This window comes from Paenibacillus melissococcoides, assembly GCA_944800085.1.
GTDB classification, from domain to species: domain Bacteria; phylum Bacillota; class Bacilli; order Paenibacillales; family Paenibacillaceae; genus Paenibacillus_B; species Paenibacillus_B melissococcoides.
Genome location: CALYLO010000008.1, coordinates 1 through 115,343 on the forward strand (window position 1 = coordinate 1; position 115,343 = coordinate 115,343).

General features: G+C 49.3%; 112 protein-coding genes, 13 pseudogenes and 1 riboswitch. Of the genes and pseudogenes, 98 read left to right on the forward strand and 27 right to left on the reverse strand.

Annotated features, from left to right (window positions below):
- The 6 genes and pseudogenes from OCY70_RS24810 to OCY70_RS24835 form a co-directional block, all read left to right on the forward strand.
- Positions 1-2,556, forward strand: a 2,556-nt coding sequence (locus OCY70_RS24810; protein ID WP_261948812.1) for a hypothetical protein, incomplete at its 5' end; no start/stop codon positions are given.
- A gap of 11 nt (positions 2,557-2,567) precedes the next feature.
- On the forward strand, positions 2,568-3,206 hold the full coding sequence (locus OCY70_RS24815; RefSeq protein ID WP_261944479.1) for a hypothetical protein: 639 nt from the start codon (positions 2,568-2,570) through the stop codon (positions 3,204-3,206).
- Positions 3,203-3,352 carry an XkdX family protein gene (locus tag OCY70_RS24820; protein WP_213431628.1) on the forward strand — a complete coding sequence of 50 codons (150 nt, stop codon included), beginning with the start codon at positions 3,203-3,205 and terminating at the stop codon, positions 3,350-3,352. Before OCY70_RS24815 ends, OCY70_RS24820 begins: the two co-directional genes overlap by 4 nt.
- An 83-nt stretch (positions 3,353-3,435) precedes the next feature.
- Complete coding sequence (locus OCY70_RS24825; RefSeq protein ID WP_213426120.1) at positions 3,436-3,870, forward strand: phage holin family protein; 435 nt, start codon at positions 3,436-3,438, stop codon at positions 3,868-3,870.
- A 127-nt stretch (positions 3,871-3,997) separates the two neighbouring features.
- Positions 3,998-4,174 (forward strand): annotated as a pseudogene (locus tag OCY70_RS36265) (peptidoglycan DD-metalloendopeptidase family protein); the annotation flags it as partial.
- A gap of 141 nt (positions 4,175-4,315) precedes the next feature.
- Positions 4,316-5,068, forward strand: coding sequence for a glucosaminidase domain-containing protein (locus OCY70_RS24835; RefSeq protein ID WP_261948777.1), 753 nt, complete (start codon positions 4,316-4,318; stop codon positions 5,066-5,068).
- Positions 5,069-5,646: 578 nt separating this feature from the next.
- Here OCY70_RS24835 and OCY70_RS24840 read toward each other — a convergent pair.
- A complete protein-coding gene (locus OCY70_RS24840; RefSeq protein WP_213426118.1) occupies positions 5,647-5,820 on the reverse strand; it encodes a hypothetical protein in 174 nt (57 codons plus the stop codon).
- 479 nt (positions 5,821-6,299) lie between these two features.
- Between OCY70_RS24840 and OCY70_RS24845 the strand changes: the two genes are divergently transcribed.
- Positions 6,300-6,518, forward strand: coding sequence for a helix-turn-helix domain-containing protein (locus OCY70_RS24845; RefSeq protein WP_213431598.1), 219 nt, complete (start codon positions 6,300-6,302; stop codon positions 6,516-6,518).
- Positions 6,519-6,711: 193 nt separating this feature from the next.
- On the forward strand, positions 6,712-6,906 hold the full coding sequence (locus tag OCY70_RS24850) for a hypothetical protein (RefSeq protein WP_213431415.1): 195 nt from the start codon (positions 6,712-6,714) through the stop codon (positions 6,904-6,906).
- Between the two features lie 35 nt (positions 6,907-6,941).
- Here OCY70_RS24850 and OCY70_RS24855 read toward each other — a convergent pair whose 3' ends face one another.
- Positions 6,942-7,169: a hypothetical protein gene (locus tag OCY70_RS24855; protein WP_213431416.1), complete on the reverse strand. Its 228-nt coding sequence runs from the start codon at positions 7,167-7,169 to the stop codon at positions 6,942-6,944.
- Positions 7,170-7,809: 640 nt separating this feature from the next.
- Here OCY70_RS24855 and OCY70_RS24860 point away from each other — a divergent pair.
- A complete protein-coding gene (locus tag OCY70_RS24860; protein WP_213431417.1) occupies positions 7,810-8,019 on the forward strand; it encodes an asparaginase in 210 nt (69 codons plus the stop codon).
- Positions 8,020-8,238: 219 nt separating this feature from the next.
- On the opposite strand, the gene OCY70_RS24865 is transcribed toward OCY70_RS24860, so the two are convergent.
- A complete protein-coding gene (locus tag OCY70_RS24865; protein WP_261945288.1) occupies positions 8,239-8,544 on the reverse strand; it encodes a helix-turn-helix transcriptional regulator in 306 nt (101 codons plus the stop codon).
- A 559-nt stretch (positions 8,545-9,103) separates the two neighbouring features.
- Positions 9,104-9,502 (reverse strand): tyrosine-type recombinase/integrase, encoded by a 399-nt coding sequence (locus OCY70_RS36270; RefSeq protein ID WP_213431419.1) that lies wholly within the window; start codon positions 9,500-9,502, stop codon positions 9,104-9,106.
- 207 nt (positions 9,503-9,709) lie between these two features.
- On the opposite strand from OCY70_RS36270, the gene OCY70_RS24875 reads away from it, so the two are divergent.
- Positions 9,710-11,239, forward strand: coding sequence for an IS5 family transposase (locus tag OCY70_RS24875; RefSeq protein WP_261945287.1), 1,530 nt, complete (start codon positions 9,710-9,712; stop codon positions 11,237-11,239).
- A gap of 677 nt (positions 11,240-11,916) precedes the next feature.
- Here OCY70_RS24875 and OCY70_RS24880 read toward each other — a convergent pair.
- Together OCY70_RS24880 and OCY70_RS24885 are read right to left on the reverse strand one after the other, a co-directional pair.
- Positions 11,917-12,126 (reverse strand): stalk domain-containing protein, encoded by a 210-nt coding sequence (locus OCY70_RS24880; protein ID WP_261945286.1) that lies wholly within the window; start codon positions 12,124-12,126, stop codon positions 11,917-11,919.
- A gap of 330 nt (positions 12,127-12,456) precedes the next feature.
- Complete coding sequence (locus OCY70_RS24885; RefSeq protein ID WP_261944707.1) at positions 12,457-13,701, reverse strand: IS110 family transposase; 1,245 nt, start codon at positions 13,699-13,701, stop codon at positions 12,457-12,459.
- Positions 13,702-14,109: 408 nt separating this feature from the next.
- Between OCY70_RS24885 and OCY70_RS24890 the strand changes: the two genes are divergently transcribed.
- A complete protein-coding gene (locus OCY70_RS24890; protein ID WP_213431451.1) occupies positions 14,110-15,141 on the forward strand; it encodes an ETX/MTX2 family pore-forming toxin in 1,032 nt (343 codons plus the stop codon).
- A 520-nt stretch (positions 15,142-15,661) separates the two neighbouring features.
- Here the strand turns inward: OCY70_RS24890 and OCY70_RS24895 are convergent.
- Positions 15,662-15,964: a YolD-like family protein gene (locus OCY70_RS24895; protein ID WP_213431450.1), complete on the reverse strand. Its 303-nt coding sequence runs from the start codon at positions 15,962-15,964 to the stop codon at positions 15,662-15,664.
- 59 nt (positions 15,965-16,023) lie between these two features.
- On the opposite strand from OCY70_RS24895, the pseudogene OCY70_RS24900 reads away from it, so the two are divergent.
- Positions 16,024-16,104: pseudogene (locus tag OCY70_RS24900) on the forward strand (galactose oxidase); the annotation flags it as partial.
- 550 nt (positions 16,105-16,654) lie between these two features.
- On the opposite strand, the pseudogene OCY70_RS24910 reads toward OCY70_RS24900, so the two are convergent.
- Positions 16,655-18,085, reverse strand: a pseudogene (locus OCY70_RS24910) (IS5 family transposase); the annotation flags it as partial.
- A gap of 1,212 nt (positions 18,086-19,297) precedes the next feature.
- Between OCY70_RS24910 and OCY70_RS24915 the strand changes: the two are divergent.
- The 3 genes from OCY70_RS24915 to OCY70_RS24925 all read left to right on the forward strand — a co-directional run bounded on the left by OCY70_RS24915 (position 19,298) and on the right by OCY70_RS24925 (position 22,590).
- On the forward strand, positions 19,298-20,017 hold the full coding sequence (locus OCY70_RS24915) for a polymorphic toxin-type HINT domain-containing protein (RefSeq protein ID WP_249725659.1): 720 nt from the start codon (positions 19,298-19,300) through the stop codon (positions 20,015-20,017).
- A gap of 23 nt (positions 20,018-20,040) precedes the next feature.
- Positions 20,041-20,886: a barstar family protein gene (locus OCY70_RS24920; protein ID WP_261945285.1), complete on the forward strand. Its 846-nt coding sequence runs from the start codon at positions 20,041-20,043 to the stop codon at positions 20,884-20,886.
- A gap of 186 nt (positions 20,887-21,072) precedes the next feature.
- On the forward strand, positions 21,073-22,590 hold the full coding sequence (locus tag OCY70_RS24925) for an IS5 family transposase (protein ID WP_261945284.1): 1,518 nt from the start codon (positions 21,073-21,075) through the stop codon (positions 22,588-22,590).
- A gap of 459 nt (positions 22,591-23,049) precedes the next feature.
- On the opposite strand, the pseudogene OCY70_RS36605 reads toward OCY70_RS24925, so the two are convergent.
- Positions 23,050-23,321 (reverse strand): annotated as a pseudogene (locus OCY70_RS36605) (transposase); the annotation flags it as partial.
- A 324-nt stretch (positions 23,322-23,645) separates the two neighbouring features.
- Between OCY70_RS36605 and OCY70_RS24930 the strand changes: the two are divergent.
- The 9 genes from OCY70_RS24930 (at position 23,646) to OCY70_RS24970 (ending at position 32,418) form a co-directional block, all read left to right on the forward strand.
- Positions 23,646-24,245, forward strand: coding sequence for a hypothetical protein (locus OCY70_RS24930; protein WP_213431301.1), 600 nt, complete (start codon positions 23,646-23,648; stop codon positions 24,243-24,245).
- Positions 24,242-25,657, forward strand: coding sequence for a contractile injection system protein, VgrG/Pvc8 family (locus OCY70_RS24935; protein ID WP_213431300.1), 1,416 nt, complete (start codon positions 24,242-24,244; stop codon positions 25,655-25,657). The genes OCY70_RS24930 and OCY70_RS24935 overlap by 4 nt, the downstream gene beginning before the upstream one ends.
- The gene (locus OCY70_RS24940) at positions 25,654-26,298 is read left to right on the forward strand and encodes a hypothetical protein (protein ID WP_213431299.1); all 645 of its coding nucleotides are present in this window, start codon (positions 25,654-25,656) and stop codon (positions 26,296-26,298) included. The genes OCY70_RS24935 and OCY70_RS24940 overlap by 4 nt, the downstream gene beginning before the upstream one ends.
- Before the next feature lie 4 nt (positions 26,299-26,302).
- A complete protein-coding gene (locus OCY70_RS24945) occupies positions 26,303-26,827 on the forward strand; it encodes a hypothetical protein (protein WP_213431298.1) in 525 nt (174 codons plus the stop codon).
- 141 nt (positions 26,828-26,968) lie between these two features.
- Positions 26,969-27,352 (forward strand): DUF4280 domain-containing protein, encoded by a 384-nt coding sequence (locus tag OCY70_RS24950; RefSeq protein WP_315973938.1) that lies wholly within the window; start codon positions 26,969-26,971, stop codon positions 27,350-27,352.
- A 53-nt stretch (positions 27,353-27,405) separates the two neighbouring features.
- Positions 27,406-30,246 carry a phage late control D family protein gene (locus OCY70_RS24955; RefSeq protein ID WP_261945283.1) on the forward strand — a complete coding sequence of 947 codons (2,841 nt, stop codon included), beginning with the start codon at positions 27,406-27,408 and terminating at the stop codon, positions 30,244-30,246.
- 16 nt (positions 30,247-30,262) lie between these two features.
- The gene (locus OCY70_RS24960; RefSeq protein ID WP_213431397.1) at positions 30,263-30,973 is read left to right on the forward strand and encodes an SMI1/KNR4 family protein; all 711 of its coding nucleotides are present in this window, start codon (positions 30,263-30,265) and stop codon (positions 30,971-30,973) included.
- Between the two features lie 336 nt (positions 30,974-31,309).
- Complete coding sequence (locus OCY70_RS24965; RefSeq protein WP_249725684.1) at positions 31,310-31,888, forward strand: YwqJ-related putative deaminase; 579 nt, start codon at positions 31,310-31,312, stop codon at positions 31,886-31,888.
- Positions 31,889-31,893: 5 nt separating this feature from the next.
- Entirely contained in the window at positions 31,894-32,418 is a 525-nt protein-coding gene (locus OCY70_RS24970; protein WP_213431398.1) for a hypothetical protein, read from the forward strand.
- A 168-nt stretch (positions 32,419-32,586) separates the two neighbouring features.
- Here the strand turns inward: OCY70_RS24970 and OCY70_RS24975 are convergent.
- Positions 32,587-33,350 (reverse strand): IS5 family transposase gene (locus OCY70_RS24975; RefSeq protein ID WP_390905211.1). Its coding sequence is split into 2 segments (ribosomal slippage): positions 32,587-33,014 and positions 33,014-33,350, totalling 765 coding nucleotides; the frame shifts between segments, so codons are not numbered across the junction.
- 340 nt (positions 33,351-33,690) lie between these two features.
- On the opposite strand from OCY70_RS24975, the pseudogene OCY70_RS24980 reads away from it, so the two are divergent.
- From OCY70_RS24980 to OCY70_RS24990, 4 genes and pseudogenes are all read left to right on the forward strand, one after another.
- Positions 33,691-34,895 (forward strand): annotated as a pseudogene (locus tag OCY70_RS24980) (IS256 family transposase).
- Between the two features lie 56 nt (positions 34,896-34,951).
- Positions 34,952-35,197, forward strand: coding sequence for a hypothetical protein (locus OCY70_RS36275; RefSeq protein WP_373871508.1), 246 nt, complete (start codon positions 34,952-34,954; stop codon positions 35,195-35,197).
- 76 nt (positions 35,198-35,273) lie between these two features.
- Positions 35,274-35,699, forward strand: a complete 426-nt coding sequence (locus OCY70_RS24985) for a hypothetical protein (RefSeq protein WP_213430257.1) — start codon at positions 35,274-35,276, stop codon at positions 35,697-35,699.
- 616 nt (positions 35,700-36,315) lie between these two features.
- The gene (locus tag OCY70_RS24990; protein WP_261945282.1) at positions 36,316-37,491 is read left to right on the forward strand and encodes a hypothetical protein; all 1,176 of its coding nucleotides are present in this window, start codon (positions 36,316-36,318) and stop codon (positions 37,489-37,491) included.
- A gap of 98 nt (positions 37,492-37,589) precedes the next feature.
- On the opposite strand, the pseudogene OCY70_RS24995 reads toward OCY70_RS24990, so the two are convergent.
- A pseudogene (locus OCY70_RS24995) lies at positions 37,590-39,146 on the reverse strand (IS1182 family transposase).
- Between the two features lie 722 nt (positions 39,147-39,868).
- On the opposite strand from OCY70_RS24995, the gene OCY70_RS25000 reads away from it, so the two are divergent.
- Complete coding sequence (locus tag OCY70_RS25000; RefSeq protein ID WP_213430255.1) at positions 39,869-40,387, forward strand: DUF3231 family protein; 519 nt, start codon at positions 39,869-39,871, stop codon at positions 40,385-40,387.
- Positions 40,388-40,645: 258 nt separating this feature from the next.
- Here the strand turns inward: OCY70_RS25000 and OCY70_RS25005 are convergent, their stop codons facing one another.
- The 4 genes from OCY70_RS25005 to OCY70_RS25020 form a co-directional block, all read right to left on the reverse strand.
- Positions 40,646-41,515 (reverse strand): ComEC/Rec2 family competence protein, encoded by an 870-nt coding sequence (locus tag OCY70_RS25005; protein WP_213430254.1) that lies wholly within the window; start codon positions 41,513-41,515, stop codon positions 40,646-40,648.
- A gap of 298 nt (positions 41,516-41,813) precedes the next feature.
- Entirely contained in the window at positions 41,814-43,433 is a 1,620-nt protein-coding gene (locus OCY70_RS25010) for a methyl-accepting chemotaxis protein (RefSeq protein ID WP_261945281.1), read from the reverse strand.
- Complete coding sequence (locus OCY70_RS25015) at positions 43,372-43,863, reverse strand: cell wall metabolism sensor histidine kinase WalK (protein WP_261945280.1); 492 nt, start codon at positions 43,861-43,863, stop codon at positions 43,372-43,374. The genes OCY70_RS25010 and OCY70_RS25015 overlap by 62 nt, the downstream gene beginning before the upstream one ends.
- Positions 43,864-44,541: 678 nt before the next feature.
- Complete coding sequence (locus OCY70_RS25020) at positions 44,542-46,032, reverse strand: peptide MFS transporter (RefSeq protein ID WP_213430252.1); 1,491 nt, start codon at positions 46,030-46,032, stop codon at positions 44,542-44,544.
- 783 nt (positions 46,033-46,815) lie between these two features.
- On the opposite strand from OCY70_RS25020, the gene OCY70_RS25025 reads away from it, so the two are divergent.
- Positions 46,816-47,487, forward strand: a complete 672-nt coding sequence (locus OCY70_RS25025; protein ID WP_213430251.1) for an N-acetylmuramoyl-L-alanine amidase — start codon at positions 46,816-46,818, stop codon at positions 47,485-47,487.
- A gap of 269 nt (positions 47,488-47,756) precedes the next feature.
- Positions 47,757-48,977: an FAD-dependent oxidoreductase gene (locus OCY70_RS25030; protein WP_249725488.1), complete on the forward strand. Its 1,221-nt coding sequence runs from the start codon at positions 47,757-47,759 to the stop codon at positions 48,975-48,977.
- Here OCY70_RS25030 and OCY70_RS25035 read toward each other — a convergent pair.
- The 4 genes from OCY70_RS25035 to OCY70_RS25050 form a co-directional block, all read right to left on the reverse strand.
- Positions 48,974-50,161: a tyrosine-type recombinase/integrase gene (locus tag OCY70_RS25035; RefSeq protein WP_213430250.1), complete on the reverse strand. Its 1,188-nt coding sequence runs from the start codon at positions 50,159-50,161 to the stop codon at positions 48,974-48,976. The genes OCY70_RS25030 and OCY70_RS25035 overlap by 4 nt on opposite strands.
- A gap of 10 nt (positions 50,162-50,171) precedes the next feature.
- Positions 50,172-51,026 carry an ImmA/IrrE family metallo-endopeptidase gene (locus tag OCY70_RS25040; RefSeq protein ID WP_213430249.1) on the reverse strand — a complete coding sequence of 285 codons (855 nt, stop codon included), beginning with the start codon at positions 51,024-51,026 and terminating at the stop codon, positions 50,172-50,174.
- A 67-nt stretch (positions 51,027-51,093) separates the two neighbouring features.
- Positions 51,094-51,417: a hypothetical protein gene (locus OCY70_RS25045; protein ID WP_213430248.1), complete on the reverse strand. Its 324-nt coding sequence runs from the start codon at positions 51,415-51,417 to the stop codon at positions 51,094-51,096.
- Positions 51,418-51,459: 42 nt separating this feature from the next.
- Positions 51,460-51,858, reverse strand: a complete 399-nt coding sequence (locus tag OCY70_RS25050; protein WP_213430247.1) for a helix-turn-helix domain-containing protein — start codon at positions 51,856-51,858, stop codon at positions 51,460-51,462.
- Between the two features lie 153 nt (positions 51,859-52,011).
- Here OCY70_RS25050 and OCY70_RS25055 point away from each other — a divergent pair, with 153 nt between their 5' ends.
- The 4 genes from OCY70_RS25055 (at position 52,012) to OCY70_RS25070 (ending at position 53,389) form a co-directional block, all read left to right on the forward strand.
- Positions 52,012-52,251, forward strand: a complete 240-nt coding sequence (locus OCY70_RS25055) for a helix-turn-helix transcriptional regulator (protein WP_373871507.1) — start codon at positions 52,012-52,014, stop codon at positions 52,249-52,251.
- Positions 52,251-52,568 (forward strand): DNA-binding protein, encoded by a 318-nt coding sequence (locus OCY70_RS25060; RefSeq protein ID WP_261945279.1) that lies wholly within the window; start codon positions 52,251-52,253, stop codon positions 52,566-52,568. The genes OCY70_RS25055 and OCY70_RS25060 overlap by 1 nt, the downstream gene beginning before the upstream one ends.
- A 272-nt stretch (positions 52,569-52,840) precedes the next feature.
- Positions 52,841-53,092 carry a helix-turn-helix domain-containing protein gene (locus OCY70_RS25065; protein WP_249725489.1) on the forward strand — a complete coding sequence of 84 codons (252 nt, stop codon included), beginning with the start codon at positions 52,841-52,843 and terminating at the stop codon, positions 53,090-53,092.
- Between the two features lie 12 nt (positions 53,093-53,104).
- Positions 53,105-53,389, forward strand: a complete 285-nt coding sequence (locus tag OCY70_RS25070) for a hypothetical protein (RefSeq protein WP_213430243.1) — start codon at positions 53,105-53,107, stop codon at positions 53,387-53,389.
- A 141-nt stretch (positions 53,390-53,530) separates the two neighbouring features.
- Here OCY70_RS25070 and OCY70_RS25075 read toward each other — a convergent pair whose 3' ends face one another.
- Positions 53,531-54,775 (reverse strand): IS110 family transposase, encoded by a 1,245-nt coding sequence (locus OCY70_RS25075; RefSeq protein ID WP_261945278.1) that lies wholly within the window; start codon positions 54,773-54,775, stop codon positions 53,531-53,533.
- A 407-nt stretch (positions 54,776-55,182) separates the two neighbouring features.
- Here OCY70_RS25075 and OCY70_RS25080 point away from each other — a divergent pair, with 407 nt between their 5' ends.
- Together OCY70_RS25080 and OCY70_RS25085 are read left to right on the forward strand one after the other, a co-directional pair.
- Positions 55,183-55,824, forward strand: coding sequence for a hypothetical protein (locus tag OCY70_RS25080; RefSeq protein ID WP_249725459.1), 642 nt, complete (start codon positions 55,183-55,185; stop codon positions 55,822-55,824).
- Positions 55,825-55,967: 143 nt separating this feature from the next.
- On the forward strand, positions 55,968-56,828 hold the full coding sequence (locus OCY70_RS25085) for a MurR/RpiR family transcriptional regulator (RefSeq protein ID WP_213430037.1): 861 nt from the start codon (positions 55,968-55,970) through the stop codon (positions 56,826-56,828).
- Between the two features lie 182 nt (positions 56,829-57,010).
- Here OCY70_RS25085 and OCY70_RS25090 read toward each other — a convergent pair whose 3' ends face one another.
- Both OCY70_RS25090 and OCY70_RS25095 read right to left on the reverse strand, forming a co-directional pair.
- Entirely contained in the window at positions 57,011-57,940 is a 930-nt protein-coding gene (locus OCY70_RS25090) for a manganese-dependent inorganic pyrophosphatase (RefSeq protein WP_213430036.1), read from the reverse strand.
- Between the two features lie 545 nt (positions 57,941-58,485).
- On the reverse strand, positions 58,486-59,325 hold the full coding sequence (locus tag OCY70_RS25095) for a type II toxin-antitoxin system SpoIISA family toxin (protein WP_213430035.1): 840 nt from the start codon (positions 59,323-59,325) through the stop codon (positions 58,486-58,488).
- Positions 59,326-59,533: 208 nt separating this feature from the next.
- Positions 59,534-59,682, forward strand: a riboswitch (adenosylcobalamin (AdoCbl) riboswitch).
- 384 nt (positions 59,683-60,066) lie between these two features.
- Between OCY70_RS25095 and OCY70_RS25100 the strand changes: the two genes are divergently transcribed.
- The 22 genes from OCY70_RS25100 (at position 60,067) to OCY70_RS25205 (ending at position 79,882) form a co-directional block, all read left to right on the forward strand.
- Entirely contained in the window at positions 60,067-61,206 is a 1,140-nt protein-coding gene (locus OCY70_RS25100; protein ID WP_213430034.1) for a 1-propanol dehydrogenase PduQ, read from the forward strand.
- A 202-nt stretch (positions 61,207-61,408) separates the two neighbouring features.
- Positions 61,409-61,762, forward strand: a complete 354-nt coding sequence (locus OCY70_RS25105) for a BMC domain-containing protein (RefSeq protein WP_213430033.1) — start codon at positions 61,409-61,411, stop codon at positions 61,760-61,762.
- An 11-nt stretch (positions 61,763-61,773) separates the two neighbouring features.
- Positions 61,774-62,205, forward strand: a complete 432-nt coding sequence (locus OCY70_RS25110; RefSeq protein ID WP_213430032.1) for a EutP/PduV family microcompartment system protein — start codon at positions 61,774-61,776, stop codon at positions 62,203-62,205.
- A 51-nt stretch (positions 62,206-62,256) separates the two neighbouring features.
- Positions 62,257-62,829: an ANTAR domain-containing response regulator gene (locus OCY70_RS25115; RefSeq protein ID WP_006676858.1), complete on the forward strand. Its 573-nt coding sequence runs from the start codon at positions 62,257-62,259 to the stop codon at positions 62,827-62,829.
- 1 nt (position 62,830) lies between these two features.
- On the forward strand, positions 62,831-64,249 hold the full coding sequence (locus OCY70_RS25120; protein WP_373871504.1) for a sensor histidine kinase: 1,419 nt from the start codon (positions 62,831-62,833) through the stop codon (positions 64,247-64,249).
- A 139-nt stretch (positions 64,250-64,388) separates the two neighbouring features.
- On the forward strand, positions 64,389-65,819 hold the full coding sequence (gene eutA / locus OCY70_RS25125; RefSeq protein WP_213430030.1) for an ethanolamine ammonia-lyase reactivating factor EutA: 1,431 nt from the start codon (positions 64,389-64,391) through the stop codon (positions 65,817-65,819).
- Positions 65,820-65,867: 48 nt separating this feature from the next.
- Complete coding sequence (locus OCY70_RS25130; protein ID WP_197256038.1) at positions 65,868-67,232, forward strand: ethanolamine ammonia-lyase subunit EutB; 1,365 nt, start codon at positions 65,868-65,870, stop codon at positions 67,230-67,232.
- Positions 67,233-67,250: 18 nt separating this feature from the next.
- A complete protein-coding gene (eutC, locus tag OCY70_RS25135; RefSeq protein ID WP_213430029.1) occupies positions 67,251-68,225 on the forward strand; it encodes an ethanolamine ammonia-lyase subunit EutC in 975 nt (324 codons plus the stop codon).
- Between the two features lie 35 nt (positions 68,226-68,260).
- Positions 68,261-68,914, forward strand: a complete 654-nt coding sequence (gene eutL / locus OCY70_RS25140; RefSeq protein WP_213430028.1) for an ethanolamine utilization microcompartment protein EutL — start codon at positions 68,261-68,263, stop codon at positions 68,912-68,914.
- An 11-nt stretch (positions 68,915-68,925) separates the two neighbouring features.
- The gene (locus tag OCY70_RS35855) at positions 68,926-69,600 is read left to right on the forward strand and encodes a BMC domain-containing protein (RefSeq protein WP_213430027.1); all 675 of its coding nucleotides are present in this window, start codon (positions 68,926-68,928) and stop codon (positions 69,598-69,600) included.
- A 29-nt stretch (positions 69,601-69,629) separates the two neighbouring features.
- Positions 69,630-71,096 carry an acetaldehyde dehydrogenase (acetylating) gene (locus OCY70_RS25150; RefSeq protein WP_213430026.1) on the forward strand — a complete coding sequence of 489 codons (1,467 nt, stop codon included), beginning with the start codon at positions 69,630-69,632 and terminating at the stop codon, positions 71,094-71,096.
- A gap of 135 nt (positions 71,097-71,231) precedes the next feature.
- On the forward strand, positions 71,232-71,519 hold the full coding sequence (pduA, locus tag OCY70_RS25155; RefSeq protein WP_006676866.1) for a propanediol utilization microcompartment protein PduA: 288 nt from the start codon (positions 71,232-71,234) through the stop codon (positions 71,517-71,519).
- Between the two features lie 145 nt (positions 71,520-71,664).
- The gene (locus OCY70_RS25160; RefSeq protein WP_213430025.1) at positions 71,665-72,462 is read left to right on the forward strand and encodes a cobalamin adenosyltransferase; all 798 of its coding nucleotides are present in this window, start codon (positions 71,665-71,667) and stop codon (positions 72,460-72,462) included.
- 10 nt (positions 72,463-72,472) lie between these two features.
- Positions 72,473-73,108 (forward strand): ethanolamine utilization phosphate acetyltransferase EutD, encoded by a 636-nt coding sequence (gene eutD, locus OCY70_RS25165; protein ID WP_006676868.1) that lies wholly within the window; start codon positions 72,473-72,475, stop codon positions 73,106-73,108.
- Between the two features lie 24 nt (positions 73,109-73,132).
- Positions 73,133-73,834, forward strand: coding sequence for an ethanolamine utilization protein (locus OCY70_RS25170; protein WP_213430024.1), 702 nt, complete (start codon positions 73,133-73,135; stop codon positions 73,832-73,834).
- A gap of 16 nt (positions 73,835-73,850) precedes the next feature.
- Complete coding sequence (locus tag OCY70_RS25175; protein ID WP_213430023.1) at positions 73,851-74,129, forward strand: EutN/CcmL family microcompartment protein; 279 nt, start codon at positions 73,851-73,853, stop codon at positions 74,127-74,129.
- Positions 74,122-74,667 carry a BMC domain-containing protein gene (locus OCY70_RS25180; protein WP_213430022.1) on the forward strand — a complete coding sequence of 182 codons (546 nt, stop codon included), beginning with the start codon at positions 74,122-74,124 and terminating at the stop codon, positions 74,665-74,667. The genes OCY70_RS25175 and OCY70_RS25180 overlap by 8 nt, the downstream gene beginning before the upstream one ends.
- A 121-nt stretch (positions 74,668-74,788) precedes the next feature.
- Positions 74,789-75,898: an ethanolamine utilization protein EutH gene (eutH, locus tag OCY70_RS25185; RefSeq protein WP_213430021.1), complete on the forward strand. Its 1,110-nt coding sequence runs from the start codon at positions 74,789-74,791 to the stop codon at positions 75,896-75,898.
- Between the two features lie 571 nt (positions 75,899-76,469).
- Positions 76,470-76,715 (forward strand): hypothetical protein, encoded by a 246-nt coding sequence (locus OCY70_RS25190; RefSeq protein ID WP_213430020.1) that lies wholly within the window; start codon positions 76,470-76,472, stop codon positions 76,713-76,715.
- Complete coding sequence (locus OCY70_RS25195) at positions 76,708-77,769, forward strand: hypothetical protein (protein WP_261945277.1); 1,062 nt, start codon at positions 76,708-76,710, stop codon at positions 77,767-77,769. Before OCY70_RS25190 ends, OCY70_RS25195 begins: the two co-directional genes overlap by 8 nt.
- Before the next feature lie 47 nt (positions 77,770-77,816).
- Positions 77,817-78,149 carry a hypothetical protein gene (locus tag OCY70_RS25200; RefSeq protein WP_249725458.1) on the forward strand — a complete coding sequence of 111 codons (333 nt, stop codon included), beginning with the start codon at positions 77,817-77,819 and terminating at the stop codon, positions 78,147-78,149.
- Between the two features lie 251 nt (positions 78,150-78,400).
- Positions 78,401-79,882 (forward strand): IS5 family transposase, encoded by a 1,482-nt coding sequence (locus OCY70_RS25205; RefSeq protein ID WP_261945236.1) that lies wholly within the window; start codon positions 78,401-78,403, stop codon positions 79,880-79,882.
- Positions 79,883-80,038: 156 nt separating this feature from the next.
- Here OCY70_RS25205 and OCY70_RS25210 read toward each other — a convergent pair whose 3' ends face one another.
- A complete protein-coding gene (locus OCY70_RS25210; RefSeq protein ID WP_213431461.1) occupies positions 80,039-80,272 on the reverse strand; it encodes a helix-turn-helix domain-containing protein in 234 nt (77 codons plus the stop codon).
- 169 nt (positions 80,273-80,441) lie between these two features.
- Here OCY70_RS25210 and OCY70_RS25215 point away from each other — a divergent pair, with 169 nt between their 5' ends.
- From OCY70_RS25215 to OCY70_RS25275, 15 genes and pseudogenes are all read left to right on the forward strand, one after another.
- A complete protein-coding gene (locus tag OCY70_RS25215) occupies positions 80,442-81,218 on the forward strand; it encodes a recombinase family protein (RefSeq protein ID WP_261945276.1) in 777 nt (258 codons plus the stop codon).
- A gap of 121 nt (positions 81,219-81,339) precedes the next feature.
- On the forward strand, positions 81,340-82,284 hold the full coding sequence (locus OCY70_RS25220) for an IS110 family transposase (protein ID WP_213431459.1): 945 nt from the start codon (positions 81,340-81,342) through the stop codon (positions 82,282-82,284).
- 24 nt (positions 82,285-82,308) lie between these two features.
- Positions 82,309-83,072, forward strand: a protein-coding gene (locus OCY70_RS25225) for an IS5 family transposase (protein WP_261944570.1) whose coding sequence is annotated in 2 segments (ribosomal slippage) — positions 82,309-82,630 and positions 82,630-83,072 — 765 coding nt in all. Because the reading frame shifts where the segments join, the coding sequence is not laid out codon by codon here.
- A gap of 16 nt (positions 83,073-83,088) precedes the next feature.
- Positions 83,089-83,412: pseudogene (locus OCY70_RS25230) on the forward strand (transposase); the annotation flags it as partial.
- A gap of 154 nt (positions 83,413-83,566) precedes the next feature.
- Positions 83,567-83,863 carry a hypothetical protein gene (locus OCY70_RS25235; RefSeq protein ID WP_213431476.1) on the forward strand — a complete coding sequence of 99 codons (297 nt, stop codon included), beginning with the start codon at positions 83,567-83,569 and terminating at the stop codon, positions 83,861-83,863.
- A 38-nt stretch (positions 83,864-83,901) separates the two neighbouring features.
- Positions 83,902-84,212: pseudogene (locus tag OCY70_RS25240) on the forward strand (hypothetical protein).
- Positions 84,213-84,337: 125 nt separating this feature from the next.
- The gene (locus tag OCY70_RS36280; protein WP_373871544.1) at positions 84,338-84,454 is read left to right on the forward strand and encodes a hypothetical protein; all 117 of its coding nucleotides are present in this window, start codon (positions 84,338-84,340) and stop codon (positions 84,452-84,454) included.
- Positions 84,441-84,644, forward strand: coding sequence for an RNA 2'-phosphotransferase (locus OCY70_RS36285; protein ID WP_213431475.1), 204 nt, complete (start codon positions 84,441-84,443; stop codon positions 84,642-84,644). The genes OCY70_RS36280 and OCY70_RS36285 overlap by 14 nt, the downstream gene beginning before the upstream one ends.
- Positions 84,645-84,807: 163 nt before the next feature.
- Positions 84,808-87,165 carry an RHS repeat domain-containing protein gene (locus OCY70_RS25245; RefSeq protein ID WP_261945275.1) on the forward strand — a complete coding sequence of 786 codons (2,358 nt, stop codon included), beginning with the start codon at positions 84,808-84,810 and terminating at the stop codon, positions 87,163-87,165.
- Positions 87,166-87,176: 11 nt separating this feature from the next.
- Entirely contained in the window at positions 87,177-87,716 is a 540-nt protein-coding gene (locus tag OCY70_RS25250) for a hypothetical protein (RefSeq protein WP_213431254.1), read from the forward strand.
- A gap of 264 nt (positions 87,717-87,980) precedes the next feature.
- Positions 87,981-88,373: a hypothetical protein gene (locus OCY70_RS25255; protein WP_213431253.1), complete on the forward strand. Its 393-nt coding sequence runs from the start codon at positions 87,981-87,983 to the stop codon at positions 88,371-88,373.
- 48 nt (positions 88,374-88,421) lie between these two features.
- On the forward strand, positions 88,422-88,802 hold the full coding sequence (locus OCY70_RS25260; RefSeq protein ID WP_213431252.1) for a hypothetical protein: 381 nt from the start codon (positions 88,422-88,424) through the stop codon (positions 88,800-88,802).
- Positions 88,803-88,916: 114 nt separating this feature from the next.
- A complete protein-coding gene (locus OCY70_RS25265) occupies positions 88,917-89,327 on the forward strand; it encodes a SecY-interacting protein Syd (protein WP_249725663.1) in 411 nt (136 codons plus the stop codon).
- 603 nt (positions 89,328-89,930) lie between these two features.
- Positions 89,931-90,269, forward strand: coding sequence for a hypothetical protein (locus OCY70_RS25270; RefSeq protein WP_213431251.1), 339 nt, complete (start codon positions 89,931-89,933; stop codon positions 90,267-90,269).
- Between the two features lie 527 nt (positions 90,270-90,796).
- Positions 90,797-91,104, forward strand: a pseudogene (locus tag OCY70_RS25275) (DUF7716 domain-containing protein).
- Between the two features lie 225 nt (positions 91,105-91,329).
- Here the strand turns inward: OCY70_RS25275 and OCY70_RS25280 are convergent.
- Positions 91,330-92,489, reverse strand: a pseudogene (locus OCY70_RS25280) (IS110 family transposase).
- A gap of 696 nt (positions 92,490-93,185) precedes the next feature.
- Here OCY70_RS25280 and OCY70_RS25285 point away from each other — a divergent pair.
- From OCY70_RS25285 to OCY70_RS25295, 3 genes are all read left to right on the forward strand, one after another.
- Positions 93,186-94,154, forward strand: a complete 969-nt coding sequence (locus tag OCY70_RS25285) for an RHS repeat-associated core domain-containing protein (RefSeq protein ID WP_213431437.1) — start codon at positions 93,186-93,188, stop codon at positions 94,152-94,154.
- A 21-nt stretch (positions 94,155-94,175) separates the two neighbouring features.
- Complete coding sequence (locus OCY70_RS25290; RefSeq protein WP_213431436.1) at positions 94,176-94,535, forward strand: hypothetical protein; 360 nt, start codon at positions 94,176-94,178, stop codon at positions 94,533-94,535.
- A 407-nt stretch (positions 94,536-94,942) separates the two neighbouring features.
- Positions 94,943-95,407, forward strand: coding sequence for an RHS repeat-associated core domain-containing protein (locus tag OCY70_RS25295; protein ID WP_213431435.1), 465 nt, complete (start codon positions 94,943-94,945; stop codon positions 95,405-95,407).
- Here the strand turns inward: OCY70_RS25295 and OCY70_RS25300 are convergent.
- Positions 95,404-96,166, reverse strand: a pseudogene (locus tag OCY70_RS25300) (IS5 family transposase). The gene OCY70_RS25295 and the pseudogene OCY70_RS25300 sit on opposite strands and share 4 nt — an antisense overlap.
- 240 nt (positions 96,167-96,406) lie before the next feature.
- On the opposite strand from OCY70_RS25300, the pseudogene OCY70_RS25305 reads away from it, so the two are divergent.
- Together OCY70_RS25305 and OCY70_RS36290 are read left to right on the forward strand one after the other, a co-directional pair.
- Positions 96,407-97,045 (forward strand): annotated as a pseudogene (locus OCY70_RS25305) (IS256 family transposase); the annotation flags it as partial.
- Between the two features lie 79 nt (positions 97,046-97,124).
- Positions 97,125-97,211, forward strand: coding sequence for an IS3 family transposase (locus OCY70_RS36290; protein WP_213427893.1), 87 nt, complete (start codon positions 97,125-97,127; stop codon positions 97,209-97,211).
- A gap of 107 nt (positions 97,212-97,318) precedes the next feature.
- On the opposite strand, the gene OCY70_RS25310 is transcribed toward OCY70_RS36290, so the two are convergent.
- Positions 97,319-97,786, reverse strand: a complete 468-nt coding sequence (locus OCY70_RS25310) for a hypothetical protein (RefSeq protein WP_213427888.1) — start codon at positions 97,784-97,786, stop codon at positions 97,319-97,321.
- Positions 97,787-98,126: 340 nt separating this feature from the next.
- Here OCY70_RS25310 and OCY70_RS25315 point away from each other — a divergent pair.
- Positions 98,127-98,333 (forward strand): annotated as a pseudogene (locus tag OCY70_RS25315) (1-phosphofructokinase); the annotation flags it as partial.
- Positions 98,334-98,826: 493 nt separating this feature from the next.
- Here the strand turns inward: OCY70_RS25315 and OCY70_RS25320 are convergent.
- Positions 98,827-99,714, reverse strand: a complete 888-nt coding sequence (locus OCY70_RS25320; protein WP_213427886.1) for a helix-turn-helix domain-containing protein — start codon at positions 99,712-99,714, stop codon at positions 98,827-98,829.
- 296 nt (positions 99,715-100,010) lie between these two features.
- Here OCY70_RS25320 and OCY70_RS25325 point away from each other — a divergent pair, with 296 nt between their 5' ends.
- The 18 genes from OCY70_RS25325 (at position 100,011) to OCY70_RS25410 (ending at position 115,292) form a co-directional block, all read left to right on the forward strand.
- The gene (locus OCY70_RS25325; protein WP_164776221.1) at positions 100,011-100,151 is read left to right on the forward strand and encodes a hypothetical protein; all 141 of its coding nucleotides are present in this window, start codon (positions 100,011-100,013) and stop codon (positions 100,149-100,151) included.
- Positions 100,152-100,684: 533 nt separating this feature from the next.
- On the forward strand, positions 100,685-100,840 hold the full coding sequence (locus OCY70_RS25330) for an ETX/MTX2 family pore-forming toxin (RefSeq protein ID WP_249724946.1): 156 nt from the start codon (positions 100,685-100,687) through the stop codon (positions 100,838-100,840).
- 59 nt (positions 100,841-100,899) lie between these two features.
- Positions 100,900-101,073, forward strand: coding sequence for a hypothetical protein (locus tag OCY70_RS25335; RefSeq protein WP_261948813.1), 174 nt, complete (start codon positions 100,900-100,902; stop codon positions 101,071-101,073).
- Positions 101,074-101,328: 255 nt separating this feature from the next.
- Entirely contained in the window at positions 101,329-101,622 is a 294-nt protein-coding gene (locus OCY70_RS25340) for a CPBP family intramembrane glutamic endopeptidase (protein ID WP_213427885.1), read from the forward strand.
- Between the two features lie 944 nt (positions 101,623-102,566).
- Positions 102,567-103,571 (forward strand): ABC transporter substrate-binding protein, encoded by a 1,005-nt coding sequence (locus tag OCY70_RS25345; protein WP_213427884.1) that lies wholly within the window; start codon positions 102,567-102,569, stop codon positions 103,569-103,571.
- A gap of 27 nt (positions 103,572-103,598) precedes the next feature.
- On the forward strand, positions 103,599-104,555 hold the full coding sequence (locus OCY70_RS25350) for an ABC transporter permease (protein ID WP_213427883.1): 957 nt from the start codon (positions 103,599-103,601) through the stop codon (positions 104,553-104,555).
- Positions 104,542-105,330: an ABC transporter ATP-binding protein gene (locus OCY70_RS25355; RefSeq protein WP_213427882.1), complete on the forward strand. Its 789-nt coding sequence runs from the start codon at positions 104,542-104,544 to the stop codon at positions 105,328-105,330. Before OCY70_RS25350 ends, OCY70_RS25355 begins: the two co-directional genes overlap by 14 nt.
- A gap of 87 nt (positions 105,331-105,417) precedes the next feature.
- Entirely contained in the window at positions 105,418-106,506 is a 1,089-nt protein-coding gene (gene pdhA / locus OCY70_RS25360; RefSeq protein ID WP_249724944.1) for a pyruvate dehydrogenase (acetyl-transferring) E1 component subunit alpha, read from the forward strand.
- Positions 106,503-107,486, forward strand: a complete 984-nt coding sequence (locus OCY70_RS25365) for an alpha-ketoacid dehydrogenase subunit beta (RefSeq protein WP_213427881.1) — start codon at positions 106,503-106,505, stop codon at positions 107,484-107,486. The genes pdhA and OCY70_RS25365 overlap by 4 nt, the downstream gene beginning before the upstream one ends.
- A gap of 22 nt (positions 107,487-107,508) precedes the next feature.
- A complete protein-coding gene (locus OCY70_RS25370; protein ID WP_213427880.1) occupies positions 107,509-108,807 on the forward strand; it encodes a dihydrolipoamide acetyltransferase family protein in 1,299 nt (432 codons plus the stop codon).
- On the forward strand, positions 108,808-110,250 hold the full coding sequence (lpdA, locus tag OCY70_RS25375) for a dihydrolipoyl dehydrogenase (protein WP_213427879.1): 1,443 nt from the start codon (positions 108,808-108,810) through the stop codon (positions 110,248-110,250).
- A complete protein-coding gene (paaA, locus tag OCY70_RS25380) occupies positions 110,243-111,226 on the forward strand; it encodes a 1,2-phenylacetyl-CoA epoxidase subunit PaaA (protein WP_213427878.1) in 984 nt (327 codons plus the stop codon). The genes lpdA and paaA overlap by 8 nt, the downstream gene beginning before the upstream one ends.
- Positions 111,223-111,564, forward strand: a complete 342-nt coding sequence (gene paaB, locus OCY70_RS25385) for a 1,2-phenylacetyl-CoA epoxidase subunit PaaB (protein ID WP_213427877.1) — start codon at positions 111,223-111,225, stop codon at positions 111,562-111,564. The genes paaA and paaB overlap by 4 nt, the downstream gene beginning before the upstream one ends.
- Position 111,565: 1 nt before the next feature.
- Positions 111,566-112,399: a 1,2-phenylacetyl-CoA epoxidase subunit PaaC gene (gene paaC, locus OCY70_RS25390; RefSeq protein ID WP_213427876.1), complete on the forward strand. Its 834-nt coding sequence runs from the start codon at positions 111,566-111,568 to the stop codon at positions 112,397-112,399.
- A 15-nt stretch (positions 112,400-112,414) separates the two neighbouring features.
- Entirely contained in the window at positions 112,415-112,915 is a 501-nt protein-coding gene (gene paaD, locus OCY70_RS25395; protein WP_213427875.1) for a 1,2-phenylacetyl-CoA epoxidase subunit PaaD, read from the forward strand.
- 132 nt (positions 112,916-113,047) lie between these two features.
- Positions 113,048-114,508 carry an NAD-dependent succinate-semialdehyde dehydrogenase gene (locus OCY70_RS25400; RefSeq protein ID WP_213427874.1) on the forward strand — a complete coding sequence of 487 codons (1,461 nt, stop codon included), beginning with the start codon at positions 113,048-113,050 and terminating at the stop codon, positions 114,506-114,508.
- Between the two features lie 47 nt (positions 114,509-114,555).
- A complete protein-coding gene (locus OCY70_RS25405; protein ID WP_087443198.1) occupies positions 114,556-114,858 on the forward strand; it encodes an EthD family reductase in 303 nt (100 codons plus the stop codon).
- Positions 114,855-115,292, forward strand: a complete 438-nt coding sequence (locus OCY70_RS25410) for a PaaI family thioesterase (protein ID WP_213427873.1) — start codon at positions 114,855-114,857, stop codon at positions 115,290-115,292. Before OCY70_RS25405 ends, OCY70_RS25410 begins: the two co-directional genes overlap by 4 nt.
- Positions 115,293-115,343 lie beyond the last annotated feature (51 nt).

Consider the following 115,343-nt stretch of genomic DNA (forward strand, 5'->3'; position numbering starts at 1 on the left):
CCAACAGGGGCCCAAGAGAAAGCGGATGCTGCCCTTACAGTGGCGAAGCAGTACACCGATGAAAACATCAACGTATTAAGGGCGGATGTTGATAGCAATACGGACGAAATACGCAACCTAAAGCAATCTGTCGATCACGTTTTAGGCAAGCCCTTGGGGATTAAACCCGGCCTCCAGGTGGTGGAGGTCGAGAATGATACGCCGTTCCAGATGGGGGAGATAAAGGGCCGGACACTCATCAACCTACTAGGACGAGTTGGAGACTGTGAAAATACAGCCGATTGGTCTGCACCCGGACCCGGTGTTAAGGCTCTAAGCACCGAGCGGGTATACGGATCCTTTTCCATCGAAGTGGCGAGTACGAAGGAGGAACAGGCGGGATTTGGTATTCGTTCCAATGGTGCTGTAAAAGACCTGGATAAATACTATATTGCCGTCGGGTATATTCGAAACATATCCGCTCAGTATGTACACCTCTCCTTTGCAGAAGTGAAGAGCGAGGCCAATGTAACATCATGGTTCAAGTCGAATGGGACAGTCAAGTCCAATCAGTTCACATATGCATATGTCGCTGTTTCCCCCGTGGATCTCGCTGGCAAAGACAGGGTGGAAGTCTACGTCCGAGGCGTAGCATCAGAAGCAGGCCAAAAGATATCTGCGGATGGAATCGGGCTGTATGAGATCACCGAGGCCGAGTACAATGCAATTGAAGGCATGACACCGGAACAGGTTGCCAAACGCTATCCATACGTAGACAGCATGACCAACGTAAAGAACCCATACGCCATCGTAACGGGAGGCAATCTGCTGCCGCCGTTTTATGAAGCCGATCGGATCACTGTCGCATCGAAAGCGACAGTGGTAGCCCCTTATGAATTGCGTTTTGGCGCTGGTGGAGACGGGGACTTCCTGGCGTATCATCTATCGGTACTGCCGAATCAGACATATGTATTCTCGCTCGAAAATTCCGGGGTGTCATGGTGCATCACGGAACTAGACTACAACACGTTCGTTGTCCCATACGGTACGGATACTTACCGCTCCTTCAACGTTGGTAGTCGAACGCAGATTGCGCTAGTACTCAAAAGCTTTTCCGCCGATATTGACGTATCCTGTAAAAACCCGATGCTCACCGTCGGAACCGAAGCGAAGCCCTTCGTACCGCAGCAACGTAGCATGATCGCCTTCGAAACGGAGCTCGCCGCTCATCCGGTAGACGGCAGCAATCCCGATACGCTCTTTATGGGAGACGATGGGCTACCGTATGTGCTGGAGCCGTGGGGGAAGGTTACGTTGGATGGGTCCCATGTATGGAAAAGACATTCTACACAAAACGACTTTAAAGTCCTTTCTGCAAATGATTGTGTTCCAAATAACAGTTCCCCAGCAGATGAAGATGACTACGGCAGACTTTTCGTTACAAAATACAATGGCAGTCTATTAAGCGTAAATGATAAACCTATAAATGTAGAAAATTGGGGTTTTAGTGATGTTACTCGCATTTTCACATCTAATGCTTATATTTCAGTGCACAATAATGAAAGTGGATGGGGAGGAAATTACAATCCGGAACCCGACGAGATTAAGGCGTATTTTAACGGTTGGAGGATGTACCAAGAAGGGAGCCGCGAAACTCCATATACAAGTGGTAAAAAGCAATGGTTTAAGATAAATAAGCCAAGCGATCCAAGTGTAGCTGACACGCCAACAACGTCATATCCGGAATGGACGCCTTACCGCCTCCAATACCTGAAGGCGAAGCCAACCGTCGAGCCCGTCAGGAATTACGAGTTGGGCGCGACACTCTCCGCAGGCTCTAACATGGTCGAGGTCGGCAGCGGTATTGTGATCCGGGAACGGGCGAATCCAGCGCCCGGTGTTAGCGATGAAGGAAATATTAACAATGCATATCTGCCTGCAACGATGCTCCGACACAGGACACATGTAGCTAGTGCAATAGTTTATAAAAATAACGCAATTGACAGGGCGTGGATCGCGAAGGGCGACAATGTTTTACAAACTGAACCTAGTTATTACGACCCAACCGCAATCTACCACGTCACCTATACGATGCTTCATCCAACTCTTGCGCCTCCAATCAGCGGCACCGTGGCGGCCAACCTGCGTGGGACTGTGTCGGACTTGGTGAAGGATGTAGGTGACATCGGGCGGCGGCTGTCGGTGGTGGAGACGCAGAAGGCGGAGAAGGATGCGCCACCTCCTCTGCGGATTAAACCTACATTATTGAATGGGTGGGTAGATTATGGATCGCCTTTTGAACATTCGTTCTACTATAAGGATGATTCGAATGTTGTTTCGATTGAGGGCTTGATAGGTAGGGGAACGGCAGCGTTGGGTACATCTTTGTTTATACTTCCAACAGGGTTTAGACCTGACAAATCGCTTATTTTCCCTGTGCTTGGATGGGTAACAGGTGTAGGCGAGGCTCTTGTCCGCATTGACGTGGATCCAACGGGGATTGTAAAGATTGGCTCGCCTAATGCAAAAAATGATTATCTCTCATTGCAAGGTATATCGTTCCTTGCAAATAAATAAGGAGGCACGACATGAAAGAAGCAATCATAACCGACCTATCCGGTCGCTACATCGAACCGACGCTCGTTGCGGACTCCGTGACGGGCGTTTTTGATCGGCGGGAACCGGTTGAACCGGACGAACCCGGCAGCCTTCCGCAGTCTGAACCGGAGCAGCGTGACGACGAGCAGCCTGACGAACCGGAAACGGTACTCGTAGGCTACACCGTAGCTGTGCCGATGCCTGACGGGCTGTATCAGCCTATATTCGATGTCGAGGGCTACAGAGCAGCGCAGGAGGCTTATGAGGCTGCATACGCCGAATACATGGCCGTGCTGGCCGAGCATGACCCGGAGAGCGACGATCCGCTGCCGGAGCCGCCGCAACCCGTGGACGGCCCAAGCTTCTGGCGGAACGGACTCACGGACGAGGAAATCGAAGCGCTGAATCCGGATCCGCAGCCGTCACAGACCGACGCGCTGGGCCAAGAATTGACGCAAATGAAAATCAGGAATATCCAGCAGCAGAGCGTCATTGATGACCTTGGCAGAATGTTGACCCAATCGCGGCTGGACAGCATGCAGAAAAAGCAGACTATCGACAGCCTGGGTGCGGAATTGACGAATGCTAAACTTGAAATTATTGAATTTAAAGGAGGGCAAACGGAATGAATTTCTGGAAACTTGCTTTTGATTGTGAATGGATCGACGCAGAGGGGCTATGCGCAGCCGTTAAGACGGAGGCCAACCGATTCGGGGAAATCACGCCGGAAGAGTACGAGAAGATTACTGGGATAAAATTTCCGACACAGGAATAAGCGCCACGCCATAGAGCAGGCGCTTTATTTATGCCCTCGGGATACCCGGGGGCTATTTCATATGTCAATAGGGGGATAAACTCATGGAAAGATGGGATTTGCTAATTAAGTGGGGAGCCGCCGCCGTTGGCGGGTTTACATCATTCTTTTATGGAGGGTGGAGCTCGCTTCTGACTGCTTTGGCCGTTGTTGTTACTGTTGACTACATCACAGGATTTGCGGCGGCATATAAAGAAGGTCGCGACAACCCAACAGATTCAAGCAAGGGTTTGAGCAGCGAAGTAGGTTTTTGGGGGCTCGCTAAAAAAGGACTAATGTTCTTGATCGTAGGGCTCGCCCATCATGTTGATTTGATTTTAGGCACGAACGCAATTATGTCTGGAGCAATTTACTTTTTCATTGCAAATGAATTGCTTTCAATTACAGAGAATCTTGGCCGCGTCGGAATGAACATGCCTAGTCAATTGAAAGATGTTATTGCTGTTTTGAAAGGAAAGGGCGGCGAGAAAAATGTATGACTGGGGAAAGCATGGATACCGTGTGACAAGCCCTTTCGGGCCGCGAAAAGATCCTATTGATGGCAAACAAAAAGAACATACCGGCATCGACTTGGTGAAGGCGCATAAAGCGCCTATTTTTGCGTTTATGGGCGGGGAAGTGGTCCATGCCCGAGAAGGACGAGCGGGAACAGGCTTCGGTAATTTTGGTATTGTAGTCGCCATTAGGGACGGGCGCGGCGCACTGCACTGTTACGCGCATCTGGATTCCTGCACCGTGAAGGTCGGTCAAAGAGTAGTAGCAGGACAGGAAGTCGGAAAGCAGGGGACAACAGGCCGCAGCACCGGCTCGCATTTGCATTATGAGGTACGGACCAAGGCAGCGCCTTCATTTGGTTACGGCATGCATACAGACCCCGGGGCGTACCTCTCAAAATATCAGGGACAAGGAAAGGATAAGGGGAGCATGAAGCAAACGGATTTCATTGCGAAGATTGCACCGGCAGCCGTGGAAGATATGAAGCGGACAGGGGTGCCCGCATCACTCACAATCGCCCAGGCTGCATTGGAAAGCGGCTGGGGAGAGAGCGGCCTGACGAAAAAAGCGAACAATCTATTCGGCATCAAGGGAAAGGGCCCGGCAGGCAGCGTAAATATGCCTACTACGGAGTACAGAACGGACCGAACACCTTATCAAATAGAAGCTGCTTTTCGGGCGTATCATAACTGGGCTGAGAGCATCGAAGATCATTCGAAACTCGTCCTTAACGGGACAAAGGACAAGCCGAAGCGTTATCACGGCGTATTGAACGCTGATTACAAAACAGCTTGCCGGGAAATCTGGCGTGGTGGATATGCGACCGATCCGAAGTATCCGCAGCTATTGATTGGCCTAATCGAACAATACGGACTAATGAAATACGATGAGCAGGGGAAGAAGGTTGTAATGGCCGGAATTGAAATCAACGGTAAAAAGATTGCCGAAGGGCCACTAGTCGATGGAACGGTTCTCGCTCCGATTCGGGCCGTAGGCGAAGCGCTTGGCGCCAAGATTGGCTGGAACCAGCAGAGCAAAACGGCATCAATCAATGGCGCGCCTGTGCCAGGTGAACTTATCGGCGGCAGCGCATACGCTCCTATCCGGGCGGTTGCTGATGCTGCCGGGGTCAAAGTTAAATGGGATGCAAAGGAACGAAAGGTCGGTATAACTACCACTTGATTGGAGACACTATTGGAGATTCCTTGCCTCCGAAAGAAGGGCCACGGTGATATACCGCGGCCCTTAGCGTTTTATTCGGGACGTAGTTCAGGATCGTCCAGATGATAATAAGGTCCCTCCCAATAATACCCGCATTCTTCGCATTCTCTACATACATACCAGCAGCCTAAGTCATCATCAAAGTGCCATTCCTCTTCCTTCCCTAAACAGTTGCAATTCGTCATTCTCAATACAACTCCTTGATTTCATGCTTATCTTCTAACGATTGTTCGGAATGCATTATCTAGCGTCCGAATCTCCGCGAGCAATCTCGAATCTGTAAGATCAGTCCATCCTAATATGTTACTGACTTGTCCGACGTAAAATGTATGAGCTTGCTGCATTAATTCAGTACCATCGAGTTCAGAAACAAATGCACGGAATACCTTTTCGTAAGGAGTCATTGCTATCACCCTTTGATATATTTTAAAGAGCAATATATGTAAAACGGCCACGTTGCAACGCGTCCGTGTAGCGGATATCCGCGACCATCGCCGCTCGCTGCGGCTAGGTTTCGGTCCGTATCCCTCGGACCATCATCAGGCGGGGTTTACTGGAATCACTTTCACGATGCAACCGAACTGCGACAGATAGAAATTCTCCGATTTCTGACATCCTCCCTCGAATACTAATTTTTTCAAAAACCGTTCCAAGCGCTCTGCATCAATTTCATTCCGAATAAGAATTCCATCCATCGTCACATTGTATTTCATCCTTTTTCCCTCCCTGCGTACGCCCGCCGACTTATTTTCTATTCCGTAACGTAACCACCAATGCGATGATGCTTAGTGCCAGGGCTGCAGTACTGAATGTCCAAGTAATGTATTCCATGCTTGTCCATCCTCCCTCATACCTTGTTATTAGGGGTGAAGGCGTGATAAGATTTTGGTGAGGAGGCCGTCATGCCGGACGACCTCCCGTGGGTACTTACCTTTGCGCGCGCCGCATCGATAAGTACCTTTTCACTTTTTACGGCCAGTTGCCTTGTAGATAAGGTATGCAGTGTAGCACTGGATGATTGCCGTAATCAGTTGCACCATTTCTTTCACGCCCTTCACCTCCAATCTAGGAAGTCATGTTTAACTTCCTAAATATAATATACACTTTCATAAACAATAAGTCAAACAAAATATTTGATTTCCTAAACATAAATTTTTATAATGAAAATATAACAGGACAAGGAGGCCCGGCTATGGGGTTTAGTTATAAGCCGTTGTGGCATTTACTGCTGCAACGAGACATGTCTAAAACGCAATATAGGCAAGCGCTCGGCCTTTCAACGGCAACATTGGCGAAGATGGGTAAAGGGGAGTATGTTTCGATGGAAGTGCTGGATAAGACGTGTTCATATTTCGCTGTACAGCCGAATGATGTGATCGAACATGTAGACGAAAAGGAGCCCCGGGAGTAGTCCCGAGGCTCTTTGTTACATTTAATACCATTTTACTTTACATAACCGTATGTTTTGGGCGTGTTTACTTTACATCGAAAAATGTAAAGTAAACCCCTTGACAAATCCTTGTTGCAACCGTCTTACCCAAAACCGTGTTTTTTTGCAACCTCTTATGCAATAATGCATATATAACTATTTGTGGGGTGAGAAAATGATTGGCGAAAGCAGCAGATTAAAGAAATTATCTATTAATGATCAGATTAATATAAGGAATCACGCTATCGGAATGTTCGAAGGTTTCTTATTAGGGGCAAATGCATTGACTGATGATAAGAAAGAAATGATTGAAGAGATAAAAAGAGAAATGAGGGAATATCACCAAAATGAGAAAATGAAATTTAACTAACGAGAAAGCCTTGGATCATTCCAAGGCTTTTAACTTTAATTAAGTTGAGACGGATCGACGCCTCTTAATTTTTCATATGCCCTATGATAGGCAAATAAGATTGTCCTCATCTGAGGAACAGCTTCCTTAGCGTCTGTACCCAGTCTATCAACCGCAATCAGCGAACCCTCAAGTAGCCCCAAAACATAACTCATAAGAGCTTCTATATTACCTTCTGAATGTTCCAACATTTTATTGGTAAACTCTTCAATCGATTGCTTCATTTTGTCACCTCAATATATAAGTTAACTATATTATTACACCCTAATTAAGTAGAAGCAATGAATTGTATAAGCAGTACAGCAAAAGGGAATACAGCATTCTATTGGGGGGTGCTGTATGGTTGCTTATTTATCGGTGTCATTAGCTCCGCACGGGCATCAAGGTTTAACAACAGTAAGTATAGAAGAGATTTTCTATATGAGATACGACAGATATATAAAACGTGTCGTTATACGCGTCGCTGAACGGAATTTTTATCTCACGGGTCCGCTCGCTTTTTGGGTCGATGCCATTAACAATAGTGGTTACACTTTTGAATTTATTAATAGAAGAACAGCGGTGAACATTAAATATGCGACTTGCATAGATACGAGAAGGTGTTTAATACATATTTGCCTTGGTGATAACAGCCAATGGGTAGAAATGTCGTGGACATTGTGCAAAGAAATAGCGAGTAAATATCCCATTATACCAGATAGGAAATAAAAATAATCGCATAATATGTCGTATAATGTCGAATGTTTGGAATCTCGATATATGTATACACACTCATATATGTGTGTTTAAATTAAGTTAAGTGGCCGGCTGCTCATCACAGGGAAAAATGATTTTTTTTGATTTACATCAGGGAGGGCACATACATTGAGTGAGCAAAAAAACAAACCTTTTAATGCTGATGAAATTGAACGAGAAAAAATGGAGCGAGAAAAGTTTTTTGAGTTGTTTAACATTTTCGTTCATGAGGTAAAATATGTTGATCCAAGATTGTTTCCTGCATGTTTAGAGATAGAAGAAATGATGAACGATACTTTCAGGGAATCGTACAACGAGAATGGAGAAAAAGTGGTTTGAGCATATCCGGCGTGCCGATTTCGTGCCGACTCAAAATGACAACATATAAAAGTGTATGAAAAGAAAATTCCCAAGAAACGCGTAATATCAATGTTTTGGTAATACAATGATGCAATATGAAAAGCAGAAATATTCAACAGATGAAAGGAAGGATGAGGGTGGGCTTTTAAAAACATGGGAGTATAGTGTCACTATACTTTTAATGAGGGGAGGAGCCGCTCAATCATCGCTCCAGCGCCATTCATAAAGGTCTTCCATGTCGCACTTTAAAAAGTGTGCAATTGTCCTCGCTACGGACAATGACATTAAGGAACGATTGTTAGCATAGTGCGAAATTATCTGAGGTGAGTACCCCGTCTTTCTAGCTAACTCGACCTGGGACATGTGACGTTCCTTTAAGCGGAGTTTAAGCAGGCATCTCCCCTCATGAAATGCCACGGTTAATAACTCCTTATCGACATAGAGACCAATGTCAGTGGATGCATTGAACGTGTGCAAGGATCTTTTACACTTGAACAAGAACATTTGTTTCTATATAATGGCATTACTAATGAAATGTTACCGCATGGCGACTTAACTACATAGATAACTTTAAAACGCCAAAGGGAGACGATGCAAAATGGGAATGGTTGTATCGGAATTCGCAAAAGAGAGCAAAGGACTTATAGAATCCATCTTGAAGAAGTGTGAGCATGAAGAAGATATCGTCCACAAGAGGTTTGCGGTCTTATTAAATATGCTATGTAGTAAATATGGAGTTGACATGGACATTGTGTCTGAATTAGAGGATTTATATATCGAAAAAGGCTACATATATTGTTCTACCTTTATAAAGATCCACAACGGATAGTGTCAGTCGTTAATTTGTTAACATGTTAACCGGATGTTAACGCACTTACCATAACCACATACATTTCTATGAACATTTTACACAGAAGAACCGCCACAGAAATTAATGAAAAGACACATAACACAACAAAAACAAAATGGGCGGAATGATGTAATAAGGGGATTAAAAACCCTGTAATACCGCATAATGAAAGGCTCCCGAGAGGGAGCCTTTTTATATAAAATCACGAAAAAATCACATTTCTTGCAAAATCGGATCAGGTGTGGAATCGATATTGTTGAAATTGAAGTTCAAAATATCGGCGAAGTGTATTCGAATTCTCTCATTCGCGTCTTTTCTCATTTTCTCCGTTACGTGGGTATAAATTCTTAATGTGGTGTCTGGATCATCGTGACCGACCCGCTGCATAATCGTTTTTAGATCAACTCCAGCTTCTGCAAGCATACTGACTATTCCATGATCCTGTAGATTTTTGAGCAGAGCATTTGCATGTTTAAATGCTTCCTTCTTGGTATCTCCGCTACGCGGGATTTGTCTTCGTTTGCCTGTGGCCGGATCAGGCGGTCCTTCTAATGTACAAACCCATTTATAACCCTGCTTATTGGAGGGAGGAATTTGTCGATAACTGGCCATGTAAGAACATCTCCTATTAAAAAGATGAACTCAATTTGGTGAAATTTAAATTATTCTACTCCTTCCATCTCCGTTTTGCCATACTTAGGGCTTGCTGAACAATCATTTTTCTAAGGTTTTACAAGGATTTCTGGACTCTAACTCGAAATAAAATGCAAGGAAAATGCGAATTTCTTGCAAAAAATCGTGCACGTGGAGTGAACCAACATGTATCGTAGAACCGAAAGCCAGCTTCAGTTGTTCGAAGATTTCTACTTGCCGTTTGGCGGTAAATTAAATAAGGAGAACCGTTGGGTTCAACTGGCCGCTATCATCCCGTGGTGGCGGGCAGAAGAATTCTACGCGAAGTCGTTCAAGAAATCAATGCGCGGTCAGATCCCTTTGTCTGTTCGTATGGCTTTGGGAGCGCTGTACATTCAGGAACGTATGCAGCTCGATGATCGAGAGACGGTCCAGCAGATCGCCGAAAATCCGTACTACCAGTACTTCCTTGGGCTGCCGGCGTTCCAAGATAAGCCTCCGTTCCATCACTCGCTGTTGACCCATTTCCGCAAGCGATTGGGTGCGGATGTCATTGAACGAATCAACGATTGGATTTTGGAAGAGGACGCAGAGCGAAAGAAACAGGAACAAAACAAGAGCGATCCTCAAGATCCTCCAGGCAGCGGCCATGGCTCTGATGGAACATCCGTTAATGAAGACGGCAAAAGCAAAGAGAAACCATGCAACAAAGGCACCTTGATGCTCGACGCGACCTGCGCACCGGCCGACATCTCGTATCCGACCGATTTGAAATTATTGAACGAGGCGCGGGAAAAACTCGAAGCGATCATCGATGTTCTGCACGAGCCTTTCGTCGGGAAGGCCAAGAAACCGAGAACGTATCGTCAAACCGCCCGCAAATGCTACCTCGAGATCGCCAAGAAACGGCGAACGGGTGCCAAATCCATCCGGAAAGCGGTTGGCAAACAGCTTCGTTATGTTTCGCGTAATCTTGGCATCATCGAAATGCTGGCAGCGAAAAGCAGCTTGAATCAACTGGGTTCGCAGCAGTATCGGCAATTGCTCGTCATTTCCGAGCTGTATCGTCAACAGCAAGAGATGTACGACAAACGGACACACTCGGTGGAAGATCGAATCGTCAGTCTTTCCCAACCGCATGTACGGCCGATTGTCCGCGGGAAAGTGAATGCTCCCGTCGAGTTTGGAGCAAAGCTGGCGATCAGTCTGGTGGATGGTTACGCTCGGATGGAGAAGCTGTCCTGGGATAACTTCAACGAAAGCATGACACTGAAAGCTTCCGTGGAGTCGTTCGTCCAGCGATATGGATGTTATCCGGAAGCCATTCTAGCCGACCAAATCTACCGAAACCGGGAGAACCTTCGCTATTGTAAGGAGCACGGCATCCGTCTGAGTGGTCCAAACTTAGGACGTCCGAAGAAAGAAGCGGAACCAGAACGGAACCAGGCCAGACAGGATGCTTCAATGCGTAACGCGATCGAAGGAAAATTCGGAGAAGGCAAACGCTCCTACGGACTGGGGCGTATTCGAGCACGCCTTCGAGAGACAAGCGAAACGGTCATTGCTCTGCAACTGCTTGTTATGAATCTCGAACGCAAGCTGCGCGTTCTCTTTTTGCCGATTTTCAGACTGCTGCTGAATCTGTGCCGTCAGCCTCTGTGGCCTAAAAGGCAATATGTTCAGCAAGCCCTACTTAGTGGCTCCATCCCGCCTTGAGCGGATGAGGGCTACAATGGGTGCGAAACGGCGTTGAGAAGACCTCGGCATGGCATGAATAAGCTATTGCTTCAACATCGATTTCATAAGGGTGACAAATATTCAAGTACTTCAGTAAATTATTTACATGTTATTCCAAATTCATGATGAACCTCCTTTAAAAGCTCGTTTAAAGAGAATGTATGTTCTGGTTTTGGGTGAAAAGAAAAGCCCCAAAAGGCTTCGATTGAACTGTGACCCGAGAGATGGACACTTTAAAAAAAGCGCCCTCTCTCGGGTTTTTTGCGTTTATAATTGAATTTATTTATAGAGAACGGAGTATGAGCATGCGGCATAACGAGTCACAGCTCAAAAAACTTTATCATGCCGTCCATCCGTAGAGTATCATCCCAGGTTGATCCAAATGATGCCGCTAGATGGATTGTAAGTGCCATTGAAAAATGTGGCGTGGTCGAATTACAGGCTGTCGGAGACCATGCGATAAGCTGTCGAGGGATAAGAACATATATACTAAAGAAGCCGCGTAAATCGCGGCTTTAAGATTGAAGACAAACTCCCGCGAACTACTGCAACCGCGGGAGTTCTTTACGTTTTTTAGCTATATTTACAAATACGAAAGAAAACTCAGGAGAGGTGCGCGACCGGTCTTCCAGAGCCGGGTCGCCATTTTTTGAGGTTCATGGCAGCAAAAACTCGCTCTTGCTTATCTTCATAGCCGGTGCATCGATGAACTTCTTCATACTATTAACGATCGCAACCTTTTGCCCCAGTGGCAGATCGATTTTCTTACCAGTTGTAGTCTTCACGGTGACGGTTTTGCTCTTGTTGTTCCATTCGACCTTCTCGCCTGGGGCTTGGCTGACGACATATGAACGGCTGTTGGCCACATCAAAAATAGGCTTTATATAAAGGTGCGAAATGTAAAATATTTTTAAAAAAATGCTTATAGTTATATTCCTTGACCAAAAAAGTATATTTCAGAGTAACCCTCTTCAGGAAAAAAGTTTTCATAGGTATAATATAAATGCGCGCGCAGACTAGTACTTGAGTCCAGCGGTATGATGTCAAGTCCCTGATTTATGAGAATTGGAAAATTTCCTTGGCGTGCAGCAGGATCAATCCCAAAAAAGGCATCACCAAACTAGACCCAGTCGAAAATTAAGTAAAATACCATAATTTAACTGGGAATTAGAGAAGAAAATTCTTGAGCCAAGGCATTATTGCTCTGTCGGCTTCACCTTCCTTCTGGGCGTATAGAGTTGGTCGTTGCGTAGCAGCACATCGACCAGACGCACAAGTTTTCTTGCCGTTAAGACGAGGGCACGTTTGTGTTGATGCTTAGGGACTTCATTGAATTTCTTCCGGTAATACTCCCCGAATTCCGGGTCGCGGTTTTTTACCGAGTTGGCAGCTTCAACTAGGTAATAGCGAAGGAATCGGTTGCCGGAACGAATGCGCTTTGTATCTTCCGCCTCGAAGGAGCCGGATTGGTGCTTGCGCCACGTCAGACCCGCATACTTGGCCAAGGCGGCTTGATCCGTGAAGCGGTCGATGTCGCCGATCTCGGCCAGGATGCCTGCGGCATAGACCCGATCAATGCCCGGAATGGAACGGAGGCACTGGCTGCTGGAAATGCCGTCTAAAATGCGCTCAATCGCCTTGTCGAGCTCTTTAAGCTGACGCTGGATGCTCCGGATCGACTGAATTGAGGTGCCCAGCACCAAATCAATGGAATCCTCGACAACCTTCGAGAGGCGGTACGAGGCCCGAGCCGCCTTTTGAATACAGCGGGCGACGTGTTCGGGATCGGGGAAACGATTTCTCCCCTTGTCCTTTAGATAGTCAGCCAAATGGGCGACATCCATATTCCCCATCTCATCCAGGCTATACTTTTCCGAGAGCATTTCCATGATGGCATGGCCGAACACGGAACTGTCCACTTCCGCGCGAAAAGCATTGCACTTATAGAACAGATTTTGCAAAAAGTATTGCTTCTCGCGGGTGAGGTTGTGTACGAGATGGAATCGCATGCGAGTGAGCCGCTGCAAGGCGATGTACTGTTCCTGCATCACGATAGTCGTCGTGAGTCTGCCAAAACGCAGGCGGTCTGCAATGATCCAGGCATCGATGCGATCGGTTTTGTCCAGGTCGGCATAAGCGTCTTTGAATTTGTTAATCAGCTTCGGATTAATGGTGAACACCTTGGCATTCAATTGTTGAAGGGCCTCATCTTCATGCAAGTACATGGCTGGATGCCAGCTGTAGACGGATGTGGCTTCAAGCCCGATATGAACCTCAGAGCAGGCTGTCTTGACCGCAGCAGAAATGATGCGATCCCGCAAGTAAGAGGCGCCGTGCAGATTGTTGGTGGTCTTGAAGGTCTCCAGGGTGTCGCCATCCGATTTCATCAAACAGGCTTCCAGTTCTTCGGAACTGACGTCAATACCGACAAAAAGCTTCAAGAGAATTCCTCCTTTCTATAAGGGATTCAGGGAACGGACTCTCCGGACTGTCTCCGGCGCACTCGCCGATCAATCACCCTCGCATATGAGAACACGCTTCGGTTCATGAGCTGCCCCGACGCTGCTACAGTCGGGCATGAGTTGCCGAAGGGAACAGCCAGCGGGTAAGAAGTGCAAGCGAGTACCGGAGAAACAGACTTAAAAAGTAGATTGGACTACAGGAGTGAAACGAATTTCCCCGAATGGAACCCTAAGTTCCATTGTCCGGAGACATTCCGGAAAGTCCAGTCCCCATATTAATTTTCAATGTGCAAGCTGGAAATTTTGAAGGCATTCTATGTTCCTATAAAGGACTGGAAAAAGACTCAAAACTGCCTTTAGGAAATACTATACGAGGGAGTGAACATCATGAAAATTCGATTCAAACAAAAAAAGCTTTCTCTAATGACTCTGGGGATCGTGCTGGGTTTATCAAGTACCATGCTTTTTGGAAGTAATGCCATGGCTGCTGCAAACATCACAGACGTGGATGCGCAAATGGACAAAATTTGTGAATTTTATTATAACATTCAGCTCGATGGGAAATATTTACCTGACTCTCCTGGAGCTTATCATTATCTTAGACTGAATAGTTCAAAAACAGATATGGACTTAGACTTACAAGCAAGTGGTGTAAAAAATTTGAGGTATAGTGATTTAAGTCCAGAATATATTGGGGAAAATTTATTAGATAATAGGCATATTGATGTAGATCAAACAATGACAACATCACCTTATTCTCATCAATATACAAACTCCGTAAGTACATCTGTTTCTGAAGGATTTAAAGTAGGAGGAAAAAGCACGATTTTTAAATTACCTATTTTATTAACAGGTGGCGTTGATATTAGCGCAGAATTCAACTCTGCAACCAGTACGACACAGACAGTTTCTGATGTTAGAACTATAACTGCTCCATCGCAAAATATTAAAGTGCCAGCGGGTAAGGCATATTGGGTTAAAGTGGACTTAACAAAAAAATCATTTGGTGGAGATGTAGACTTTACTGCAACTGGGAAAAATGTGAAATCAACACTTAACATGTTAGCAACTTATTCTGGGCCAGGATTTCCACGCCCAAATAAATATCCATCACTTACTTTTGCAACAGCTGATATGTGGAAAAAAATACCGGATCCTTTTAAACCACTGGTCTTTCCTAATGTGAAATTTGATTCGAATAACAATCTTGTATTAAACGGGAAGGCAAAGGTAGAAGGAATTTTCGGAAGTAAGTTGCTCGTAACCGTTTACGATGTTACGGATATTGCTGATGATATTAAAAGTGGTAAGCTTACTGATGATGATATTATTAATTGGATTAATGGTATCCACCCTCGATCAGCAGAAAATCATAGGGTAATGAGTGTAGTATCCCAAAAATTCATAGATTTAGAATGAGATGAGTATTAACTAAGTCCATAGCAATAAGGACTGTCCCACAGACTGTCGACAAAGTCCTGTCGACAGTCTTGCTTTTTGCGAGAATACTTTATTATTCACCATAATATAGGGGCGAGAGTGTTGGATATGTTGCGAAAAACAGGTTACGAAGGACGTTCCCAAATCTCCATGGTCTCCTTGGACGAACTTGTACCGGAGGATCATTTGGTCCGCAAAATCGAATATGCCATCGCCCGGGGCCATCTTTTTCCGAATGCATCGTAAAAAGGTTCCCCCCCTTACGCAGGTGTGCTTTCCACCGATCCATTTACCTTTCATTGCGGCCATACACTGGCACAGGGATTCATCCTTCGTCTTTGTCGCAACCGGCCTTTCCGCGCGGCCTAATTCCTCGCTCCAGTCTCTCATCAACTCATCACCCCCAATATGTCCTCTACTCGTATCCAATCCCTTTCTCCATTTTCCGATCGGATCCAAACACGCTGGCCTAACATATCAATATCGACTACAGTCCCCCTCATGGCTCCTTTATCAAGCGGGTCATAAACATCAAGCCGCCCTCCATCATCGAACGTTGCAGGTGGCTATTGATGCCTTCCCACTCCTGTTCATCCAGTTGCGGCCGCTCGCGTCGATTTTGATTCTCCTGATGAGCGAGCAAAGCCTGCTTATGCTCTGTGGTAGCATCATACGGCTGGACTCCCCAATACCATTGCCAGCAAGTTTCTTGCTCACGCTGTTCTCCCCCTAACCGGCTGCCAGGACAAAATGCGATCGAGACGAAACGGCCGCCATGCCCCGGCTGAAAGACATGTCGCATACAGCACGCCGTCACGGATACGGCGGACGATGATGCGCCGCTGCGTAATGGCTCCGTAAGGTCCATTCAGCAGCCGCAAAGACTACGTGATATACGACAAGATCTTAACATTTGAAGTAAATGAGTACACAGTAAAATAAGTTGAATCAGAGCCGCGGGAATTACCTCCCTGGCTCTTTTGTTTTCTCACAATACTTACCACCTCCAGCACATAAGATCTATTGGTACAATTACCGGAGGTGATGATTATGTTTATACCTCCTATGCTGCTGGAGACTAGCGAAAGAGCCTTTACAGATGAAAGCTATATATTGGAGCCCAAGTTCGACGGGCACCGTGCGATCCTTTCGAGTATTGGCGAGGCCAGACCCACAGTTTGGAGAGGACAAAAATAACGTTTATTTGCAGCTAACCCTCCGAGCAGGGTTGAAAACGCTAAACGCGGGCCTGCGCGATCCGGTATTCGTGGATTTCATAATGTGAAAGAGCCGTGGGATTCCTTCCTCAACGGCTCTTCGGTGATCGCCGGAAAACCAGCCTGGCTACAGTATACCACCGTCCAGAGACGGCCCGCTGATAAGGAGGCAAGGAACCATAAAATAGGTATGCCCTAATTAGGGCTTGCTGAACATATTGCCTTTTAGGCCACAGAGGCTGACGGCACAGATTCAGCAGCAGTCTGAAAATCGGCAAAAAGAGAACGCGCAGCTTGCGTTCGAGATTCATAACAAGCAGTTGCAGGGCAATGACCGTTTCGCTTGTCTCTCGAAGGCGTGCTCGAATACGCCCCAGTCCGTAGGAGCGTTTGCCTTCTCCGAATTTTCCTTCGATTGCGTTACGCATTGAAGCATCCTGTCTGGCCTGGTTCCGATCGGGTTCCGCTTCTTTCTTCGGACGCCCTAAGTTTGGACCACTCAAACGGATTCCATGCTCCTTACAATAGCGAAGGTTCTCCCGATTTCGGTAGATTTGGTCGGCTAGAATGGCTTCCGGATAACACCCATATCGCTGGACGAACGACTCCACGGAAGCTTTCAGTGTCATGCTTTCGTTGAAGTTATCCCAGGACAGCTTCTCCATCCGAGCGTAACCGTCCACCAGACTGATCGCCAGCTTTGCTCCAAACTCGACGGGAGCATTCACTTTCCCGCGGACAATCGGCCGTACATGCGGTTGGGAAAGACTGACGATTCGATCTTCCACCGAGTGTGTCCGTTTGTCGTACATCTCTTGCTGTTGACGATACAGCTCGGAAATGACGAGCAATTGCCGATACTGCTGCGAACCCAGTTGATTCAAGCTGCTTTTCGCTGCCAGCATTTCGATGATGCCAAGATTACGCGAAACATAACGAAGCTGTTTGCCAACCGCTTTCCGGATGGCTTTGGCACCCGTTCGCCGTTTCTTGGCGATCTCGAGGTAGCGTTTGCGGGCGGTTTGACGATACGTTCTCGGTTTCTTGGCCTTCCCGACGAAAGGCTCGTGCAGAACATCGATGATCGCTTCGAGTTTTTCCCGCGCCTCGTTCAATAATTTCAAATCGGTCGGATACGAGATGTCGGCCGGTGCGCAGGTCGCGTCGAGCATCAAGGTGCCTTTGTTGCATGGTTTCTCTTTGCTTTTGCCGTCTTCATTAACGGATGTTCCATCAGAGCCATGGCCGCTGCCTGGAGGATCTTGAGGATCGCTCTTGTTTTGTTCCTGCTTCTTTCGCTCTGCGTCCTCTTCCAAAATCCAATCGTTGATTCGTTCAATGACATCCGCACCCAATCGCTTGCGGAAATGGGTCAACAGCGAGTGATGGAACGGAGGCTTATCTTGGAACGCCGGCAGCCCAAGGAAGTACTGGTAGTACGGATTTTCGGCGATCTGCTGGACCGTCTCTCGATCATCGAGCTGCATACGTTCCTGAATGTACAGCGCTCCCAAAGCCATACGAACAGACAAAGGGATCTGACCGCGCATTGATTTCTTGAACGACTTCGCGTAGAATTCTTCTGCCCGCCACCACGGGATGATAGCGGCCAGTTGAACCCAACGGTTCTCCTTATTTAATTTACCGCCAAACGGCAAGTAGAAATCTTCGAACAACTGAAGCTGGCTTTCGGTTCTACGATACATGTCGGCTCACTCCACGTGCACGATTTTTTGCAAGAAATTCGCATTTTCCTTGCATTTTATTTCGAGTTAGAGTCCAGAAATCCTTGTAAAACCTTTGAAAAATGATTGTTCAGCAAGCCCTAATTAACTGGTCGTGATACCGGCAGTGCGATTCTTAGAATCCCGCCCTAGCCCCGGCCAGCTTCGTCACCAGAAAACTCGCCGGCAATGCCGCGACATTTCCGCTGTCTTCCCTGGAAGTGAACGCTGCCTCATCCGTTGCGATAACCGCCCCTACAGAAATTCCGTACTCAAGGCCGGGGCTTTTCCGGCCCCATAACTTTCATGTTAGTTTCCCTACAGCTATAGTACAAGCATTTAAAGCACTCTCTCATATTATAATATTAAGAAAGGAGGTGGCTTGAATGAGTCATCGTAGAGCAATAACTGTTATTCTTCGCCGAGGTCAAAAAGTATTGATTGAGTGCAGACGCCGTAGAAGACGCTAATTACTCATTTTATGAAGCGTCGAACCTCGCTCCACTCCGTGTCTACCAGTAAGGAAAAAGCCTCGGAATAATCCCGGGGCTTTTTCCGTATATGTTTGTTGCAGTAAAAAAAGGCGCCCGCCAGTACAATGCCAGCAGAGCTCCTTTTCACCGGTTCCTCCGGATTTGACTCCAGTATACACCATTTATTTAGTGGGGTACATCTTAAAGGTCTCGAAGAAGTTTAAACCTTACCTTATTCTTTGTTGAACTAATATCATGCAAAAAAATCATATTTTTTTGTTTTACATAATAAAACCACTACAAAAACTGGGTTAACATGCCGATATATTTAGTGTAAGGAACATTACAGTTTCTTTCATTACATCAAGGAGGTGACTAATATGTCTATTTTTATTGCTGTTTTGCAATTTATAGGTGATTCCATCCCTAAGCTGGTTGAACTGCTTCAACAATTTGCGTAACACCTAGCGTAGCACCTAGGCCCATGAATCGGATTAAACCCAGCCTGATTCATGGGCTTTCCTTATACAACTGTCAGGAACAGCGCGATAATTCTTTTTTCAGTTGAAGCAGTTCAACCCGTACCGACTAACCGATACATTTTCAATATAATCTATTTCCCCATCTGATTCAAGTTGCGCTCCTCCTTCACCACCACAAGTGATTAGCCCACTATACAAACCCATCATTTCGGAGTTCATTACAAATCTTTAAAGTAATTTTGGTTCTGACAAAGGATGAACGAACAGGGAAAACAGGATATAATACGGTTGTTGAATTGTTCAAAAGACAGGCAGACGAGACATACCAAATTACAGCCAAAGGAATAACGATAACGACAACGGAAGAGCATCCCTTCTGGGTTCCAGGCCGAGGCTGGATAGAGGCAAGGCACCTTAAGGCAGGCGACCTGCTTCAAAATCCAGAAGGCAAGCCGTATCCGATCGACCGGATCGAGATTAAGAAAAACAGCACGACCGTGTATAACTTCCGTGTCGAAGGAGTACATAATTATTTTGTAACAGAGTTGGAAATTTGGACGCATAATTGCGGAGCCGGGGGAATGAGAAATATCCCGATGAGGGCTCCTTCAGGAGGAGGATCTAGCCAGGCCTCTAAGGGGACGGGGAGTACTTATAGACTCTCGGATAACCATAATATCCCTAAGAAAATAACAAATGAATACGATAATATTCAACTCGGAAAAGGGACTCCTAGAATAGATAAAGATGGGAATCAAAAGATATTCAGTGCAAACGAGTTAAAAAATAAAACCGGACAAAAGAACGTGTGGGAAGGTTCTAAGGAATGGGATGTTCCCGGATCAAAACATAGAATTTTAGAACAACCTAACGGTAAGTTAGGATATGTGACCAATCATGATTATAGCAAACCAAAGCTATTCCCCTCTCCTTGGTTTCCAGATGGAGGAGTTAAATAATAGATACTGAGGAGGAGTGTAAATTGGACTTTAAGTTCTCACTTCTAGATGATGATAGTGAATTAATAATTGGATATTGTAACGATATCGCAGGACTAGATGGTTCTGGGCATATAAATGAGAGTTCACAACATCAAATTTTATTAAAACAATTTATTTTTTGTAATGAGTTTAAAGAATATATTGTACGAAGAAAAGAGTCTTTTTGCAGGCTGGTGTATATATGCATAATTGATAAAAATAAGGATATTTTCACAAACTGCTCTTTTGCAATCGATGACAATATATACTATCACAAGGCGGGCTTTCCTAGCTCGCCAACTGATCTTCGTTTGATTGGGTCATTAGAAAGTATTGTGTCAAATGATGAACTTGGAATCTGGGAGTTGTGGCGAAACTCCCCTCCATCTAAAACTAATGAATGGGCAAAACTGAATGAAAATGGGAGGAGAGCCTGGTTAAAAGTTGTGACCAAGTATAACCTAAATAAGGTGGTTTTAGATAGCAAAGAAACAAACGATAAGACATTTTATTTAGATGGTACACATATTCGTGACTATGCTTCATTTTTTTGTGCTTTGGGAGAATCCATTAATGGTCCAGGGGGGTATTTTGGTTTTGATTTTAGTTCTTTAATTGATTGTTTACATGGTGGTTATGGTGCAGTATCGCCATTTACTCTAATATGGACAAATTACAAAGTAGCAGAACAGTGTTTGGATGTTCAGGCTTGGCAAAAAGAAATCAATTATAGAAGCAATGAATATGGAGAAGAGCCTTTTTTTGAAGAACAAGGGGACAGGCCGTTATTTCAAGCCCTTGTTGAAAATTTAAAAAATGAAGGCATTAATATTATATTTGAACAATAATATGTGAAATTGATTGTTGCTTGCTCCCAGTTTCATGCAGGATAATATCTATAAAATCTGTAATTAGGGCTTGCTGAACAATCATTTTTCAAAGGTTTTACAAGGATTTCTGGACTCTAACTCGAAATAAAATGCAAGGAGAATGCGAATTTCTTGCAAAAAATCGTGCACGTGGAGTGAGCCGACATGTATCGTAGAACCGAAAGCCAGCTTCAGTTGTTCGAAGATTTCTACTTGCCGTTTGGCGGTAAATTAAATAAGGAGAACCGTTGGGTGCAACTGGCCGCTATCATCCCGTGGTGGCGGGCAGAAGAACTCTACGCGAAGTCGTTCAAGAAATCAATGCGCGGTCAGATCCCTTTGTCTGTTCGTATGGCTTTGGGAGCGCTGTACATTCAGGAACGTATGCAGCTCGATGATCGAGAGACGGTCCAGCAGATCGCCGAAAATCCGTACTACCAGTACTTCCTTGGGCTGCCGGCGTTCCAAGATAAGCCTCCGTTCCATCACTCGCTGTTGACCCATTTCCGCAAGCGATTGGGTGCGGATGTCATTGAACGAATCAACGATTGGATTTTGGAAGAGGACGCAGAGCGAAAGAAGCAGGAACAAAACAAGAGCGATCCTCAAGATCCTCCAGGCAGCGGCCATGGCTCTGATGGAACATCCGTTAATGAAGACGGCAAAAGCAAAGAGAAACCATGCAACAAAGGCACCTTGATGCTCGACGCGACCTGCGCACCGGCCGACATCTCGTATCCGACCGATTTGAAATTATTGAACGAGGCGCGGGAAAAACTCGAAGCGATCATCGATGTTCTGCACGAGCCTTTCGTCGGGAAGGCCAAGAAACCGAGAACGTATCGTCAAACCGCCCGCAAATGCTACCTCGAGATCGCCAAGAAACGGCGAACGGGTGCCAAATCCATCCGGAAAGCGGTTGGCAAACAGCTTCGTTATGTTTCGCGTAATCTTGGCATCATCGAAATGCTGGCAGCGAAAAGCAGCTTGAATCAACTGGGTTCGCAGCAGTATCGGCAATTGCTCGTCATTTCCGAGCTGTATCGTCAACAGCAAGAGATGTACGACAAACGGACACACTCGGTGGAAGATCGAATCGTCAGTCTTTCCCAACCGCATGTACGGCCGATTGTCCGCGGGAAAGTGAATGCTCCCGTCGAGTTTGGGGCAAAGCTGGCGATCAGTCTGGTGGACGGTTACGCTCGAATGGAGAAGCTGTCCTGGGATAACTTCAACGAAAGCATGACACTGAAAGCTTCCGTGGAGTCGTTCGTCCAGCGATATGGATGTTATCCGGAAGCCATTCTAGCCGACCAAATCTACCGAAACCGGGAGAACCTTCGCTATTGTAAGGAGCACGGCATCCGTCTGAGTGGTCCAAACTTAGGACGTCCGAAGAAAGAAGCGGAACCAGAACGGAACCAGGCCAGACAGGATGCTTCAACGCGTAACGCGATCGAAGGAAAATTCGGAGAAGGCAAACGCTCCTACGGACTGGGGCGTATTCGAGCACGCCTTCGAGAGACAAGCGAAACGGTCATTGCTCTGCAACTGCTTGTTATGAATCTCGAACGCAAGCTGCGCGTTCTCTTTTTGCCGATTTTCAGACTGCTGCTGAATCTGTGCCGTCAGCCTCTGTGGCCTAAAAGGCAATATGTTCAGCAAGCCCTAATTATCTTTTAACCTTGATTGGCTTCATACCTTTCAAGGTTTTCGCGCTAAGTAAAAAGCCGAAGGAATGATCCCACGGCTCCGGCTCTGATCGTGTAACAGGCAGCAAGCTCAGCCCAATCTCTTTTTTCCCATGCTTCAATATCCAAGCTGCCACCACGGCCACCTGAGCCCGCGTAATCGGCTTATTCGGCGCGAAACCGCTATTACGTCACCCATGAGTCCTGCGTCAATCACTCTTCGGATCGAGAACCTTATCGGCACCGCAGCTCAAGACGTTGTACAGCCCGTGATTTCAATTATAATACGCTTGTAATCTAATGAGTCTATTGCGAGGAAAGACGTTCATTCCGGTCCCCATTTTGTCCCCCCGTCCCCAGTCTGCATAACACATAAAGTAAAGCCCCGGTATAATGCCGGGGGGGCAAGTACAAAATTGTGTGTAAATTCCCTCAAGTAAAACTCGCTCCTCTACCTTAATCGCACACTTTTGGATGGGGTTTTTACGTTCGTTTCTCGCCACTCCAAATCATCCGTCATATCCAGATACTTTCGGCCATTGCTCCATTTTTCATCTATCTCCATTAGCAAGGCTCCAAGTAATCGTTAGGCAGAATCGCTGCGTGGAAAGTTACGAATCACACCGCACGACCCCGTACTTCCTTGTTTACACGCTCTGTCGTACGACAGACACTTACGGTACTTCTCTGGAAAGACATTGCTGCCGTAGCATCGTCGAAACCTTATTCCGATAAGCATCGCTCACAAGTGGAGGCTTCCCGCTTCCGCCTCTCCCCCGGCATCGCCCCCTTGCTTCCCGAATGTAGAGCGGAATCACCTGTTCACGGCTTCCTTCCCGGACATTGAGACGGCTGAAATAAGGTTCTCACAACATTGGGCGGAAACATCTGGTTGTATTTCGACGAATTTCGCTATCAAATACCTATAATTCGGTGCGATAGACCTATGTGGAAGACTCATTGACGCTGGTTGGTCATTTTTTTATGATGTAGACAAAAAACGGGATCTTCGGACTATTTTATCTGAGGGAAGGGATGGTGAGTGGAATGGAATTTATGGATGAGAAAATTCAAGCGCTGCTGAACGAAGCGGAGAAAGCGAAGGAGCCGCACGACATTCGTACAGGACCGGTCCGTGTTGGAAAGCGCTACTACGCGTTCGAGGAGCAACCGTTCTTCGACGGCAAGCTGACGATGTATGTCCCGCAGGATTTTACGGACATGCCGGAGCAAGTGCGGAAAGTGAAATACCCTTATGAAGCACGCCCGCCGATCGTGAAATCCGACGAGACCGGCAGTATCGCGTTCACTTTGAACCGGATCGACCACGACCTGCAAGAGGAATGGGTCGAGGAATTAACGAACGGTATGAGAGCCGGCATCCGGCGGACGAACCCGGCGCATCTGTTCTTTTCTGACGGGACGGAAGAGGCGAACGGCAATAAGGTTGGGTATTTCGAATTCAAGAGCTCCGCGTTGGACGGGTTTATGTATCAGCTTTTCTTCTTCTTCGTGTTCCACGGCAAAACTGGGATGGGGACCTTTAGCTGCCGCTATGCAGATTATGACCAGTGGAGGGACATCGCGTTCCAAGTCATGCGGACCGTACACGTGCTGCCGCTGGATGACGGAGAGGAGCAAGAATGAGCCGGAAGCAGACGGTTTATACAAGTGCCAACGTTGTCGTTGCCCCTTACCAATTTGAACGGCTGCTCGAATTGAGGCTGATCAAGCAACTGAACGAGCATGTCAAGTTGTCCGTAAGCGGGATTGTACCGGAAGAGAGGCTCGATCAATACGTCGACGAGGCAGACGATCACACGCAGTTGGAAGTTTACGTACAAGAAGGCGAACGACAAATCGTCTTGTTTCAAGGCGTCGTTACCACAATGGCCGTGCAGGCGAACCGCAACGTGCGCACGTTAACGATTGAGGCCACAAGCGCCACCATCTTGATGGATCTTCGGAAAAAGAACCGTTCTTATCAAAACGCCGGTGTGGCTTACCGCGATTTGTTCGCGCAACTGACCAAGGCGTATGCGAACGGGGATGTCATCGATGGGGCTTCCGGGGGCCAAAGCATCGGAGAGTTTATCGTGCAGTATCAGGAAACCGACTGGCAGTTCGCCAAGCGGCTCGCTTCCCATTTTCACGCTCCGCTCACGCCGATAGGCGCGCATAAGGGGCCGCACTATTATGTCGGGCTTCCCGATGTGGGCGAGCCGCTCAAGCTGGACGAATATAATTATACGATTCGCAAGAATTTGAAGGACACCAAGCAACATGCCGCGAACGGCCTGTCGGGAGCGGACGGTGAGAGCGGTATCTGTTATGAAGTGACAAGCCATAAGCTGATTGAACTCGGCTTCCCTGTCGCGTTTCGGCAACGGACGCTTTATGTGGCGCGAGCGGAGACGATCCTCGAAGGCGGCATTCTTGTCAGCCATTATGAGCTGCGGGAAAAGGAAGGCGTAAGCTGCCTCACAACCTATGCCCATGCCTTATCAGGGGCTTCGCTGTTCGGCAAGGTGCTGGACGTGTCCAAGGACCAAGTGAAGGTAAGCCTGCATATCGACAGCGGACATGATGCCGGGGCCATGTGGTTTCCCTACTCGACCGTCTATTCTTCCCCGGACGGAAGCGGCTGGTATTGCATGCCGGAAGCCGGTGATGAGGTTCGGCTCTATTTTCCCGATGAGAGGGAGCCTAACGCATTTGCCGCCAGCTCGGTCGACTTGGCCTCCTCCGACCCGGTGAAGCGCAGCGATCCGGCGGTCAAAAGCATCAGCACCAAATACGGCAAGCAAGTTGTATTCCAACCGGGGGCGATTGAGATTATCGGCAACGGCAATCTGCTGATGCGCCTGACGGATGACGGCGGCATTGAGATTAACAGTGACAAAAAAATCGTGCTGTCCGCCGAGGATGACATCGAAATTACCGGAGGAGCGCGCATCTTGCTGCAGGGCGAAGCCGGGATCGACTTGAAGCAAGCGGACGCGAATCTGAACATTGCCGAACACGTGACGTTAAGCGGCGGGAAGGTCAATATCGAATGATCCGGGTGATGAGTAAAGAGGAAGCGCTGCAAGACTTGCTGGAGCGGTATGTGTTCGACCGCTGGCAGTTCGATCTCCCGGAGATCGACGAACGATACCGGCAGGAGAAGGAGCAGATCGAACGCCGTTTTTTGGCGGCCTTCGAAGCGGTATGCAAGCAAGCCGCCAAGCTGCAGGCAGAGGGGCGCAAGGGGAGCATTCGTTACGTGTATATCTCCTTTTTGCGGACAAGCATCATGGCGAACACGGCTCTTTATCGGATCGACGCCTACGACGATAATTGGTTTCTCGATGTGGAGGAATGCGCATCTTCCTGGTCTGCTGATTTTATTTTCGCCCCGCTGTTCCGTCGGATGGGGGAGTTGGAGGAGAAGCGAAAAGCGTATGCGAGAAAGATCACCCGGATGGATATCGAGAAGATCAAGCTGATCGAAGCCTACAAGTACCACCTGTTGACGGTGGAATGGCTAAGAGGCTTCATACCGTCGCTCATCGATAGCGAGACTTATCGCCGGATGGACAAGTCTGCGAACCTGCAATTATTCATTGGCGAATACAAGGATCAATGTGAGCTACTGTATGAAACCGGCGGAGGGGACGACGGGAGAGCCGTAGAAGCGACAAACGATGGGGCGGTATAGGAACATGGACTATTTCTGGTTGAAGCAGGATGAGCGTCATACGGACGTGCCGGTGCTGGAGCAGGTGCGAAGCAAAATCGATCGCAGAGACATCCGATGGCGGAGCGCGCACAAGATTCCGGACCCGATCGTTTTCTATGTGACGGCGGGGCCGGAGAGCGAGTTCCTCGATGTGATGGAGCGGCAGCTTTATCTCGTGTCCGAGGAACTGAAACGACTCCTTGCGATATATGAGCCGGATGCGTGGTTTATATTTACGCCGCTGCTCGACCTGAAAGGGCAGCGGCAGAAACGCTATTTCCTTCCGATCTTTCCGGAGGACATGGTGCTCAGTCCGAGCAGCGAATGGTCTCCCGACAGGCACTTCGTCAAAAAGCCGGTGTTAGCGGAAGAGAAGCTAAAGGGCAAAAAGATCGTCCGCGTCCAGGAGAGCGATTCGCCCCTTGTAGCGGTTCGTCTGGACGTGGCGGAGAGCATCTTGCGCCGGAATTTCACAGGGGTGCGGCTGGAGAAAGCGATTGTGGAATAAGACGGGGCAGCGGATGGCCGAAAAAACGAGTACAAGACAGAAGCACGCAGAGGGTGGGAGATGAGTGCCTGTCCTGTTCCATCGGTGTGCGAAATGATGCAAGCAGGCAGAAGCAATAGACAGGGGGGATTCATATTGAGTATGGAGATGACGACGCCGGAAGGGGCCGGGACTCCGCCGAGGTATATAGTCAGAGGAGCGCGCATGCAATGCGCCTGCGGCAGCAACCCGCGGCGGATCAATCTGCCCAGGAGCCATGGGTCGTTTGTAAACGGCAAGCCGATGATGAATGAGACGGATTGCAAGCCGCATGAGAATATCCCGCATTTTGGAGCCTGTCAGGGAGAACGTAATCCAAGCGGTGAAACCGTGTATTTTATTGCGGAGAATGGAGAAACGATCGCGGGCAAGCCATGTATGCCTGAATTTTTGGAGACATGGGTCTACACGAAGGAGAATACGAAGGTGGAAGGTCAGCCGGCGCTGACGACCGATCTTTGCTCGTGTGCAACTGGGGCGGCGTGATTTATTTCCTGACCGACGGGCAGCACGACGAGTAATCCAAGCGGAGGCTGACGATGATGAAAGGATTCGATCACATCCGGATTCAATCGCCGTACCGGCTGCAACGAATCGAGGATGTACGGCTGGCATGGAAGCCGAACGAGCACGGACGGCTTGTCGTCCGGGGCTATGTCGAGGACACCGACCATGTGAAAGCGGTCTTGAACGCTGCGGAGCACGACGAAATTCATTTGTACGAGAAAAATGGGCAAAGCGAGAGCGCGATTTTTAAAGGTTCGGTCAGCGACGTGCGCATCACCCATACGAACGGGGTCTATGCGATCCAGATAGAGGGAGCGTCAGGCAGCCATCTGATGGACTTGAAGCGCAAGCGCCGTTCCTTCCAGGATGCGGGGATGACCTATGCCCAGCTCGTGGAAGATATCATTCAGACGTATCCCGGTTCCGATGTCATCCCTTACGCGGGCGAAACGACGAGCATCGGGGAGCCGGTCTTCCAATACGACGAGACGGACTGGGAGCTGTTGACACGGCTCGCCAGCCATTTTCATGCCGTTCTCGTGTGTGATATAGTAGAGGCAAAACCAAGGTTTATGTTCGGCATGCCGGAGGGAAGGAGCTACGAGCTGCCCGGCGATCTCCCGTATATCGCCCGCCGGGACCTGGCGGCGTTTCAACGGGCGGGCGGCTACGAAGCCGGCCTGCATCCGGCGGATTTCTACCATTGCGAGATCGACAGCGGTGCGCGTTACGCGATCGGAGACGAGGTGATGTTCCGCAACAAGCGGCTGGTGGTCAGCGAGGTGTCGGCCCGGATGGACCGGGGACAGTTCGTCTATACCTATCGGCTGTCGCGGCGGGAGGGGATTCGTCAGGAGCGGCTGGTGAATCCGAGGCTGACCGGCCTGTCGCTGGAAGGCGAAGTGTTGGCCGTTCAGGGCGAACAGGTTCAGCTTCAGCTGGATATCGACAAGGAACAAGCCGCGTCCGCGGCGTATTGGTTTCCTTTCGCTCCGCCCACGGGCAACGCCATGTACTGCATGCCCAAGGTGGGGACGCATGCGACCTTGTACTTGCCCGACGCCACGGGAAGCGGCGCGGTGGTGACCGGGTGCGTGCGCAAGAACGGGGATAGCTGCGCCAAGACGGGAGACCCGAATATCCGCTACTTCGGCACGGAGCACGGCAGCGAGCTGGAACTGTCTCCGACCGCGATCAACGTCGTCAGCGGCAGCAAGGAACCGCTCAAGCTCAGCTTTGACGATGCGACGGGCGTCACGATGACAAGCCATCGGAAGCTGCTGCTGAATGCAAAAGACGATATTTCGCTGTTTACCCCGAAGCGGATTCGTATCCATGCACAAAGCCAGGTGCTCGTCAAGAAGCTTACCGCACTGAGCGGCTTCTCGATCGAGAACGAGTACCACTTGCTCGGGGAGCATGTCGAGGTGCTGGGTCGAGACCGGACGGAGTATGCGCCGTACGAGGATGAGCCGCAGGAGGGCGAAGCGCCGAAGTTCGATTGGGGCAAGCTGTGGGGCAATGTGTTGGCCGGATTAGCGGTGGTGGCGGTGGTCACGGTTGCCGCCGTGGCCACCGTGGCTACAGCGGGAGCCGGTGCTGTCGTGATCGCAGCCGTTGCTTCGACGGCGGCCATATCCGGTACGGCAGCCGTAGCCGGAAAAGCGATCTCGGACATCCGTCGGGGGGAAGTCAGCGACACTTCGGCTTATATGTGGGATGCGTTTCGAGATACGACGATAGGAGCCGTATCCGGCGCCATATTTGGTCCCTATGGCGGGATTTGGGCTTCCATGGGCGGCCGAATGACGTTTCAAGGAATGGTCGGGGCCGCAGAAAGCATCATGAGACAAGCGATGGACGGGGAAGAATTAAGCTGGAAAACGACGTTGTTGGATGCGGCGATAAGCTTTGGAACCGCAGGACTCCTTGATCCAAAGGTGCTCAAGCCGGTGGGCGGATTCATCAAGAAGCAGGTCGGCACTACGAGCCGATGGATCTCGGATAGTGTAGGCGACATTTCCCGAAAATTCAGCAAATATATGGATGGCCTTAGCGAGAACGGCCACTCGTTAGCCCGCATCTATGTAGAACACGAACAAAAAGGGCTGGCCGGACTCGCAAAGGAGCTCGGGGAAGCGTTACAGAAAGATCTGAGCCACCTTGGCAGCAATGCCAGAGAGCAACTGGAGAAGCTGAGAAATAGCTTGAGTCTTCCACGCGGATATCAACTTGCGGGTGTACCGCATATGGGGAATGAAGCGTCCTATCTCTTCAAGAACATGAGCAAGGAATTGAAGGAAAGCCTGGACGGGTTGAAGAGTAAGCTTGATAATGTAATGAAGAGCAGTTCGGGTGGTTCTGGTGGGAAGCCTCCGGGTTCTAAGGGGACGGTGGATGTTGGGACACCGCCTCGGTACGGGGATAGAAGAATTTCAGACACGTTATATAAAAAAATTAGAAGAAAGACACCTTCTAAAGAACTTCAAGACACAGTAAATGAAGGTGTTCAGTTACCAATGGACGATCCTGTACTTCGCGGGAAAAAAATTACAAGCAGGCTAGAGCCCGATCATATCGTATCATTAGATAATATCGCTCGTATGGAGAACTATGATAAACTAACTTTTGAACAACAAGTCAAAGTGGCGAATAATCGAGAAAATTTTATAGGTTTAAGTAGATCTGCAAATGGTTCTAAACAAAATAAAACATATGAACAATGGACACATTATAAGAAGGGCACACCAGATGAGATAGAAGTTGATCCTGTATTTAGAAAGAAAATGATGGAAAGAGAAAAAGAGATGGAGAAAATTTTACAGAAGCAAATTGATGATATGGCTAATCAAAATAGACAAAATGGTGGATAAAGAAAGGACTAACATTATGGAACAAAAGATAGAGTATTTAAAAAAATATACTATGATAAAAAACGGCTATGTAAGGCTTGTTCCAGACGATGAAATTGAACATATAGATTCACTGCCTCTTTTATGGTATAAAATTTTTAAACTAAAAGAGAAAAAAGAAAGAATTAATACTTTGTTAGACATATGGAGACAGCATGTCTCCATAGAATTAAGAAACACGATTTCTTATTTACATGATTATCTTGATAATGTTGAACTTATTGAGATAAACCAAAGGTATTCAATTTTATATACTATTAAAAATCGACTAGGTGAAACGTTTTATTATGAAGGTAGAGCGCCAGTAAAAGATTTTAATAATAGGGAATTGGAAGAATTTTGGGAACATACTCCGACAAAATTAAGAACATTTTATGAAAGTGTTCATAATGGGTTTTATTATTATGCAAGTGGAGCTATGGGATTGGTACCTCTAGAAAATGTTGCTTTTTTAGGTGATTCCGATCTTGACTGGGGGATTGTTGAAGATTTAGAGGAGCCCCTGCAGATTGATTTGGGGACTTCTTTTGGTTTCTTCTCCAATGGAATGGGGACCTATGTGGTAATTGATTATAAAAATTCTGAAAATGACAATGCTACGTTGTGGTCTGCAAAAGACCAACCTGAATACAACATTAACTTTTGGGATCTAGTAGACGAATGGATTGTTGTAGGTTTTGAAGCTTGACGTCTAATTGGATGAATTTTTTCAATCTCTATAAACCATATTACTGATCACGCCTCAGAATTTTTCACCTAAAGTAATGTTTTTTCTTAACATAGACAGGTTCATTATGGTTAGATAACAGACACCATGATTGACCTGTTTTTTGTTTGCCTTCGTTTTTTTAAATGAGTCGCAAATAGGCTGCTCCGGTTAATGAAGAGTACCGAGAAAACTTCTGGAATCCATTTGCAGAAAAGTTGACAGATATCACGTCTAGTGTGTCAAAAGAAAACTAAACAATTACTGTGGGAAGGTCATGTGATTCTATCCGGTTACCAACTTACGGATATACCGCATATGGGGAATGAAGCATCTGATGCCTTTCGAAACGCAGGCAATGGATTGAAGGAAAGCCTGGACGGATTGAAGAGTAAGCTTGATAATGTAATGAGGAGCAGTTCTGGTGGGGGGATGGGACATGCTAAGTTACCTTCCGAGGAAGAATTGCGTAATGCTGTTACTGAATGGTCAGGTATGCAGAAAAAGTTGGCTTCTTATATTTCAAAAAGAAAAATGGATCAGTTTAATACAGCAACTGTAATTTATGACGCAAGAACTGGGAAATATTATTATGGATTGAATAAAGGTGTAGATTTGAGTGGAGATGCCAAGAATCCGGTGTTATTTGGAACCAAAGACGAACCAGGACTATTACCAAAGGACTCTCTTAATGATTATAGGGTAGGGAATTGTGCGGAAGTAGATGCAGCGAATCAAGCTCTAAATGATGGTGCTTATTTAAGTGATTTATATTTTTATACAGTTAAAGTGACTCCAAATGAGTTTGGAGCAGCAAAAACGGCTTGTGAAAACTGTACATTTACTTTTCAAGGAAATGCAGCAGACGCACTAAGCGGATGGTTTAAAGGGGACTAGTAATCATGAACATGGAAAAATTTAAAAGTATTTCATTAAGAGGTAGGGTAGCATATGGAATTAGCTGTTTTGAAAACGCGCTAATAGCCTCAAAATATGACCTCAATGATTGGAAACTCGTGTTGAAGTATTTATGGGAGTTTACTAGCATACAATATTTGGATGATTGGAATGATGTTGTAGTTGAGTTAATTCCCAGTAATTTAATGGAATTCAAAACATACGAAGAGCATCAATTTGAGCGGTTAAGTAAAGATGAATTTTTATATTTGTATAACTTATATCAATATAGTGATGAAATAATTGATACCTTATTACGAAATATCTACGATCTTGGAATCAGTCATGTATATACAGTAATTGAAGGTTATGGTGAAAGTAGTTTAATGTCTTTGGAGAGACTTATCAATTTCATGATAGTTAACAACTTGCCGTTACCAGACATTGGGTCGTTCCTCAAATTTCATATAGAGGAAAATAAAGGTTGGGGAAACAAGTTTGATGGTACGATATTATCTAAAGTTTTGTAATAATGGGGTTTTATCCGCAATGAAGCCAATAAAGAGTCTTATGCAACCATTGAAACTGAAGTATTATTTCGAAGAGTGGGAACAGAGAACTGCTATATTTTTTGTGTCTGACGCAAAACGACAGCGAATGGAATGGGATAAATACGCGCTAGGGCGTGTATGCAAACCTTAAGCCAACCAGATCATGGAAGAGGCCAGCTTTAAGAAGGCAACAAAAGTACAGGCCAATTTATCGTACCGAGTTGCCAGCCGACGATTATGTTTGAGTTTGTTGAACAGGCATTCGACCAGATGACGCTCTTTATACAACCACCAGTCGGTTGTACGTTGGATCGTGCGATTCTTCTTACTGGGAATGACGGAATGGGCCAGTTTCTCTTCCAAAAGCGCAATGATTTTATCGGTATCGTATCCGCGATCCGCCAAAACATGTTTACCTTGTATGTCTTGGGTTTGCAGGATCTCATAACCCGTTACACAATCATTGATGTTGCCTGCGGTTACTTCGAAGCGTAGCGGATTGCCAAGGCCGTCTACAACGGCATGAATCTTGCTGGTTAATCCTCCGCGTGATCGTCCGATGGCTTGGAATTGCTGCCCCCTTTTGCCCCCGCGCCGTGTTGGTGAACACGAACGATGGAAGCATCGAGCATAACACTTTCGTCATCGGGATTGGCAGCCAGAACGTCTAGCATTCGATCAAAGATGCCTGCTTTCTCCCAGCGGCGGAAACGACTGTAGACACTGCTCCAGGAGCCATAATGCTCTGGCAAGTCTCGCCAAGGCGCACCAGAACGAATCACCCAAAGCATGGCATTGAACATTTTTCGGTTATCGATTGCCGGACGTCCACCCTGTGGTTTCCGTTCCGGTGGCAAGAGGTCTTTGAGTCGTTCCCATTGGTCATCTCGTATCTCATATCGTCTTCTCATAGGATAAGTTTACCAGATATTTGGCTATTTCGATAGTTTGCGTACACGCCCTAGGCTCGCGAAGATGTTAATTTTCTAGTTAAACAACACTGTTACATTATATTATAGACGGGTCGATTACGGTGAGATACCACCAAGATTGACCTGTTTTTGTTATGTTCGTTTTCTTGCAGATTCTCAAAAATGATTTGCATCTGTTATACAGCCGACCCCGATAGCGACAGTTGAGTCCGTATAATTGTGTAAAATAGCTTCTTCCAATAAATGAAGAGAGCCATGTTCAAACCCCTCAAGTAGAGTGTAGTTGCTGACACAACAAACTAATGGGGTGGATTTGAAAATGGCTCAATATCAGATTAACGTAGATTCGAATATTTTGCAGCAATTATTTATTGGAGATCGTAAAGATGCGGGTGTAGCCAAGCTGCTGGAATCCGTAGTGAATCAAGTCTTACAAGCGCAGGTGACCGAACAGTTGGATGCAGAACGTTATGAGCGAGCAGAGGAGCGCAAGGGATATCGGAATGGGACATACCCGCATAAGCTCACAACACGTGTAGGCACGCTTACGCTTCATATTCCACGTATCCGGGATGGCAAGTTCTCTACGAATTTATTTGCCCGATACCAACGAAGCGAGCAAGCTTTTGTTGGAGATGGTTGTCAATGGTGTCTCTACTCGCAAGGTGTCGCAGATTACCGAGGAACTGTGTGGCGCCGAATTCTCAAAGTCTACGGTGAGCGAGTTATGTAAGAAGCTTGATCCCATCGTACAAGCTTGGAGCCATCGTCCACTTGGTGACAGCCCGTTTCCATTTGTGCTAGTAGACGCCATGTACTTGAAGGTACGTGAAGACGGTCGTGTACGCTCTCGTGGACTGTTGATCGCAACAGGAGTCAATACCGGCGGAACACGAGAAGTGCTTGGGCACATGCTCGGCGATTCGGAATCGGAAGAGACGTGGGGGGGCCTTCTTCCAGGAACTGAAGCAGCGTGGGTTACGGGGCGTGGATTACATCGTTTCTGACCAGCATGGCGGGCTTGTGCGTGCGATCCGTCAGCATTTTCAGGGGGTTACATGGCAGCGATGCCAGACGCACTTTATTCGTAATGTGCTGGACGCAACACCGAAAAGTCTCAAGGAAGATGTGCACCGTGCCATCCGAGGCGTTTTAGATGCTCCGGACTTAGAGACAGCTCGGTTATTTCTGGATAAAACGTTAGAGACATACAGTGAGAAAGCGGAGCGAGCGATGCGTATACTGGAGCAAGGTTTCGACAATGCTACGGCGGTAATGTCGATTCCAGAGAAGCGTCTGCGTACGACAAACAGCCAAGAGCGTTTAAACGAGGAAGTACGGCGTCGTGAGCGTGTGATTCGTATCTTTCCAAACCGAGATTCTGCATACCGATTACTTGGTGCTTTGCTAATGGAGATAGATGAAAAGTGGAGCAATGGCCGAAAGTATCTGGATATGACGGATTATTTGGAATGGCGCAAAACACATGCTAAGACTTCTTCCAAGGTTGTACGGTTAAGCTAGAGCAACGAATTTTGCTTGAGGGAATTTACACATAATTTTGGACTTGACCAGAAGCAGTGGAATACGGTAAAAAACTGCATAAAGAGTATGACTATGGTCCTGGAGTTCAGAAAGAAAAGAGACTCCCTTCTGGTAAACGAATGGATGGTTACGATTCGAAAAATAAAACTATCTACGAACTGAAACCTGATAATTCTAGAGCAATAAAGAGAGGTACGAAACAGCTCGAAAGATATGTTGAAGAAGCGAATAAAGTATACGGATCAGGGCATAAGGGTGTACTAAAAACTTATCCTTGCTAAGAAGAAAATAATAAAGTGCACCAGTGGCATAAGGATGATTACTACTGGTGCATCTTTTCAAAGGGGGTAAACGAAATTGAGTGCAAAAACATATAATCAGTACAGCTTTGTTGGATGGATGACATTGGAGTTACCAACAACGTGGGAATATGAACAAGATGATGATGTTATTAATATATTCTCCTCTGTAAATCCTAAAGGTGCGTTACAGATTTCATTTTATAATGTTAATTTAGATATTAGTAGAGAAGAACTAGCGGAAGACTTTTTACAAAAATTTATTGATAAATATACAATAGATGTTGATGTAAATACGAAAATGATTTTAGAGAGAGACGATTATACAATCGCAGTTTGTGAAGGTTATTGCGATGATCGATTCATAAAAGTATGGTGCTTGGCTGAAAATAAGAGATTGTTGTTAATAACCTATAATAGCCAAAAAAAGAACAGAGAGGTTTCCACGGCTAGTGACATAGTTTATGGTATTAGATTTTTATGATATACAAACCTTGATTGGACTAAAACCTCTCAAGGTTTCTTTTTTGGTGTTAATGAATTCACGCTCTCATTTCGCGTTAAGTAAGAGCCGCAGGAATGCTCCCACGGGTCTTATCATGCAACAGGGAGTTGGCTCGGCCCCCAGCCCTGTACCCCTATTTTTCAGCAGACGATCCACAATAACAGAAAAAAGCCAACACCAATGTACCACACTTTTCCTTGACATCGTAGGCTTTACGGTAAAATTCATTTATCGTCGATCTCCCAGGGTTTTGCGCTAATGGGGGTCGACGACAACTTTTCGTGAGCGTTCATATAATAGTAATCTTAGGAGTTTTTCCTCTTTGCCGCTTACAGCAACATCAAATCAATGTGTCGAACCACTACAAAAGTCCATGGCCATTAGAATTTTTAGCGCCGAGTCCACATTATAGGTTAATTGAATTAGCTCCATAATATGAAATCTCCCAAATCCAATCCACCCCAACAGACCAAGCATTTCAGTATATTTGCAATGATTTATCACGATTCAGGCTGACTCATATTTTCCATATTTAGGTTTGAGTGTTACTGTAGAAAGGAATATAATGTAAGCTGATAAGATGCTTAAAAGGAGGATGGAAAAAATGAAGGTAATTTTTCAATCATGTAAGATTTCTATCATGTTATTACTGATTTCATTGCTATGCTTCCCTGCTCCTATTTTTGCCGGGACTCCGAACAACCCTTTGAACTTCTCCACTTCGTTGATTCCTTTTTCAAGCTCTGAAGTGGCCTATACGAAGGCGGGAGGACAAGTCTTCGTATCGAATGCCCCCGAAACCATTAACAAATCGAGTCATATCAATAAAGCGTTATATCAAGACACCCTGACAAGACGATTCCGCATATGGTCTTCCCATGTCAACGGCACAAAGAATGATTTGAAGTTTTGGATTTATATCCAAAATCCATCTGACACCCGATCGATAGATTTATACCGATCCACTGCATATGGTTCTACCATTAGTGACGGAAATAATATTTTTCAAGCGTCTAATAATGTAGCCCGGGCGTTTTTGAATGTCTTGCCTCCACAAGATCAATTTATTGCCACGTTGGCTCCTGGCGAGGGAGTTCCTTTGCCATACGCCTACCGTGTTTCACCTGGGGAGGCAATCGTTCACCTGTCCGAGTGGGTCGCACTGTATTCCGATGATGAAAGCGGAGCCGAGGTTAGCGTGTCGGATATCAATACGACGACATCCGTGACCAATCCGGGACCCTATGCTTTGACTGTCTCGGCAACTGATCCCGAATCTTCACTTGAAGGTGATTACCGGGGAGTGCTGGACCACTATGCAAGGTATGGCACGATCAATGTTTCCTTGCGTCAGGGAGAGTCGAAGTGGATGAAGCTTTCGGATTCTGGCGGCTATTCCGGGGAACAAGAAAATTTAACAAGCGTATGGACAACTTCTGGGACACCTTCAAGTAGGTTTGTCGTTCAATACAACGGGAACACTAGACAATCATACTGGTTCACCGAGTATCAAATCAGATTCAATCTTACGTCGCCCTCGAATGTTACTACTTATTTCGGAGCACCATTAAATGGAGTTGGCGGCTTTGTCAATTATCAATATGCGACGCCCAGCACTAATTATGGAAATACCGAAACCTATTCTTACCGCGGAGGAGGCCCGGGCACAGCCACCGGAGTCATCGTATCCAACGTGAAAGTATTTAACTTACGAACCTTGGTTAGCGCAGGGAATTCCTTGCCGCAAGGAATTTACTTCAGAGCTTCTTGAATCGGCTCCATCCTCAACTGACTGCCGGGGCCGTCCCATAAGTAGTTTTTACTACCTGTAGGATGGCAGCAAAATTCGAAAAAAGGTCGAGTTAGGGGTTACAATGATTCCCCTACTCGACCTTTTTGCTTCATCATTGCCCACTTGAGCAAATTGTGGGCAAGGGAAAGCCACCCGACCTCGAGGCTTACTTTCGACAGGCCTCGAAGCAGGAAGCGTCTGAATCCTCTGTTGTTTTTCATTTGCCCAAAGACACTTTCCGGTTCTATCATTCGTCGAACCGACAGGGCATATCCTTCTTCACTTCGCAGCTTCTCCCGCACTTGTTGCTTATAGCGGAGATACTTCATGCTTACTCGGATTTCCCGGTTCCCTTTTGCCTTTGTGCAGGCTGCTTTGAGGGGACAATTCGAGCAATCCTGGCTTTGGTAATGCCTAAGTTGAATTTCATATCCACTCTCGGTTTTTTGTTTACTCTCATACCGGAAAACGAGGCTTTGCCCACCGGGGCATGTCCATGTATCCGTCTGTTCATTGTATTCCCAATTATCTATCTTGCTGACATCTTGTTTCCATTTCTTAGATTTTTCTTGACGATACGTGTTGTATTTCACGATACCATCTACGTTTTCTTCCTCCAAATCAGCGTAGTTCTCTTCGCTTCCATAACCTGCGTCTGCGATAACCGTTCCAGGAAGTTTGCCCAGCGCGTTCTTCACTTTCTCTAAATGAGGTTTCATGCAACGGGTGTCCGTAGGCCGCTGATGCAAACTGTATCCGACCACAAACTGATTTTCGGTGCCAATTTGTACATTATAACCAGGCTTGAGCTGTCCATTTTTCATGTGGTCTTCTTTCATTCTCATAAAGGTAGCGTCCGGATCGGTTTTACTGTAGCTGTTCCGTTCGCCGAGCACTTCCTGATGATGTTCATATTTTTGCAAGCGAGGCAGGAGATCTTTACGCAACAGCCGAACTGCTTTTTTAAGTGGCTTGTTTTTGGGTTGCTTTTGCAGCTTTTGCTCTAGTTGCTCTACGGCTTTCTCCAACTTCTCGCTCGTGACCTACGATTCCCCAAGCTCTCGCAAATCTTGCCCTTGCAGCTCCTGCTCTTCCTGACGCTCCGCTTCTTTAATGCTTGCAAACAACGTCTTTATTTTGTCTTGCCATTTGGCTTTGTGCTTTACCACGGCTTTTCCCCAGACAAAGGTATACTTATTGGCATTGGCTTCGATTTTCGTCCCGTCTAAAAAGTAATGTTCCAGCTTAACGTAATTTTCCTCGACAAGGAAACCAAGAATTGACGTGAAAATCTGTTCGAGCACATCCTTCATCCGCTCGGACCGAAAGCGGTTGATGGTGCGAAAATCCGGGCGTTGTCTGGCTCCAAGCCACATGAATGGAATATTCTCACGCACCGCTTTGGCAATTTGACGAGAAGAATAGATACGCTGGGTATAAGCGTAGATAATGATTTTGGTGAGCATTTTAGGATGGTAGCTATGACGTCCGCCGCCTGGATAAGCGGAGGCAAAGATTTGATGATCCAGACGATCCACTGCTTGATTGATCATACGAACAAGGTGATTTGCAGGGATATCTTCTTCCAAGTCTATTGGCAGGCACAGTTGGTTCATGTTATATTGAATATACAAAGAAATCGTTCCTTTCGTATATGGTTGGTGGTACTTCCATTTTACTAAAGAACGATTTCTTTTTGTTTTACATTTTTGAGAAAAGGGGTGTCCCGAGTCAATGACTTGGGACACCCCCTTTTCTATAAGAAATCACATTTCAATAACATTTTTTTAGAGTATGATAACCTTCCGGACTAGCCCCCAATTCGATAACGCCAACTGGCCGCATTTGTCCATTCTCCGTATCAATGGCAGCAAGCCAGCTCAATTCGTCCTTCCGTTACCCCGTGTTCCATACGTCCCATATAAGACCAGTTGATTACCTTATGCCAAGCTGGAAGATCGACGGCTCACATAGGGGCTGTCTTTTCGCTTGCACACAATCCCTTCCATTCGTTTATTTCAGATGTCCAAAAATAATGCCTCACCGGCGCCTTCCATAAACGGAGTCTTCATCATGTGTTTGCTGATGGGCGATACGGCAGCATTCAAGATTTCCTTGCGTCGTATCAGGGGGAACCCTCGCAAGTCAACGCCGCGATAACTTAAGATATCGAAATACTACATCGAGGCCGTCATGACGCGATTCCAGGCGCTCCAGATCAATACATATGATCTCGCCATCCAGGATCGTTTCTAGAGCGGGTTGGTAAAAACTTATATGGATAATGCCCCCTTAGAAAGATAACCTTAACAACGACCAGAACGGCTGGTGAAAATTTGATTAGGAGATGTTATGAATGGGAATTTTAAGCGGAAACCCTAAAGATGAACCTCTGCATTATGGGGAAGTCTTTGCTGTGTGGGCCTTTTCGATGAAAGCGAAAGGATGCGTATCTGTATATCGGGCTTATCACTACCACGCAGGAGATGAGGATTTAAAAAATATATTAGGCGATTTGATTAATCAAGCAGAACTCGAAGAGAAGGAATGCGATGAAATTCTTATTAGCAATGGAATCGCTCCTAGTCCGAATCTTCCTGACCGGCCAGAAGCCAAACTTGAAGAAATTCCCGTTGGAGCGAGACTTACGGATCAAGAAATAACGTCTTTGATTGGAGCCGATTCTGCGGCCGGCATGGTTATGTGCAGCCAAATCATGGGGAAATCCATTCGTGAAGACATTGGTGCGTTGTTTGGTAAATATCATATAACGAAAGCGGCAATAGCTTTGAAAATTCTGGAGATGAGCAAAGAAAAAGGCTGGTTGGTACCACCGCCGCTGCATATAAAGAGACCAGAGGAAGCCGAAAAATAGCATAAGGTACTTGCGGAATCTCCGGCCGGACAACATTTCCTCGCTTTTGGCCGGGGGATGATTGCAGTGGTGATTGGTGGTACCGCAAAGCTTGATAGAGCAAGGCAGAAAGGCTCCCGCGCGGAGCCTCTCAGATTGTTGAAGACAAGTTGGGGAAATAAGGCTTGGCCGAGCCTGCTCCCTGTTGGGAAAAAGAGTATCACTCCAGCAAAAAGAAACCTTGAAAGGCACGAAGCCAAACCCCGGAGCGCTCCGGGGCTATTTGGTCGTTTTCCATGTTATTGTGGTGCCATCGCTGATTGCTGTTATTGTTCCTTGTTGGTCTGTCCGGAATATTTCAACGCCAGCCTTCTTGAGCCGGTTCACAATCGTTTTTTTAGGATGGCCGTACTTATTGTCTACGCCCGCGCTGATTACGGCATATGCCGGCTTGACGGCGTCCAGAAAGTCCTGCGACGTGGACGTGTCCGATCCGTGATGTCCCACCTTCAGCACATCGGCGCGCACTTTTTTCGGATGCTCCAGCATGTCCTTTTCGCTTCTGGTCTCAGCGTCGCCGGTAAAGAGGAAGGAAGTCTTGCCATAAGTGAGATGGAGAACCGCGCTCCAAGCATTCAGATCCTTGCCATACTCAGCCACGGGGGCAACAAACTTCGCTGTGACGCCTTCCAGCGGGATTTCGAGGCCTGCCTTGGCTGCCTTGATTTTGAGGCCCCGATTTTTGACGGACATCAGGAAATCCTTGTATGTATTAGTGGTGTGGCTCACTTTGGGCGCATAAACGCTTTTGGTTGGTATCGCATCAATCACCGTATCCAGACCGCCGATATGGTCGGCGTCCGGATGTGTTGCTATCACCACATCCAGCTGCGTGATGCCGAGACTTTCAAGGTATTCGACGACATCCTGCCCCTTGTGATTGTCCCCGCCGTCAATTAAGATATGCTGTCCTTTTGGAGTCTTAATCAGTGTAGAATCTCCTTGGCCGACGTCCAAATAGTACACTTGCAAGGTACCAGCCGACTGCTGAGGCTGCACCGTCTGGTTTATTGCCGGAATACCCGTTGAGCATCCCGCAAGGAGCAATACGAAAATAAGATGAATCGTGATGTATAAGTATTTCTTCATATTTCCCTCCCGTCTCATTGTAACACATAAGAATAAGCCGAAGAATCACATCGTTGAGCATATAGATAATAATGAGCCCTGGAAGCAGTCAGTAAAAGTCACTCCTTGCCGGATAAGGCATTGTGAATGAATGCAAACATTGGCGGAAAGCGAGGAAGGGGCGCATAATGCAATCGATCGCCCGCAAAGCTTGATATCGCAAGGTAAAAAGGCTCCGTCGGGAGCCTTTTTTGCTTGGAAAGTACGTATAGATGTCTGGAACAAGAGGTCTCATTACCTGCTCCGATTTATTTAGCCATTATATTTTGTAGCGGCTCATCATTTGGCTTAACGTCTGCGCCATTTGATTCAGCTGCTCCGCATTTTTCATCAAGGTGGCCATATCCAGCAATTGTTGATCCGTGAACTTCACGAGTGTCGTGGCATGCTCCGCGTTCTTCTCGGCGATGTGCGCGATTTCGTTAACGGACGCAAGCACTTCTTCGGAGCCGGCGGACATTTCTTCCGTCACGGCTGACGTGTCTTGAATTCGGCCTGCCATATCGGTAATTTCCGATAAGATGCGCTGAATCAGTTTTACTGAGTTTTCTAATTTGTAAATACCATCGGCAACGCTGTCCCGAACGTTATCCATCGACTCGACAGCCTTGGAGGCATCATTCTTCGCTTCATCGATCAGGTCGGCGATTTCGCGCGCGGAGTCCGCCGAGCGTTCCGCCAGCTTCCTTACCTCATGGGCAACGACGGCAAAGCCTTGACCATGCTCGCCGGCGCGGGCGGCTTCAATGGACGCATTCAGGGCAAGCAGGTTCGTCTGCGATGCGATGTCGGTGATGGCATCGACGATAACGGCCATCTGTTCCGAGCGCTCGCCCAGATTTTGAACCAAAACTCCCGAATTGCGCACGGATTCATCAATCGTATTCATCTGTCGTACCGCTTCCTGCAGCAGCATGTTGCCATTCTTCGCCTGCTCGGACGTATCCATCGACGTCTCGGATATACTGGTTGTGCTCTCCGCGATGCGCTGAATGCCGATGGCCATCTCTTCCATCGCCTTGGAGCCTTCTTCCGTGCCCCGCATCTGCGTCTCAGCGCCGCTTGCGACAATCTTAACGACAGATCCGACTTCTTGAATATGTTCCGTGCTCGCTGCCGTGTGGGCGGACAGCTCCTCGGAAGAGGCTGCCAATGTAGTTGCGGCGCCGCGTATTTCTGCAACCAGATGGCGAATCGAGGATTGCATCGTCTGCAGCGATTGTCCTAACACGCCGATTTCATCCTTTTTCTCTTGGATATAAGCAGGGACTTCGCCCGTGAAATCGCCTGCGCTAATCGCCTTCAGATTGGTGACGACAATCTGAAGCGGCTTCGTAATGTTTGATGCAAGCGCCAGCGCCAGCAGCACGGCCAAGATAGCGCATATTGAGCTGGTAATGAGATTGATCTGCCCGATTTTGTTGGCTTCTTGAGTCAATTCGCTTTTTTCAACGACAGATAGGTATTTCCAACCCGTTTGCTGTGACGTATATAAATTGGTCATGTAGCTTGTGCCATCCATCTGTATCTCGAAATGATCCGAAGTTTTTTCTTTGATGTCGGCAAATTCCGGTACGCCGATATCAGCAATATTTTTAGATATTAGCTCCGGGTTGCGCGGGTGGGCCAGAATCGTTCCGTCATGGGAGAGCAGAATGACATATCCTGTCGTCTTGATCTGGATGCTGTCGAGCTGCTCTGCCAGTTTGCTCAGGCTTATGTTGAGTCCGATTACGCCCAGCGGCTTGTTGCCGCCGTCGTTGACGACGGCTACGCTGGTCATTTTCAAAGCGCCGGTAACCGCACTTGCGTATGGTTCAGACACAATCGCTTGATCGGGACTCGCTAGCCCATCGCCAAGGGCGGTTGCGCGGGTCATATTGGGCAGCCACTTCTTCTTCAGGCCAGTGCACGTAACCGCCGTCAGCAGTGCCCAAAAACACGGAAGACGTGTTTGGATGCGTTTTGGCAAAACGCTCTAATTCTTTATAAATTTCAGCTTCAATGCCGCCGTTCTTCGAAGGTGTTGCCTCCGTGCTTTGCGGCTGGCTCATATATGAAGTGATGGTGTCATCGGCTTTGTTGACGAGCGGGCTGGCAGCCAAGAGCTGCACATTCTCTTTTACCGTGTCGAAATAAAGAGACATTCGGCCGTCCACCTGTGCGACTTCATTCGTGGTTGATGTCACGAAATTATCGGTTATTTCCTTTACCATGCTATTGTGCACAATCACGCCAATGATAGATATAGGAATGAGAATCGTCACTAAAAAGGCCAGCATCAGTTTCAGCTTAATGCTTCTTAACATAGAGCCCCTCCTCTAGGGTGTTTGCAGTTATGAACTTCCAATAAAAATTCGACAACAAACAGTAAAATCCGATTTGAGTATTTATCGTCCAAAAAGAGGGGCTTTTTAATACAAAGGTCGGATATAAGCAGGTTTTCAGACAGAAATGTATTCCTATTTTTGCGAGGAGCTTAGGTCTCTAGTCGTCAGTGCTAGAGTCATTGCAGGGCTGCAAGGGGGAGTGAATCGCAGAGGGTCCATATATAGATATGTAGCGTGAAGGGGGAGTTGAGGCAAGTTCGCCCAAACGGATGTGAGGCGTTACTTCTCAATCAGGGAGCGGACTTTCCATGTTGAAAGAGGGGGGGATGGCAACATGAGGACCTGTTACATTTGTGCTCTTGTTCATGTTATCGCTCCTGTCTCATAGAGGCATTATCTTCTCCCGAAAATAACAGCATGCGATAAATGTTCAGGTTGAAGAAGTATCAAAAAGGTGGTAGACTTATCACAGAATCGTCAAATTCATTAGTTCGTCATATTTGGGACACATTGAGTCTGACTGTTCGAATACGAGCACGCCCAAGACCGCCAGAATACGACACTTTCTGACGGCCATGAGCTGCGAGTACATATCGAGTACATATGTTATGCATTACTAAGGACAAGGAATCAGGCTGTCTGACGACAGGAATCTGCTTATTTGATGCCTTTCATATAGCTTTGAATCTTCGGGGACAGCAAGTAGAGAAGAATACTCAGCACGATGGCTGCCCCTCCAATAACACCGAAGTAAAGCATCTCGGTTTCCGGGGTATAGAACTTTACGATTTGGGCGTTAATGGCTTGAGCTGCGGCATTAGACAAGAACCATAGGCTCATGGTCTGGGCCGTGAAGGCAGCGGGCGCGAGCTTCGTAGTAGCCGAGAGGCCCACCGGCGACAAGCACAGCTCTCCGAGTACGACGACGAAATAGCTGAGCACGAGCCACAATGGATTGACGAGCGAAGCGGGTCCGCCGAAGTAAGCCGGCAGCAGAATGATCAAAAAGGACAAGCCTGCAAACAATAAGCCCAGTGAGAACTTTTGGGGTATGGTCGGTTGGCGATTTCCGAGCTTCACCCATAACCAAGCGAATACAGGAGCCAGTATGATAATAAAGAGCGGATTCAGGGACTGGAACCAGGCGGGTGAAAGATGGATGCCTGCGAATTCCAGTTGGGTACGCTTGTCTGCATAGTTGGCAAGAATGGTAGACCCTTGCTCCTGAATTGCCCAGAACATAATCGAAGCAATGAACAAAGGAATGTACGCAATCACTCGCGAACGCTCGACGGGCGTTGTTTTAGGACTGCGGTACATAACAACAAAGTACAGGGTGGGAATCAGGATGCCTAGAATCCCAACCAGCTTGATAAACGTATCGAAGGTTAGAACACCGAAAGCAATCGTAACCGCGATCAAGGCGCCCAAAACAACGACACCCACGCCCAAAATAGTAAAGACCTTTTTCTTCTCGGCGGGTGAGAGCGGGTTGACGACAATCGTGCCGGCAAGACCCAGATACTTGGATCGGGTTGCTACATAGACAGCCAATCCGAGGAACATTCCGATCGCAGCAAGACCGAAGCCAAGGTGGAAATTATTCATCCCGACGGTTCCTACAACTAAAGGAGATAAGAACCCTCCAAGGTTAATCCCCATATAAAAAATGCTAAAGCCCGCATCTCGGCGGTTATCCTGTTCGCTGTAAATTTCCCCTACTAAACTGGATGCATTGGGTTTCAATAGGCCCGTACCTAACACAATCAAGATCATGGATATAAAGAATAGCGAAGCATTCCCCGGTACGGCCAGCACGATATGACCGAGCATAATCAAGATACCGCCATAAAAAACGGCTCTCGACGTACCCAAAATCCGGTCAGCCATCCAACCACCGATTATCCCGGACATATACACGAGTGATCCGTAGATGGACATAATGGCGAGCGCGGTGTTCTCCGGAAACCCGAGTCCGCCCCGCGACACTTCATAGTACATAAAGAATACAAGAATTGCCCTCATTCCATAATAGGAAAATCGCTCCCAGAACTCGGTGAAAAAGAGGGTAAACAAGCCTTTCGGATGCCCGAAAAATCCCTTTTGTGGAACACTCTCTATAATCTTCTTTCTGTCATTACCCGGCATAGCAACTCTCCTTTAATAAAATAATCCTTTAACGTAATGAAGCCTCATATTTTTTTATTATAATACCCTAAATAGTATGACTGCAATCATTTTGAAATGACAATATAAGACAATTAATCATTTACATTGTCTGTGCATACTTGTGCGCCGCCGGCATTGCATTGTGGTACGTTCGGAAAAGAGAGAAGAGAGACGCGGCACAACGCCAGCTTTTTCCGGGGGGTGTCTCACAGGCACTGCAAAATGATGGAGATGACGAGGTAACAGAGAATGTGGATGCGGGAAAAACGGCGGCGCGCAAACCGGTGAAAGATGGATGAAGCAGTGAAATGCTGCGTGGATGCATCAATTTCTGCTCTATAAGCCGCTATTTGAGGAAATTCCTGCAAAAGTACATGATGTTCATCGATTTTATCTTTTATCGATTGGATAGTCAGAAATTGATGCCGTTTTGCAGGATTCCCTGTAGCGGAGTACACGTCATAAAGGAAAGCTGCAGTTTTGCAGTTTTCGGCGAGTCGAGCTTTGAGAATCAGGGGGGGCTGTCTCACTGTAGTGAAATACTACTTTTGGGACAACCCCTTTTCGCTATGTTTGCAACCATTCCAATAAAAAACAATCTTTTGGCGCGGGACATATGCAATCGGCGCATTCTATCTTGTCATCATAGAATTTACTATGGAAGATAGAAGCTGAACATCGTAGCGATGAAGTCACTCTTTCTATCGCAATCGGATTTGTTTTCTTCCAGATCAAATTTTTTCTGAAGAGAGCTGATGAAAAGTGACTATCGAAATCAAGCAGCGATTGCTTCCCGACGGGCGGCCGAACAAGCCGAGCCGGCCGATGAAGCCGCAATATATTACCGTTCACAATACCGATAATACCGCTCCCGGGGCTACGGCCGAAGCGCACAGCCGTTATATTTTGAACGGGAGCGGCGGCACGCAGACAAGCTGGCACTACACGGTAGATGACCGTGAGATTTACCAGAGTCTGCGGGATGACGAGCAGGGCTGGCATGCGGGCGACGGCAACGGCCCCGGAAATGCGTCGTCTATCGGCATCGAGGTCTGCATGTATCAGGGAATGGACGAGCCGTTGGCATGGCAGCGGGCCGCGGAGCTGATCGCTCTGCTGGCCAAGCGGCACGGCATCGGGCTGAACGCTATCGTACCGCACCGCCACTGGAGCGGGAAGGCGTGCCCGTCCCGGATACTCCCGCGGTGGCAGGAGTTTATGCAATTGGTAGAAAAGGCGATGAAAGGGCCAGATAAACCGATCCCGCCCGACATCATAGGCCACTGGGCGGAAGCGTCGATCAGAGCGGTAATCGAGGCCGGAATTATGGTGGGCCGCGAGTCCGGAAACTTCGAACCGAATCAGCCGATCACCCGCGCCGAGGTGGCTGTGGTCGCTGAACGGTTATTGAGACATATTGCAAATAACCCATGAGAAATTAGGCTGGCACAATCTTTTTGGCAGGCCTATCCATGATGATAGTCAATGAGGCAATGCCCATCGCAGATGACCGGAGCGTAAGCTTCGGTAATTTTTTTGCCTTTTATGCGCTAAATCATAGATGTAACATACTCGGAAAATGATAAACATAATTTTCGGATATATAGAAAATTATTTTCCTGAAAGCATTTACAATGAGGTTTTTGTCTGGTAGGCTATGGGTAAGCAGCAATCATACATCAATCAGAAGGAGCGATGACGGCATGGGGAACAGGCTGAAGTATGATGTGGTGATCATGGGCGGCGGCATATCGGGAGCGATGGCTGCCGTTGCGGCATCCAGCTTGGGGGCGAAGACGCTGATTGTAGAGTCGCACGGCTTTCTCGGCGGGACGCTTACCGCGAATGGGGTAGGTCCGATGATGACCTTCCATGCGGGAGAGAAGCTTGCCATCCAAGGGTTTACGGACCAGTTGATTGAACGGCTGAAGAAGCAGGGCAAGTCGCCGGGGCATATTTTCGATACGGTCGGCTTCACGTACTCGGTCACGCCGTTCGATGCCGAAGCGATGAAGCATGAACTGGAGCTGATGGTCACCGAGAGCGGCGGGGAGATTCTGTACCATACGATGCTGGCCGGCGTGAAGACCGAGGGCGGACGAATCGTCAGCATCACGGTATGCAATAAATCGGGTCTGAGCGATATCGAGGCGTCCGTGTTCATCGACGGAACGGGCGACGGCGATTTGTCCGTCGGCGCGGGAGCCGAGTTCACCAAGGGCAGGGAATCCGACGGGGCGATGCAGCCGATGACGTTGAAGATGAAGATGTACAACGTCGATATTTCGAAGGTAAAGCAATATATTCACGCCCATCCGGAAGACTTTCCGCTGTATCAGGGCGACACGTCCATCATCGAGAAGGCGCCGCGCTTGTCGGTAGGCGGGTTCGACAGCCTGTTCAAGCTGGCGAAGGAGAGGGGGGAGATCTCGATCCCGCGGGAAAATGTGCTGTTTTTCGAAACGAATAACCCGGGCGAGGTCATCCTGAATACGACCCGGATTATCGGTCACGATCCGACGGATGCGTTCAGTCTGAGCAAAGCGGAGATGGAAGGCCGCAAGCAGTGCCGCGAGCTGGAGCTGTTCGTGCGCAAGTACATTCCGGGCTTCGAGCATGCGGTCGTGGAATCGACCGGACCGAATATCGGCGTTCGGGGATCGCGCCAGATTAAGGGCGTATATACGCTGACGGCGGAGGATCTGCTGGAGCAGCGGATGTTCGAGGATACGATCGCGCATTCCGGCTATCCGATCGATATCCATAGTCCGGACGGCGAAGGAACGAAGCATCAGAAGCTGGAATGGGGCGGCATGTACAGCATGATGTATACAGAAGGTCGAAAAACCCTGATATATCAAGGAAAAGGACTCCTGAGAAGAGTCTTTTTCAAGAAAAAAATCACATTTCAATCACATTTTTAGCGAATAATATCCTCCATGTAATTTTTCAGTTTCTCGTCTGCTGTCTTTTTCATTTTCTCGGTCACATGAGTGTAGATCTGCATAGTGGTTTTCATGTCTTTATGCCCCACTCGATCCATAATAGTTTTCAGATCTACTCCGGCCTCAGCTAGCATGCTTATGTGAGTATGACGTAACGTATGTGGAGTTACCTTTTTTGTAATTGATGTTTTCTTCAAAATTCTCTTAACGCGTACATTTATTTTTTTTATAACATACGGATACCCATTAGGATTTGCAATTACAAAGTTACCATGGTAGTCATTTTTGTTCAACGCTCGCATCTTGGTTTGCTGTGCTTTATGATTTCGCAGCATATCTACTAAAATAGTGTCAATGCTTACCCGTCTTACAGATGTGGTGGTCTTTGGTGTTAGAATATCGTAATTTTTCATGTTGTTATTTGGATTGAAAATAGTCTTGGTTATTTTAATTTCATTCTGGTCGAAATTTACGTCATCCCATTTTAAAGCACAGAGTTCTCCCACGCGTATCCCAGTAAAAGCGAGAATATATAATGCCGCTTTGTCGTTAGTAAGCCCGTGTTCTGATACTATATTAAGAAATTCTTTTAGCTCATGCTTCTCCAGATATTTTTGAGCAATTGGATCGGTGTTCTTTTCCAACTCTTCTACAGTAACTCGTTTCTTTGGTAACTTCGCTGACTTGGTTGGTGATTTTGTTATCACTCCCCAGATTACGGCCTGCTCGAATATCATAGACGCAGTAACATGGATTCCCTCTATAGTAGATTCCGCCAGACTTTCTTCGGTGTGCAGGCTGTTCAAAATATTTTGGTACATTTTTGGGGTTATCTTACTGACTGTCATTTTAGCTAAATATTTATTTAAATTCTTGATTTGCTTGGATCGAAGGTGCACTGTACTTTTTTTTACGCCAGTAACTTTGTAAGCATTCAGCCACTCCTTAGCAAGCTTTTCGAAAGTAATTTTTTCTTTGGTCTGATGGACAAGCCCGTGTTCTGATAGCTTATTGATTGCATCTTCAACACGCTTCATTGCTTCTTTTTTCGTGGTACCGCGCCGCGAAACCTGATTCCTTTTCCCGGTCAGTGGATCGGCCGGGCCATCGGTGACGCAGACCCACTTTTTCCCCTTCTTTGTTGCGACTTGAGTGCAATACATATGATTCCTCCTACCAAGCAAATTTTTGAGCTTCTTGGATATCTCGCATCTGCAGCACAACATTTTTGGCCGCGAGTCCATGCCTTTCAGCCAAGCGCTTTATTTTTAAGACAATGTGCCCGTTTCTACAGGCAATATCTTCGGGACGCACTGGCACACACGACATTTCAGGCTGGCTTTCGGAATTTATACGCTCATAAGGGCCGTCGAGCGGAATTAGTAGTTCGTCTTTGTGAACGTCTTGCTGATCAACACTCACAATGAGTTGTGAAGGTTCGTCGAGTTCTCCTTCTGGGTCATAATAGGCGTAGACCTCGGTGCGCTCGCTACGACTCTCTACGGGTGCTTTTGTCGCCATATACGATGATGTTGCTTGCTGCAACATTCCTTGAATGCAGCGCCGCTTTATTTGCTCCATCCGCCGAGCTGCTACGCCCACCGGAACCCGGAATTCATTGGTAAGCGTCTCGACGCATCCGTCAAACGATTGTGGAAGGTGAAGCCGTTGAATCATGGATATCGGCATGGCAGCATACAACATGAAAGCATTCGCCTCACATTCTTGAGCCCGAGTAAATTGCTCCGGCATCATGCTTTGATCGCCAGCATGGCGGAGCAAGTGACAAAGCTCGTGTAGAAAATCGAGCCACTGCTGTCGAGGATCGAGGCGTGAATCGATGTTCACTGAATACATACCGGGCCTCACTTCGAGCGCTTTGCTTCCAACTGGGCCAAAATACAGCCAAACATTCAAGCGGGCCGCCATTTCCTCTATCGTGAGATGGCCAGGGTGATATACCCCAATGCGTCGGTATAAGTCTTCTTGGTACTTTTCAATTTGTGTCATTATGTAGTGTTCAAACATGATGTACCCCTCCAAGCATGAGAATATATGTTCGGTTTTGAGGTAAAAAATAAATGCCCGAAGGCACTTAGGTTATCAGTTTTGTCAAAAAGTATAGACCGCCGGCAATCGAACAAACTAATATCAATATTCCCAGCATCTGTGAAATGACTTTAATGTATTGAAATAAACGAGTTTCTCCATACTTTTCTACATATTTTCCTAAGAAACCAACAATAAGTCCTAATGCAAAAAGAACAGCGAGTGCAATTACAAGTGGTTTTCCCCACCACTCATTATTATCCCAAAATCCAACAATCAGAATGTAGAGTAACCCCAGACCTATAATCGTTCTAATCTCTTCGCGGAAAAGAATGACTAGTATAAGAATAACTAATAAAGCACTTGTCATTTGTACTCCCTCACATTGCTTGTTTTGTTCCGGTTATATCCTCTATTCACCCTGTCGCTGCCCCGGTTTTCTATTCTTCTCCTGCTCAAGGATGAACTTCAAAAACTGCCGCATCTCTTCTTTTTTCTGTTCTGGGGCAGAAAGGTAATCCTTAAAGAATGCTCCGTGGACCCCCCTCAATAACGCATCAAGTTCAGCTTCCTCGCTAGAAGAAGGGGACGGGAGATCACTTCTTCCCAATAGATAGTCACTCGAAACTCCGAATAGATCTGCAATTTTGTTTAAGGTGTCCAACGGCGGTTCTTTTGTTCCATTTTCATAAGCTGTATAGGTGGGTCTGGCCACACCTATAAGGTTGGCTACATAATCTTGAGTCCACTTTGGATCTCTTTTCTTTTTATTTTCACGCTCAGCTTTTATTCTCTTTCCTAAAATATTCATGATTAGACACCAACCTTACTAAGATACCCACATTATAGTGTTCCTCAGAGAAACTTTAAAGTGATGTTCCTAAATGAATCATTATCTGTTGACATGTTCCTAAAAGTAACATATAATCAAACTAACAACGTTACTTAAAGGAACAATCAAGGGGTGAACATATTGAGACTGTGGTTAAAAGAACTCCGTGATGCTTCAGGTTTGACACATGAGCAAGTAGCTGATAGGTCGAATATCTCTCGCAGCTACTACACCAACATTGAATTGGGAGTGAAGACTCCCAAGGTTGAAGTAGCGAAGTCAATCGGAAAAGCCCTGGATTTCCCTTGGGAATATTTTTTTAATGATAAATGTTCCCTTGGAGAACATCCAAGATCGAAGGAGGCGATTTGATGCTACAGGTTAGTCTCGATCTTGCTGATGATCATTTCCGCCATATGCTGCGGGAAGAAATACAGAGCGCCATCAGTGACGTTTTAAGAGATAAGCATATCTCCAAATTTATGGACAAGCCGTTCCTCACAAGAACGGAAATGATGGAAGTACTCCATATTGGAGCCACCAAGGCCGCAGAGCTAATGCGGCGACCAGATTTCCCGGTATGCTATGAAGCCGGGATTTTAATCCCCACTGAATTGCTATACAAGTGGGTACTCAGGAACACAAGATGGCTCGAAGAAAATTCGAATTATTTTGGGGAATCGATATGAGCAGATTCCGGTGGAACCGAGGATCTTCCCGGGCAGCCTGCATCACAATGGCGGTTGCTCGGGTGAAGGTTCACTCGAAAAATCCAGAAGCCATTTTGCAAAAGGAATTACGGTCATTACGCCGAGATGTAGCCGCTACGCTCAAGAGGATAGAAGAAACCCGCCGGAGCGGTACCTGCGCCAGCGGGAGGGGATGAGTGGGGTGGGTGACTCTCCATACTTTTATACTACATCGGATCACCCACCATGTCTGTTCGAATTCCGAACGGGAGGTGAGAGATTTGAAATTTGGCGTCATTATTAAGGCGCTGAGGACCCGTAAGGGCTGGAGCCAAGAGGAATTGGCCGAGAAAGTACATATGTCTCGCAGCGCGATAAGTAAGCTGGAGAACGACCAGCAGACGCTTGATGTCCCGACGCTTATGCGAATGATTCAAGCTACGAATGCCCCCGAAGTTGCCGTGTCTATACTCTACGGCATGGATGGCATCACTATTCTTCAAAACATTATGACAGCATTTTGAGGAGGATGACCAGTGGATAGACAAAAACTTGTGGATCAAGCGATCGAGGCAGGCAAAAATGCTAAGCACAATTTGAAAGTCATTCAGAACAACCCGGAAAAGATTACCCCGGGAAAGATGGGGGATGCGGAAGAGTATCTGAACATGATGATCAGATTTTCGGAAGAAGAAATAGAAAACGCCCGGCGGGCAGGCCGGACGTCGTCACTGAGAACTCGGTTAAAGTATCTCGTTTCGTCCATTGTATCGCCTTCTCGCGATAAGCGCAAGTCCAGCGGTATGATGTCAAGTCCCTGATTGATGAGAATTGGAAAATTTCCTTGGCGTGCAGCAGGATCAATCCCAAAAAAGGCATCACCAAACTAGACCCAGTCGAAAATTAAGTAAAATACCATAATTTAACTGGGAATTAGAGAAGAAAATTCATGAGCCAAGGCATTATTGCTCTGTCGGCTTCACCTTCCTTCTGGGCGTATAGAGTTGGTCGTTGCGTAGCAGCACATCGACCAGACGCACAAGTTTTCTTGCCGTTAAGACGAGGGCACGTTTGTGTTGATGCTTAGGGACTTCATTGAATTTCTTCCGGTAGTACTCCCCGAATTCCGGGTCGCGGTTTTTTACCGAGTTGGCAGCTTCAACAAGGTAGTAGCGAAGGAATCGGTTGCCGGAACGAATGCGCTTTGTATCTTCCGCCTCGAAGGAGCCGGATTGGTGCTTGCTCCACGTCAGACCCGCATACTTGGCCAAGGCGGCTTGATCCGTGAAGCGGTCGATGTCGCCGATCTCGGCCAGGATGCCTGCGGCATAGACCCGATCAATGCCCGGAATGGAACGGAGGCACTGGCTGCTGGAAATGCCGTCTAAAATGCGCTCAATCGCCTTGTCGAGCTCTTTAAGCTGACTCTGGATGCTCCGGATCGACTGAATTGAGGTGCCCAGCACCAAATCAATGGAATCCTCGACAACCTTCGAGAGACGGTACGAGGCCCGAGCCGCCTTTTGAATACAGCGGGCGACGTGTTCGGGATCGGGGAAACGATTTCTCCCCTTGTCCTTGAGATAGTCAGCCAAACGGGCGACATCCATATTCGCCATCTCATCCAGACTATACTTTTCCGAGAGCATTTCCATGATGGCATGGCCGAACACGGAACTGTCCACCTCCGCGCGAAAAGCATTGCACTTGTAGAACAGATTTTGCAAAAAGTATTGCTTCTCGCGGGTAAGGTTGTGTACGAGATGGAATCGCATGCGAGTGAGCCGCTGCAAGGCGATGTACTGTTCCTGCATCACGATAGTCGTCGTGAGTCTGCCAAAACGCAGGCGGTCTGCAATGATCCAGGCATCGATGCGATCGGTTTTGTCCAGGTCGGCATAAGCGTCTTTGAATTTGTTAATCAGCTTCGGATTAATGGTGAACACCTTGGCATTCAATTGTTGAAGGGCCTCATCCTCATGCAAGTACATGGCTGGATGCCAACTGTAGACGGATGTGGCTTCAAGCCCGATATGAACCTCAGAGCAGGCTGTCTTGACCGCAGCAGAAATGATGCGATCCCGCAAGTAAGAAGCGCCGTGCAGATTGTTGGTGGTCTTGAAGGTCTCCAGGGTGTCGCCATCCGATTTCATCAAACAGGCTTCCAGTTCTTCGGAACTGACGTCAATACCGACAAAAAGCTTCAAGAGAATTCCTCCTTTCTATAAGGGATTCAGGGAACGGACTCTCCGGACTGTCTCCGGCGCACTCGCCGATCAATCACCCTCGCATATGAGAACACGCTTCGGTTCACGAGCTGCCCCGACGCTGCTACAGTCGGGCATGAGTTGCCGAAGGGAACAGCCAGCGGGTAAGAAGTGCAAGCGAGTACCGGAGAAACAGACTTAAAAAGTAGATTGGACTACAGGAGGGAGACGAATTTCCCCGAATGGAACCCTAAGTTCCATTGTCCAGAGACATTCCGGAAAGTCCAGTCCCCATATTAATTTTCAATGTGCAAGCTGGAAATTTTGAAGGCATTCTATGTTTCTATAAAGGACTGGAAAAAGACTCAAAACTGCCTTCAGGAAATACTATACGAGGAGGGAATGGTATGCCGGACGAGGTTATCCGTCGCTTGACGGAAGGGGAAGGATCCGATGAATGGCTGGCGTGCGCGGAGCTGGAGCAGGATCCCCTTTTCCATAAAATACCGAAGGATCGAATTCCGTACTATGTCAGCATGTCGCTGAAGCGGGGCAGAGAGACGGCGGCTGCATACAAGGGCAAGCGCAAGTCGATCCGGGAGCTGTGTCAAATGGAAGGCTTGCGGTATGAAGTGACGAACCGGTCCGGCGCCTTCCACAACGTCAGCTTCCGCGCGCAGATTGATTTCGCCCAGAGCCCGCCGGCGATTATCATTTATGCCTCGTCACTCCGCGATATGCGGCAGGCGTACCGGACGGTGATGGGGAAGGGATGCGAGGAGCCGGAACAGGAGCTGGATCGGCTGATCGACATTCATTTGGCGCATGAATTTTTTCATTATACGGAGTACCGGGCGGGGCGATTCACGAATGAGACGCTGGAGCCGATTGAGATTTTCAAGCTCGGAAGCTGGTATACGAAGAGATCCAGCATTGTGAAATGCAGTGAAATCGCGGCGCATGCGTTCTGCAAAACGATGCTGAGCCTGCCCTGTCTGCCGAATGCGCTTGATTACGCGTTTCTTGTCGAGACGGGGGGGAATGGATGAAGGCGAGCTTAGCCGGCGGGGCGAAAATTGGAAAATGATGTTGCCCTGATTTTCTCATTACTTCCCTTGATATGATATAATGGGGTGTGCTAGCGAGGTTACCGGATTCGCATTTTTCCCATTGGCAGTCAGGAGGAGGTACCATGTCTTCACAGGTTCCGGCGGTCATCGCAAAAATTGTATCGCAAACGCAAAAATTAACATACGGCGAAAATCAAATCGCCAATTTCGTTATACACAATCCGGAATTCATCACCCGGAACACGATTACGGCTATCGCGAATGAAATCGGCGTGTCCGAGACAAGCATCAACCGTTTTTGCAAAAAGGTAGGCTTCAAAGGCTTCAACGATTTTAAAATCGCGTTCGCCCAGGATGCGTTTTACCGGGATATGCAGGCGAAAAAGAAAGAACGGCGCGAGATCAACGTCATTGATGCGCTGGCTCTCGACTATAACGAGCTGATCGTCAACACCTCGGCGCTCATTACGGAAGCTCAGCTTCATCAAGTGGTCGAACTGCTGAAGGGAGCGCGCAGAATCGTCCTCATCGGATTGTTCGATTCATTCCTCGCGGCCATGGCCTTGAAGAACCGGCTCGCGATTATCGGCATTCATGCCGATGCCATCAACGACAGCAGGGAAATGAAAATCGCGGCCTCCCAATGCGGTCCGGAGGATGTTGTCATCGCCTTCTCGCGTTCGGGTTCGACGCGGGAGATTATTGACGCCGTCTCCATCGCGCAGGTCAATCAGGCCAAGACGGTGGCGGTGACCTGCTACGATTCATCGCCGATTACGGAAAATGCGGTAGTCGATATTATTGCCCCGGATAAAATCTCGGTCAACAACAGCGCCTTCATGTCCAACCATATCACGTTTCTGTTTGTCGTCGATCTCATCATGAGCGTTTTCATTTCATCGGATAAGCAGTATTTGAAGAAAAAGCTGGACAGTGAAGGGATATTGGCCAGCGATCAGTCGATAACGAATTATTTTCTGTGATGGCAGGAAAGACAGACGCTCCCGCGCGGCGGGGGCGTTTTTTTGTGGCGTCTTATATTTATTACTGTAGCGGTGGTGTCAACAAGGAGGGGAGGGCACAAAGCGGCGGGCCGCACTCGAAAGCGCGGCCCGTACCGTTGGTCCCAAGCCGGAAGATATTCCAGATATCCGGTAGAGGAAAATTATTTGCTCAAGGTGTCTGTCAGCACAGGCACGATTTGCTTCTTGCGGGACACGACGCCCTTCAGGAGCGCGGTGTTGTTCTCCAGGCTTACATTGTAGGCCTTCTCGACGGCCTCTGCCTTGGAGCCGAGCGCAATGGCCACGGAATTGCTGTTCAAAATATCGGTCACGACGAACACGAACAGATCGAGACCTTTCTTCGCGATAATGTCGGACAAGGCCGCTTCCACTTCCGCTTGGCGGGACAGCACATCGTTCACGTCCACCGCATTCACTTGCGCGATTTCCACCTTCGCGCTGCCCATGGTGAATTCCTTCGCGTCAAGCGAGAGCAGCTCCTCGATGCTCTTGTCGCTCAGGTTTGCGCCCGCTTTCAGCATTTCGAGGCCGTATTGCTCCGCATCGACGCCGGCGATGGCGGCCAGCTCGCGGGCAGCAGCCACGTCTTGCTCCGTGCAAGTCGGGGATTTGAACAGCAGCGAATCGGAAATGATGGCAGACAGCATCAGGCCGGCAATATTTTTGCTGATCGTTTTCCCGTTCTCTTTATACATTTTATTCAAGATCGTAGCGGTGCAGCCAACCGGCTCCGCGCGATAGTACAGCGGACCGCTCGTCTCGAAGTTCGCGATGCGGTGATGGTCGATGACTTCCAGCACCTGAACCTGCTCAATGTCGTTGGCGCTTTGCTGCCGTTCGTTGTGATCGACGAGAATAACGCCGTTCACTTCGTTCGCCACGGTCTCTACGAGGCGAGGCGCTTTCGCTTGGAACGTATCCAGCGCGAATTGCGTTTCCCCGTTGATGCTGCCGAGGCGAACCGGCTCGACATCGAAGCCCAATTGTGTCTTCAAATCTGCATACGCAATGGCGGAACAAATACTATCTGTGTCTGGATTTTTATGTCCGAAAATAAGAACTTTTTCCATGATGCTTACTCCCTTACATCTATATTCTGGCGAGAAAAGTATACCTTAGAATCCATTTAACAATCAAGGTTACAGCGGATGGAAGCGGATTGCAGCAACCGGGTTCGTGATAAAGTCCATTTACCCGAACATTCCTTTAAGTGAACGAATCAGCTTCAATGCTTCTTCATTTCGCCTTGTCATTTTTGTCTTGTGGATCAATCTTGTTGTCTTTTTTAATGATTCTCGTCTGTTTTCTTTATGCTTCATACTTATCCCTCGATTCCTAAAACTCTTTATAGAGAATTTATTCAGGAATCTCGGGAATAATACAAATGGCAAAGAGAGGTTGCCCTTTGCCCATATTTTTATCGGTTAGAAATGTATTTTAATAGATTTTTATTAAGTTGGTTGACGGTATGAGACGCCTTTGTGGTAGATTTGTTCGACAAGTGAGTGATTCTTTTGGTGCTTGCTGAATCCTTTGTCTTAGAAACTTGCTCTTTAAGCAATATGCGCATACAAAAACCCTCCCTGAGTGGCGTTTCTATATTATACCATGAAATTTAGATCACCAAAGCATAAAGATGAGTGAGATTTACGATGTGAATTCCGTCGACTTCTAACAACTGTCCCGTTTCATTTCTTAAAAGGATTATCAAGATGAGTTTATCCAAGTATACTGGGATAATCATGCTGTCTTCGTTTGATAGAGAAACAATTTCTGACTGATACAGGGCACTGATATAGGAGGTCTTGTTATCTCCAAAATCATAAGAAAGCAATCTTTCTATTTCATTAAGACGAGTAGCAATTCCTTCATAAATAAGCGCTTCTATTATTTCTTGGTGACTCATTTCTATCCTTTGCTGAGCAGGAATGATGTCAGATTTCATGGTTTCTGGCTCAATACTCCATATTCTAATACTTAAGCCGTATGTATGTGCGTATCGCTCCAGGTAGGTTTGCAGGTGAGAAATGTAGTCAATTGAGTTCTGGCTAATTTGTGAATTAGATAAATATTCCTTAGAATTTTGGAGCATCTCAGACATGGTTTGTACCCGGCGAACTGAACCTATTTGAACCTTCTCATTCTCCTTAACAACATTCTCTACGTAGTCACTGTATTGAAACTCTGTACTCCATATTTTCATAATACTAGGAGTTAATAGCAAGGAAAGATCCATAAATATATTGATGCTTGTTAATGTGAGAATAAATTTCCAATTTAAGAGTTGAATTTCATCCAACATGATTCCTGCTGTGATTGCTCCAATAAAAATGGTATACAAAGCTTTCCTAAGCGAACGCAGATGCAAATGATAGAGTAACGGTGCAGAAATGAAAAATAAAAGGTTTCCTATTGCGAAAAGCAAAAGAACGCCTGCATAGATTTTGAATGCCATCCAATTTCCCTTCTCCATTTATCATTTACATTTATACTCAAATTGTTAAGTACGACATTTTTGGGTATTTCTTCAAAAGAATAAATCAACTCCGGGATTTTGTGAAGTAATTATTTTCCATAAAGTCAGCGTAAATTGATGATCTTCGCTCTTGTCAATCCGCTTTTTTATGCTATAATGATGTCGAATGGACGCCCATTCACGTCATGAACAACAGAAGAAGTTATAGGCAATGGAAGTTTGGTGCAAATCCAACGCGGTCCCGCCACTGTGATAGACCGAATCGGTCTTAAGTCAGGTCTTTTGCCTAGTAACTTTGAAGGATCAGTCATTTCGAGGCGAGAGTGGCTGGTTTACAAGTCTAGTGACGATTACCGCCTCGCTAGGCTTTTTTTAGGTTGCAGGAAGGCAGCCGACATTGCTGTCGGCACAGCCGGGTGGTCGCCGCCGAACAGATACGATGAAGTATAGCTTGGTAAGCAGGGACGTTCTTCAAGGCCGAAGAACGGATGCACAGCGGCGTGCAGGTCCCTTTTTTTACTGCCTGCCGATTGCGGCACCCGTGATCGGACGGGTTGACGAATGTCCGGTTTACGGTGTACAGTGTTGGTAGACAATTGAATGATGGCGAGTTGCACAATGGCGTGCACCTATATCATAAGCGAAGAGGCTTTTAAAGGAACCCGTTCTTTTAAAAGTCTCTTTTTTTATTGCCAACGACTTCATTGGAGGTGCCTGTTTATGGACAAAATATCGATGAACACCGACATTTATCTGGGGCAAGGCGCGCTGGATCGCCTGATGGAATGGCGGAACCAACGAATCTTTATCGTCACCGACCCGTTCATGGTCAAGTCGGGGATGATTAACATGCTGTTCGAACGGCTGCATGAGAGCAATGAGCAGTACATTTTTAGCAACATCGTGCCCGATCCGCCGATTGAAATCGTGACGGAGGGCGTTGAAGCGTTGGGCGCGTTCCAGGCCGATCGGATGATTGCGATTGGCGGCGGCTCCGCGATCGACGCGGCCAAGGCGATGAAGATTTTCGCCCAAAAAATATTGAATCAGCACAATATGCCGTTCGTGGCGATTCCGACAACGAGCGGAACAGGCTCGGAAGTGACGTCTTTCTCCGTGATCAGCGACAAGAAGAAAAATATCAAATACCCGCTCGTGTCCGATGACATGCTGCCGCAGGAAGCGATTTTGGACCCGGAATTGGTCAAGAGCGTGCCGGACTTCATTACCGCCGATACGGGAATGGACGTCCTGACCCACGCGATCGAGGCGTATGTGTCCACCAAAGCGAATGATATTTCCGACGCCTTGGCGGAGAAAGCGATTAAGCTGGTCTTTGCGTATTTGCCGAGAGCGTACAAGGACGGGAACGACCTGGAGGCGCGGGAGAAAATGCACAATGCCTCCTGTCTGGCGGGCATGGCGTTCAACATTGCGTCGCTCGGGCTCAATCACGGCATCGCCCATGTGGCCGGCGCGAAGTTCAAGATTGCGCACGGGCGCATGAATTCCTTGCTGCTGCCGTACGTGATTGAATTCAATGCCGACTACAAGCCGGGCTACGGCAAAGAGGAAAGCAATGCCGCGGCGGTCAGATACGCCGAAATCTCCAAGAGCCTGGGATTGTCGGCACCGAATCCGAAGAGCGGCGTTCGCAGCCTGGTTCAAGCAATCAAGCAGCTCCAGAAGCAATTGCGCATGCCGCAGTCGCTGCGGGAATGCAATGTCGACGAAGCGCTGCTCGGAGAAATGAGCGCCTCGATTGCCGAGGGAGCGCTCAAGGACGGCTGCACCGCCACGAATCCGCGCGTTCCGACTGTGTCGGATGTTGTCGAAATATTGAACAAAATGTTTCAATAGGAAGTAATCAAATAAATACCATGCGCGTTCAGGTTGACAACGTTTGCAGCTACAAAGTATAGTAAAAGTAACACAAAGGCGTGTTGCATATCAGTCAAAGCAAAGAGGCTTCTTAAAAATTCCACGTGAACTTTTAAGGGGTCTTTATGTGTTTTTATGGCTAATCGATGTTGTTTCTCACAAGAAATGAGATGATGAGAGTATGGACCAACACAACGAAAAACAACGCGTCATTCAGGAGTACGTGCCAGGGAAGCAGGTCACGTTGGCGCATATTATCGCGAACCCGAACCCGGATATTTACAAGAAGCTGGGCTTGGGAAGCGATGCGCAGGATGCCATCGGCATCATGACCATTACGCCAAGCGAAGCCTCCATTATTGGCGCGGACATCGCGACCAAGGCGGCTGGCGTGCAGATCGGCTTCGTCGACCGCTTCAGCGGATCGCTCGTCATTACAGGCGATGTATCATCCGTGGAATCGGCCGTGAGTGAAGTTCTGCTGGGCCTGCAAAACATTCTCGGCTTCTCGGCTGCGAAGATTACGAGAACGTAGGAGAAGCGCTCATGAAGACCATTATTTTCGCCGGCAGCACCGGCTCGGGCAAGACGACGCTGTGCCAATGGCTGCACGGCCAGGAGATTGCCTACAAAAAGACGCAAGCTGTGGAGACCTTCGATCAAGCGATCGATACGCCGGGGGAGTGTATCGAGAATCGTTATTTGTACAAGATGCTGCTTGTCTCGAGCGTCGACGCCGATGTCATCGGGCTTGTGCAAGATTGCACAAAGGAAGAAAGCTATTTTCCGCCGGCCTTCGCGACAATGTTCGCCAAGCCGGTCATTGGAATTGTGACCAAAACCGAGCTCGCCCGTACTGAGGAGGATATCGCGCAAGCGAGAGCTTTTCTGCATGCGGCGGGCGCAGAGCGCATTTTCGAGGTCTCAACGGTGGAGAACGTAGGAGTGGACGCTCTTCGGGCTTACTTGGAGGAGTAGGCGGTTGGTTAGCCGGATACAAGCAAATATCGACATAGAGGTGCATGACACATGAATGGAAAAATTGTAATAGTCGACGACGAACCTATTACAAGAATGGATATTCGTGAGATGCTGGAAGAGGCGGACTACAACGTAGTAGGCGAAGCTTCTGATGGGTTTGAAGCCATCGAATTATGCAAAAAGCATCTGCCCGATCTGGTCATCCTGGATGTTCAAATGCCCATCCTGGATGGGTTGAAGGCGGGTAAACGAATCATTTCAGAGCAGCTGGCCGGCGGAGTTATTCTCCTGACCGCGTTCAGCGACAAGCAGACGATTGAAAAAGCAACCTCTATCGGTGCGCTTGGTTATCTGGTGAAGCCGCTAGACGAAAAATCATTCATTCCTATGGTCGAAGTGACCATCGCCAAAGGCAAGGAAATACGCAAGCTGGAACAAAATCTATCGAAGCTGTCGCAGAAGATGGAAGAGCGGAAAGCGGTCGAAAAAGCAAAAGGAATTCTGATGAAGGAAAATGGCTGCACCGAAGAAGAAGCCTATCAGACCTTGCGCAAACTTAGCATGGATCGACGGTGTCCGATGATCGAAATTGCAACAACCATCGTCATTTCCTATGATTGAGATCAAGGAACGGATTCGGCGGCTGTGCAAGCGGCACACGGTACTGACGGAGGCGGATATTATCCGGCTGACGGAGATTGCCGAGTCGTTCGAAATGTCCGAAGTGAAGGATGATGTGTTCATCGACGTCCTGTCCAGCATGGGCAATGAGGCGATCGTGGTGTATCACCGCCGTCCGGATGACGGCAAATCGCTCTACCAGCGCCCGGTCGAAGGCGAGAAGGCGCTGCGCGAGAACGAGCCCGGCGTCTTGCGGACGCTGGAGACCGGAATCATGTCGCAGGGGCTCATCGCCAATACGCAGGAAAATCATCTGGTTCGGCAGACGGTGTATCCGATCAAAAATCAAGACGGCGTCATTGCGGTCGTCATCTATGAAAAAGATGTGAGCGACAATATTCAAGCCCACTTCAATGTGACGGGATCGCAATACGAAGACGGCGAGATGTCCTCGATGCTGACCGCCATGCTGCGGTTCAAGGATTCGATCATCAACCAGCTTGAGGATGCCGTTCTCGTCTTCGACAAGCACGGGTTTTTGAAGCTGAAGAACAAGAAGGCGGACGCCTATTACCGGAAGCTTGGTTATCTGGAGGATATTCAGGGCCTCCATTATGACAATCTGTCTCTGGATCAGACGACGTTCTCCGACGTGATGAAGCAGTATTCCACCTCTCCTTCCTGTCCGTTGACGGCAGACGTGAAGGTGGCCGGATCCTACTATCAGGTGAAGCGGCTGTTCATTGCGGAGCGGGATCTGTGCATCGGCGTCATCCTGCATGACGTCACGGAGATCAAGCATAAGGAAGCGGAGATTGTCTCCAAGTCGGTGGCTATCCGCGAGATTCATCACCGGGTCAAGAACAATCTGCAGACCGTGGCGTCCCTGCTCCGCATTCAGGCGCGGCAGTGCGACAGCCCGGAAGCCAAAAAATGCTTGAACGACAGTGTCAGCCGGGTGCTTGCCATCGCGGCGACCCATGAGCTGCTATCGACGGAGATCGATGCGCAGGTGGACTTGCTTGACGTCATTCGGCTTATCGCTTCGAATATCGAGCGCTGCTTCGTCGATTGCAGCAATGTCGCCATCCAGATCGAGACTTCGCAGAGCATCTGCCTGGACAGCGACCGCACGGTCGCGATCGCGCTCATCGTGAGCGAGCTGCTGCATAACAGCTATGAGCACGCGTTCGGAGATTGCTCGTACGGCACGATTACGGTGAACGCGCAGTTGGACGGCGGATTGGTTACCGTGGTCGTGGCGGATGACGGCGCCGGCTTCCCCGTGAAGGACGTGTCCAACAAAAGCTTGGGCTTGTCCATCGTCCGCAGCTATGTGAAGGACAAGCTGAAGGGCAAGCTTGACATCGAGTCCGGCCCGTCGAAGGGCACCATCGTGACGTTCACCTTCAAAAAATAAATACGAAACCGGGCTACAAGGATGTAGTTCTGTAAGCAAAGAGGCTTAAGGTTACCCATTCCCGTTCAAGCGGGAGGGGATATAACTTTAAGCCTTTTTGCGTGCATATATGTGTATCAAGCGACGGGAGGGGAGAGACGTGAACGAGCAACTGCTAAGCGTTGGCATCGATATGGGAACCTCGACGACCCAGCTCGTGCTGTCGAAGCTGCATATTCAGAACCTGGCATCGTCCTTTTCGGTGCCCCGCTTGGTCATTACGGATAAAGAAGTGGTCTACCGGAGCGATATCTGCTTCACGCCCGTGCTGGCGGACAACCGGATCGACGCCGGGCAAATCCAGTCGTTCGTGCAGGAGCAGTACCGGAAAGCCGGCATCCGCAAGGAAGACATCCAGACCGGCGCCGTCATCATTACCGGCGAGACGGCCCGCAAGGACAATGCCAATGAAGTGCTGCAGTCGTTAAGCGGCTTCGCCGGAGACTTCGTGGTCGCCACCGCGGGCCCGGACCTGGAAAGCATCATTGCCGCCAAAGGCGCGGGAGCCCATACGTATTCCAAAGAGCACTCGACGTCCATCGTCAATATCGACATTGGCGGGGGGACCAGCAATCTGGCCTTGTTCGCCGACGGGGAGCTGCTGGACACGGGCTGTCTCGACATCGGGGGCCGCCTGATCAAGGTCGACCAACGGACGCACGAGATTACGTATATCGCGCCGAAGATCAAGCAGCTCGCGGAACGAAGGGGATTGCAGCTGGCTCTTGGGCAGCAGGTGACGCCGGCCGCGCTGGAGCCGATCATCGGGGAGATGGTGAAGCTGCTCGAGGAAAGCGTCGGGCTCCGCCCGCCGGGTGATTTCTACGATACAATCGTCACCAACAAAGGGCTGAAGCTCGACCGGGACATTCCGTGCATCTCCTTCTCCGGAGGGGTGGCCGATTACGTGTACCAGGAAGCGGCGGGCGATGTGTTCCAGTATGGAGATATCGGGATTCTGCTCGGGAGAGCGATTGCCGCTTCCCCGTTGACGCAGCGGTTGACCGTGGCGCGCTCGGCCGAGACCATCCGGGCGACCGTAGTCGGAGCCGGCTCCCATACGACGGAGATTAGCGGAAGCACGATTACCTACACGGAAGAGAGCTTCCCGATCAAGAACATTCCGATTCTGAAGCTTGCGTCGGCGGATGAATCGGAGAGCGCCGAGGCGCTGGCTCACGCTATCGCCGACAAATTGAACTGGTTCAAGCTCAACAATGATCTGCAGCGGGTCGCCATCGCCTTGGAAGGGAAGAAGAATCCGAGCTTCCATGAGGTGCAGAAGTATGCGCGCGGCTTGCGCGAAGGCATGGCGGAGCTGCTGGAAAGGGAGTACCCGCTTATCGTGATTGTCCATCACGATATGGCGAAGGTGCTGGGACAGACGCTGTACGCCCTGCTGGATTACAAGAAGGATGTCGTCTGCATCGACAGCGTGCAGGTCGACAACGGCGACTATATCGACATCGGCAAGCCGATTGCGGAGGGCAAGGTATTGCCTGTCGTCATCAAGACGCTTGTGTTTCATTAATCGAGGTTGAACCAATCCACTGGGTCGCATTTGAAAGGAGGAGCTTTTGTGATTTTAAAAACGAGACTGTTCGGCCGCACCTATCAGTTCAAAACGCTGATGGAAGTGATGGCCAAAGCGAATGAAGAAAAATCAGGGGATATGCTGGCCGGACTCGGGGCCACGTCTTCGGAAGAGCGCGTGGCCGCCAAGGTGGTGCTGTCCCAGATTACGCTGAAGGACTTGCGCAACAATCCTGCGGTTCCTTACGAGCAGGACGAGGTTACCCGCATTATTCAGGACCAGGTCAATGAGCGCATTTACAGCGAGATTCAGAACTGGACCGTGGAAGAGCTGCGGGAGTGGATTCTGGACGATAACACGACCGAACAAGATATCAAGCGCGTCTCCCGCGGGCTGACCGCCGAGATGATCGCCGCGGTCGCCAAAATCATGTCCAACCTCGACCTGATGTACGGGGCGAAGAAGATTCGGGTGACGGCCCGCGCCAATACGACGATCGGCCGTCCGGGCACGTTGTCGGCCCGCCTGCAGCCGAACCACCCGACCGACGATCCGGACGGCATCATGGCTTCCTTGATGGAAGGCTTGACGTTCGGCATCGGGGACGCGGTATTGGGGCTGAATCCGGTCGACGACTCCGTCGAGAGCGTAACGCGCGTCCTGAAGCGGTTCGAGGAGTTCCGCCAGAAGTGGGAGATTCCGACGCAGACCTGCGTGCTGGCCCATGTCACCACCCAGATGGAAGCCGTCAAGCGCGGCGCGCCGACCGGCCTTATCTTCCAATCGATCGCCGGCTCGGAGAAAGGCAACGCGGCATTCGGCTTCAACGCCGCCACGATCGAGGAAGCGCAGCAGCTCGTGCTGAAGCATGGCCAAGTGTCCGGTCCGGACGTGATGTACTTCGAGACGGGCCAAGGCTCGGAGCTGTCTTCCGAAGCCCACCACGGAATCGACCAGGTGACGATGGAAGCGCGCTGCTACGGCTTCGCCAAGCGGTTCAACCCGTTCCTCGTCAACACGGTCGTCGGGTTCATCGGACCTGAATATCTGTACGACGCGAAGCAGGTTATCCGCGCCGGGCTGGAGGATCACTTCATGGGCAAGCTGACGGGCATCTCCATGGGCTGCGACGCTTGCTACACGAACCATATGAAGGCCGATCAGAACGACCTGGAAAATCTGGCGGTGCTGCTGACGACGGCAGGCTGCAACTTCTTCATGGGCATCCCGCACGGCGACGATGTCATGCTGAACTATCAGACGACCGGCTATCACGAGACCGCGACGCTGCGCGAATTGCTTGGCCTGCGTCCGATCCGGGAGTTCGAGCAGTGGATGGAGAAAATGGGCTTCATCGAAAATGGCAAGCTGACGAAAAAAGCCGGGGACGCGTCAGTGTTTCTCAAGTAAGGAAAGGGGGAAGCTCTCATGAATGAAAAAGACCTGAAATCGATGATTGAATCGATTCTGAACGAGATGGTAGGCAACCTGCCGCAGGAAGCCGCCAAGCCGGCCCAAGCCGAGGCGCCTGCCCCGCAGGCGGCCGAGCCCGCATCTGCCCCGCAGACGGCGGTGTCCGAGACGGCTCCGGCCGCGGCCATGCAGATGGCGCTGCCTGAGGAAGAGCAAGAGGACAGCGGCGAATGTCTGGACGATATTACGGAGATCGACCTGCGCAAGCAGCTGCTCGTTCCCGAACCAGCCGATCGCGAAGGCTACATGAAGATGAAGGAAAAGACGCCGGCCCGCCTCGGCGTATGGCGTGCGGGTCCGCGCTACAAAACCATTACGACGCTGCGGTTCCGCGCTGACCACGCCGCCGCTCAGGATGCCGTATTCTCTTACGTGTCCGAGGATTTCGTGAAGGAAATGAATCTGGTGGCGATCGAGACGATGTGCCGGGACAAGGATGAATACATTACCCGGCCGGATCTGGGGCGCCAGTTCTCCGCAGAGACGATTGAATATATTAAGCAGCACACGGCCAAGGGCGCCAAGGTGCAGATTATGGTTGGCGATGGACTGAGCTCGGCCGCGATCGAAGCCAATCTGCGCGACATCGTGCCGGCGATCACCCAAGGTCTCAAGATGTATGGCATTGAGACCGGCAATATTTTGTTCGTCAAGCACTGCCGCGTGCCATCGATGGATGTCATCGGCGACGTCACCGAGGCTGACGTGGTCTGCCTCCTGGTCGGGGAGCGTCCGGGTCTCGTTACGGCGGAATCGATGAGCGCCTACATTGCCTATAAGCCGACGGCCGGCATGCCGGAAGCGCGGCGCACGGTGATTTCCAACATCCACTCGGGCGGAACGCCTGCGGTTGAAGCGGGCGCGCATATCGCCGAATTGATTAAGACGATGATTGACCGCAAAGCGTCGGGGATTGATTTGAAACTGTAGAGGTTGTTCAAATAAGTATTCGCAAGGAGGCTCGTATGAGAAACGATCCGATTCATGCCAAGGTGTTAGGCGTCAAGCTGATTCCCAATGTAAGTCCGGATCTGGCTGGCACGCTGGAGCTGAAGCCGCATCATAAAAGCCTGGGGATCCTTACCGCCGACATTGACGATGTCACCTATACCGCCCTGGACGAAGCGACCAAAGCGGCTGCCGTCGATGTCGTCTATGCGCGAAGCATGTACGCCGGTTCGGCCAATGCTTCGACGAAGCTGGCGGGCGAGGTCATCGGGATATTGGCCGGCCCCAGCCCGGAGGAAGTGCGCAGCGGCTTGAACGCCGCCGTTGATTATATCGAGAACGGCGCTCATTTCGTCAGCGCCAATGAGGATGACAGCATCACGTATTTCGCCCATTGCGTCTCCCGTACAGGAAGCTATTTGTCCCAGACCGCCAACATCAAGGAAGGGGAAGCGCTGGCGTATCTCATCGCCCCTCCGCTGGAAGCGATGTATGCGATCGATGCGGCGCTGAAGGCCGCTGATGTAACGATGGCCGCCTTCTTCGGCCCTCCTTCCGAGACCAACTTCGCCGGCGCCTTGCTGACGGGCAGCCAGTCTGCCTGCAAGGCGGCATGCGACGCGTTCGCGGACGCTGTCCAGTTCGTCGCGGACAACCCGGCGAGCTATTAAGGTAGCGGCCCATGAGACATAACGCGTTAGGGTTGGTGGAAGTCAGAGGCTATCTGGGAGCCATCGCCGCGGCGGATGCCGCCTTGAAAGCGGCGAGCGTCACCTGCATCGGCGCGGAGATCGTCAAGGGCGGATTGGTGACGGTCAAGCTGAGCGGCGACGTCGGCGCCGTGCAGGCTGCCGTGGAAGCGGGAGCCGAGGCGGCGAAGCAGTTAAATGTGCTGCTGACAAGGCATGTCATTGCGCGTCTGCATGAGGAGACGGCCGCCATGGTGGCGGGTCCGGAGGACGCAGACGCCAATCAGCCGCAGGCTGCCGCCGAGGAGGCAGCCCCCGCCGGAGACGAAGCGCCGGCGGGCGAGGAAGCCGCGGCAACGTCTTCAGCCGCGGAGGAAGCAGCGGAAGCGCCTGCGGCTGAGGCTAAGGCTGAGGCGAGCGCCGCAGCGCCGGCAGGGGAGAGCGCAGCGGCAAGCAAGGCGGAAGCCGCGGTCCAACCGGATTCCGGCCGGACCGACAGCGTATCTGCGCCTGCCGCCAAGGCCGAAGCGCCTGCGCCGGCTGCCGATATGAAGGCAAGCGGGCCAAGCGCGCAGCCAAGCCGAACCGATGCGCACACGCCGCGCAAAGATACGGCCGCCGCGCCGGCAGCGAAACGAGCGAAGAAAACGAAAAAAGCCACCTCGTAACAAAAAAGTAATGGAGAGAAGGAGTATTGATGGAAACATTGGATAAAGACCTAAGATCCATTCAAGAAGTCCGCAATCTGATCAAAAAAGCCAAAGAGGCCCAAGCCCAACTGGCCACGATGTCGCAGGAGCAAATCGACGCGATTGTCAAAGCGATCGCCGATGCGGGCTATCAGAACCGCGAGAAGCTGGCGAAGATGGCCAATGAAGAAACGGGCTTCGGCCGTTGGCAGGACAAGATCATCAAGAACGCATTCGCTTCGAAGCAAGTGTATGATTCGATTAAGGATATGAAGACGGTTGGCGTCCTGAAGGATGACAAAGCCCACAAGGTGATGGAGGTGGCCGTGCCTGTCGGCGTCATGGCCGGCCTGATTCCATCCACCAACCCGACATCGACCGTCATCTATAAAGCGCTCATCGCGCTGAAAGCCGGAAACAGCATCGTCTTCTCCCCGCATCCGAACGCGCTCAAGTGTATTCTGGAGACGGTGAAGATTATTAGCGAAGCGGCCGTGAAGGCAGGCTGTCCGGAAGGCGCGATTGCGGCCATGACCGTTCCGACGATCCAAGGAACCGATCAATTGATGAAGCATGACGATGTATCCTTGATTCTCGCTACCGGCGGAACCGCCATGGTCAAAGCGGCTTACTCGTCCGGAACTCCAGCGATCGGCGTCGGCCCGGGCAACGGCCCTGCCTTTATCGAGAAGAGCGCGAACATTCCGCTTGCGGTCAAGCGCATCATGGACTCCAAAACATTCGACAACGGCACCATCTGCGCCTCGGAGCAATCCGTCGTCGTCGAAGCCTGCAGCAAGGATGCGGTTATCGCCGAATTCAAGAAGCAGGGCGCTTATTTCCTCTCCGCGGAGGAAGCCGCGCAGCTTGGCAAATTCATTATGCGGGCCAATGGCACGATGAACCCGCAAATCGTCGGCCGCAGCGTAGAGCATATCGCGAAGCTGGCGAACCTGGATATTCCGGCGGGCACGCGCGTGCTGATTGCCGAAGAGACTCGCGTCGGCCGCAACGTTCCGTATTCGCGCGAGAAGCTGGCCCCAATCCTGGCGTTCTACACGGAAGATGGCTGGGAAGCGGCGTGCGAGCGCTGCATCGAGATTTTGAACGGGGAAGGCGCCGGGCATACGATGGTCATTCATTCCGAGAATGAAGAGATTGTCCGGGAGTTCGCTCTGAAGAAGCCGGTATCCCGCTTGCTGGTCAATACGCCGGGCACGCTTGGGGGCATCGGCGCGACAACGGCGATTGCGCCTGCGCTTACGCTCGGCTGCGGGGCCGTCGGCGGAAGCTCGACATCCGACAACATCAGTCCGCTCAACCTGCTCAACATCCGCCGAGTCGCTTACGGGCTTCGAGAAATCGAAGACCTGGCCGAGAAGCCTGCGGCGCAGACCGAAGCGGCAAGCATCGATCTTGGCGATAAAGAGCAGTTGATTAATATGATCGTCAAACGCATCCTGGCAGAAATGTAATTCGAGTGGCAGTTCAAAAAGACGCTTTTGATCACGTTGTGATACAGAAAGCAGCTCGGCATCGAATCTTTAAGTTAACCTGGTTTTTCACAACATTTCATATAAATTAAACAACTCATTAGGAGGAATTTAATCATGGCAAACGCAAACGCATTGGGAATGGTAGAAACAAAAGGTCTGGTAGGCGCAATCGAAGCAGCGGACGCAATGGTCAAAGCGGCTAACGTTACTTTGATCGGCAAAGAGCAAATCGGCGCAGGTCTAGTAACCGTCATGGTTCGCGGCGACGTAGGCGCCGTCAAGGCGGCAACGGACGCAGGCGCGGCTGCGGCAGAGCGCGTGGGCGAATTGCTGTCCGTGCACGTTATCCCAAGACCGCACACGGAAGTGGATGCTATCCTTCCTAAGACAAAAGCGGAATAATAACCGACTCCGGACAAGCCTGACGGGTAAGAGGGAGCGGAGATGCGGCATCCGCCGCATCTCCCTCCCCGCCTGCCGGCTCATCGCCAGCGGCGCGGATTCCCGCGTGTAACCAAAGATGCACGCAATAAAAGGATGTGAAAACATGGCTGTGATTACGGAAAGCGAGCTGCGCAAGCACTTTCGGAATCAGAATCTGAAAGAGGTTGCCGTATATGAGGCTCCGGCGGGCACGATTCTGACCCCTTCCGCCAAAAGCTTTTTGAGCGATCATCAGATTGAGCTTCGTTATGTGGGAGCCCCCGCTGCAGACAGCCCGGCGCCCAAGAAGGAAGTCAAGCTTCAAATCACCAAAAACTTGGACACTCAGCAAGAACCGGCCGAAGGAAAAAAACGTTTCCGCACGCTGTACGGCGGTTTTCTGGAGACGAAGCCCGAGCATATGACCCATTTATATGGAAATATGCTTGTTTTTAAAGATCATCCCCGGATTCTATTCCGCGGCAAGCTGGATTCATTGGAAACCAAAATTTTAGAAGCGCAAATCAGCTGCTCGAAGCTGAACATGACCAAGCTGGTCGACGATTTGGAAGAGATTTTACAGTTCGTGCGAAAGATCGTGCGCTGTGAAGTGTTGAACGAAAGCATCGAGGAATTTCATTTGCTTGGGATGACACCGAAGGAATTGCGCGAGCAGTCCCATTTTCCCAAGAAATACTTTGGATTGGAACATTTTCAACCCAGCTATGATATGGGCGAAGCGGTTGTTGTCATAAATGCGTTGCGCACATTGACGAGGGAGACGGAGCTGCTGGCTTACCAAGCCTTCAAAACGGAGCACGGAGGCGCCGAGCGCGAAGACATCATTCGGACGCTGAACCGGCTGTCTTCATTGTTCTGGATCATCATGTTCCGAATCCGCGTAGGACAGTACAATTCTTGAGGTGAGAATGGTGGATAATCAACTGGTAGAAAGCATCGTGAATGAAGTGGTCAAGCGGGTGCGGGATGAAGCCTGCATCGAAATCGAAGCATCCGGCAAGCACGTGCACTTGAACCGGGAAGCGATTGATGCGTTGTTCGGCCCAGGCTATCAACTGACGAAGGCGAAGGATCTGTCCCAGCCGGGACAATACGCATGCAAAGAGCGCGTCACGCTGATCGGGCCGAAGGGCGCCCTGCACAACGTCGTCGTGCTCGGGCCGGAACGCAAGGAATCGCAGGTGGAGGTCTCCCAGACGGACGCCGTCGTGCTTGGCATCCCTGTTCCCGTCAGAGAGAGCGGCAAGCTGGAAGGAACTCCGGGCATCGTCATCGCTTCGGGCAGCAACATGATCCGGCTGGAGCGGGGCTTGATCGCCGCGCAGCGCCATATTCACGTGAAGGCGGAAGATGCAGCTAAGTATAACGTGGAGAACGGCGAAATCGTGCAGGTGAAAGTGTACGGCAAGCGTCCGCTTATTTTTGACGACGTGCTGGTGCGGGTGAGCCCGAACTATGAAACGTACATGCATATCGACTATGATGAGGCGAATGCATGCGGCTTTGTGAAAGGCACGAAGGGCAAGATTTTGAAAAAGACCAACTAGGACTAGGTCTAGGAGTGTGAAATTATGAACATGGAAGCTCCGGATCGGGCAGCGTTGATTGAAGCGGTTGCGGCCGAAGTATTGAAAAGGCTGCGGCAGGCCGCCGAAGCCGAGACAGCCGCGTCCAGGAAGCAGGCGGTTCTGCTGGCTGCGGAGCCGGCTCCGGGACTGGAGAGCGTCCTCCAACCGCATTATGACGTGCGTTATTACGACGAGTCGCTCCGGGACTGCGATCTGCTCCTCATTCCGAAGACATGCATCCAGCTGTTGTCCAACCTGGCCCATGGCATCAGCGCGGGCCCGCGCGAGCGGTTCGTGTTGACGATGCTGTTGAAGGGAAGGAAGGTTGTCTTGCTGGAGGACGGGCTGGCATACCGGAAATACAAGCCGACAGCGCCTGTCCTGCTGTACAAGCTGTACGACGGCATGGTGGACAAGCTTCGCGGCTGCGGCATCCGTGTGGTCAAGCAGTCGGAGCTGCCGGCGGCTTGTCTGGAAGACGGAGGGGCGGCGATTGTGCCTCAGGCGGGAGGCGAAGCCGCTTACTTGGAAGCTGATGCGCTTTCGCAACCGGAAGCGCTGCCCGGCAAAGTCATCACCGAAGCCGAGCTCAAAAAATGCCGTCTTCAGAACAAGACAGAAATCGTGATTGATCGGCGCGCGATTATTACGCCGCTGGCGCAGGATTACATGCGCACGCAGCAGATGCGTGTGCACAGAAGATAACGGGCGAGGTGAACCTATGATCGTGGGAAAAGTGGCGGGCAGCCTGTGGGCTACCCGTAAAGACAATAAGCTGAGCGGGCTGACCTTTCTGGTGGTCAAGCCGTTATCGGTGGACGGCGCGGCGGTTCAGCGCGACCATTTCGTCGCCGCGGACAACGCGGGAGCAGGCATCGGCGACACGGTGCTCGTGACGACGGGAAGCGCTGCCCGGACATCGATAGCCAATCCGGACGTGCCCGTTGACGCGGTCATCGTGGGCATCGTCGATTCGATCGAGGTGGCCCGCCATGAGTAGCGCGATTGGCGTGGTGGAGCTTCGCAGCATCAGCAAAGGATACGAAACGGCGGATCGCATGCTGAAGACCTCTCCCGTGGACATGCATCATCTGAAGCCGATTTGTCCAGGCAAGTTCCTCATCATTATGAGCGGCGATACCGCTGACGTACAGGCGGCGATGGATTCCGCGAAGGCGGAAGCGGGTGAATTCCGGATTAGCGATTTTATGCTGAACGGCGTTCATCCCGCTCTCGTGGACGGCTTGAAGAAGCGCTATTCTTCCCAACCCGTGGACGCCGTCGGAATTTTGGAGACGTCAACGGTCTCTTCCGGGATATATGCGTTCAATGAGGCGTTGAAGCAGTGCGATATTTATGTGAAAAGGATGAACCTCGGCATGGCGATTGGCGGCAAATTCCTCGCCGTGTTCACGGGAAGCGTGAGCGACGTGGAACAAGGGATGAAGGTGATCGCCTCCTCCATGGATGAAAAGCGGATTGTTCATTGCACCGTGCTTCGTTCCCCGAGCGAGGAAATCAAACAGCATTTCCGATAGGCAGTTCAAAAAGCCCGCTTTTGAGCATAAAAACCGCCTTTTTGAACCTTTCCGATATATAGTTCGATACGAACGCTAACACGCAATTCAACACGCACAATAAGAATGGAGGAGCACGTTCGTGGAGATTAACGAAATCATCATTTACGGCATGGTTATTTTCATGATTCTCGGCGCCATCGACAAGTGCATCGGTTACAAATTCGGGCTAGGCCATCAATTCGATGAAGGACTTATGGCCATGGGCTCGCTCACGCTGGCGATGGTCGGAATCATCTCGCTGTCTCCCGTGCTGGCCAAGCTGTTAAGCCCGATTGTCGTCCCGCTGTACAGCGCGCTGGGAGCAGACCCCGCGATGTTCGCGACGACGCTGCTGGCCAACGACATGGGCGGATTTTCATTGGCGCAGGAATTGGCGCAGACGCCGGAAGCCGGCTTGTTCGCCGGTACGATTCTCGGCGCCATGCTGGGGCCGACTATCGTATTCATCATTCCGGTTGCGCTGGGCATCATTAAGAAGGAAGACCACAAATATTTGGCTACCGGCGTCTTGGCCGGCATTGTCACGATCCCGATCGGCTGCTTGCTCGGGGGATTGGCGGCAGGTTTTCCGATTATGATGATTTTGTCCAACCTGGTGCCGATTCTGCTGTTCGCCCTGCTGATCGTGCTTGGCTTGTGGAAGTTCCCGCAAGGCATGATCAAAGGCTTCACCATTTTCGGACAGTTCATTGTTATCGTCGCGACGCTGGGGCTCGCGGCCGGCATTACGCAGCAGCTGACGGACATCACGATTATTCCCGGACTCGCGCCGATTGAGGAAGGAATCAAGATTGTCGGCGACATTTCGATTGTACTGGCCGGCGCCTTTGCGATGGTCTTTGTCATCACGAAGGTATTCAACAAGCCGCTGATGAAGCTGGGCAAAATGCTCGGCATGAACGAGATTGCGGCGGCGGGCATGGTTGCCACGCTCGCCAACGTCATCCCGATGTTCGGGATGATGAAGGACATGGATGCCCGGGGCAAGGTCATCAACGTAGCCTTTGCCGTGTCCGCGGCATTCGTATTCGGCGATCACCTCGGCTTCACGGCCGGGGTCGCCAAGGAAATGATCTTCCCGATGATCGTCGGGAAGCTGGTCGGCGGCATTACGGCCATTTTCGTAGCCGTATATTTGGCGAAGAAAATGGCGCCGGAACCGAACGACGGGCAGCAGGAGGCCGCATAAAGGCCGGCTTGCCTGGCAAGCCGCTGCTCGGTTGTGTAACGTTTTCTCTCAATACTGAGCTCTCATATATATATTTGATGCCTCGCAGGCCGATTGATCGGCTGCGGGGCTTTTTTTTGCATGGAAAATGAAAGGGAAATCCGCAGCAGTTGCAGTTCAACGCAAGCGGCCTGCTGCTCCGTCTCTTTTCGCATTGCAGCAATTTCGTGCCTCGAAACAATACTCATGAATATATAGGTCTGGGTACCTATTGGATGTTGGGGAAAATATGAAATAATTAAAATGACCAAAAATATAAAATGTTTACATATCGGAATGACTGCCAAGACTTGTTCATCACCTCATCGCTATCATAGAGCCAACTAGATCCCCATTTAACGCTAATTACAGCATGCCAAGAGACAACTGCTTATTTGCAAACTATGACCTTCCTGCATGAAGACAGAGCACAGCTTTCTTTCGACTGCCGGGCTTGATTTCGGATCCCGAGACGATTGCGCAGCAAGCAGCGCATCGAAGGTACGTACAGGTGTTTTTGTTTCACAACAATATTAAAAGGAGGAACTTTTGAATGAGTAGGAAATCGATAGTTGCTGTTTTCATGGCCATAACATTGCTTGCATCTGTTTTTGCGACCAGTGCATTTGCTGAAACTGTTGAGGTGGAAAACGGATTAGCCATAAGTTCAGCACAGCTTCTTCCGAAAAGTGATGTGATGAAGATCGTAGATATGAATCTGCAAGGATATTTAAGTACGGATATTCAGACACAAGGCAAGGCTCTTACGGCTTCTGAAGAATTTTATTCCGTTGTATGATTTGCAAAATAATATGTTTGCATATATGGTTCCTCTTTTGGAAAACGGAGAAGATATCGGGTACATGACAGTAGGAGCTATTGAAGATGGATATGCCACCTACAATATTTTCATTAAAGATAATATTATTTCCAACATTCTCAGCGAGCTGAATGCAACGAACGCTTCCGACGCAGGTTCCGCTCAGCTCGTATTTATACCGCCAATGCAGTATTTGATAAAAAGAGAAATGAATCAAAATGTGCAATATTTTGATATAACGAATATTAGGCAAATTCATGAAGTAACAAATATTATCGAGAAGAATCAATCCGCTATTCAAGATACTTATAAAAACATCAGAAATGAAGAAAATAGAGAACATATGATTAACTTGCAACAGGCAAGTCCGGGCAACTCGACGCTTGCAGCTAAAGAAGACGTCAGCTTATATTCGGAGCGGACATATGGAACTTTTGTACCGGTAGAGTTATCTAAGGGCCAGTATAGTTATGGAGGCAACCAGAATTGGTGGGATAGTGGCAGTAATCAAGCGGAACGGGGATGCGGCCCTGTTGCTGCTGCTAATATTACCAATTACTTAGCTAAAATGAAAGACCCCAAAAAGTATGGGAAATTATACAGCGGAAATACATGGTCATTGTCAGACTTTATGAAGCATATGAATACTTTATACGATTATATCAATCCGGGTATGTTTGGGGAAGTGTCCGTTAGCGACTTTGCTTCTAAAGTGGAACGTTATGCCCAGGATAAAGGCGTTTCCTTGAGCCGGGTTACGGATAACTCTTCTTTTACATTAGATAATACGGCAAATTATATTAAAGCGGGGTTGTCGATTGATTCTCCTGTGGCCACACTGAATACAAAAAAATGGTCGAATGATGAATATGAATGGCACTGGATGACGATAACCAAATATTACAGAGATCCTAATGACAACCGATGGATTGCCGTGTCCACTTGGGGGAAACGTCATAGTATTAATTACCGGGTTCATTTTGATGCAATGAAATACGGGTGGTGGCAAGGCGGATTGATGTACTTGGAATGACCACTTCTATGCCTTGAAGAGTTGCAATGATGAATGGATGTGGGGTTATGAGAAAGTGCTACTGGGTTTGTACACTCCTGGCGATTGTCCTGCTAGCCGGTTGTATGACTTATAAAAAGGTAACTTCACCGCTTGTGGATGAATTCCGGCAGCGCATGCTCGATCATTACAGCGGAATAGATCGTATGGAAGTCAGGTTTGCTCCAACGGAGCTGCAATTCGTATACACGATGAAGAAGCAATATCAGGAGACAGAGACGAAAGAAATATATCTGGACACGAGGAAGTTTGTTACAACACTTAGTGTGTTCAACGAAGTCATAGAAGGTCAATATTTTCAAACCTATAAATTCGCAAAAAAGGCAAAAGAGTACCCTTGAATCTCTATCAGCTTTGATGTCGATGGGGATAAAGTAAGTGATTATGCGTACCAATCGGACTATGATGAGAAAACAGGTTCTGGCTCAGAGCACGAAGCAGATGGGTATTCTACCTGGTATTACAATAATTAGGGTTTGCTGAACAATCATTTTTCTAAGGTTTTACAAGGATTTCTGGACTCTAACTCGAAATAAAATGCAAGGAAAATGCGAATTTCTTGAAAAAAATCGTGCACGTGGAGTGAGCCGACATGTATCGTAGAACCGAAAGCCAGCTTCAGTTGTTCGAAGATTTCTACTTGCCGTTTGGCGGTAAATTGAATAAGGAGAACCGTTGGGTTCAACTGGCCGCTATCATCCCGTGGTGGCGGGCAGAAGAATTCTACGCGAAGTCGTTCAAGAAATCAATGCGCGGTCAGATCCCTTTGTCTGTTCGTATGGCTTTGGGAGCGCTGTACATTCAGGAACGTATGCAGCTCGATGATCGAGAGACGGTCCAGCAGATCACCGAAAATCCGTACTACCAGTACTTTCTTGGGTTGCCGGCGTTCCAAGACAAGCCTCCGTTCCATCACTCGCTGTTGACCCATTTCCGCAAGCGATTGGGTGCGGATGTCATTGGACAAATCAACGATTGGATTTTGGAAGAGGACGCAGAGCGAAAGAAGCAGGAACAAAACAAGAGCGATCCTCAAGATCCTCCAGGCAGCGGCCATGGTTCTGATGGAACATCCGTTAATGAAGACGGCAAAAGCAAAGAGAAACCATGCAACAAAGGCACCTTGATGCTCGACGCGACCTGCGCACCGGCCGACATCTCCTATCCGACCGATTTGAAATTATTGAACGAGGCGCGGGAAAAACTCGAAGCGATCATCGATGTTCTGCACGAGCCTTTCGTCGGGAAGGCCAAGAAACCGAGAACGTATCGTCAAACTGCCCGCAAACGCTACCTCGAGATCGCCAAGAAACGGCGAACGGGTGCCAAATCCATCCGGAAAGCGGTTGGCAAACAGCTTCGTTATGTTTCGCGTAATCTTCGCATCATCGAAATGCTGGGAGCGAAAAGCAGCTTGAATCAACTGGGTTCGCAGCAGTATCGGCAATTGCTCGTCATTTCCGAGCTGTATCGTCAACAACAAGAGATGTACGACAAACGGACACACTCGGTGGAAGATCGAATCGTCAGTCTTTCCCAACCGCATGTACGGCCGATTGTACGCGGGAAAGTGAATGCTCCCGTCGAGTTTGGGGCAAAGCTGGCGATCAGTCTGGTGGACGGTTACGCTCGAATGGAGAAGCTGTCCTGGGATAACTTCAACGAAAGCATGACACTGAAAGCTTCCGTGGAGTCGTTCGTCCAGCGATATGGGTGTTATCCGGAAGCCATTCTAGCCGACCAAATCTACCGAAATCGGGAGAACCTTCGCTATTGTAAGGAGCACGGCATCCGTTTGAGTGGTCCAAACTTAGGGCGTCCGAAGAAAGAAGCGGAACCCGATCGGAACCAGGCCAGACAGGATGCTTCAATGCGTAACGCAATCGAAGGAAAATTCGGAGAAGGCAAACGCTCCTACGGACTGGGGCGTATTCGAGCACGCCTTCGAGAGACAAGCGAAACGGTCATTGCCCTGCAACTGCTTGTTATGAATCTCGAACGCAAGCTGCGCGTTCTCTTTTTGCCGATTTTCAGACTGCTGCTGAATCTGTGCCGTCAGCCTCTGTGGGCCTAAAAGGCAATATGTTCAGCAAGCCCTAATATAGCCCGAAATTCATCAAATTTTTTTTACGATGGGGGGCGTTTAATATTATGCTCTCGCCAGTTCCCCCTTCTAATATAATATAGTCCGAAATTCATGGAAAAATCGGTAGAGTGATACTTGAATAGGTCACTTTACAGATTTATCGGAAGGCTCATTATCATCAACTGAAACAATGAGTTGGTCAACAGTGATGTTCAACGCTTCGCAGATTTGCTCCAAGGTACGGATGTAAACCCTGTCCACGTTATCAGAGCAAAGATGGTTGATAGTCGCATGACGGATATTCATTAGCAGGGAGAGTTGTCGTTGGGACATTCCTCGCTCTTCAAGAATTTCTTTGAGTCTTATTTTAATTTTCATCGTTTCCCCACCCGAACTCATATTACTTTTAAACGTACTATAACATATTCTTGGCAAAATGGCATTGAACTATACGGTTAAAAGTAATATAATTACATATACGTTTAAGGGTATAACTCTTATGCGTAACAATAATTCTGATTTCTGTAACGGTGGGGGAGGAAACACCATGAATGTCATCGGTTACGTGAGAGTATCAACACAAGGACAAGCAAAAGACGGCTACAGTTTAGCGTATCAACAAGACGAAATCCGCTCCTATTGTCTGGAGCAAGGATGGAACTTGATGAACATATATGTTGACGAAGGTATCAGTGGGGCGAAGGTAAACGAGGATGCTCTTGAGGTGGACAGAATCGGCTTCCAGAGCATGTTAGCCGCCCTAGCCAGTAAAAACATTGATGCAGTTGTCGTCCTCCATACAAGCCGTCTCTGGCGGTCAGACATCGTGAAAGTTCTGGTTCACAGAGAGTTCAAGAAATACGGGGTGGACGTTCGGAGCATTGAACAGCCCACCTATAGCATTTACAAGAAAGACCCGAATGACTTCCTGATAAATGGCTTGATGGAATTGCTAGACGCATACCAACGTCTCGAAATCGCCATGAAACTAAGTCGAGGGCGGAGCAAGAAAGCCCAACAGGGCGGCTATGCAGGAGGAAGGGCTACCTTCGGATACAAAGCAAAGAAAGGGCAGAAATGTATCCAAGTAGACGAAAGACACGCCCAAACCGTCCGTAGAGTATTTGAAATCAAGGAACAGTATCCCACAAGGTCATTGACCCAGATAGCTGAAACACTGAATCAAGAAGGATTTACAACTGGGCAAGGCAGATTGTTTACCAAAGTACAAGTGAAACGAATCTTGGACAATCGTGATTTTTATAGCGGCACATACCGCTATGGAGATATACAGGCAGATGGCTTGCATGAAGCCATTTTGTAACAGGAAGTGAATGGAGAGGCTTGCGTCCCATTGCGAACCGTAAGGTTAACGCTCGAACTGAGGTTGCCCCCATTTTTACTCCTATACATCAAAGAATCCGTACACAGGGGTGATTTCTTTTATGCACTACAAGCAAAAGCACATCTATGTCGGGCTTGACCTGCACAAAGCCCACCATACAGCCGTCATCATCGACTGTTGGAATACCAAACTGGATGAAATCCAAATCGACAACAAACCAAGTAGTTTCGATGACTTGATGAAGACGGTCAAGAAGCATTGCAAAAAAGGAATGACTCCTGTCTATGGGTTGGAAGACACGGGCGGCAACGGCAGAGCATTAGCCGTTCACCTTGTCGAGAAGAAGCAAATCGTCAAGGAAGTTAACTCTGCCCTCTCCTACAATGAGCGTAAGAGTTACGCTACCACCCAAAAGAGCGACGGTTGGGATGCGTATTGCATCGCCAAAGTGTTGCTTGCAAGGTTAGATGAACTGCCAGATGCGAATCCGCAGGATATTTACTGGACAATCGGGCAACTGGTGGCAAGACGGAACGCACTGGTCAAACATGCCAGTTCATTGAAAAACCAACTACACCAACAACTAAGCTACCACTATCCGTCCTACAAGAAGTTCTTCTGTGATGTAGATGGAAAAGCCGCCCTTGCCTTCTGGGAGAAGTACCCTGCTCCCCATCACTTGGAGTCGGTGGGGGCAGATGACTTGGCGACCTATCTACGCAAAGCAAGCCATAACACTTGTTCTACCCGTAAAGCAGAGGAAATCTTGGAACTGGTGAAGAAGGACGGGGAGACAAAGCGGAAGTTTCAAACGTCCAGAGACTTCATTATTGTCAATATGGTTCAGGACATGAAGCGGAGCAGAGAACTGATTAAGCAGACGGAAGAACAGCTTCGGCAGGTACTGTCAGAGACGGACTATAAGCTAGAGTCGATGGATGGAATCAGCACCGTTACAGCGGTGGAACTGATTGCCGAAATAGGAGATATTCGCCGCTTCTCCAACGCTGACAAGCTAGGGCGTGTACGCAAACTATCGAAATAGCCAAATATCTGGTAAACTTATCCTATGAGAAGACGATATGAGATACGAGATGACCAATGGGAACGACTCAAAGACCTCTTGCCACCGGAACGGAAACCACAGGGTGGACGTCCGGCAATCGATAACCGAAAAATGTTCAATGCCATGCTTTGGGTGATTCGTTCTGGTGCGCCTTGGCGAGACTTGCCAGAGCATTATGGCTCCTGGAGCAGTGTCTACAGTCGTTTCCGCCGCTGGGAGAAAGCAGGCATCTTTGATCGAATGCTAGACGTTCTGGCTGCCAATCCCGATGACGAAAGTGTTATGCTCGATGCTTCCATCGTTCGTGTTCACCAACACGGCGCGGGGGCAAAAGGGGGCAGCAATTCCAAGCCATCGGACGATCACGCGGAGGATTAACCAGCAAGATTCATGCCGTTGTAGACGGCCTTGGCAATCCGCTACGCTTCGAAGTAACCGCAGGCAACATCAATGATTGTGTAACGGGTTATGAGATCCTGCAAACCCAAGACATACAAGGTAAACATGTTTTGGCGGATCGCGGATACGATACCGATAAAATCATTGCGCTTTTGGAAGAGAAACTGGCCCATTCCGTCATTCCCAGTAAGAAGAATCGCACGATCCAACGTACAACCGACTGGTGGTTGTATAAAGAGCGTCATCTGGTCGAATGCCTGTTCAACAAACTCAAACATAATCGTCGGCTGGCAACTCGGTACGATAAATTGGCCTGTACTTTTGTTGCCTTCTTAAAGCTGGCCTCTTCCATGATCTGGTTGGCTTAAGGTTTGCATACACGCCCTAGCCCGTTTTGCAGGTATTGCCCCTGTCCGATTTAGTTCGGGCGGCAAGGGTAAAGACCAAGCAAGCGGACAAGGCAATCGGGTACTGAACGCCATCTTCCATAACCTAGCTGTTCAGCAAATCCAAGTAGCGAAAGGCGACAACAAGAAACAACGGAATCCTCTCTTCTATGACTACTATCATCGGAAGCTAGCAGAAGGCAAGACCAAGAAGCAAGGCCTGATATGCGTCATGAGAAGGCTCGTAAACATCATTTACAGTATGATGAAGCACAAGACCGAGTATCGGGCGGCAACTCTAACAGAGCGTCAGGCAAGTTGATATAATGGTGGTAATTGGTAAAACAGTTGCCACCTTCTTTATTCCCCAGTTTAAGATTACAACTTAGGGGACGGGAGATATTCAGACAATCAACCCCAATGATATTCGATTTAGCCAAACTAAAGTAAATAATGCAGCAGAGATAATTGAAAGCATGAAGGCAAACGGATGGGCAGGTTCTCCTATCGAAGTGGTCAGAATGCCAGATGGGAAATTGACCACCATTGATAATACTCGTGTATTATCGGCCAAATACGCCAATATTAATGTTAAGGCTATTGTTCATGATTCGAATGCATCTTTACCAGAAAATTATATTGAACGTTTTACGAAGAAAGGTGTTCCTACAACATGGGAAGAAGCCATTTATCTAAGAATTGGTAAACAAGGCGCAGCTTATAAAAATAAGTATCCTAATGGGTCAAATATTACTGGATGGGATGGTAACTAAACATGGGAATTGAATTACCAGATACTTCTCAATTGCCAATGGATTTTAAATATCCTGTTGGCTTCCTAAAGACAGTTAGGCTTAACTTAGTGGATTTCGATTTATGGTAAATAAAGAACAGGTTCTCCAAAGATTAAAGGGATTACAAATGAGATATCCAGATAGGTTGTTGATCCCCTTTGCTCGGAGGGATGATAACGATGACATTGCTTGTTTTGAAATAGGAAAGGGTGAGGAAGTGCAAATTATCCATGACTTTGCATCTTCAGGTCATGAGCAACGTAAGTCATACCCTACATTTTGGCACTGGTTTAAAGATGCAATAGATGAAATGATTGAGTTTGAGTAACACTTTCTAAATTTCAAAGAGAACACAAATGTTATTGTGAGGTAATCTTAGATTGGATTATTCAAAACTGAGCAAAGAGGTTTCATAATGCGTTACGTCATGCCCCGTGGGACTATGAGTTAGAGTTGGACAGTGAGGGTTGGGTGGACCTTGAACAATTACTTATGTCACTATGTATTGATAAGAGGTGGGAATTACTAACTGAAAATGATTTGAGAAAGATGATTGATGTATTCGGATAAAAAACGGCACGAGATTAGGGACGGAAGGATAACGGCATTATACGGTACTCCGCCCCAAAGAATACTTAAGAAAGTTGGAAATCCCCCTTCAATTCTGTATCATGGGACAGCGAGACAATTAGTTAACCAAATTTTAACTGAGGGGCTTCAAACGTTGAGGAGACAGTATGTTCATTTATCAGTTGAATAATATTCCACCTAAGTTCATTTCTGCAAATTATAATGAAATCATTTGATTTAACCTTGATGGGCTTTATGCCTTTTAAGGTTTCTTTTTTTTGAGGCTACCCAGTGCCGAATGAAGGTACAATAAAAGACTGACCATCCTTCCGTATTCAATTCAAGGCATTGGCGTGGACTATACGTATACGATCGGCGGCCGGGTGAAGCAGATCCGCACCGCGGAGGCTGCGGCCCGGGGCAAGGTCAGCCAGGAGTACACGTACGACGCGCTCGGCAATATTACCGGCATCGTGGACGGCGAAGGGAATAGGACGCACCACAGCCTGGACGCATGGGGCAACATCCGGGTGCTCACCCGTGCGGATGGAACCGAAGAGCGGTACAGCTACGACCGTGCAGGAAATATCATCAGCTCCACGGACGCCAACGGCCATACGACCTTGTACCGCTACAACAGTCTGGGCAAGCTGGCGGAGGTGGAGGATCCGTCCCAACAGCGCATGGTGTACCAGTACGACCGCCAGGGCCGGCTGACGCGGCAGATCGATCGCAACGAGCGCGTTATCGAGTATGCGTACAACTTCGACGACCAACTGGTAAAGCGCAGAGAAGCCGCGGGAGGCGCGGAAGAAATCTATGTGTACAACGAGGACGGCACGCTGCGAACCGCCGTGAATGATCGGATGCGGTATGACTATACGTATACGCCGGACGGCAGGCTGGCGGCGAAGTATACAAGCGAACCGCCGCTTGGAATCCGCCGCAAGGGCGAGTGGGCCGGGGCGCCTCCGTTCGCGGACCCGCTGACCAGTCCCGGAGCGAATGGAGCGGCAGCACCTCAATCTTGGCATCCGATGGATGCGCTTGAGCCGGAGGCCGCGGTTCCGGGTGCGCGCAAAGTGCTCGAATTCCGCTATGACCCGGACGGACAGGTTACCGGATTGACCGATGCCGCAGGCAGACATACGGAATATCGCTATGATAAAATAGGTCGTATCCAGGAAGTGCTGCAGGGCCGGGAACGTCTCGCACAGTACCGCTATGGCGAAGGCAACCGCATCGGTTCCATTCTGTACGGAAGCGGGATCAGCGTCGAATACGGCTATGACCGGGATGGCCAGATGACGAGTCTGCGGGCGGCCGGCCAAGACGGCCGGGAACTGATGCGCCATACGTACAGCTATGACAATAACGGCAACCAGATTGCCAAGATGGAGCATCATCAGCTTACCCTATACAGCTATGATCCCTTGAACCGCTTGCGGGAAGTGGATTATGGTAGCGGCGCCCAGGAGTCGTACAGCTACGACCCGGCCGGGAACCGCATCCGCCGCGTGCTGGACGGACATGCCACAAGCTATGCCTACGACAGCCGCAACCGTCTGCTGTCGCTGGTCGAGGACGACGGCAGCCGTACCGAGTTCGAGTACGACCACCAGGGCAATTTGCTCTCCGAGCACTCTGGCAGCGGCACCACGACCTATGCCTATGACGCGTTCAACCGGACCGCGCAGGTCGAGAAGCCGGACGGCAGCTATGTCCGTCATGAATATGACCCGGAAGGGCTGCGCAGCGTCATATGCGAGAACGGCGTCACCAGCCGCTTCGTGTTCGACGGCTGGAATATGGTGAACGAGCTGGACGAGGAATGGAACGCCAAGGCCTCCTATGTGCGCGGCCATGAATTGCTCGCGCAGGTGGATGGTCGTGGAGATGCCTACTACTACCTGAACAACCAGCACGGCGACGTCGTGCACATCACGAACCGTCTGGGCGGCATCGTCAACAGCTACGAGTACGACGCCTTCGGCCACACCTTGTCCGCCACCGAAGGCATCCCGAACCGCTTCCGCTACGCGGGCGAGCAGTTCGACCCCGTCACGCAGCAATATTACCTGCGTGCGCGGTTCTACAACCCGATCATTGCCCGGTTCACCCAGGAGGACGAGTACCGCGGCGACGGCCTGAACCTGTACGCGTACGTGGGCAACAACCCCATAAGGTATGTGGACCCGAGCGGGTATAGCAGCCAGAATGTTGGTTGCGGTGGTGGCGGTAAGAAGGAAGGGCCTTATGAGGGGAACGGAAGTACTGCGTTAGTCATTTATGATAAGAAGTTCGCATTATCTCAAATGGAGCCTGTCGAAATAATATTTCCTACAAAAGGAATGAGTGAAACTCGCAAGACTCAGTTCGTACAGCACCTTGCAGAACAAGAAGTAGAATTAAATAGGTTGTCGATTTTTTACACTTCAGATTTAGAAAGCAACTTGATTAATTTCCATTTTAGCGACGCACTTAGACCAATTAACGATTCAGCAAGAAGGAATGCTAGGAAATATTTACCAGGACCGCGTAATGGAGATGCTGCCCACCGACTAGACGCTGTTGCTGGGGGATATCTTTATAATTTTATAGGTTTTAGGCCAAGTTGGGCTCAACAACAAATAGGTAGATTATGGAAATATAGATGGGGGCAGATCGTGCCAGGACGACTTCATAGACTTATACCTAAAGATGAAATATAGGAGGTTTTTCTATGGCAAAAGTATTTTATATGAATTTTGAGAAAGACCATAAAGGTGCCCTCGATAAGGTGGGAGGTTTGCCTACTCATACCCCGCCTTATTTTCCTATAAGCCCTTGCACAGGAAAAGAGTTAGGTTTTTTATTCCAAATTTACTGCGGTGAGAAATTACCACTTCAAGATGCATTGTGTATACAAGTATATCAATCTATTGATATTGATAGTGGTGATGATGGAGAGCCTGTAATCGTAAAAGTGCCGCTTGATGCGCCATTAAATGATGGGAATAAAGGGGTGATTCATCCCGAAATTAGGAATTATGATATATCGTGGGAAGAAGGGACTGAACCAGATTTTCTTCCAGAAACAATGGAGTACTCATCAGAAAATATGAAGATGATGCAATCAAAGCTTGGTGGAGCAGTACCAACTGATTTTAATGAGGGGAGATTTCTTGGTTGGGTTTCAGAATATCCAGTTGATTTTAACTTTGGTGGTTTACTGTGTATTTTATTGAAAGATGATGGAGAATTGGAGTTAATTATAACCTAAGTGCTTACAGGGTTTAGGTATGACCCAGAAATAACTAAATGGCGTTTGGGGCTTTTAATGGAAATTAAAAATCTCTATGCCAGTAAAGGATGCAGGGTTCTCATTTTGTTCGATTAAAATATCCTTTGGTTGTTTGAAACGGCTATATTGTTGCTTTGTACCACGATGCAATAAATTTGTTCCATAGGCTTATTCATAAGGATGAATAAGCCTTTTTTTACACATTGAAGTTTTCATTACAGTAAAAATGATGGGATAAAAACAATGTATGATAAAGATTTAATCAGAGATCTTTTAACAGACTCCACACACAGTATACAAGAGGCGAACATTTTTTTTCAGGAAAGACTTAATGATAAGGCATTATTAGATATCCTAGTTGACTTTGCATTAGACGATTATTCTAGTGACGCCTCAATGACGGCTTCTTATTGGATTTCGAACTTTACGGAGAATTTACTGCTTACTATTGAGGATAAATTACTAATACTCCAAGAATATGAATTGGATAATATTTCTGTACATGCATGGATCGCACTTGGAAAAATTAAATCCAAGAAAGGACTAATATATCTAATAGAAAAAAGAATATCACCGAAGTTAAGTTGGGAAGCAGAAGCTCTAAAACATCATCTAAAAGAATATCTTAATGAATAAAGATGAGTATATCGGCCTTCCACAACAATATCGACAGGGGGTCACATATTGTCGTTTATTTTTCTGGTTGTCCCCTCAATAATAACGGTTTTGAATAAAGAAGAATTAGTAAATGGTGAATTCATTGGTGTAAGAAGCCGTCAAAAAGTAAATTTAATAAACCATGGCGGGATGCTGCTTGCTGCTCCTGAATTAAGAGATACATATCACGTCAGTAATATGATCCCCGCCACATTAAGTAAGAAGGCTGCTCTAATTGAATTTGGTGAGATTTTATTTTTCGTAAGTGCAAACAATAGGTTGGATATAAAGCGATACGTTACAAGCAAAAAAATTCAACTAGTTTCTTTCTTCTCAATTATGAAAAGGAAGGGTGAAATAATGGTAGAAAATTTGATGGAAGTTAATTATGAAGATGCCCAAGCATGAATTCTCAATTATAAGTACAGATGATTCGTCCTTCTCGTGAAGTCATTGACGCTGTTAGGTTCTTGGATTTGCAGATAGACTTCAAGTATTATTGACAATTAAGAGGCGATTAGAGTGAGTATCATAGAAGAATTAGCACATTATTTTGATGAATTACTGAGTTACTGGAATAATACTTTCGGAACTTTACCAAAGACCCCCTTTGATGAAGAGGCTAATCCCTCATTATATCAGGGCGAACCGGATGAAGATGAATATGTCTCTTGGAAGCCGATAGAAAAAGAAATGCAGGAAGATTTTGAAGCGATTGAGGCGAATATTGATTTACATTTACATTCATCTATAAAGGAGTATTTTAATTCCTTTTGGTTTTTAAACCTTCAGGGTTTTTATAATTCAAAGTTAATTATTCTAGAACCTGTTCAACCAGGTATGGATATTAATAATTTTTTGTTAATCAAAAAAAATAGAAGAACATCAAGGAAAAATATTAAAAAATATTCAACTTGGTTACATTTCACCTGAGAATATGGCATTGATGGTCAATAACGAAACTGGAGAAATTCTACAAGAAGATTTTGAAACAGGGCATAGTACTGTGATTGCCAAATCTTTGGAAGAACTTATTAAAGGCTTACGCGTCACAAGATAAAATTGATTGATAATTTATGAATCATAACTCTGACATTGATCTAAAATTTGTAAGGTGTTTAAGTTTATTTCGTCTATCACTGGAAAAGACATAACTATCACTATTAATGACATTCAAAAATCAGTGTCAGTAAACCTCGCAAGTGATAAAGGTATAGAAACTCTGAGAGCACAACTTCTTCATCATGGTTTTGAAGAGTTGATGGAAGAGCAAGAAATATTAGACCTTGATTGGCCCTGTGCCTTTCAAGGTTTCTTTTTGGGGGGGACCCAGTGCCGAATGAAGAATAGCACACATAACCCATGTATTTGTTTAAAGGGTAGTAAGGCAGCAAGAATCAGCTCTTGTTGCTGGATACAAGGTAGAATGGTTAGTTTCTGACAAGAAGGCTGTGGAGCAATTGACAAACTTGTTCAAATTTAAAAATATTGCTCTAGATGTTAAATACTATCCCGAGTAAAGGTTAGGTGTTGTATATGAAGATTTTACAAGAAGGCGAGTTGAAGAACTTAATTTCTGATGAAAAACTACGAAGTTTCTATAATGTAAATATTGATGATGCTCGTTTAAATGAGTTGCTCGCGTATTATTTGTTTTTTAAGAGTAATATTAGTTCAATCTCGCTTGATAAGAAAACCACTTATTATAGTATGTACTTTTGGTATATACAGTTTAAAAAACGGTATTTTGAGGTATATGGGCATGATGAAGGGATAGAACAAGAAGGATTTAAATTATTAGAAGAGATAGACAATCAACTTGAGGAAGGAATAGATTGGGGGCTAATTGAAAAAATTGAGCTCAAGACTGTTTAATTAGAGTAAGAAGTGGTTTCCAATAGTACAACCAACGAAAAAAACACTAAACAACTCGACAATCACACCTGCTAGCCAAAGGCTTATACCAACTTGAACGATAAGGAGGAATGAGCCTTTTTTCAAAGTAGGGTAAGAATATAGGCAAGAAAATAAATAACAGAGGAAAAGGCAGGATTATTAAGCTCTGATACAAGTACCATATGAGGGGACAATTGTATCTTTCAAAGTTTTTTCCCTTTAGAGTGATTTCATTATAAAAATCGTGATACTCGTTCAACTCATAAACCGGAGAATGAAGGTTGCTCGAATAAAACATATCAAGTCCGGATCAGCATACAGCAAAGGGTAAAATACAGGCTATTTTACATCCTGATGGAAAAGGAGGGATGGAAAATTGGGGAGGTGGCAGGAAAAGAAAAAATAATACATTTTCTTCTCTACTTATCTTGATAGACTCCAGTGTTTTATTAAAGTAAAATCCAGTTAAAAACTTTTTAATGGAAGGAAAAGATATGGAAAAACTTATGGTATTGCGAAATATACTAAATAATATTGAACAATTCGAGTGGTCGGATGCGTTGTTTCTTCCAGAAGACGAGACGTGGAGTCTAGTACACAAGGTGCTATACTCGATCCAGATGACGTGGAAGATGACAGTGATGAAGTTCCTAAATTTGCAAAGGATAATGATTTAATGTATGTATTAGATATACAAACCGTAAAAGGAATCATCAAGAACATTTCTGAACAAAAGGCTGAGTGTACAGATAATGATTTATTTGAAGCTTTCTTATACTACTATGATAATGATGCTTTTATAGTACTAAAATAATAGAACAACGAGAGCATAAAAATAATATTTGGTAAGTTGAGTTAATTTTGACCTTGAATGCTTCAGCCATTCAAGGTTTCTTTTCTGTGAAAATCCAAACGCACTCATGAACGATTATCGTCTTTAAAAAGCAGCAATTTTCTGAGAAATGACCATAAGATGCCCGGTCCACCTTCTTTGAAGGGGCCTTGTTTAAAATCGCTATGTTTCGTCAATGCTGTAAGGTTAGTTGATCTGCATGAGTGGTGCTTGTGGTCCACCTTCGATGTAAATTTGTTTGTTCTTCAGCATGTGGTAAGCAATGATAAGTATCTTACGTGAAATGGCAATGCAAGCTTTTTTCTTTCCTCGTCGTGAAGCAATCTTCCAGAACTTTGTTGCCAAGACCGTGTTTCGTGAGCGAGCGATTGCCCAAGACGCTTCGCATAGTGTCACTTTTGCATGAGGATTGCCTTTTACGCTTTTTGTACTTTTTTTTTGCCTGCACTCTCGTGGTTGCCGGGTGCTACGCCAGCCCAAGAGGCAAGGTGATCTGCGGATGGAAATTGCTCCATATCGGCCCCGATTTCTGCAAGGAGTGCTGCAGCTGTTCGTTCGCTAACACCTGGAATGGTCTGAAGCAGTTCGTACTCCGTCCGATAGGGCTCCAAGTGATCGTTAATTTCGGCTTCCAACCGAGCAATGGACTTCTCTAAGTATTCGATATGCTCCCAACAATCTTTAATCAATCGAATTTGATGCGGGGTCATCGTGCCAAAAAGAGAGTCAGTAACTTCACTTTTTTTGTTCTTGATCGAACCCTTGACGCTCGCTTCAACATCTTCCGCGTCAACGTAACCTTTTTCGATTAAGCGTTGCAACAAACTGCGCCCGGATACACCGAATACGTCTGAGATGACACTGCCTAGCTTGACGTTACCTGCTTCAAGATACTTCTGGATTCGGTTTTTCTCCGCTGTTAGGGAGCCGATTCGTTTTTTTCGAAGTCGGCAGAGGTCCCGTAGCTCCCTTAAGTCCTCGGATGGCACAAAGCTGGGCTCAATTAGACCGACTCGAAGCAGCTTCGCGATCCATTCGGCATCACAAACATCCGTCTTGCGGCCAGGAACATTCTTAATGCGCTGCGCATTCGCCAGTACGACGGTGAAGTAGCCTTCAAGGATGTTGTAGACAGGTTTCCAATAGATTCCCGTGCTCTCCATTGCGATGTGTGTAACGCCTTGGGACTCCAGGTACTTAAGCAGTTCGAAAAGATGTTTGGTCATCGTTCCAAAGGTTCGGATCTCGCTGTGGGCCTCCCCTGCAGCATCTGTGGTCATCACACAAACGACGATTGTCTCTTGGTGAACGTCCATTCCAGCACAGCGTTCAAGCAATACTTCCATCTTGGCTTCCCTCCATAACTGAAATACATGACGGCGGATGAATTCGAGCTTGAGCATTTTTCTGTTCGCGGTTCTCTGATTGGGCATACAGAGCCAGCACAGGTTTGTACACAGAACTCATCCTCAACAGTTTATTTGTCGGGGTTACACCACCATTAAAAAGAACGTGTTTCGCGTCATGTAGTAGCAGTATGGGAAATAGGTCCGACCACTAAACCCTCGCTATTTTCATGCTAGGTTTGCGAACGAGAGTTCATGAATGTTTATTTGTGGGGCTACCCAGTGTGGAATGAAGAATAGCACACATAACCCATGTATTTGTTCAAGTGGCATTAAGGCAGTAAGAATCAGGTTTGTGGCCGGCTACAAGGTAGTAAGGTTAGTTTCTGATTAATTGACAAATTACTTTCAGGTTCAGGAGAATGGGTTATCTTCAATCAGCATGGAATGGTAGAGTCCGAATTGCGAATTGCCCTGCGATATTAAATTAAAAACTGATAGCAAATATGTATTTTAATAAATTAAATGAATTTCCCAAAATAAGATATTAATGGTATTCCGACTCTCGAGTAACATTTACCCAAATGAGCGGTCTAATATTTGCGGTAAATTATTATTTGCATGCAAAACGGAAGGACACATGGTTTTTGAATGCCCTCACGACCTATGCGAAGGTCGAGAAGCCGGACGGCAGCTATGTCCGCCACGAAATACGACCCGGAAGGGCTGCGCAGCGTCATATGCGAGAACGGCGTCACCAGCCGCTTCGTGTTCGACGGCTGGAATATGGTGAACGAGCTGGACGAGGAGTGGAACGCGAAGGCCTCCTATGTGCGCGGCCATGAATTGGTGGCGCAAGTGGGCGGCCTTGGAGACGCCTACTACTACCTGAACAATCAGCACGGCGACGTCGTGCATATCACGAACCGGCTGGGCGGCATCGTCAACAGCTACGAGTACGACGCCTTCGGCCATACCTTGTCCGCCACCGAAGGCATCCCGAACCGCTTCAACTACGCGGGCGAGCAGTTCGACCCCGTCACGCAGCAATATTACCTGCGCGCGCGGTTCTACAACCCGATCATTGCCCGGTTCACCCAGGAGGACGAGTACCGCGGCGACGGCCTGAACCTGTACGCGTACGTGGGCAACAACCCGATAAAATATATAGATCCGAGCGGGTATAGCAGCCAGAATGTTGGTTGCGGTGGTGGCGGTAAGAAGGAAGGGCCTTATGCGGGGACGGGTAAACCTAATATTTCACAAAGACATGATGAAATTGCTCATGGTGGATATTATAGTCGACAAGAATTTAGAAGTAAGATTTATAACGCAACTTACACAGAGCATGGATACAAACATTTAAAGGCGAAAACTTCAGATGAAGCAAAACTATTCAGTGAAACAGGTAGGAAACAAGCTCAATATCTGCCGCATATTAATAATAGAACTCTTGAAAAAGAGGCCTTAAACAAAGGGGTATTTGTTCAAGGAGATAAGGGTGCAACCTATTTCATATATGACGCTGGTAGACCTGTAGGTTATGATCTAGGAGTTGAAACTTCTTGGGTAAGGGCTGAACTAACTTCGGGTGGTGTATATCACGGACACCCAATAGCAGGTAAGCGATTAGAAGACTATCTAAAATTAGCTAAGCCTAGATAATATCTCAAATGAGGTGAACTCATGAAAATTAAAAAGGAACCACCAGCATTTAAACTACAGCCATTAAGAATACCGTCGAGTTGGGAGATTAGTTATAACTCGTTTGTTGAACTAGACCCAGTGATATTAAATGACGATGAAAAAGAAAAATGGATTAATTTCACAGAAAACTTACTTCAGGTTAAACACATTAAATATAATATATTTGTAGACGTTGGTTGGTATCCTGAAGGAGACCCCTCTGGTTCGTATGGTCTAGAGCTCATTAAAAACAATGACTGGAGAAATCCACTACTCTCATTTGATACCAAAAAGAAAGATGAAATTGTTGAAAAAATCGAATTGTTACTGTGGCAAGTTGGCGAAGGTTATTACAATTAAATTTTTTACTCACCTTGATTTGGTTTCATACCTTTCAAGGTTTCTTTTTTTGAAAGGATGGTTGACGAATAAACTTAGTACCGCATGCCTGAATTTTATCCTGAATAATGTTTTTCTGTTACATTGAACATTGTAGTATGACAGACCGTTACAAGTAGAACTCATCCTTCAACCCAATAGACTGCGTCATGACGGACTCGGGAACGTTATTACGCCCCAGTGCTTAAATGCTTCCTGAACTGAAGCGTAATCCAAGGTGATCTAACGGAAGGCCAGACCCTGAAGCGTTATGCGCATTTATACGGGGAATGCGAAGCTGGCCAATGAAAATGGCCTCGCAAGCCGTTTCATGAATGGCTGGAATCTGATCGCGAACTGGACGGAGAGATCAAGTCAAGACATCCTATGTGCGCGGACATGAACTGCTTGCACAGGTGAATAGGCAAGGAGATGCCTGCTACTACCTGAACAACCAGCACGGCGACGTCGTGCATATCACGAACCGGCTGGGCGGCATCGTCAACAGCTACGAGTACGACGCCTTCGGCCATACCTTGTCCGCCACCGAAGGCATCCCGAACCGCTTTCGCTACGCGGGCGAGCAGTTCGACCCCGTCACGCGACAATATTACCTGCGCGCGCGGTTCTACAACCCGGTCATTGCCCGGTTCACCCAAGAGGACGAGTACCGCGGCGACGGCCTGAACCTGTACGCATACGTGGGCAACAACCCGATAAGGTATGTGGACCCGAGCGGGTATTCGTGTGAGGAAAAAGGGAATGTTTATGGCAAGGGTGATAAGAAGGAAGGGCCTTATAAGGGTGGAGCTGTTAAGAAGACCGATGAGCTAGAGCGTGTATGCAAACCTTAAGCCAACCAGATCATGGAAGAGGCCAGCTTTATGAAGGCAACAAAAGTACAGGCCAATTTATCGTAGCGAGTTGCCAGCCGACGATTATGTTTGAGTTTGTTGAATAGGCATTCGACCAGATGACGCTCTTTATACAACCACCAGTCGGTTGTACGTTGGATCGTGCGATTCTTCTTACTGGGAATGACGGAATGGGCCCGTTTCTCTTCCAAAAGTGCAATGATTTTATCGGTATCGTATCCGCGATCCGCCAAAACCTGTTTCCCTTGTCTGTCTAGGGTTTGCAAGATCTCATAACCCGTTACGCAATCATTGATGTTGCCTGCGGTTACTTCGAAGCGCAACGGATTGCCAAGGCCGTCTACAACGGCATGAATCTTGCTGGTTAAGCCTCCGCGTGATCGTCCGATGGCTTCGAATTGCTGCCCCCTTTTGCCCCTGCGCCGTGTTGGTGAACACGAACGATGAAGCATCGAGCATAACGCTTTCGTCATCGGGATCGGCAGCCAGAACGTCTAGCATTCGATCAAAGATGCCTGCTTTCTCCCAGCGGCGGAAACGGCTGTAGACACTGCTCTAGGAGCCATAATATTCTGGCAAGTCTCGCCAAGGCGCACCAGAACGAATCACCCAAAGCATGGCATTGAACATTTTTCGGTTGTCGATTGCCGGACGTCCACCCTGTGGTTTCCGTTCCGGTGGCAAAAGGTCTTTGAGTCGTTCCCATTGGTCATCTCGTATCTCATATCGTCTTCTCATAGGATAAGTTTACCAGATATTTGGCTATTTTGATAGTTTGCATACACGCCCTAATACTAAACATTATGTAAGTGAGTGGCATCAAACTAAGAATTATATGTTTTTGAATCGTGAAGAGTCTGTAAAATATTTTGTGTAAACACTCAAACCTACTAAAATGAAGGTAGAAGAAAGGGTGGGAGTACACATGGGATTGTGGTCGAAGGAGCAACTTAGAGCGTTTATCAAGGAGAATAACCTGACGGCAACAAGGACGTACTGGGCATGTGGATTGGCGAGAACGAGTATGCGAAGTTCTGGCTTAGCGTGCTCAACGACCTCAAGAACCGCGGGGTCCAGGATATCCTGATCCCATGCGTCGATAACCTGACCGGCTTCTCTCAAGCGATTACGGCCTGCTACCCGAAGACCGAGATTCAGAAGTGTATCATCCACCAGATCCGCAATTCGACACGCTACGTGTCCTACAAGGATCTCAAGAAGGTAACGGCGGATCTGAAGCCCATCTACAAGGCCGTGACAGAAGAAATGGCCCTTGTGGAACGGGACCGCTTCGAAGAAACGTGGGGAACCAAGTACCCGCTTATCGTCCGCTCGTGGCGCACCAATGGGGACGAACTGGCCACGTTCTTCAAGTATCCGCCGGAAATCCGGAAGCTCATCTACACGACGAACAGGATCGAGAGCTACCATCGCCAGCTCCGCAAGGTGACCAAAGGCAAGAGTATCTTCCCGACGGACGAAGCGTTGCTGAAGATGCTGTATCTGGTCACCATGGATGTCACCCGCAAATGGACGGGCCGTGTCCAAAATTGGGGACAGATGCTATTACAACTCTCGGTCTTCTTCCCCGAGCGCATCGGCCAGCATTTGCCGTGAAAGTTGTTCTCCCCCATGGGGGAGAATCTTTATCACGAGTTTACACAAAATTCTTGACAGACCCGATTAACGAGTTCACATTCATTTTTACAATACCGAGCGATATCAGGGGATACTAAAGAAGATGACCCCTAACGAATTTAGGAATCATCTTCTGGCAGCGTAGTGTTTTTTACCTATCCGCGCTAAGGGTCATATTTTTGTTTTATTTTTTAATATTTTTACTTGATTGATATTTTGGTTTATTAATATACTTTTTGTTTCAAAAAATCATTATTCATATGACCATTTACTATTAATTATTTTACCTCCAGTACTTGTTGTACCTCCTTTATATAATCGGTATACATATGTCCACGTTAATCCTGTTCCTTTTTCTTTAGCGGTTTTAAACTGATTATTATTATTCCAAGCCATACCATTTAAAGTCAATGCCAAACCTAGCGGTTGATTTACATATCCTGCAACAAGTGTAATCAATCCATATTCATTACTAGTATATTTATCGATGTTTTCTATGACATTTATAACGTCACTCTTACTCCATTTTGCTGTAATATGATAATCTTTATATTTTTCGCCGCATATTTTTCCCAGATTAGTAATTTTACAATCTTGTTTCCATTCGGAAGCATCTTGTGAATGTGAACCAGCACTTACTGGAACTGGTTTGATTGTACCCATAATTCCGAAAAATAACAAAATTATTGATAAAAATGATATACCAGTTCTTTTTGCCATAGATATTTCCTCCTTATGTTTTTCCATATAATAGGGGAGTATATAATAACTTATTTTGGATGTCAACCATGGTTCTACAATAAACTGACATTTCATTCATGGTTTCCAAGAACACTCTTTGCATTTGTTTGCCTATGCTTGCTTCCCCCGTTTCTAAATATTGATTGAAGCTGAATCAAAGTTCTTAGCATTCATCGGGTGCTCCTTCTCGTTTAAGATGGCGCTCCATTTATCCGGGAAGAGCTACGTCGTCGCCGACAGTAGCAAGTGGAACAAGGTCTGCTTTGTACAATTCTCAACAACAAGACGAAAGTAATACAGGTTGTGACCTAAATGTTCTAGCGTGCCGACGAAAGCCCGCGGATTTGTCGGCGGCTTTACGGGACAGTACATTCAAGACGGTTTGAATAACGACGAAGGCATCGAGACCGATTTTGTGAAGGTCGAAAGAGATATCCGAATTAACATCAAGCTGAAGACCGGGGAAGAGACCGAGATCAATGGCGCAGGTCCCGTCGCCTCGGAAGATAAGGTCTATGAACTGTTGCCCAACCAACAGGACTGGGAGAATTTTTTAATGTGAAGATTGACTCCAGATGGCCTTCGGCATTACGCTCCCTGCTTCACACGGGGGAATCTTCGTCATCGCTTTAGTCAATAAGCCATTCCTCTATCTTCTGGCGATATTGATCGGTTCGATCATATCCGCTCTTACGCTTGGCGTATGGAAGAAGACAGTAAGAGTCTAATTTGTTCCAACTATAACGGCCGTTCCAAGCATGCAAACCCTCGGAACGGTCTTTTTCTCATTAAAAAGGAACGATTTTCAAGCATGGAGGTGACGGAAGCTGCCGAGGCGGTTGGAATCGAGAATATGGCGCATTTTTACGAGTTTTTAAAAAATTTACGGGCTGCAACCTAAGGAGTATACCGCCAAGCTGGAAGCAGCAACCCGTTGATCGAGGTCCAAGAGTGAATCTCGACAAAGGCCATTCGCAAGACAAGGATCGTCCCCGGCGTAACGAGAGAATAAAACGTTATTATTTTCTCAGTCCAAATTCCTTTATTTTATTTTCTACAAAAAGTGTGAAGGTATATTGTTTTTTGAGCTTGAACAGCATAATGGCTTGTTCGAAATCCGCTAATGCCGATGCATGCTGATTTAAAAAATAGTGATTTAACCCTCTTTCATAATACAGCTCTCCAAAAAGATAGAGAGAATTGTATTTCAAGCATTGTTCGATTCCTTGGCTGCAATAGTGTATACAGTTGTGATAGTCCTGACTTCTTGATAACGAACGTGCAAGGGCGTAGATGTTTTTGATTGGCAATGTCCTGTCCTCGATATAATAATGCCGATGAATATGGCGGTATGTCCAATGTAAAATACGCAGAGCCTTCCGGTTCTGACTGGATTCAGACAGCAAAATGCCAATACTGTTAATAATCGTCAATTCCTGTTCCGAACAAAATTTTAAGCATTTGCATGTTTTTCTTAATGCTGTTTTGAGCATCGTTAAGCATGAATCAAAGTCCTTAGAGGAATAGTAATGAGATACCGCTTGCGCCCAGAGAAGGAATTGCTGATCTTCGGATGCTTCAAAAAGATGGCTTTCTTCCTCCAGAATCTTCAGCACTTGTCCGAAATCATTTTCTTGAATAAAGGAGTGGACAATAAATTTAATATTATTTTTGTAGGTGATATTGGAATCGTTATGGATATCAAATAAATATTTAACATTCACTCTTAATTTTTTGGACAGTAAGTATAATATAAAGCCAGAGGGTATCTCTCGCCCATTTTCAATGTTGCTGATATGAGGTTGCGTACAAATTCCCTTCGCCAGAGCCTGCTGGCTCAACCCTTGCTTCAGACGCAATTCTTTTATAATTTTCCCGATTTCAATAGTATTTAACGTATAAACCATATAGTTCCCCCTTTACACAATTTTACACTTGTTTATCTGATCCTGGAGGAAATATGCTTGTCCTGGTTGGGAACTTCAATTCCTCCTTTTGTATTTTTCGGAATAATTCAGCTGTATTTTTATGGCTTTTCGGTAATGATTTTTTCACTTCCCTGCCAATTTGAGCCGGATTCCCGACGGTTTCACATTATTGAAACAGAATATAACTATCCTTATTTATCGATCGAATTCGAACCATGTTATCGTTAAATTAGAATTAGTGAATAAATAGCTATGTAAGAAAGGGGAAAAATGATATGAATAAGATCGCGAGTGCATTTTTGATTATCGCCTTATTTTTTGGTTATCAGCAAGCAGCTTCGCCCGACACCGATTCATCATCAACAGCCGTAAAATTGGAATTGCGCAGTGACCATCATCTGATTGGAGGGCATTAGGCATGAGGTGCTGATCATCTTAGCAAAAAGGGAGGACACACCACATGCTTGAAAGAAACAAGAAAAACTAATCGCTGGCGCTTTAGCCTTAAGCTTGGTCCCTGTAGGGGCTTTACCGGACATGGCCGCGGATTTCGATCTGAATCGGAGTGCTGTCATATCATCTGCCGCAAGTACGGTTCCGCTTGCATCCGAATCTTATATCGATACGGTGTATTTGAGGATCAATGAGAGGGATAGGCAGTCAAAATTGACGAACAAGCCTATTAATATGCAAGAACAAATCTTGGATAGCTGGTTCTTGGCTAGATTCTGGATTCTGAAAGATCAGAAATCTTACTCAGCCAACCGGTTTATTTCTTGGTACAAAGCCAATCTGGCAAGTCCCAGAGGCTATGACAGCATTGCCGAGCAAATGGGATTAAAAATCGAAGCGATGAATGTATCCAATGTTCAGTACACATCAAGGACGGGGGATACGATATATCGGCGGCACTTCGGAGTTGACGAATTATACTTCCGCAACACAGAAAATGAAAACAGACAGCTTCCAAAAGGATTATACCAGATCTCAAGCGATTGCCGTAACGAACGGCTTGCAGTTAGGCTTTAAAGTGGCTGCCAAAGGCGTAGTTGCTTTAGCAGGGGCCGATAGTTTTATTACCCGAACTATAAAGAAATCACGTTAGACGACGCCCATAATACAATCAATGCGATAAGCAAATGGAATGGCTGGCCGGATATGGACTTGTATCGATTGATGGGCCAGAACAATTACTTAAAGAATGGGACGACGTTATATATCGATACCCCGGTCCAGTTCACTTTTAATGGAGCCACTCCTTATTATCGAGCCACCTTCAAGGAATATGACAAGGACGGAAATTTGGTTCAAACCAGAGCGATCGCGGAAAGCGAGTAATTTGCTTAGGCACCCTGCCTTGAATATAGTCAGCGACGAATGATCTGATTACAGGAGAAAATGCACCTCTCTCACGAATAAAGTGGGGGGGGATTTTTTATGTTGTCAGCCTAAACGATTTTGCGGGATCGCGCAAAAGATATGCGCGATAGGCCTTCCGAACCGGCAACGGATACGGATACCCGAATCAAATCGCTGTGTTACGCTTGTTCTGTAATTAACCGGCCAAAGGAGCGTAATTGTTATGACGAATCAATGGACCCGAAAGCTTGCCGCTTTTATTTCCCCTGGCCTTTGCTGCTGATTGGACTCATCGGGAATTTCATCGGAGAAGAAGTCTATTTCCGCGGTTATTTACTGAAGAAGATAGGCAGGCTGCGCTTTGATTGGCTGATCCTCAGCATTTTGTTCCAGTTCTATCATATGTGGCAGGCGCCGATAAACTGGGCTTTTACCGCAGCCCGCTGTGTGGTCAAAGGCCCTCTATTTCTTCCGTCTGGCCTGCATTCTATTTTCTTGTTATACCATTTGGGCAGTAAGCCAGCATGAGATTCCCGGCTGGATTCGAGAAACGGTACATCTCGACCGTCTGTTAATGGAGGCCCAGCAAGCTGAGCGGGTTCGCCTCTCCTATTATCTGCATGATCGGCTGTTGCAGAATCTGATTTTCCTATCGAGAGATCTGGAGGAGATGGCGAATCAGGGACGAGCTGATGACCGGCAGATCGCGTCCTGGCTGAAGTGCCTCTATGAATCGCAGCAGGATATCCGTCCCGGGAAGGCGCGCATCTTGGACTTATCTCGGTCAACAGCCAGAACGGTTATCTTGGCGGAGAGATGGAGCTTCATTCCACACCGGGAGAGGGGACAAGGATTACACTGCGGCTGGGCACCCCTTTTCGGCATAATCAGATTGGATTCATTTCACCGGAAGATGCGGCTTTACTGGTTCATAACGAGACGGGAGAAGTACGGCAAGAGATCGACCTTGATTGGCTCTATGCCATTCAAGTTTTTTTGATTTATAACGTACGCTATAACATAAATCACACTTTATATTTTTAAATATATCTAAATATTGACACTCATTATGACGCCGTGATATTATAACGTTAAAATAACGCACCATCGAAAAAACGTATTATAATTTGCGATGGACCTCAAGAAGAACCTCGATATCCGATAGCAAGCTCCAGCACGACAACGCGGAATCTACGCTATCTTTACACGCTTACGTAACATCTCCGCATCTATGCTATCAGGCAGCAGCGCTAAGCCTCGGGGGCAAGCGCACTCACATCATCCTTCCATGCGAACGCAGCACACAGACCTGCACGAACGAACTTTCCATGAAGCATCAGAGGAACACATTTCATGTCTCGATGACCGCAAGAGAGCTTTACACTCAGACAACTCGCCAATACGCTTTTTATCTATTTCTTATCTTGAAAGCGCAAACAATTACAATCCTTATTGTAAAGGAGCGAGATTGGATGAAACCGTTTTTTTCGATTGTTATGGTTTGTTCGCTGCTGCTGCTGGCGGCATGCGGGAACTCGAGCGAACCGAAGGACATGGGCAAGAACGACGACGGCAAAAAGATGGTCAAGATCGGCATTGCGCAGTACGCGAATCATCCTTCGCTGGATGGGGCGAGAAAAGGCTTTTTGCAGGCGCTGAAGGATGCCGGGTACGAGGAAAATGTCAATTTGCAGGTGGACTTCCACAATGCGCAGGGTGACATGAACAACAACCTCACGATAGCCCAAAAGCTGGTCGGCGATAAAAATGACCTGATCCTGGCGATCGCCACGCCGACCGCGCAGGCGGTTGCGAAGGCGACGAAAGACATCCCTGTTCTGTTCACGGCCGTGACGGATCCGGTCGCTTCGAAGCTGGTCGACAGTCTGGAGAAGCCGGGAGGCAATGTGACGGGCACGCGCGATACGAATCCGGACGCGATCAAGAAGACGATGGAGACGATCAAGAAATTTTTCCCAGAGGCCCGCAAGATAGGCGTCATTTACAATTCCGGCGAGCAGAACTCCGTCGTCAACATCGCTAACGTCAAGCAGGTGCTGCAAGAAGGCGGATTGGAGACGGTCGAGGCCGCCGTGACGAACAGCTCCGAGGTGAAGCAGGCCGCCGATTCGCTGGTAGGGCGCGCGGATATCATCTATCTCACGTCGGATAATACGGTCATTTCGGCGCTCAGCTCCGTTGTGTCGGTCGCGAATGACAAGGACATTCCGCTGTTCTGCGAGAGCAGTGAATCGGTGGGGGAAGGCGCGTTCGCATCGATCGGATTCCAGTACTACGATCTGGGCTACACGACAGGCAAAATGGCGGTGGAGGTGCTGAAAGGGGCATCTCCGGCAGACATCCCCGTCCAGTTCTCCGAGAAGCTCGATCTGATGATTAATCCGAAGGCGGCGGAGGCGCAAGGAATCACATTGACGGATGAGATGACACAAGGCGCAATCCTGATTGAGAAATAAGTCGTTCCAAATTAGGAGGATGCTATCGTGCTGTATGCGCTGACGGGTTCTTTGGAAGCAGGGGTCATTTACGCGTTGATGGCCCTGGGCGTTTACTTGACGTTTCGGATTCTTGACTTTCCCGATTTGACCGTCGACGGCAGCTTTGCCACCGGCGGCGCCGTGGCGGCGCTTATGATTACGTCCGGCTATTCCCCGCTCCTCGCCACATTGGGCGCGCTGCTGGCGGGATGCGTGGCAGGAACCGTAACCGGCCTGCTGCATACGAAAGGGAAAATCAATACGCTGCTATCCGGCATTATTTCGATGATTGCTTTATATTCGATCAATTTGCGGATTATGGGCAAGGCGAATACGCCGCTTTTGGGAGAGACTACCTTGTTCACGCAACTTGTCTCCTTCTTGTCCAGCCTGCAGCCGTTTGCCATTTTGGCAGCCGTAGGAATATTCGTCCTGCTCGTCAAATGGGCCATCGACTGGTTCCTGGATACGGAGATTGGCTTGGCGATTCGCGCCACCGGCGACAATGCGAAAATGATCCGCAGCCTCTCCGCGAACACCGACAATATGAAAATTATCGGGCTGAGCCTGTCCAACGGATTGGTAGCGCTATCCGGAGCGCTTATCGCCCAATACCAAGAATTTGCGGATGTCTCGATGGGGATCGGAATTATCATCATCGGCTTGGCCTCCGTCATTATGGGGGAAGCCGTCTTCGGCCACGCCTCCATTCGGCGGGCGACCTTCGCCGTAATCGGAGGAGCCATCGTCTATCGTCTCATTATTATGCTCGCTCTCCGCATCGGGTTGGATCCGAATGACCTGAAGCTGCTGACCGCCGCGATTGTCGTCGCCGCCCTTGTCATGTCGCGGGTTCTCGCTACATGGAAAGACAGACGGGTGAAGTCCTCTACGGAAGATGTTCCGCATGTGTCCATCGACATCGACCAGGGAGCAAGGGGGGAAAGCCATGCTGAAACTTGACGGGGTTCGGAAAGTGTTCAACCGGAGGACGGCGAGCGAGAAAATCGCTTTGCAACATATTAATCTGACGCTTCGCGAGGGCGATTTCGTGACGATTATCGGTTCCAATGGAGCCGGCAAGTCCACGCTCATGAATATTATCTCCGGCGGGATGGCGCCGGATAGCGGGAACATCGAGATTGACGGCGAGAACGTGACCGGTCTCTCGGAATTCGAGCGCTCCCGCAAGATTGGACGCGTGTTCCAGGACCCGATGGCCGGGACGGCGCCGACGATGACGATCGAGGAGAATCTGGCGGTCGCCTTCTCGCGTGAAAAGAGATGCACCCTGCACCGGGGCGTGAACAAGAAGCGGAAGGAGCTGTTCCGGGAAAGCTTGGCTTCGTTGCATCTCGGCCTTGAGGACCGGTTGTCGGCCAAGGCGGGACTGCTGTCGGGCGGCGAGCGGCAGGCGCTCAGCCTGCTGATGGCGACCTTCACGCAGCCGAAGGTGCTGCTGCTGGATGAACATACGGCCGCGCTTGATCCGGCCAGGGCGCAGTTGATTACGACGCTGACGAAGGAAGTTGTCGAGCGTTCCAACTTCACGACGCTGATGGTGACGCACAATATGCAGCAAGCCATCGAGCTCGGCAACCGCCTGATTATGATGGACGCCGGGGAGATTATTTTGGATGTGCGGGAAGAGGAGAAGAAGCATCTGACGATCGAGGTGTTGTTGAAAAAATTCGCCCAGTTGAAGGGAGTGGCGGATGACCGCTTGCTGTTGGGATAGATAAAAAAGGGGAAGGGAGCGGTAATGATGATTCAAAGTCAGGGGCATCCGTCTGCCCCGCCAATCGAAGAGCAGCCAGGAGCCGGGATGCGGCAGGAAGACATGCGCGGTCTGCTTGAGCCTTATCAGGTGCTGGCGCCGGACGGGGAGCTTCGCCACTCTATCGAGGGGGCCATTGACGAGGATCTGATGATACAAATGTACGAGAAGATGGTGCTGACACGAATGTTCGATCGCAAGGCGGTAAATCTGCAGAGGCAGGGCCGAATGGGCACGTACGCCCCCTATGAAGGCCAGGAAGCCGCGCAGGTGGGGAGCGCGCTGGCTCTGTCCCCCCATGATTGGCTGTTCCCCAGCTATCGCGATCACGCCGCCGCGGTGACGCATGGGCAGTCGCTTAGCCGCGTCCTGCTCTATTGGATGGGGCATATGGAAGGCTCCATCAGTCCGGAAGGCCGCCATATCATGCCGCCATGCGTGCCGATAGCCACGCATTTGACGCATGCGGTGGGCACGGCGTGGGCCGCCAAGCTGAAGGGGGAGAGTCAGGCGAGCATTGTGTACTTCGGCGAAGGGGCGACCTCGGAAGGAGACTTTCACGAGGCTTTGAATTTTGCCGGGGTGTATCAGACGGCTACCGTCTTCTTCTGCCAAAATAACGGCTACGCGATCAGCGTGCCGTTCCATGCCCAGTCCGCCTCGCGGACGATCGCCCAGCGCGCGGCCGCCTACGACATGCCGGGGGTGCGGGTGGACGGCAACGATGTGTTCGCCGTATGGCTGACCGTGCGCGAGGCGATTGAGCGCGGCTTGAACGGCGGGGGACCGACGCTTATCGAGGCGGTCACGTTCCGTTACGGGCCGCATACGACCAGCGACGATCCGCGCAAATACCGCGACCAGGCCCGGATCTCCGCCGAATGGAGGGAGCAGCGCGATCCGATAGAGCGCCTGAAGCTGCATCTCCTGAAGCGGGGTGCGTGGAGCGAGGAGCATGAGGCTCGCCTGATGGAGCGGGTCAGCGCCCTGATCGAAGCCGCGGTCGACGAGGCCGAGAGCTATCCGAAGTCCCGGCCGGAAGAGATGTTCATGCACGTAAGCGCCGATATGCTGTGGCCTGTAGCTGAACAGCGGGAACAGAGCGGCCTGTGTGCGGAAAGGCAGGGTGAAGCATGAGCCGGAGCTTAACAATACTGCAAGCGATTCATGAAGCGCTCGATCAGAAGCTGGCGGACGATCGGCGTGTCATGCTGACGGGCGAAGACATCGGCGTCAACGGCGGCGTATTCCGGGCGACCGACGGGCTGATCGATAAGTACGGCATAGAGCGGGTCGTCGATACGCCGCTGGCCGAAGCCGGCATTATCGGCTCGGCTATCGGGCTGGCGCTCAACGGCTTCCTTCCGGTCGTCGAAATTCAATTTTTGGCCTTTATCTATCCCGGCTTCGAGCAGATCATGACCCATGCGGCCCGCATGCGGTATCGGACGCGGGGACAGTACAGCGTCCCTCTCGTCATCCGCACGCCATACGGGGCGGGAATCCGCGGGCCGGAGCTTCATTCGGAGAGCGTGGAGGCGTTCTTCGTCCATATGCCCGGTCTCAAGGTGGTCGTGCCGAGCAATCCATACGATGCCAAGGGCCTGCTCATCAGCGCCATCGAGGATCCCGATCCGGTAGTTTTTCTGGAACCGGCCCGGATCTACCGCGCCTTCAAGGCGGAAGTGCCGGAGGAGATGTACCGCATTCCGTTAGGGAAGGCGAGCATTGTCCGGGAAGGCGAAGACGTGACGATGATTTCATGGGGGGCCATGATGCGGGTGGCGCTGGAAGCGGCCCGGCAGCTGGAGCGGGAGAAGGACTGGTCCTGCGAGGTCATCGATCTTCGCTCGCTGTATCCGCTTGATCGGGATGCGATTGCGGCATCCGTGAAGAAGACGGGGCGGGCGGTGATTGTTCATGAGGCGCACAAGACGGCCGGCGTCGGCGCGGAGATTGTCTCGCTGATCAATGACGAAGCGCTGATGTATTTGCGGGCTCCGATCCAGCGGATTACCGGCTTCGACGTGCCGGTTCCGCAGTTCTCGCTCGAAGACGTCTATGTTCCGACGGTCGAGCGGGTGAGAGAGGGAATCGCCGCAGCGATTCAGTTCTGACCGTTCAGGAGGAGGAACGCGAATGATAGAGTTCAAGCTTCCCGACGTGGGAGAAGGCATTCACGAAGGGGAGATCGGGAAATGGCTCATTAAGGAAGGGGAGCGGGTGGCCTGCGATCAGCCGATCGTCGAGGTGCTGACCGACAAAGTCAACGCCGAGCTGACCGCTCCGGCGGGCGGCGTCGTGCGCAAGCTAATGTTCGCCGAGGGGGACGCTGTCCGGGTAGGCGAGGTGCTGTTCGTGCTCGAAGCGGAGGGGCGCATTCCTGTGGAGGAAGCGGGGAAGGCGGAGCAGGCCGCTTCTGCGGTTGCCGCGGCCCCTCCGCCTCCGCTCGCAGCATCCGTGCCGCCGGCCGCACCCGCGGCCCCGGCAGGAAGAGTGCGCGCGGCCCCCTATGTTCGCCAGCTTGCGCGGCAGTTGAATGTCGACATCGAGCAGGTAAAGGGGAGCGGAGGGGACGGCCGCATTACCGAAGAGGATGTGCGGCGTCATGCCTCGGCAGGCACTGCCAAGGAAGCGGAAGGGGCTGACCTGCCGCAGATGAATGCGGTTCCGCCTGCGCGGGAGCGGACGGAGGCCGCTGCCCGGCCACAAGGTAGCGCACCGGCCTCCGCTTGCGCAGAGGAACGGATTCCGCTGCGGGGCGTGCGCTTGAAGATCGCCGAAAGGCTGGTCAAGGCGGCGACTATCATCCCGCATGTCACGCAGGTGGATGAGCTGGAGGCCGATGCGCTGCAGGCGCTGCGGGAACGTCTCCAGCCGCTGGCGGCCGAACGGCAGGTGAAATTGACGTACTTGCCGTTTTTTGTCAAGGCGATCGTCATTGCGCTCAAGGAATTTCCGTCCTTCAACGCGTCGCTCGACGATGAGACCAAGGAAATCGTCTTGAAGCGCTATTATCATATCGGGATTGCGACCGATACGCCGGACGGCCTGATCGTTCCGGTCATCCGGGACGCCGACCGGAAGACAGTCTTCGAGCTGGCGGAAGAGATCGGGGTGCTGGCGGAGCGGGCCCGCGCCGGGAAGCTGGCGCTGGAGCAGATTACCGGCGGCACCTTCACGATTAGCAACGTCGGGCCGATCGGCAGTCTGCTCGCGACGCCGATCATTAACCATCCGGAGGCGGCCATTCTGGCGCTGCACAAGATGGAGCCGCGCATGGTCGTGCGGAACGGGGAAGGCGTCATCCGCCTCATGATGAATATGGCGCTCTCCTTCGATCACCGGCTAATCGACGGGGCGGAGGCGATTCGGTTCACGAACCGGATCAAGCGGCTGCTGGAGCAGCCTGACTTCTTATGGGCGGAGATGGTATAGATGGTTGTCGGCGAAATTGCAGTAGAAACGGATGTTGTTGTCATTGGCGGCGGCCCGGGCGGGTATGCGGCGGCCATCCGGCTGGGCCAATTGGGGAAATCGGTCGTGCTGGCGGAAAAAGAGGAGCTCGGCGGCGTCTGTCTTCATTCGGGCTGCATTCCATCCAAAGCGCTGATTCATGCGGCCGGACTGTATGACGACGCCAGGTCGGCCTCCAAGCTGGGGCTGCGGCTGGACCCGGAGGCGCTTGCCTTCGATATGTCCGTCTGGCAGCAGTGGAAATCCGGCATCGTCGGCAAGCTGCGAAGCGGAGTGGCGCACCTCTGCGCCGCCAACGGGGTTACGGTCGTGAAGGGGAGCGCCGTCTTCCTGTCCCCCGACCGCGTCGGGGTGGAGACGGAATCGGGCTTCGAGACCTACAAGTTCCAGGAGGCGATCATCGCGACGGGATCGCGGCCATATATCCCGGCATTCGCGGCGGAGGGCGGTCCCCGCATCCTCACTTCGGCGGAGGCGCTGGAGTTGGAGAATCTGCCGGAGCGCCTGGCCATTATCGGGAGCGGCTATATCGGCATCGAATTGGGCATGGCCTTCGCCAAGCTCGGATGCCGCGTGACGCTCATCGAGCGGGAGGAGCGCATCATCCCGCTTGTGGACGGCAGCCTCGCCGCGGAAGTGAAGCGGCGCGCCGGCAAGCTGGGGATGGTCATCAAGACGGGGGCGGAAGTGCGCGCGGCTGTCGAGCAGGACGATCATGTCGAACTCCGCCTCGAATCGCGGCGGCATGGAGAGGAGAGCGTCCTTTGCGACAAGGTGCTGGTAACGGCCGGACGCGTGCCGAACACGGAGGGGCTCGGCCTCGGCCAGGCCGGGGTGGAGACGGATGAGCGGGGCTATGTTCCGGTCGACGCGGAGTGCCGGACCAATGTGCGCCACATCTTCGCCATTGGGGATATTACGCCGGGGCCCGCGCTCGCCCATCGCGCCGCGAGACAGGGCACGGTCGCCGCGGAGGTGATCGGCGGACTGCCTAGCGCCTTCGACTCGCCTTATGTGCCATACGTTATTTTCTCCGATCCGCAGATTGCGGGAGTGGGGCTGACGCGGGCGGAAGCCGAGCGGCAGGGCATGAAGGTGAAGACGGGCCGCTTCCCGTTCCGCGCCAACGGATACGCGCTGGCGGCCGGGAAGACGGACGGCTTCGCGGAAGTGGTCGTGGAAGCGGACTCCCGCCTGCTGCTGGGCATGCACGCGGTAGGCGCGGATGCCGGCAGCTTAATCGGCCAGGGCGCGCTCGCCCTCGAAATGGCGGCGAGAGCGGAAGACGTCGCCATGACGGTGCATCCGCACCCGACGCTGAGCGAAGGCTGGCTGGAAGCGGCAGCCGCCGCCTTGGGGCATGCCATACACATTGTGAACGAGAGGAGGCTGGAAGATGAGTAATCGGACGGACCCGGATAGAGCATCGGACGACGAGCGTCTGGCGCATTTCCTGAACCGGATTGACCGGGGCGACAAGATTGAAGCGGACGATTGGATGCCAGACGATTACCGCAACCAGTTAATCAAGCTGATATCGATGCACGGCGTGAGCGAAATTATGGGCGCGCTGCCGGAGAAGGAATGGGTCCCGAAGGCGCCGACGCTGCGCCGCAAGCTGGCGATCATGGCCAAGGTGCAGGATGAGATGGGGCATGGACAGCTGCTGCTGCGCGTCGCGGAGGATCTGATGGCGCCGCTCGGCCAGACCCGCGAAGATCTGCTGCGCAATCTGTTCTCGGGGAAGCTGAAGTTCCACAACGTGTTCCATATGGAGGCGCCCACATGGGCGGATGCCGGCGTCATCGCCTGGCTCGTCGACGGCGCGGCGATCATTACCCAGACGATGTCGCTGGAGACATCCTACGCGCCGTATGCCCGCGCGCTCCAGCGCATCTGCGCGGAAGAGAAATTCCATGCCCAGCACGGGGAGAGCATCGTGTTGGAGCTGGCCGAAGGGACGCCGGCGCAGCGCCGGATGCTGCAGGAAGCCGTGAACCGCTGGTGGCCTTCCTTGCTGATGTTCTTCGGCCCGCCGGAAGGCGGGACCGTGTCCAGCAATCAGCAGCTGAATATGCGCTACAAGATTCGTTCGCAGACGAACGAGGAACTGCGGCAGGCCTTTTTCCATAAATATGTGAACCGGATTTTTCATCTGGGCCTGACGCTTCCGGACGACACGATCCGTTATGACGAAGCGGAGGGTATCTGGCATTACCGGCAGCCCGACTGGGACCGCTTCGTGCAGATTGTGCGCGGGAACGGGCCATGCTCGGCACAGCGGCTGCGGCTGCGGAAGACATCCTACGAAGAAGCGGAATGGGTGCGCGACGCGATGCTGGCGCCCCGCATAACCTATGCGGCGGGAGGGGCGATATGAGCAGCGAACGGAAGGAGCAATTTTCTATTTACGAGGTATTCAGCCAGAAGAGCCCCTCCGCCAGTTTCATGCACCAGTTCAGCTTGCTGGCGCCCAATCCGGAAGCCGCGCTCCTGATGGCGCGGGAGAACTTCATGCGCCGCGAGCCCTGCATAAATATCTGGGTCGTGAACCGCGACGATATTCACGGGCTGACGCCGGAGGAACGGGGAAGCCTCGAACGGCTGGACAACAAAAGCTACCGCGAGACGAAGGGCTATGGCGATGTGCAATCGAGGTGGCGCCGCCACAAGGAAGCGTACGATAGCAAGGCGGATACCGCACGGAAGGAGGGCTGACATGGCGGAGCATATTGGCGCAGAGTCGGCGGAAGAGGCCAATCGCAGCCTGGAGTATGCACGGGCCTTACAGGAATTGTTGTTTCAGATTGCAGACGATGACTATATTTTGGCGTACCGGGGATCGGAATGGCTGGGGCTGGCCCCTCACATCGAAGAAGATGTCGCCTTTTCGTCGATGGCGCAGGATATGATGGGGCATGCGGCGATGCTGTACGGGATGCTGGAGGAGCTGGGGGCCGGCAAGGCGGATGATCTGGCCCATTTGCGCAGCCCGGAGGCGTTCCGGAATGCCATTCTGGTCGAGCGTCCGAACGGACCGGGCGAGTATGCGGATGAGCCGCATTATGACTGGGCTTACGCAATTGCCCGCTGCTGCCTGTACGGCCTGTTCAAGGACATCCGGCTGGAAGCGTTGACCCGGTCTTCGTATGTGCCGCTGGCGCAGACGGCAGGCAAAATGCGGCGCGAGCATCACTATCACCGGCGGTATTGGCGCTCTTGGTTCACGCGGCTGGCAGACAGCACGGACGAGGCGCGCTTGCGGTTGAACGCGGCCGTGGCCCAGGTGTGGAGCGATGTCGGCAGCCTGTTCCCGCTTGGCAGCGGGGAGGAGGCAATCGTCCGCTTCGGGCTGAGCATAGGCGGCGACGAATTGGCGTGGCGCTGGAAGACGGCGGCGCAGGGCTTGTTCGAAGCGAGCGGGCTCGCTTGGCCGGGAGACTGGGCCATCCCTGCCAGGAATGGGCGCGATGGGCAGCATACCGACGATCTGGCGCGAGCCGTTGCCACCTTGTCGGAGGTGTACCGGATTGATCCGGCGGCTGGCTGGTAAAGGGGGCGGTTCGTCGTGACGCAGCATACCCGGCAGTTGCCGACGGGGCTCGAAGAACGAATCTGGACCCTGCTGCAGGAGGTCAAAGATCCGGAAATCCCCGTCATCAGCATGAGCGAGATGGGCATGATTCACAGGGTGGTGATCGGCGAGGGGGCGGTGGAAGTGGAGGTGCTGCCGACCTTCATCGGCTGTCCCGCTCTGGAGATGATGAAGAGCGAAATTCAGGAGAAGCTGCTCTCCATCGAGGGCGTGCGCGAGGCGAACGTCCGCTTCCTGCAGGAGCCGGCTTGGACCTCGGATCGGATCAGCGACGAAGGCCGGGAGAAGCTGCGTTCGTTCGGCATCGTTGCCCCGCCGCGCGGCTGTACGCCGGGCGAGGAGTGGGAGGTGCGGTGCCCCTACTGCAATTCGCCATACACCCGCATGGATAATATGTTCGGTCCGGCGGCTTGCCGCAGCATTTTATATTGCAAGCACTGCAAAAATCCATTCGAAGCCTTGAAAGTGTTGTAAGGGGCAGAGCAAGCATAGGAAGCAGTAGACAATGACAAACAAGCAAGGCCAGTCAAGGAAAATATCGCGCACGAATGCGCGGCCTCTGGAGCGGAGCAAGCTGCAGAGGAAGAGGGAGGGTATCCGGTTACGATGGAAAAAAGCATGCAGACTGTGGAAGTGAAGTCGATGTTCATTAACGGAGAATGGACGCAGGCGCAGGGCGGCGGCACGCTCCGCGTCATCAATCCGGCAACCGGGGAGGAGGTCGGAACCGTAAGCTATGGCGACGTCACGGACGCGAGGGCTGCCATCGATGCGGCCCATCAAGCCTTCCCAGGCTGGTCCCGGCTGACCGCCCGCGAGCGCTCGAAATATTTGTATCAATTATATGAATTGGTGCGCATCCACCGCGATGAGCTGGCGGGCATCATCTCGGCCGAGATGGGCAAGCCGCTGCGGGAGGCCAAGGGCGAAGTGCTGGGCGCGGCCGACAACTTCATGTGGTATGCGGAGGAAGCGAAGCGGGTGTACGGCGAGACGATTCCGTCCTCCGTGCCGAACAAGCGGATTATGGTCAGCCGCCAGCCGGTCGGCGTCGTCGGAGCGATCACGCCGTGGAACTTCCCGGTCAATATGGTCGCGCGGAAGATTGCGCCCGCGCTGGCCGCGGGGTGCACCGTCGTCTTGAAGCCGGCGGAGAGCACGCCGCTGAGCGCGATTCGGCTCTTCGAACTGATTGCGCAAGCCGGCTTCCCGGCGGGAGTCGCCAATCTGGTCATCGGCCAGCCGGATGCGGTCGGCCAGGAATTGCTCGACAATCCGAAGGTGCGCAAAATCGCCTTCACCGGCTCGACGCGCGTCGGCAAGCTGCTGATGGAAGGGGCGGCTAAGCATGTCAAGCGGGTCAGCCTGGAATTGGGCGGGCATGCGCCATTCATCGTGTTCGAAGATGCGGATCTGGACGCGGCGGTCGCAGGGCTCTTCGAGAGTAAGTTCCGCAACTCGGGGCAGATGTGCATCTGCACGAATCGCCTGTACGTGCACGAGTCTGTGGCCCAGGCGTTCAGCGCCAAGCTGATCGAACGGCTGCGCAAGGCGAAGGTCGGCGACGGCCGCAGCAAAGAGACGGAAATCGGCCCGCTCGTCAATCAACGGGCGCTCGATAAAGTGCTGCGCCATATCCAGGATGCCCGGGACAAAGGCGGGCAGGTCGTGTTCGGCGGCAAGCGCTTGACGGAGGGCGAATACGGCAAAGGCTTCTATTGCGAGCCGACCGTGATTGCCGGCGTGACCAAGGAGATGGAGATTGCGTCCGAGGAGACGTTCGGTCCGGTCGTCCCGTTGATGACATTCACGGATGAAGCCGCCGTCATCGAGATGGCGAATGACACGCCATACGGCTTGGCCGCCTATGTGTATACCCGGGACAACAGCCGCTGCTTCCGCCTGGCGGAGGCGCTGGAATACGGCATCGTAGGCATTAACGACGGTTCGCCGACGCAAACGCAGGCGCCGTTCGGCGGCTGGAAGGAGAGCGGGCTCGGCCTGGAGGGCGGGCGCTACGGGATGGACGCCTTTTTGGAGACCAAGTTCGTCTCGTTCGGAATGTAGCATAGGATGGTAGGGATTGATTTTGGTGGATAAGGGAGGACATATTCATGGTCAAATTAATAGCTATTTATCGCAAGCCTGAGGATGTCGAAGCGTTTAACGAGCATTATTTCCAGACCCACGCCCCGCTGGCGGCGAAGATGCCGGGCCTCGTGAAGATGGAGGTGGGAACGATTTATGGAACGCCTATGGGCGAGAGCGATCTGCACCTCATTTGCGAGATGTATTTTGAGTCGAAGGAGGCCTTGAAGGCGGCCTTGTCGTCCCCGGAGGGCAAGGCGTCGGGCAAGGATCTGATGGGATTCGCCGGCAAAGTGGTGTCGATGCATATGGCGGAGGTTCACGAGTGAGCCAGCCGACGCGCCGCAACCGGTTTAACGATTTGCTCGGAATCGAGGTCTTGCAGCTTCAGCGCGACGGCTGCGTCATGCAACTGCATATCCGCCCCGATCTCCACAATAGTCTTGAAGGCGTCGTGCACGGCGGCGTGACGAATACGCTGGCCGACGTCGCTATGGGTCATGCGGCTGCGCCCCCGGTCGACGGGGTGCAGCAATGCGTGACCGTGGAGAGCAAAATCAATTATTTGTCCCCGGCCATCGGCGAACGGCTCGTCGCGGAGTCCCGCGTACTGAAGCGCGGGCGCAATCTGATTGTGACGGATGTGCGGATCACCTGCGACGGGAAGCTCGTCGCCGTCGCCTCCGGGACCTATGCTCGCATCAACCCGGAACGCGGGGAAATGCCGGCCCCGGAGCAGGCTAAGGCCGAGGGACAGGTATAATGCCAAGGGGGAGAAGGAGTATACCGAGCCGATAGAGCGGCGGGAAGAGAG

Excerpts from the sequence above, each read along its gene's own strand:
- OCY70_RS25210 (WP_213431461.1), bottom strand. The coding sequence starts at position 80,272 with ATGAAAATTAAAATAAGACTCAAAGAAATTCTTGAAGAGCGAGGAATG.
- eutL (WP_213430028.1), top strand. The coding sequence starts at position 68,261 with ATGAGAAACGATCCGATTCATGCCAAGGTGTTAGGCGTCAAGCTGATT.
- OCY70_RS24875 (WP_261945287.1), top strand. The coding sequence starts at position 9,710 with ATGTATCGTAGAACCGAAAGCCAGCTTCAGTTGTTCGAAGATTTCTAC.
- OCY70_RS25400 (WP_213427874.1), top strand. The coding sequence starts at position 113,048 with ATGGAAAAAAGCATGCAGACTGTGGAAGTGAAGTCGATGTTCATTAAC.
- OCY70_RS25330 (WP_249724946.1), top strand. The coding sequence starts at position 100,685 with ATGAAAACAGACAGCTTCCAAAAGGATTATACCAGATCTCAAGCGATT.
- paaA (WP_213427878.1), top strand. The coding sequence starts at position 110,243 with ATGAGTAATCGGACGGACCCGGATAGAGCATCGGACGACGAGCGTCTG.
- OCY70_RS25100 (WP_213430034.1), top strand. The coding sequence starts at position 60,067 with ATGGACAAAATATCGATGAACACCGACATTTATCTGGGGCAAGGCGCG.
- OCY70_RS25290 (WP_213431436.1), top strand. The coding sequence starts at position 94,176 with ATGAAAATTAAAAAGGAACCACCAGCATTTAAACTACAGCCATTAAGA.
- OCY70_RS25005 (WP_213430254.1), bottom strand. The coding sequence starts at position 41,515 with ATGAAGAAATACTTATACATCACGATTCATCTTATTTTCGTATTGCTC.
- OCY70_RS25220 (WP_213431459.1), top strand. The coding sequence starts at position 81,340 with ATGCACTACAAGCAAAAGCACATCTATGTCGGGCTTGACCTGCACAAA.
- OCY70_RS25115 (WP_006676858.1), top strand. The coding sequence starts at position 62,257 with ATGAATGGAAAAATTGTAATAGTCGACGACGAACCTATTACAAGAATG.
- OCY70_RS25045 (WP_213430248.1), bottom strand. The coding sequence starts at position 51,417 with ATGACAAGTGCTTTATTAGTTATTCTTATACTAGTCATTCTTTTCCGC.
- OCY70_RS24825 (WP_213426120.1), top strand. The coding sequence starts at position 3,436 with ATGGAAAGATGGGATTTGCTAATTAAGTGGGGAGCCGCCGCCGTTGGC.
- OCY70_RS24935 (WP_213431300.1), top strand. The coding sequence starts at position 24,242 with ATGAGCCGGAAGCAGACGGTTTATACAAGTGCCAACGTTGTCGTTGCC.
- OCY70_RS25010 (WP_261945281.1), bottom strand. The coding sequence starts at position 43,433 with ATGACCCGCGCAACCGCCCTTGGCGATGGGCTAGCGAGTCCCGATCAA.
- paaB (WP_213427877.1), top strand. The coding sequence starts at position 111,223 with ATGAGCAGCGAACGGAAGGAGCAATTTTCTATTTACGAGGTATTCAGC.
- OCY70_RS25310 (WP_213427888.1), bottom strand. The coding sequence starts at position 97,786 with ATGGCAAAAAGAACTGGTATATCATTTTTATCAATAATTTTGTTATTT.
- OCY70_RS25235 (WP_213431476.1), top strand. The coding sequence starts at position 83,567 with ATGAAGGCAAACGGATGGGCAGGTTCTCCTATCGAAGTGGTCAGAATG.
- OCY70_RS25270 (WP_213431251.1), top strand. The coding sequence starts at position 89,931 with ATGAAGATTTTACAAGAAGGCGAGTTGAAGAACTTAATTTCTGATGAA.
- OCY70_RS25255 (WP_213431253.1), top strand. The coding sequence starts at position 87,981 with ATGTATGATAAAGATTTAATCAGAGATCTTTTAACAGACTCCACACAC.
- OCY70_RS24945 (WP_213431298.1), top strand. The coding sequence starts at position 26,303 with ATGGACTATTTCTGGTTGAAGCAGGATGAGCGTCATACGGACGTGCCG.
- OCY70_RS24820 (WP_213431628.1), top strand. The coding sequence starts at position 3,203 with ATGAATTTCTGGAAACTTGCTTTTGATTGTGAATGGATCGACGCAGAG.
- OCY70_RS25215 (WP_261945276.1), top strand. The coding sequence starts at position 80,442 with ATGAATGTCATCGGTTACGTGAGAGTATCAACACAAGGACAAGCAAAA.
- OCY70_RS25285 (WP_213431437.1), top strand. The coding sequence starts at position 93,186 with ATGTCCGCCACGAAATACGACCCGGAAGGGCTGCGCAGCGTCATATGC.
- OCY70_RS24940 (WP_213431299.1), top strand. The coding sequence starts at position 25,654 with ATGATCCGGGTGATGAGTAAAGAGGAAGCGCTGCAAGACTTGCTGGAG.
- lpdA (WP_213427879.1), top strand. The coding sequence starts at position 108,808 with ATGGTTGTCGGCGAAATTGCAGTAGAAACGGATGTTGTTGTCATTGGC.
- OCY70_RS25105 (WP_213430033.1), top strand. The coding sequence starts at position 61,409 with ATGGACCAACACAACGAAAAACAACGCGTCATTCAGGAGTACGTGCCA.
- OCY70_RS24895 (WP_213431450.1), bottom strand. The coding sequence starts at position 15,964 with ATGCGACATGTCTTTCAGCCGGGGCATGGCGGCCGTTTCGTCTCGATC.
- OCY70_RS25035 (WP_213430250.1), bottom strand. The coding sequence starts at position 50,161 with ATGTATTGCACTCAAGTCGCAACAAAGAAGGGGAAAAAGTGGGTCTGC.
- OCY70_RS24925 (WP_261945284.1), top strand. The coding sequence starts at position 21,073 with ATGTATCGTAGAACCGAAAGCCAGCTTCAGTTGTTCGAAGATTTCTAC.
- OCY70_RS25110 (WP_213430032.1), top strand. The coding sequence starts at position 61,774 with ATGAAGACCATTATTTTCGCCGGCAGCACCGGCTCGGGCAAGACGACG.
- OCY70_RS25320 (WP_213427886.1), bottom strand. The coding sequence starts at position 99,714 with ATGGTTTATACGTTAAATACTATTGAAATCGGGAAAATTATAAAAGAA.
- OCY70_RS25080 (WP_249725459.1), top strand. The coding sequence starts at position 55,183 with ATGCCGGACGAGGTTATCCGTCGCTTGACGGAAGGGGAAGGATCCGAT.
- OCY70_RS25325 (WP_164776221.1), top strand. The coding sequence starts at position 100,011 with ATGAATAAGATCGCGAGTGCATTTTTGATTATCGCCTTATTTTTTGGT.
- OCY70_RS25345 (WP_213427884.1), top strand. The coding sequence starts at position 102,567 with ATGAAACCGTTTTTTTCGATTGTTATGGTTTGTTCGCTGCTGCTGCTG.
- OCY70_RS36285 (WP_213431475.1), top strand. The coding sequence starts at position 84,441 with ATGTATTCGGATAAAAAACGGCACGAGATTAGGGACGGAAGGATAACG.
- OCY70_RS24960 (WP_213431397.1), top strand. The coding sequence starts at position 30,263 with ATGGAACAAAAGATAGAGTATTTAAAAAAATATACTATGATAAAAAAC.
- OCY70_RS25000 (WP_213430255.1), top strand. The coding sequence starts at position 39,869 with ATGGGAATTTTAAGCGGAAACCCTAAAGATGAACCTCTGCATTATGGG.
- OCY70_RS35855 (WP_213430027.1), top strand. The coding sequence starts at position 68,926 with ATGAGACATAACGCGTTAGGGTTGGTGGAAGTCAGAGGCTATCTGGGA.
- OCY70_RS25095 (WP_213430035.1), bottom strand. The coding sequence starts at position 59,325 with ATGGCATTCAAAATCTATGCAGGCGTTCTTTTGCTTTTCGCAATAGGA.
- OCY70_RS24865 (WP_261945288.1), bottom strand. The coding sequence starts at position 8,544 with ATGTTCTTGTTCAAGTGTAAAAGATCCTTGCACACGTTCAATGCATCC.
- OCY70_RS24890 (WP_213431451.1), top strand. The coding sequence starts at position 14,110 with ATGAAAATTCGATTCAAACAAAAAAAGCTTTCTCTAATGACTCTGGGG.
- paaC (WP_213427876.1), top strand. The coding sequence starts at position 111,566 with ATGGCGGAGCATATTGGCGCAGAGTCGGCGGAAGAGGCCAATCGCAGC.
- OCY70_RS25150 (WP_213430026.1), top strand. The coding sequence starts at position 69,630 with ATGGAAACATTGGATAAAGACCTAAGATCCATTCAAGAAGTCCGCAAT.
- OCY70_RS24990 (WP_261945282.1), top strand. The coding sequence starts at position 36,316 with ATGGAAAAAATGAAGGTAATTTTTCAATCATGTAAGATTTCTATCATG.
- OCY70_RS24840 (WP_213426118.1), bottom strand. The coding sequence starts at position 5,820 with ATGAAATACAATGTGACGATGGATGGAATTCTTATTCGGAATGAAATT.
- eutC (WP_213430029.1), top strand. The coding sequence starts at position 67,251 with ATGAATGAAAAAGACCTGAAATCGATGATTGAATCGATTCTGAACGAG.
- pdhA (WP_249724944.1), top strand. The coding sequence starts at position 105,418 with ATGCGGCAGGAAGACATGCGCGGTCTGCTTGAGCCTTATCAGGTGCTG.
- OCY70_RS24970 (WP_213431398.1), top strand. The coding sequence starts at position 31,894 with ATGAACATGGAAAAATTTAAAAGTATTTCATTAAGAGGTAGGGTAGCA.
- OCY70_RS36270 (WP_213431419.1), bottom strand. The coding sequence starts at position 9,502 with ATGGCCAGTTATCGACAAATTCCTCCCTCCAATAAGCAGGGTTATAAA.
- OCY70_RS25250 (WP_213431254.1), top strand. The coding sequence starts at position 87,177 with ATGGCAAAAGTATTTTATATGAATTTTGAGAAAGACCATAAAGGTGCC.
- OCY70_RS25365 (WP_213427881.1), top strand. The coding sequence starts at position 106,503 with ATGAGCCGGAGCTTAACAATACTGCAAGCGATTCATGAAGCGCTCGAT.
- OCY70_RS25040 (WP_213430249.1), bottom strand. The coding sequence starts at position 51,026 with ATGTTTGAACACTACATAATGACACAAATTGAAAAGTACCAAGAAGAC.
- OCY70_RS24950 (WP_315973938.1), top strand. The coding sequence starts at position 26,969 with ATGGAGATGACGACGCCGGAAGGGGCCGGGACTCCGCCGAGGTATATA.
- OCY70_RS25175 (WP_213430023.1), top strand. The coding sequence starts at position 73,851 with ATGATCGTGGGAAAAGTGGCGGGCAGCCTGTGGGCTACCCGTAAAGAC.
- OCY70_RS25340 (WP_213427885.1), top strand. The coding sequence starts at position 101,329 with ATGGACCCGAAAGCTTGCCGCTTTTATTTCCCCTGGCCTTTGCTGCTG.
- OCY70_RS24965 (WP_249725684.1), top strand. The coding sequence starts at position 31,310 with ATGGGGAATGAAGCATCTGATGCCTTTCGAAACGCAGGCAATGGATTG.
- OCY70_RS25170 (WP_213430024.1), top strand. The coding sequence starts at position 73,133 with ATGAACATGGAAGCTCCGGATCGGGCAGCGTTGATTGAAGCGGTTGCG.
- OCY70_RS25060 (WP_261945279.1), top strand. The coding sequence starts at position 52,251 with ATGCTACAGGTTAGTCTCGATCTTGCTGATGATCATTTCCGCCATATG.
- OCY70_RS24835 (WP_261948777.1), top strand. The coding sequence starts at position 4,316 with ATGAAGCAAACGGATTTCATTGCGAAGATTGCACCGGCAGCCGTGGAA.
- OCY70_RS24955 (WP_261945283.1), top strand. The coding sequence starts at position 27,406 with ATGATGAAAGGATTCGATCACATCCGGATTCAATCGCCGTACCGGCTG.
- OCY70_RS24930 (WP_213431301.1), top strand. The coding sequence starts at position 23,646 with ATGGAATTTATGGATGAGAAAATTCAAGCGCTGCTGAACGAAGCGGAG.
- OCY70_RS25205 (WP_261945236.1), top strand. The coding sequence starts at position 78,401 with ATGTATCGTAGAACCGAAAGCCAGCTTCAGTTGTTCGAAGATTTCTAC.
- OCY70_RS24815 (WP_261944479.1), top strand. The coding sequence starts at position 2,568 with ATGAAAGAAGCAATCATAACCGACCTATCCGGTCGCTACATCGAACCG.
- OCY70_RS25030 (WP_249725488.1), top strand. The coding sequence starts at position 47,757 with ATGGGGAACAGGCTGAAGTATGATGTGGTGATCATGGGCGGCGGCATA.
- OCY70_RS25370 (WP_213427880.1), top strand. The coding sequence starts at position 107,509 with ATGATAGAGTTCAAGCTTCCCGACGTGGGAGAAGGCATTCACGAAGGG.
- OCY70_RS25085 (WP_213430037.1), top strand. The coding sequence starts at position 55,968 with ATGTCTTCACAGGTTCCGGCGGTCATCGCAAAAATTGTATCGCAAACG.
- OCY70_RS25200 (WP_249725458.1), top strand. The coding sequence starts at position 77,817 with ATGAGAAAGTGCTACTGGGTTTGTACACTCCTGGCGATTGTCCTGCTA.
- OCY70_RS25355 (WP_213427882.1), top strand. The coding sequence starts at position 104,542 with ATGCTGAAACTTGACGGGGTTCGGAAAGTGTTCAACCGGAGGACGGCG.
- OCY70_RS25180 (WP_213430022.1), top strand. The coding sequence starts at position 74,122 with ATGAGTAGCGCGATTGGCGTGGTGGAGCTTCGCAGCATCAGCAAAGGA.
- OCY70_RS25050 (WP_213430247.1), bottom strand. The coding sequence starts at position 51,858 with ATGAATATTTTAGGAAAGAGAATAAAAGCTGAGCGTGAAAATAAAAAG.
- OCY70_RS24845 (WP_213431598.1), top strand. The coding sequence starts at position 6,300 with ATGGGGTTTAGTTATAAGCCGTTGTGGCATTTACTGCTGCAACGAGAC.
- OCY70_RS25405 (WP_087443198.1), top strand. The coding sequence starts at position 114,556 with ATGGTCAAATTAATAGCTATTTATCGCAAGCCTGAGGATGTCGAAGCG.
- OCY70_RS25190 (WP_213430020.1), top strand. The coding sequence starts at position 76,470 with ATGAGTAGGAAATCGATAGTTGCTGTTTTCATGGCCATAACATTGCTT.
- OCY70_RS25160 (WP_213430025.1), top strand. The coding sequence starts at position 71,665 with ATGGCTGTGATTACGGAAAGCGAGCTGCGCAAGCACTTTCGGAATCAG.
- OCY70_RS25020 (WP_213430252.1), bottom strand. The coding sequence starts at position 46,032 with ATGCCGGGTAATGACAGAAAGAAGATTATAGAGAGTGTTCCACAAAAG.
- OCY70_RS25015 (WP_261945280.1), bottom strand. The coding sequence starts at position 43,863 with ATGTTAAGAAGCATTAAGCTGAAACTGATGCTGGCCTTTTTAGTGACG.
- pduA (WP_006676866.1), top strand. The coding sequence starts at position 71,232 with ATGGCAAACGCAAACGCATTGGGAATGGTAGAAACAAAAGGTCTGGTA.
- OCY70_RS24855 (WP_213431416.1), bottom strand. The coding sequence starts at position 7,169 with ATGAAGCAATCGATTGAAGAGTTTACCAATAAAATGTTGGAACATTCA.
- OCY70_RS25090 (WP_213430036.1), bottom strand. The coding sequence starts at position 57,940 with ATGGAAAAAGTTCTTATTTTCGGACATAAAAATCCAGACACAGATAGT.
- OCY70_RS24850 (WP_213431415.1), top strand. The coding sequence starts at position 6,712 with ATGATTGGCGAAAGCAGCAGATTAAAGAAATTATCTATTAATGATCAG.